This is a genomic window from Stenotrophomonas sp. GQ19 (genome assembly GCF_059758695.1).
Map to the genome: position 1 here is coordinate 1 of NZ_JCAXES010000013.1, position 102,804 is coordinate 102,804.

General features: G+C 66.7%; 103 protein-coding genes, 11 tRNA genes and 1 other RNA gene. 85 read left to right on the forward strand and 30 right to left on the reverse strand.

The genetic code is table 11. The features are described 5' to 3' along the window. From AC6CHL_RS19110 to AC6CHL_RS19250, 29 genes are all read left to right on the forward strand, one after another. On the forward strand, window positions 1-103 hold a 103-nt coding region (locus tag AC6CHL_RS19110; RefSeq protein WP_498295889.1), incomplete at its 5' end, for an EF-Tu C-terminal domain-related protein. A gap of 333 nt (window positions 104-436) precedes the next feature. Continuing rightward, a complete protein-coding gene (rpsJ, locus tag AC6CHL_RS19115) occupies window positions 437-748 on the forward strand; it encodes a 30S ribosomal protein S10 (protein ID WP_010341589.1) in 312 nt (103 codons plus the stop codon). An 11-nt stretch (window positions 749-759) separates the two neighbouring features. After that, complete coding sequence (rplC, locus tag AC6CHL_RS19120) at window positions 760-1,410, forward strand: 50S ribosomal protein L3 (protein WP_038690298.1); 651 nt, start codon at window positions 760-762, stop codon at window positions 1,408-1,410. 12 nt (window positions 1,411-1,422) lie between these two features. After that, window positions 1,423-2,028 (forward strand): 50S ribosomal protein L4, encoded by a 606-nt coding sequence (gene rplD / locus AC6CHL_RS19125; protein ID WP_038690296.1) that lies wholly within the window; start codon window positions 1,423-1,425, stop codon window positions 2,026-2,028. Next, entirely contained in the window at window positions 2,025-2,324 is a 300-nt protein-coding gene (rplW, locus tag AC6CHL_RS19130) for a 50S ribosomal protein L23 (protein WP_038690294.1), read from the forward strand. The genes rplD and rplW overlap by 4 nt, the downstream gene beginning before the upstream one ends. 10 nt (window positions 2,325-2,334) lie before the next feature. After that, complete coding sequence (gene rplB, locus AC6CHL_RS19135; RefSeq protein WP_038690292.1) at window positions 2,335-3,162, forward strand: 50S ribosomal protein L2; 828 nt, start codon at window positions 2,335-2,337, stop codon at window positions 3,160-3,162. A gap of 6 nt (window positions 3,163-3,168) precedes the next feature. Then, window positions 3,169-3,438, forward strand: a complete 270-nt coding sequence (gene rpsS, locus AC6CHL_RS19140; protein WP_017355409.1) for a 30S ribosomal protein S19 — start codon at window positions 3,169-3,171, stop codon at window positions 3,436-3,438. A gap of 12 nt (window positions 3,439-3,450) precedes the next feature. Further along, a complete protein-coding gene (gene rplV / locus AC6CHL_RS19145) occupies window positions 3,451-3,786 on the forward strand; it encodes a 50S ribosomal protein L22 (protein WP_017355410.1) in 336 nt (111 codons plus the stop codon). 17 nt (window positions 3,787-3,803) lie between these two features. Next, a complete protein-coding gene (gene rpsC / locus AC6CHL_RS19150; protein ID WP_038690288.1) occupies window positions 3,804-4,535 on the forward strand; it encodes a 30S ribosomal protein S3 in 732 nt (243 codons plus the stop codon). Between the two features lie 5 nt (window positions 4,536-4,540). Next, window positions 4,541-4,954 carry a 50S ribosomal protein L16 gene (rplP, locus tag AC6CHL_RS19155; RefSeq protein WP_017355412.1) on the forward strand — a complete coding sequence of 138 codons (414 nt, stop codon included), beginning with the start codon at window positions 4,541-4,543 and terminating at the stop codon, window positions 4,952-4,954. Beyond that, window positions 4,954-5,139, forward strand: coding sequence for a 50S ribosomal protein L29 (gene rpmC, locus AC6CHL_RS19160; protein ID WP_017355413.1), 186 nt, complete (start codon window positions 4,954-4,956; stop codon window positions 5,137-5,139). The genes rplP and rpmC overlap by 1 nt, the downstream gene beginning before the upstream one ends. A gap of 11 nt (window positions 5,140-5,150) precedes the next feature. Next, a complete protein-coding gene (rpsQ, locus tag AC6CHL_RS19165) occupies window positions 5,151-5,420 on the forward strand; it encodes a 30S ribosomal protein S17 (RefSeq protein WP_038692463.1) in 270 nt (89 codons plus the stop codon). A 13-nt stretch (window positions 5,421-5,433) separates the two neighbouring features. Continuing rightward, the gene (gene rplN, locus AC6CHL_RS19170; RefSeq protein WP_038690286.1) at window positions 5,434-5,802 is read left to right on the forward strand and encodes a 50S ribosomal protein L14; all 369 of its coding nucleotides are present in this window, start codon (window positions 5,434-5,436) and stop codon (window positions 5,800-5,802) included. Between the two features lie 16 nt (window positions 5,803-5,818). Beyond that, window positions 5,819-6,136: a 50S ribosomal protein L24 gene (gene rplX / locus AC6CHL_RS19175; protein WP_017355416.1), complete on the forward strand. Its 318-nt coding sequence runs from the start codon at window positions 5,819-5,821 to the stop codon at window positions 6,134-6,136. 10 nt (window positions 6,137-6,146) lie between these two features. Continuing rightward, window positions 6,147-6,689 (forward strand): 50S ribosomal protein L5, encoded by a 543-nt coding sequence (gene rplE / locus AC6CHL_RS19180; protein ID WP_038690283.1) that lies wholly within the window; start codon window positions 6,147-6,149, stop codon window positions 6,687-6,689. A gap of 18 nt (window positions 6,690-6,707) precedes the next feature. Beyond that, complete coding sequence (rpsN, locus tag AC6CHL_RS19185) at window positions 6,708-7,013, forward strand: 30S ribosomal protein S14 (protein ID WP_038690281.1); 306 nt, start codon at window positions 6,708-6,710, stop codon at window positions 7,011-7,013. 261 nt (window positions 7,014-7,274) lie between these two features. Further along, the gene (gene rpsH / locus AC6CHL_RS19190; protein WP_019186156.1) at window positions 7,275-7,673 is read left to right on the forward strand and encodes a 30S ribosomal protein S8; all 399 of its coding nucleotides are present in this window, start codon (window positions 7,275-7,277) and stop codon (window positions 7,671-7,673) included. Between the two features lie 18 nt (window positions 7,674-7,691). Continuing rightward, window positions 7,692-8,219 carry a 50S ribosomal protein L6 gene (gene rplF, locus AC6CHL_RS19195; RefSeq protein ID WP_137190958.1) on the forward strand — a complete coding sequence of 176 codons (528 nt, stop codon included), beginning with the start codon at window positions 7,692-7,694 and terminating at the stop codon, window positions 8,217-8,219. A gap of 95 nt (window positions 8,220-8,314) precedes the next feature. Further along, the gene (rplR, locus tag AC6CHL_RS19200; protein WP_038690277.1) at window positions 8,315-8,674 is read left to right on the forward strand and encodes a 50S ribosomal protein L18; all 360 of its coding nucleotides are present in this window, start codon (window positions 8,315-8,317) and stop codon (window positions 8,672-8,674) included. 158 nt (window positions 8,675-8,832) lie between these two features. Next, complete coding sequence (rpsE, locus tag AC6CHL_RS19205) at window positions 8,833-9,375, forward strand: 30S ribosomal protein S5 (protein WP_038690276.1); 543 nt, start codon at window positions 8,833-8,835, stop codon at window positions 9,373-9,375. Then, window positions 9,368-9,559 (forward strand): 50S ribosomal protein L30, encoded by a 192-nt coding sequence (gene rpmD, locus AC6CHL_RS19210; protein ID WP_038690275.1) that lies wholly within the window; start codon window positions 9,368-9,370, stop codon window positions 9,557-9,559. The genes rpsE and rpmD overlap by 8 nt, the downstream gene beginning before the upstream one ends. Window positions 9,560-9,563: 4 nt before the next feature. Then, window positions 9,564-10,007, forward strand: coding sequence for a 50S ribosomal protein L15 (rplO, locus tag AC6CHL_RS19215; RefSeq protein WP_038690267.1), 444 nt, complete (start codon window positions 9,564-9,566; stop codon window positions 10,005-10,007). A gap of 3 nt (window positions 10,008-10,010) precedes the next feature. Further along, window positions 10,011-11,366, forward strand: coding sequence for a preprotein translocase subunit SecY (gene secY, locus AC6CHL_RS19220; protein WP_038690265.1), 1,356 nt, complete (start codon window positions 10,011-10,013; stop codon window positions 11,364-11,366). Window positions 11,367-11,727: 361 nt separating this feature from the next. After that, on the forward strand, window positions 11,728-12,084 hold the full coding sequence (gene rpsM / locus AC6CHL_RS19225) for a 30S ribosomal protein S13 (RefSeq protein ID WP_019186163.1): 357 nt from the start codon (window positions 11,728-11,730) through the stop codon (window positions 12,082-12,084). 12 nt (window positions 12,085-12,096) lie between these two features. Continuing rightward, window positions 12,097-12,486: a 30S ribosomal protein S11 gene (rpsK, locus tag AC6CHL_RS19230; protein ID WP_017355427.1), complete on the forward strand. Its 390-nt coding sequence runs from the start codon at window positions 12,097-12,099 to the stop codon at window positions 12,484-12,486. 14 nt (window positions 12,487-12,500) lie between these two features. Continuing rightward, window positions 12,501-13,130 carry a 30S ribosomal protein S4 gene (rpsD, locus tag AC6CHL_RS19235; protein ID WP_038690262.1) on the forward strand — a complete coding sequence of 210 codons (630 nt, stop codon included), beginning with the start codon at window positions 12,501-12,503 and terminating at the stop codon, window positions 13,128-13,130. Window positions 13,131-13,185: 55 nt separating this feature from the next. Then, window positions 13,186-14,184 carry a DNA-directed RNA polymerase subunit alpha gene (locus AC6CHL_RS19240; protein ID WP_038690260.1) on the forward strand — a complete coding sequence of 333 codons (999 nt, stop codon included), beginning with the start codon at window positions 13,186-13,188 and terminating at the stop codon, window positions 14,182-14,184. A gap of 201 nt (window positions 14,185-14,385) precedes the next feature. After that, window positions 14,386-14,772, forward strand: a complete 387-nt coding sequence (gene rplQ, locus AC6CHL_RS19245) for a 50S ribosomal protein L17 (protein WP_038690259.1) — start codon at window positions 14,386-14,388, stop codon at window positions 14,770-14,772. Between the two features lie 604 nt (window positions 14,773-15,376). Next, window positions 15,377-15,883 (forward strand): disulfide bond formation protein B, encoded by a 507-nt coding sequence (locus AC6CHL_RS19250; RefSeq protein WP_137190957.1) that lies wholly within the window; start codon window positions 15,377-15,379, stop codon window positions 15,881-15,883. A 51-nt stretch (window positions 15,884-15,934) separates the two neighbouring features. Here the strand turns inward: AC6CHL_RS19250 and AC6CHL_RS19255 are convergent, their stop codons facing one another. Then, on the reverse strand, window positions 15,935-18,055 hold the full coding sequence (locus AC6CHL_RS19255) for a TonB-dependent receptor (protein ID WP_498295827.1): 2,121 nt from the start codon (window positions 18,053-18,055) through the stop codon (window positions 15,935-15,937). Window positions 18,056-18,275: 220 nt separating this feature from the next. Here AC6CHL_RS19255 and AC6CHL_RS19260 point away from each other — a divergent pair, with 220 nt between their 5' ends. Further along, window positions 18,276-19,667 carry a class II 3-deoxy-7-phosphoheptulonate synthase gene (locus tag AC6CHL_RS19260; RefSeq protein ID WP_038690253.1) on the forward strand — a complete coding sequence of 464 codons (1,392 nt, stop codon included), beginning with the start codon at window positions 18,276-18,278 and terminating at the stop codon, window positions 19,665-19,667. Between the two features lie 108 nt (window positions 19,668-19,775). Beyond that, complete coding sequence (locus AC6CHL_RS19265; protein WP_498295891.1) at window positions 19,776-20,903, forward strand: mechanosensitive ion channel family protein; 1,128 nt, start codon at window positions 19,776-19,778, stop codon at window positions 20,901-20,903. A gap of 139 nt (window positions 20,904-21,042) precedes the next feature. Here AC6CHL_RS19265 and AC6CHL_RS19270 read toward each other — a convergent pair whose 3' ends face one another. The 3 genes from AC6CHL_RS19270 to typA are packed head-to-tail and all read right to left on the reverse strand — an operon-like array spanning window position 21,043 to window position 25,072. After that, on the reverse strand, window positions 21,043-22,668 hold the full coding sequence (locus tag AC6CHL_RS19270) for an amidase (RefSeq protein ID WP_498295829.1): 1,626 nt from the start codon (window positions 22,666-22,668) through the stop codon (window positions 21,043-21,045). Between the two features lie 56 nt (window positions 22,669-22,724). Beyond that, on the reverse strand, window positions 22,725-23,210 hold the full coding sequence (locus AC6CHL_RS19275) for a DUF2127 domain-containing protein (RefSeq protein WP_038690247.1): 486 nt from the start codon (window positions 23,208-23,210) through the stop codon (window positions 22,725-22,727). 14 nt (window positions 23,211-23,224) lie between these two features. Further along, window positions 23,225-25,072 (reverse strand): translational GTPase TypA, encoded by a 1,848-nt coding sequence (typA, locus tag AC6CHL_RS19280; protein WP_038690245.1) that lies wholly within the window; start codon window positions 25,070-25,072, stop codon window positions 23,225-23,227. Window positions 25,073-25,412: 340 nt separating this feature from the next. Here typA and AC6CHL_RS19285 point away from each other — a divergent pair, with 340 nt between their 5' ends. The 6 genes from AC6CHL_RS19285 (at window position 25,413) to AC6CHL_RS19310 (ending at window position 31,335) form a co-directional block, all read left to right on the forward strand. Further along, the gene (locus tag AC6CHL_RS19285) at window positions 25,413-25,904 is read left to right on the forward strand and encodes a peptidylprolyl isomerase (RefSeq protein WP_038690243.1); all 492 of its coding nucleotides are present in this window, start codon (window positions 25,413-25,415) and stop codon (window positions 25,902-25,904) included. Window positions 25,905-26,053: 149 nt separating this feature from the next. After that, complete coding sequence (locus AC6CHL_RS19290) at window positions 26,054-27,040, forward strand: malate dehydrogenase (RefSeq protein WP_038690241.1); 987 nt, start codon at window positions 26,054-26,056, stop codon at window positions 27,038-27,040. Window positions 27,041-27,280: 240 nt separating this feature from the next. Continuing rightward, window positions 27,281-29,158: a propionate--CoA ligase gene (prpE, locus tag AC6CHL_RS19295; RefSeq protein WP_498295832.1), complete on the forward strand. Its 1,878-nt coding sequence runs from the start codon at window positions 27,281-27,283 to the stop codon at window positions 29,156-29,158. An 87-nt stretch (window positions 29,159-29,245) separates the two neighbouring features. Continuing rightward, window positions 29,246-29,455: a hypothetical protein gene (locus AC6CHL_RS19300; RefSeq protein ID WP_448133090.1), complete on the forward strand. Its 210-nt coding sequence runs from the start codon at window positions 29,246-29,248 to the stop codon at window positions 29,453-29,455. Between the two features lie 219 nt (window positions 29,456-29,674). Continuing rightward, window positions 29,675-30,199 (forward strand): hypothetical protein, encoded by a 525-nt coding sequence (locus AC6CHL_RS19305; protein WP_498295834.1) that lies wholly within the window; start codon window positions 29,675-29,677, stop codon window positions 30,197-30,199. A gap of 77 nt (window positions 30,200-30,276) precedes the next feature. Continuing rightward, entirely contained in the window at window positions 30,277-31,335 is a 1,059-nt protein-coding gene (locus AC6CHL_RS19310) for a suppressor of fused domain protein (protein ID WP_498295836.1), read from the forward strand. Between the two features lie 224 nt (window positions 31,336-31,559). Here AC6CHL_RS19310 and AC6CHL_RS19315 read toward each other — a convergent pair whose 3' ends face one another. The 5 genes from AC6CHL_RS19315 to AC6CHL_RS19335 all read right to left on the reverse strand — a co-directional run bounded on the left by AC6CHL_RS19315 (window position 31,560) and on the right by AC6CHL_RS19335 (window position 37,016). Further along, window positions 31,560-32,171, reverse strand: a complete 612-nt coding sequence (locus tag AC6CHL_RS19315) for a glutathione S-transferase N-terminal domain-containing protein (protein ID WP_038690231.1) — start codon at window positions 32,169-32,171, stop codon at window positions 31,560-31,562. A gap of 90 nt (window positions 32,172-32,261) precedes the next feature. Continuing rightward, the gene (locus AC6CHL_RS19320; protein WP_038690229.1) at window positions 32,262-32,720 is read right to left on the reverse strand and encodes a cell wall hydrolase; all 459 of its coding nucleotides are present in this window, start codon (window positions 32,718-32,720) and stop codon (window positions 32,262-32,264) included. A gap of 291 nt (window positions 32,721-33,011) precedes the next feature. Then, entirely contained in the window at window positions 33,012-35,045 is a 2,034-nt protein-coding gene (locus tag AC6CHL_RS19325; protein WP_038690227.1) for an NADPH-dependent 2,4-dienoyl-CoA reductase, read from the reverse strand. Window positions 35,046-35,274: 229 nt separating this feature from the next. Next, the gene (yczE, locus tag AC6CHL_RS19330; RefSeq protein WP_038690225.1) at window positions 35,275-35,886 is read right to left on the reverse strand and encodes a membrane protein YczE; all 612 of its coding nucleotides are present in this window, start codon (window positions 35,884-35,886) and stop codon (window positions 35,275-35,277) included. 107 nt (window positions 35,887-35,993) lie between these two features. After that, window positions 35,994-37,016 carry a zinc-binding alcohol dehydrogenase family protein gene (locus AC6CHL_RS19335; RefSeq protein WP_038690223.1) on the reverse strand — a complete coding sequence of 341 codons (1,023 nt, stop codon included), beginning with the start codon at window positions 37,014-37,016 and terminating at the stop codon, window positions 35,994-35,996. A 368-nt stretch (window positions 37,017-37,384) separates the two neighbouring features. Between AC6CHL_RS19335 and AC6CHL_RS19340 the strand changes: the two genes are divergently transcribed. The 4 genes from AC6CHL_RS19340 (at window position 37,385) to AC6CHL_RS19355 (ending at window position 40,830) form a co-directional block, all read left to right on the forward strand. Further along, window positions 37,385-38,476: an OmpA family protein gene (locus AC6CHL_RS19340; RefSeq protein ID WP_038690221.1), complete on the forward strand. Its 1,092-nt coding sequence runs from the start codon at window positions 37,385-37,387 to the stop codon at window positions 38,474-38,476. Window positions 38,477-39,030: 554 nt separating this feature from the next. After that, entirely contained in the window at window positions 39,031-39,540 is a 510-nt protein-coding gene (locus AC6CHL_RS19345; protein ID WP_038690219.1) for a hypothetical protein, read from the forward strand. Window positions 39,541-39,559: 19 nt separating this feature from the next. Then, complete coding sequence (locus AC6CHL_RS19350; protein WP_498295840.1) at window positions 39,560-40,393, forward strand: pseudouridine synthase; 834 nt, start codon at window positions 39,560-39,562, stop codon at window positions 40,391-40,393. Between the two features lie 92 nt (window positions 40,394-40,485). Then, window positions 40,486-40,830 (forward strand): hypothetical protein, encoded by a 345-nt coding sequence (locus AC6CHL_RS19355; RefSeq protein WP_463600446.1) that lies wholly within the window; start codon window positions 40,486-40,488, stop codon window positions 40,828-40,830. Between the two features lie 367 nt (window positions 40,831-41,197). On the opposite strand, the gene kbl is transcribed toward AC6CHL_RS19355, so the two are convergent. Continuing rightward, window positions 41,198-42,409 (reverse strand): glycine C-acetyltransferase, encoded by a 1,212-nt coding sequence (kbl, locus tag AC6CHL_RS19360; protein ID WP_038690213.1) that lies wholly within the window; start codon window positions 42,407-42,409, stop codon window positions 41,198-41,200. Between the two features lie 194 nt (window positions 42,410-42,603). Between kbl and AC6CHL_RS19365 the strand changes: the two genes are divergently transcribed. Continuing rightward, window positions 42,604-43,305, forward strand: a complete 702-nt coding sequence (locus AC6CHL_RS19365) for a TorF family putative porin (protein ID WP_038690211.1) — start codon at window positions 42,604-42,606, stop codon at window positions 43,303-43,305. Window positions 43,306-43,469: 164 nt separating this feature from the next. Here the strand turns inward: AC6CHL_RS19365 and tdh are convergent, their stop codons facing one another. Continuing rightward, window positions 43,470-44,492, reverse strand: coding sequence for an L-threonine 3-dehydrogenase (gene tdh, locus AC6CHL_RS19370; RefSeq protein ID WP_038690209.1), 1,023 nt, complete (start codon window positions 44,490-44,492; stop codon window positions 43,470-43,472). A 467-nt stretch (window positions 44,493-44,959) separates the two neighbouring features. Here tdh and AC6CHL_RS19375 point away from each other — a divergent pair, with 467 nt between their 5' ends. The 7 genes from AC6CHL_RS19375 to AC6CHL_RS19405 all read left to right on the forward strand — a co-directional run bounded on the left by AC6CHL_RS19375 (window position 44,960) and on the right by AC6CHL_RS19405 (window position 53,722). Further along, window positions 44,960-47,122: a S46 family peptidase gene (locus tag AC6CHL_RS19375; RefSeq protein ID WP_498295842.1), complete on the forward strand. Its 2,163-nt coding sequence runs from the start codon at window positions 44,960-44,962 to the stop codon at window positions 47,120-47,122. A 278-nt stretch (window positions 47,123-47,400) separates the two neighbouring features. Further along, the gene (locus AC6CHL_RS19380) at window positions 47,401-48,045 is read left to right on the forward strand and encodes a histidine phosphatase family protein (RefSeq protein WP_038690206.1); all 645 of its coding nucleotides are present in this window, start codon (window positions 47,401-47,403) and stop codon (window positions 48,043-48,045) included. Between the two features lie 46 nt (window positions 48,046-48,091). Beyond that, window positions 48,092-49,366, forward strand: coding sequence for a bifunctional tetrahydrofolate synthase/dihydrofolate synthase (gene folC / locus AC6CHL_RS19385; protein WP_498295844.1), 1,275 nt, complete (start codon window positions 48,092-48,094; stop codon window positions 49,364-49,366). Window positions 49,367-49,473: 107 nt separating this feature from the next. Next, window positions 49,474-50,511, forward strand: a complete 1,038-nt coding sequence (locus AC6CHL_RS19390; protein ID WP_498295846.1) for an SPOR domain-containing protein — start codon at window positions 49,474-49,476, stop codon at window positions 50,509-50,511. A 55-nt stretch (window positions 50,512-50,566) separates the two neighbouring features. Continuing rightward, complete coding sequence (locus tag AC6CHL_RS19395) at window positions 50,567-51,364, forward strand: CvpA family protein (protein ID WP_498295848.1); 798 nt, start codon at window positions 50,567-50,569, stop codon at window positions 51,362-51,364. Between the two features lie 29 nt (window positions 51,365-51,393). Then, complete coding sequence (purF, locus tag AC6CHL_RS19400; protein WP_498295850.1) at window positions 51,394-52,860, forward strand: amidophosphoribosyltransferase; 1,467 nt, start codon at window positions 51,394-51,396, stop codon at window positions 52,858-52,860. Between the two features lie 10 nt (window positions 52,861-52,870). Next, entirely contained in the window at window positions 52,871-53,722 is an 852-nt protein-coding gene (locus AC6CHL_RS19405; protein ID WP_137190932.1) for a ferritin-like domain-containing protein, read from the forward strand. A gap of 126 nt (window positions 53,723-53,848) precedes the next feature. Here the strand turns inward: AC6CHL_RS19405 and AC6CHL_RS19410 are convergent, their stop codons facing one another. Continuing rightward, window positions 53,849-55,336: a T6SS phospholipase effector Tle1-like catalytic domain-containing protein gene (locus AC6CHL_RS19410; protein WP_498295852.1), complete on the reverse strand. Its 1,488-nt coding sequence runs from the start codon at window positions 55,334-55,336 to the stop codon at window positions 53,849-53,851. Between the two features lie 218 nt (window positions 55,337-55,554). On the opposite strand from AC6CHL_RS19410, the gene AC6CHL_RS19415 reads away from it, so the two are divergent. Then, a complete protein-coding gene (locus AC6CHL_RS19415) occupies window positions 55,555-56,808 on the forward strand; it encodes a M12 family metallo-peptidase (protein ID WP_038690194.1) in 1,254 nt (417 codons plus the stop codon). 58 nt (window positions 56,809-56,866) lie between these two features. On the opposite strand, the gene AC6CHL_RS19420 is transcribed toward AC6CHL_RS19415, so the two are convergent. The 10 genes from AC6CHL_RS19420 to AC6CHL_RS19465 all read right to left on the reverse strand — a co-directional run bounded on the left by AC6CHL_RS19420 (window position 56,867) and on the right by AC6CHL_RS19465 (window position 71,643). Then, window positions 56,867-57,523 (reverse strand): hypothetical protein, encoded by a 657-nt coding sequence (locus tag AC6CHL_RS19420; RefSeq protein ID WP_498295854.1) that lies wholly within the window; start codon window positions 57,521-57,523, stop codon window positions 56,867-56,869. 18 nt (window positions 57,524-57,541) lie between these two features. Further along, window positions 57,542-58,285 carry a UDP-2,3-diacylglucosamine diphosphatase gene (lpxH, locus tag AC6CHL_RS19425; protein ID WP_038692461.1) on the reverse strand — a complete coding sequence of 248 codons (744 nt, stop codon included), beginning with the start codon at window positions 58,283-58,285 and terminating at the stop codon, window positions 57,542-57,544. 52 nt (window positions 58,286-58,337) lie between these two features. Next, a complete protein-coding gene (locus tag AC6CHL_RS19430) occupies window positions 58,338-58,877 on the reverse strand; it encodes a phosphatase PAP2 family protein (RefSeq protein ID WP_038690190.1) in 540 nt (179 codons plus the stop codon). Beyond that, on the reverse strand, window positions 58,858-59,997 hold the full coding sequence (locus AC6CHL_RS19435) for a glycosyltransferase family 4 protein (RefSeq protein WP_038690188.1): 1,140 nt from the start codon (window positions 59,995-59,997) through the stop codon (window positions 58,858-58,860). The genes AC6CHL_RS19430 and AC6CHL_RS19435 overlap by 20 nt, the downstream gene beginning before the upstream one ends. 451 nt (window positions 59,998-60,448) lie before the next feature. After that, window positions 60,449-63,382, reverse strand: a complete 2,934-nt coding sequence (locus AC6CHL_RS19440) for a TonB-dependent receptor domain-containing protein (RefSeq protein WP_498295855.1) — start codon at window positions 63,380-63,382, stop codon at window positions 60,449-60,451. A gap of 454 nt (window positions 63,383-63,836) precedes the next feature. Further along, window positions 63,837-65,363, reverse strand: a complete 1,527-nt coding sequence (ppx, locus tag AC6CHL_RS19445; protein ID WP_498295856.1) for an exopolyphosphatase — start codon at window positions 65,361-65,363, stop codon at window positions 63,837-63,839. A 183-nt stretch (window positions 65,364-65,546) separates the two neighbouring features. Next, window positions 65,547-67,628, reverse strand: coding sequence for a polyphosphate kinase 1 (ppk1, locus tag AC6CHL_RS19450; protein WP_038690182.1), 2,082 nt, complete (start codon window positions 67,626-67,628; stop codon window positions 65,547-65,549). Then, window positions 67,625-68,965 carry a phosphate regulon sensor histidine kinase PhoR gene (gene phoR, locus AC6CHL_RS19455; RefSeq protein WP_038690180.1) on the reverse strand — a complete coding sequence of 447 codons (1,341 nt, stop codon included), beginning with the start codon at window positions 68,963-68,965 and terminating at the stop codon, window positions 67,625-67,627. Before phoR ends, ppk1 begins: the two co-directional genes overlap by 4 nt. Before the next feature lie 212 nt (window positions 68,966-69,177). Continuing rightward, on the reverse strand, window positions 69,178-69,867 hold the full coding sequence (gene phoB, locus AC6CHL_RS19460; protein ID WP_038690178.1) for a phosphate regulon transcriptional regulator PhoB: 690 nt from the start codon (window positions 69,865-69,867) through the stop codon (window positions 69,178-69,180). Between the two features lie 135 nt (window positions 69,868-70,002). Next, complete coding sequence (locus tag AC6CHL_RS19465; protein WP_498295858.1) at window positions 70,003-71,643, reverse strand: M48 family metalloprotease; 1,641 nt, start codon at window positions 71,641-71,643, stop codon at window positions 70,003-70,005. Between the two features lie 154 nt (window positions 71,644-71,797). Between AC6CHL_RS19465 and grxC the strand changes: the two genes are divergently transcribed. From grxC to AC6CHL_RS19495, 6 genes are all read left to right on the forward strand, one after another. Further along, the gene (gene grxC, locus AC6CHL_RS19470; protein ID WP_038690174.1) at window positions 71,798-72,097 is read left to right on the forward strand and encodes a glutaredoxin 3; all 300 of its coding nucleotides are present in this window, start codon (window positions 71,798-71,800) and stop codon (window positions 72,095-72,097) included. Then, window positions 72,094-72,486, forward strand: coding sequence for a carboxymuconolactone decarboxylase family protein (locus tag AC6CHL_RS19475; RefSeq protein WP_038690172.1), 393 nt, complete (start codon window positions 72,094-72,096; stop codon window positions 72,484-72,486). Before grxC ends, AC6CHL_RS19475 begins: the two co-directional genes overlap by 4 nt. 288 nt (window positions 72,487-72,774) lie before the next feature. Then, on the forward strand, window positions 72,775-73,782 hold the full coding sequence (locus AC6CHL_RS19480) for an isocitrate dehydrogenase (protein WP_038690170.1): 1,008 nt from the start codon (window positions 72,775-72,777) through the stop codon (window positions 73,780-73,782). 176 nt (window positions 73,783-73,958) lie between these two features. Beyond that, window positions 73,959-74,702, forward strand: a complete 744-nt coding sequence (locus tag AC6CHL_RS19485) for a cysteine hydrolase family protein (protein ID WP_498295860.1) — start codon at window positions 73,959-73,961, stop codon at window positions 74,700-74,702. A gap of 56 nt (window positions 74,703-74,758) precedes the next feature. Next, entirely contained in the window at window positions 74,759-75,667 is a 909-nt protein-coding gene (locus AC6CHL_RS19490) for a LysR family transcriptional regulator (RefSeq protein WP_498295862.1), read from the forward strand. A 26-nt stretch (window positions 75,668-75,693) separates the two neighbouring features. Beyond that, window positions 75,694-76,455 carry a sulfite exporter TauE/SafE family protein gene (locus AC6CHL_RS19495; protein WP_448133106.1) on the forward strand — a complete coding sequence of 254 codons (762 nt, stop codon included), beginning with the start codon at window positions 75,694-75,696 and terminating at the stop codon, window positions 76,453-76,455. A 45-nt stretch (window positions 76,456-76,500) separates the two neighbouring features. Here AC6CHL_RS19495 and AC6CHL_RS19500 read toward each other — a convergent pair whose 3' ends face one another. Continuing rightward, complete coding sequence (locus tag AC6CHL_RS19500) at window positions 76,501-77,259, reverse strand: Bax inhibitor-1/YccA family protein (protein WP_498295864.1); 759 nt, start codon at window positions 77,257-77,259, stop codon at window positions 76,501-76,503. Between the two features lie 175 nt (window positions 77,260-77,434). On the opposite strand from AC6CHL_RS19500, the gene AC6CHL_RS19505 reads away from it, so the two are divergent. The 18 genes from AC6CHL_RS19505 (at window position 77,435) to AC6CHL_RS19590 (ending at window position 90,216) form a co-directional block, all read left to right on the forward strand. Beyond that, window positions 77,435-77,511: transfer RNA gene (locus AC6CHL_RS19505), tRNA-Pro, on the forward strand. Window positions 77,512-77,553: 42 nt separating this feature from the next. Further along, window positions 77,554-77,630: transfer RNA gene (locus AC6CHL_RS19510), tRNA-Arg, on the forward strand. A gap of 35 nt (window positions 77,631-77,665) precedes the next feature. Continuing rightward, window positions 77,666-77,742 (forward strand) — tRNA-His (locus AC6CHL_RS19515). A gap of 81 nt (window positions 77,743-77,823) precedes the next feature. Beyond that, a tRNA-Lys gene (locus tag AC6CHL_RS19520) sits at window positions 77,824-77,899 on the forward strand. A gap of 224 nt (window positions 77,900-78,123) precedes the next feature. After that, window positions 78,124-78,199 (forward strand) — tRNA-Lys (locus AC6CHL_RS19525). Window positions 78,200-78,466: 267 nt separating this feature from the next. After that, window positions 78,467-78,730, forward strand: coding sequence for a hypothetical protein (locus tag AC6CHL_RS19530; protein WP_498295866.1), 264 nt, complete (start codon window positions 78,467-78,469; stop codon window positions 78,728-78,730). A 64-nt stretch (window positions 78,731-78,794) separates the two neighbouring features. Continuing rightward, complete coding sequence (locus AC6CHL_RS19535) at window positions 78,795-80,144, forward strand: chloride channel protein (RefSeq protein WP_498295868.1); 1,350 nt, start codon at window positions 78,795-78,797, stop codon at window positions 80,142-80,144. Between the two features lie 87 nt (window positions 80,145-80,231). Further along, window positions 80,232-80,316 (forward strand) — tRNA-Leu (locus AC6CHL_RS19540). 237 nt (window positions 80,317-80,553) lie between these two features. Further along, window positions 80,554-81,849 carry a trigger factor gene (gene tig / locus AC6CHL_RS19545; RefSeq protein ID WP_038690156.1) on the forward strand — a complete coding sequence of 432 codons (1,296 nt, stop codon included), beginning with the start codon at window positions 80,554-80,556 and terminating at the stop codon, window positions 81,847-81,849. Between the two features lie 66 nt (window positions 81,850-81,915). Further along, window positions 81,916-82,542, forward strand: coding sequence for an ATP-dependent Clp endopeptidase proteolytic subunit ClpP (gene clpP, locus AC6CHL_RS19550; protein WP_038690153.1), 627 nt, complete (start codon window positions 81,916-81,918; stop codon window positions 82,540-82,542). Between the two features lie 125 nt (window positions 82,543-82,667). Next, window positions 82,668-83,957: an ATP-dependent Clp protease ATP-binding subunit ClpX gene (gene clpX, locus AC6CHL_RS19555; RefSeq protein ID WP_038690151.1), complete on the forward strand. Its 1,290-nt coding sequence runs from the start codon at window positions 82,668-82,670 to the stop codon at window positions 83,955-83,957. 142 nt (window positions 83,958-84,099) lie between these two features. Further along, window positions 84,100-86,565: an endopeptidase La gene (gene lon, locus AC6CHL_RS19560; protein WP_038690143.1), complete on the forward strand. Its 2,466-nt coding sequence runs from the start codon at window positions 84,100-84,102 to the stop codon at window positions 86,563-86,565. A 205-nt stretch (window positions 86,566-86,770) separates the two neighbouring features. Further along, the gene (gene hbs, locus AC6CHL_RS19565) at window positions 86,771-87,043 is read left to right on the forward strand and encodes a non-specific DNA-binding protein Hbs (RefSeq protein ID WP_038690141.1); all 273 of its coding nucleotides are present in this window, start codon (window positions 86,771-86,773) and stop codon (window positions 87,041-87,043) included. A gap of 11 nt (window positions 87,044-87,054) precedes the next feature. Then, a tRNA-Val gene (locus AC6CHL_RS19570) sits at window positions 87,055-87,129 on the forward strand. Window positions 87,130-87,156: 27 nt separating this feature from the next. Continuing rightward, window positions 87,157-87,233: transfer RNA gene (locus AC6CHL_RS19575), tRNA-Asp, on the forward strand. A 112-nt stretch (window positions 87,234-87,345) separates the two neighbouring features. Beyond that, window positions 87,346-87,422, forward strand: a tRNA-Asp gene (locus AC6CHL_RS19580). Between the two features lie 90 nt (window positions 87,423-87,512). Then, window positions 87,513-87,589, forward strand: a tRNA-Asp gene (locus AC6CHL_RS19585). 653 nt (window positions 87,590-88,242) lie between these two features. Then, window positions 88,243-90,216: a peptidyl-prolyl cis-trans isomerase gene (locus AC6CHL_RS19590; RefSeq protein ID WP_038690140.1), complete on the forward strand. Its 1,974-nt coding sequence runs from the start codon at window positions 88,243-88,245 to the stop codon at window positions 90,214-90,216. A gap of 403 nt (window positions 90,217-90,619) precedes the next feature. On the opposite strand, the gene AC6CHL_RS19595 is transcribed toward AC6CHL_RS19590, so the two are convergent. Next, a complete protein-coding gene (locus AC6CHL_RS19595) occupies window positions 90,620-91,849 on the reverse strand; it encodes a lytic transglycosylase domain-containing protein (protein WP_448133110.1) in 1,230 nt (409 codons plus the stop codon). Continuing rightward, a complete protein-coding gene (gloB, locus tag AC6CHL_RS19600; RefSeq protein WP_448133111.1) occupies window positions 91,846-92,613 on the reverse strand; it encodes a hydroxyacylglutathione hydrolase in 768 nt (255 codons plus the stop codon). Before gloB ends, AC6CHL_RS19595 begins: the two co-directional genes overlap by 4 nt. Window positions 92,614-92,624: 11 nt before the next feature. Between gloB and AC6CHL_RS19605 the strand changes: the two genes are divergently transcribed. From AC6CHL_RS19605 to dnaQ, 3 genes are read left to right on the forward strand one after another with little or no spacing between them, the layout of a single operon-like run. Continuing rightward, window positions 92,625-93,269, forward strand: a complete 645-nt coding sequence (locus AC6CHL_RS19605) for a methyltransferase domain-containing protein (RefSeq protein ID WP_498295872.1) — start codon at window positions 92,625-92,627, stop codon at window positions 93,267-93,269. A gap of 11 nt (window positions 93,270-93,280) precedes the next feature. Continuing rightward, window positions 93,281-93,733, forward strand: coding sequence for a ribonuclease HI (gene rnhA, locus AC6CHL_RS19610; RefSeq protein WP_038692460.1), 453 nt, complete (start codon window positions 93,281-93,283; stop codon window positions 93,731-93,733). A 4-nt stretch (window positions 93,734-93,737) separates the two neighbouring features. Next, window positions 93,738-94,463, forward strand: a complete 726-nt coding sequence (gene dnaQ / locus AC6CHL_RS19615) for a DNA polymerase III subunit epsilon (protein WP_137190911.1) — start codon at window positions 93,738-93,740, stop codon at window positions 94,461-94,463. A 123-nt stretch (window positions 94,464-94,586) separates the two neighbouring features. On the opposite strand, the gene AC6CHL_RS19620 is transcribed toward dnaQ, so the two are convergent. After that, window positions 94,587-95,291 carry a PP2C family protein-serine/threonine phosphatase gene (locus AC6CHL_RS19620; protein WP_038690130.1) on the reverse strand — a complete coding sequence of 235 codons (705 nt, stop codon included), beginning with the start codon at window positions 95,289-95,291 and terminating at the stop codon, window positions 94,587-94,589. Window positions 95,292-95,460: 169 nt separating this feature from the next. Between AC6CHL_RS19620 and AC6CHL_RS19625 the strand changes: the two genes are divergently transcribed. After that, a tRNA-Ser gene (locus AC6CHL_RS19625) sits at window positions 95,461-95,551 on the forward strand. Window positions 95,552-95,844: 293 nt separating this feature from the next. After that, the gene (locus AC6CHL_RS19630) at window positions 95,845-96,246 is read left to right on the forward strand and encodes a DUF6165 family protein (RefSeq protein ID WP_038690128.1); all 402 of its coding nucleotides are present in this window, start codon (window positions 95,845-95,847) and stop codon (window positions 96,244-96,246) included. Between the two features lie 101 nt (window positions 96,247-96,347). On the opposite strand, the gene AC6CHL_RS19635 is transcribed toward AC6CHL_RS19630, so the two are convergent. After that, window positions 96,348-97,397 (reverse strand): glycosyltransferase family 9 protein, encoded by a 1,050-nt coding sequence (locus tag AC6CHL_RS19635; RefSeq protein WP_498295875.1) that lies wholly within the window; start codon window positions 97,395-97,397, stop codon window positions 96,348-96,350. 21 nt (window positions 97,398-97,418) lie between these two features. Here AC6CHL_RS19635 and AC6CHL_RS19640 point away from each other — a divergent pair, with 21 nt between their 5' ends. The 3 genes from AC6CHL_RS19640 to AC6CHL_RS19650 are packed head-to-tail and all read left to right on the forward strand — an operon-like array spanning window position 97,419 to window position 99,360. Further along, window positions 97,419-98,168: a 3-deoxy-D-manno-octulosonic acid kinase gene (locus AC6CHL_RS19640; RefSeq protein ID WP_038690124.1), complete on the forward strand. Its 750-nt coding sequence runs from the start codon at window positions 97,419-97,421 to the stop codon at window positions 98,166-98,168. Then, a complete protein-coding gene (locus tag AC6CHL_RS19645; RefSeq protein ID WP_498295877.1) occupies window positions 98,168-98,935 on the forward strand; it encodes an MBL fold metallo-hydrolase in 768 nt (255 codons plus the stop codon). The genes AC6CHL_RS19640 and AC6CHL_RS19645 overlap by 1 nt, the downstream gene beginning before the upstream one ends. A 2-nt stretch (window positions 98,936-98,937) precedes the next feature. Continuing rightward, the gene (locus tag AC6CHL_RS19650; RefSeq protein WP_498295879.1) at window positions 98,938-99,360 is read left to right on the forward strand and encodes a nuclear transport factor 2 family protein; all 423 of its coding nucleotides are present in this window, start codon (window positions 98,938-98,940) and stop codon (window positions 99,358-99,360) included. Window positions 99,361-99,419: 59 nt separating this feature from the next. Here the strand turns inward: AC6CHL_RS19650 and ffs are convergent. Next, window positions 99,420-99,516: signal recognition particle sRNA small type (gene ffs, locus AC6CHL_RS19655), an RNA gene on the reverse strand. A gap of 133 nt (window positions 99,517-99,649) precedes the next feature. After that, complete coding sequence (locus AC6CHL_RS19660; protein WP_498295881.1) at window positions 99,650-100,042, reverse strand: hypothetical protein; 393 nt, start codon at window positions 100,040-100,042, stop codon at window positions 99,650-99,652. A gap of 218 nt (window positions 100,043-100,260) precedes the next feature. Between AC6CHL_RS19660 and AC6CHL_RS19665 the strand changes: the two genes are divergently transcribed. Continuing rightward, window positions 100,261-100,578 carry a DMT family transporter gene (locus AC6CHL_RS19665; RefSeq protein ID WP_448133117.1) on the forward strand — a complete coding sequence of 106 codons (318 nt, stop codon included), beginning with the start codon at window positions 100,261-100,263 and terminating at the stop codon, window positions 100,576-100,578. Window positions 100,579-100,644: 66 nt separating this feature from the next. Here AC6CHL_RS19665 and AC6CHL_RS19670 read toward each other — a convergent pair whose 3' ends face one another. Continuing rightward, window positions 100,645-101,097 carry a GNAT family N-acetyltransferase gene (locus AC6CHL_RS19670; RefSeq protein ID WP_498295883.1) on the reverse strand — a complete coding sequence of 151 codons (453 nt, stop codon included), beginning with the start codon at window positions 101,095-101,097 and terminating at the stop codon, window positions 100,645-100,647. Between the two features lie 100 nt (window positions 101,098-101,197). Between AC6CHL_RS19670 and AC6CHL_RS19675 the strand changes: the two genes are divergently transcribed. Next, window positions 101,198-101,887, forward strand: coding sequence for a hypothetical protein (locus AC6CHL_RS19675; RefSeq protein ID WP_498295885.1), 690 nt, complete (start codon window positions 101,198-101,200; stop codon window positions 101,885-101,887). 137 nt (window positions 101,888-102,024) lie between these two features. Further along, window positions 102,025-102,726 (forward strand): hypothetical protein, encoded by a 702-nt coding sequence (locus tag AC6CHL_RS19680; protein WP_498295887.1) that lies wholly within the window; start codon window positions 102,025-102,027, stop codon window positions 102,724-102,726. The last annotated feature ends 78 nt before the right edge of the window (window positions 102,727-102,804 follow it).

Sequence of the window (102,804 nt, forward strand, 5' to 3'; positions counted from 1 at the left end):
CACCCTGATCAACCCGGTCGCCATGGACGAAGGTCTGCGCTTCGCGATTCGCGAAGGCGGCCGTACCGTCGGCGCCGGCGTGGTCTCCAAGATCCTGGCGTAATCTGCTAGAATCTTCGCCCCGATGTTGCCTGGGTAGGGCATCGGGGCGGAACTAAATGGGAAAAGAGGCGCAGGACGCACCTCGTGTTCCCCGGACCAGGAAGGGTCGCGCCATTCAGGCAGTGTCAACAGGTCCCCTGTTGACCGCCGCGTTGTATGCGCGCTATACTTTTTGTCTGGGCAGATCGGGAGACCGGTCTGCCTCGATTTTTGAGGTCTACGGAAAGATCTTGTCGCCGCACGGGAATGTGCGGCGTCTGCATTCAGGATATTCATGGGACAAGGCAACCCAGAGGCCTTGTCCGTCGCTCTTTTAACGAAGGAACCCACCGTCATGGCGGACCAAAAGATCCGGATTCGGCTGAAGGCGTTCGATCATCGTTTGATCGACCGTTCGGCCAGCGAGATCGTAGAAACGGCAAAGCGGACCGGCGCGCAAGTGCGTGGCCCGATCCCCCTGCCGACCAAGATCGAGCGTTACACCATTCTCGTTTCCCCGCACGTCGACAAAGACGCGCGTGACCAGTACGAGACCCGCACGCATAAGCGCGTGCTCGATATCGTTGACCCGAACGACAAGACCGTGGACGCGCTGATGAAGCTCGAACTGGCTGCCGGCGTCGACGTTCAGATCAAGCTGACCTGAGGACTACGACCATGACGAAGAAATATTCGTTGGGCTTCGTGGGCCGCAAGGCTGGCATGAGCCGCGTGTTCACCGAAGATGGCCAGGCCATCCCGGTAACCCTGATTGAAGCTACCCCGAACCGCATCGCGCAGATCAAGACCGTCGAAGCTGACGGCTACAGCGCCGTGCAGGTGACCGTCGGCGCGCGTCGCGCTGCCCTGGTCAACAAGCCGGAAGCCGGTCACTTCGCCAAGGCGAAGGTCGACGCGGGCCGTGGCCTGTGGGAATTCCGCGTTGAAGACGCCCAGCTCGGCGATTTCGCCGTCGGTGGCGAAGTCAAGGCGGACATCTTTGAAGTCGGCCAGATCGTCGACGTCCAGGGTGTCACCAAGGGTAAGGGCTTCCAGGGCACCATCAAGCGCTACAACTTCCGTATGGGTGACGCTACCCACGGCAACTCGCTGTCGCATCGCGCGCCGGGTTCGCTGGGTCAGCGCCAGACGCCAGGTCGCGTGTTCCCGGGCAAGAAGATGTCCGGTCACATGGGCTCGGTGCAGCAGAGCACCCAGAACCTGGAAGTTGTCAAGGTCGACGTCGAGCGCGGTCTGATCGCGGTTCGCGGCGCCGTTCCTGGCGCGGCGGGTGGCGACGTGATCGTCCGTCCGGCGAGCAAGGCATAAGGAGAGATGACGATGGAACTCGTTATCACGGGTAGCAACAACAAGGTCTCGGTCTCCGACGCCGTGTTCGGTCGCGATTTCAGCGAAGATCTGGTTCACCAGGTCGTCGTCGCCTATCGCAACGCCGGCCGCGCCGGCACCAAGGCACAGAAGACTCGCTCTGAAGTGGCTGGTACCACCAAGAAGTCGAAGAAGCAGAAGGGCGGCGGCGCGCGTCATGGCGCACTGACGGCTCCGATCTTCGTCGGCGGCGGTGTCACCTTCGCGGCCAAGCCGCGCAGCTTCGAGCAGAAGGTCAACCGTAAGCAGTACCGTGCAGCCATGTGCGCGATCCTGTCCGAGCTGAACCGTCAGGGCCGTCTGACCATCGTGGAGTCCTTCGATGTCGAAGCGACCAACACGAAGGCTCTGATCGCCAAGCTGGCCGGCCTGGAAGTGGGCAAGCGTCCGCTGATCGTCACCGAAGATGCTTCCGAGCACCTGTACCTGTCGGCGCGCAACATTCCCTACGTGGAAGTGCGTGACGTGCAGGGCCTGGACCCGGTGTCGCTGGTCGGTGCCGACACGGTCGTCATCACCGCTGACGCGGTCAAGAAGGTCGAGGAGTGGCTGGCATGAGCGCCAACGAGAAAATCTTCAGCGTTCTTCGCGCTCCGCGAGTCTCCGAAAAGACCGCGCGCCTGCAGGAACATTCCAACCAGTATGTCTTTGAAGTGTCGAACGAAGCGACCAAGGCCGATGTAAAGGCCGCGGTTGAGCAGCTGTTCGATGTCAAGGTCGAGTCGGTCAACGTGCTGAACGTGAAGGGCAAGAACAAGTCCTTCCGTAACCGCACCGGCCGTCGCGGCGATTGGCGCAAGGCATACGTGCGTCTCGCCGATGGCCAGTCCATCGATGTAACGGCCAAGGCCTGAGGTACATCCCATGCCATTGATGAAATTCAAGCCCACTTCCCCCGGCCGCCGTTCGGCCGTGCGCGTGGTTACGCCCGATCTGCACAAGGGCGCACCGCACGCAGCGTTGCTGGAGCCGCAGAGCAAGTCCGGTGGTCGTAACCACCACGGCCGCATCACCACCCGTCACGTTGGTGGTGGCCACAAGCAGCACTACCGTGTCATCGACTTCAAGCGCAACAAGGAAGGCATTCCGGCGCGCGTGGAACGCATCGAATACGATCCGAACCGCACCGCCCATATCGCCCTGCTGTGCTACGTCGACGGCGAACGCCGCTACATCATCGCACCGAAGGGCCTGAAGGCCGGTGACCAGGTGATCGCGGGTTCGGATGCGCCGATCAAGACCGGTAACACGCTGCCGCTGCGCAACATCCCGGTCGGTACCACTGTCCACGGCATCGAACTGAAGCCGGGCAAGGGTGCTCAGATCGCACGTGCCGCCGGCGCCGCCGTGCAGCTCGTCGCTCGTGAAGGTATCTACGCCACCCTGCGCCTGCGCTCGGGTGAAATGCGTAAGGTGCCGGTCGAGTGCCGCGCCACCATCGGTGAAGTCGGTAACGACGAACACAACCTGGAAAAGCTGGGCAAGGCTGGCGCAAAGCGCTGGCGCGGTGTCCGCCCGACCGTTCGTGGTGCTGCCATGAACCCGGTTGACCATCCGCACGGTGGTGGTGAGGCGAAGGCCGGCCAGGGTAATCCGCATCCGGTCACCCCGTGGGGTGTTCCGACCAAGGGTTACAAGACGCGCAAGAACAAGCGCACCCAGCAATTCATCGTCCGCGATCGTAGGGGCTAATCGACCATGGCACGTTCACTCAAGAAGGGCCCGTTCGTCGATCACCACCTCGTCAAGAAGGTGGAGGCCGCTGCGGGTAGCAAGAAGCCGATCAAGACCTGGTCGCGCCGTTCGATGATCCTGCCGGAAATGGTAGGCATCACCATCGCCGTTCATAACGGCAAGAACCACGTTCCGGTGCTCGTCAACGAGAACATGGTCGGCCACAAGCTCGGCGAATTTGCCATCACCCGGACCTTCAAGGGTCACGGTGGTGACAAGAAGTCGGGCAAGTAAGGAGAGATGACAATGGAAGCGAAAGCAATCCTGCGCTCCGCGCGCATCTCTGCGCAGAAAGCCCGCCTGGTCGCTGACCAGGTGCGCGGCCTGCCGGCCGAGCGTGCGGTCAACCTGCTGAAGTTTTCGGATAAGAAGGCTGCCCACCTGATCAAGAAGGTGGTGGAGTCGGCTATCGCAAATGCCGAAAACAACCAGGGCGCCGACGTCGACGAGCTGAAGGTTCAGACCATCATGGTAGATGAAGGTCCGACCCTGAAGCGTTTCATGGCGCGGGCGAAAGGCCGCGGCACCCGCATCCTCAAGCGCACCAGCCACATCACTGTGGTTGTGGGCGCCGGCAAGTAAGCGGAAAGGAAAACACCATGGGTCATAAAGTTCATCCGATTGGTATCCGCCTCGGTATTTCCAAGGACTGGAACTCCAAGTGGTACGCCAACAAGGGCGAGTTCGCTGGTTACCTGGCGGCCGACCTGAAGGTGCGGGAAATGCTGCGCAAGAAGCTTGCGCAGGCCGGCATCAGCAAGATCCTTATCGAGCGTCCGGCAAAGACCGCTCGCGTGACGATCCACACCGCCCGTCCGGGCGTGGTGATCGGCAAGCGCGGTGAGGACATCGAAAAGCTGCGTAAGGAAGTGAGCGAGATGATGGGCGTTCCGGCGCACATCAACGTCACCGAAGTGCGCAAGCCCGAGCTGGACGCACAGCTGGTTGCCGAGTCGATCGCGCAGCAGCTGGAGCGTCGCATCATGTTCCGCCGCGCAATGAAGCGCTCGGTCGGCAACGCGATGCGCCTGGGTGCCCTGGGCATCAAGGTCAACGTGGGTGGCCGCCTCAACGGTGCAGAAATCGCCCGTTCGGAGTGGTACCGCGAAGGCCGCGTGCCGCTGCACACGCTGCGTGCCGACATCGACTATGGCTTCGCTGAAGCCAAGACGACCTACGGCATCATCGGCATCAAGGTCTGGATCTACAAGGGCGAGGTTTTCGATTTCTCCCAGGTTGGCCAGGAAAAGCAGGACGATTCCCCGCGCAACGATCGTAACGATCGCGGCGACCGCGGTGACCGTCAGCGCCCGGCTCGTGAAGCGAGGTAACGACAATGTTGCAACCCAAGCGAACCAAGTACCGCAAGGTACACAAGGGCCGTAACGATGGCCTGAGCTGGAGCGCCAACGCTGTCAGCTTCGGCGAGTACGGCCTGAAGGCAACCGCTCATGGTCAGCTGACCGCGCGTCAGATCGAAGCGGCTCGCCGCTCGATCAGCCGCTACGTCAAGCGCGGCGGCAAGATGTGGATCCGAGTGTTCCCCGACAAGCCGATCACCAAGAAGCCCATCGAAGTCCGAATGGGTTCTGGTAAGGGCAACGTGGAGTACTGGGTAGCCCAGATCCAGCCCGGCCGCATGATCTATGAAATTGAAGGTGTGGATGAAAGCGTGGCTCGCGAGGCGTTCCGCCTGGCAGCTGCCAAGCTCTCCGTGACCACCACCTTCGTGACCCGGACGGTGATGTAATGGATATCAAACAACTTCGCGAAAAGTCGGCTGACGATCTGAAGGCCCACCTGACCGACCTGCGTAAGGAGCAGTTCTCGCTCCGTATGCAGCAGGTTACTGGCCAGCTGCCGAAGACTCACGAAACCCGCCGGGTCCGCCGCGAGATTGCTCGCGTCAAGACCCTGCTCGGCAGCACCAAGTAAGGATGGCCGCGATGAGCGACAATACTGAAAACAAAGCGCTGCGCACGGTCGAAGGCCGTGTCGTCAGCAACAAGATGGACAAGACGGTCACCGTGTTGGTGGAACGCCTGGTCAAGCACGCCCTGTACGGCAAGTACATCAAGCGTTCGACCAAGCTGCACGCCCACGACGCCGACAACGCCTGCAACGAAGGCGATGTCGTCCGCGTGACCGAGATTGCTCCGATGTCCAAGACCAAGAACTGGCGCGTGGTGGAAGTCATCACGCGTGCGGCTGAATAAGGAGATCTGAATCATGATCCAGATGCAGAGCTACCTCGAGGTCGCGGACAATTCCGGTGCCAAGGAAGTGATGTGCATCAAGGTGCTGGGCGGCTCCAAGCGTCGCTACGCCCACATCGGTGACATCATCAAGGTCACCGTGAAGGATGCGATCCCGCGCGGCAAGGTCAAGAAGGGTGAAGTGTTCGACGCCGTCGTGGTGCGTACCCGCAAGGGTGTGCGTCGCGCCGACGGTTCGCTGATCCGTTTCGACGCCAACGCCGCGGTCCTGCTCAACAACAAGCAAGAGCCGATCGGCACCCGCATCTTCGGACCGGTGACGCGTGAACTTCGTACCGAGAAGTTCATGAAGATCGTCTCGCTCGCTCCCGAAGTGCTGTGAGCGACAGGAGATAATCATGGCTAACCGTATCAAGAAGGGCGACCAGGTCGTCGTCAACACCGGCAAGGACAAGGGCAAGCAGGGCGAAGTCGTCCGCGTCGACGGCGATCGTGTGATCGTCGCCAACGTGAACATCGTCAAGCGCCACACCAAGCCGAACCCGCAGGCAGGCGTTGCCGGCGGCGTGGTCGAGCGTGAAGCGTCGATCCATATCTCCAATGTGAATGTGCTGAACCCGGCTTCGGGCAAGGGCGAACGCGTTGGTTTCAAGGTGCTGGAGGATGGACGCAAACTGCGTGTGTTCCGCTCCAGCGGTGAGGCGCTCGACGCCTGAGGATGCGCTGATGAATACCCGTCTCGAAAAGTTCTACAAGGAAGAAGTGGTGCCGGCGCTGATGAAGCAGTTCGGCTACACCAATCCGATGCAGGTTCCGAAGCTGGTCAAGGTCACCCTGAACATGGGTGTCGGCGAAGCAGCCACGAACAAGAAGATCCTGGAAAACGCCGTCGCCGACATGGCCAAGGTCTCCGGCCAGAAGCCGATCGTGACCAAGTCCCGCGTCTCGGTGGCTTCGTTCAAGATCCGCGATGGTTGGCCGATCGGCTGCAAGACCACGCTGCGTCGTGAAAAGATGTATGAGTTCCTGGATCGCCTGATCAACATCTCGCTGCCGCGCGTGCGCGACTTCCGTGGTGTCTCGGGTCGTTCCTTCGACGGTCGCGGCAACTTCAACATGGGCGTGAAGGAACAGATCATCTTCCCGGAAATCGACTTCGACGCTGTCGACGCGATCCGCGGCATGGATATCGCCATCACCACCACCGCCAAGACCGACGCGGAAGCGAAGGCGCTGCTCGCAGCGTTCAAGTTCCCGTTCCGTAACTGATACGTCGAGGAAACCGAAATGGCAAAGACCTCCATGGTCAACCGCGATCTGAAGCGCGCCAAGCTGGCCGTCAAGTTCGCTGGCAAGCGTGAAGAGCTGAAGAAGATCATCTCCAGCCCGACCGCTTCCTACGCCGACAAGGCCGACGCTGTCGTGAAGTTGCAGAAGCTGCCGCGCGATTCGTCGCCGAGCCGCCACCGCAACCGTTGCGAACTGTCCGGCCGCCCGCGTGGCGTCTACAGCAAGTTCGGCCTCGGCCGCAACAAGCTGCGCGAAGCCACCATGCGTGGCGACGTGCCGGGCCTGCGCAAGGCAAGCTGGTAAGGGATTCGTCCCGGAACCTGTCCCGCATCCCCTGGATGTGGGGCAGGGGGACCGACCGGTTGTTCAGGTTTGTTCCCAATTAAGGAGTCCGACGCAAGTCGGGCTCTTTTTGCCGTATACTCCCGCGTCTTGCTCCGTCACAGGGGCTGGCGTAGAGCGGACCGCTGGTCCGCTGAACAGGTAACAAGGGTTCTGGCCCATCCCAGGAACACAGCAAGATTTTCGCGAAAGCGGATATCGGTGCACTCAAAGGTATCGACTATGAGCATGACTGATCCCATCGCCGACCTGCTGGTACGCATCAAGAATGCGGCCGCGGTTGGCAAGCAGACGGTGAAGGCACCGTCCTCCAAGATCAAGGTTGCAATCGCAGAAGTGTTGAAGGCCGAGGGCTACATCACCGACCTGCGCGTGACCAAGATCGAGAACAACAAGGCCGAGCTTGAAATCGTCCTGAAGTATTTCGAAGGCAAGCCGGTCATCGAGACCCTGAAGCGCTTCTCGCGTTCGGGCCTGCGCCAGTACCGTGGCAAGTCTGAGCTGCCGAAGGTCCTCAACGGCCTGGGCATCTCCATCATCTCCACCTCCAAGGGCATCATGACTGATGCGCAGGCGCGCCAGTTGGGCGTCGGCGGCGAAGTCCTGTGCTTCGTGGCCTAAGGCGAGAAGGAACCAACTATGTCCCGCGTAGCCAAGAAGCCGGTCAACCTGCCCAAGGGCGTTGAACTGAACATCCAGCCGGAATCCGTCAGCGTGAAGGGCCCGAAGGGCTCCCTGTCGCTGCCCAAGGTTGCTGGCGTTGAAATCACCGTCGAAAACGGCGTTGCCAACCTGGCCGCCAACGATCCGAGCCTGCTCGCCCTCACCGGCACCGTGCGCGCGATCCTGGCCAACATGGTCCACGGCGTCACCGAAGGCTTCGAGCGCAAGCTCGAGCTGGTCGGCGTCGGCTACCGTGCCGCCATGCAGGGCAAGGACCTGAGCCTGTCGCTCGGTTTCTCGCACCCGGTCGTGTTCGTGGCGCCGGAAGGCATCACCATTTCGACCCCGACCCAGACCGAAGTTCTGGTCCAGGGCACCGACAAGCAGCGCGTTGGTGAAGTGGCCGCCAAGATCCGTGGCTTCCGTCCGCCGGAGCCCTACAAGGGCAAGGGTGTGAAGTACGCCGGCGAAGTCATCATTCGTAAGGAAGCCAAGAAGGCCTAATCAGGCGCGGGAACTTCCACGGAAACCCGGCCATCACTGGCTGGGTTTCTCAAAGCAAAAGCCCGCTTCACTTCAGCTTTCAAGGAACTCAAATCATGAGCATCAACAAGAACATCGCCCGCCTGCGTCGCGCCAAGTCGACCCGTGCACACATCCGCGTTCTCGGCGTGCCGCGTCTGTCGGTGCTGCGCACCGGTCAGCACCTGTACGCCCAGGTCTTCACCGCCGATGGCTCCAAGGTGCTGGCTGCTGCCAACACCACCCAGGCCGACGTCAAGGAAGGCCTGAAGAACGGCAAGAACAGCGACGCCGCCGCCAAGGTGGGCAAGCTGGTCGCCGAGCGCGCCAAGGCTGCGGGCATCGAGAAGGTCGCTTTCGACCGCTCGGGCTACCGCTACCACGGCCGCATCAAGGCACTGGCCGACGCAGCCCGCGAAGGCGGCCTGCAGTTCTAAGGGATTCGGGGGCAGGGCTCAGCCCTGCCTCCACCTGCCTGCCGGCGCGGGTTGCGCCGGGCGACGTCCTTCTTCTGCAAGGGCGAACGATCCACCGCACCACTTCACAGCTATAAGCGGCCTCGAGCCGTACATACTCAATCAATCAAGGAATCAACATGGCAGAAGAACGTCAGCAGCGGGGTCGCGATCGCGACCGTAACCGCGAAGAGAAAGTCGACGACGGCATGATCGAAAAGCTGGTCGCGGTCAATCGCGTCAGCAAGACCGTCAAGGGTGGTCGTCAGTTCACCTTCACCGCACTGACCGTGGTCGGTGACGGCGCAGGCAAGGTCGGTTTCGGCTATGGCAAGGCACGCGAAGTGCCGGTCGCCATCCAGAAGTCGATGGAGCAGGCGCGCAAGAACCTGGCCGACGTCGATCTGAACAACGGCACCCTGTGGCACCCGGTGAAGTCCGGCCACGGCGCAGCCCGCGTGTTCATGATGCCGGCCTCGGAAGGTACGGGTGTCATCGCCGGTGGTGCCATGCGCGCCGTCCTGGAAGCCGTTGGCGTCAAGAACGTGCTGGCCAAGGCCGTTGGTTCGCGCAACCCGATCAACCTGGTTCGCGCCACGTTGAAGGGTCTGAGCGAAATGCAGTCGCCGGCCCGCATCGCGGCCAAGCGCGGCAAGAAGGTAGAGGATCTCAACCATGGCTAATGACACCACCAAGACCGTCAAGGTCCGTCTGGTTCGCGGCCTGCGTGGTGCCCAGGCGCGTCATCGCCTGTCGGTGCGTGCGCTGGGTCTGGGCAAGCTCAACGATGTCCGTGAACTGAAGGACAGCCCGCAGGTTCGCGGTCTGATCAACAAGGTCCACTACCTCGTCAAGGTTGAGGAATAATCCAATGACCATGCATCTGAATGAATTGAGCCCGGCACCGGGCGCTCGTAAAGAGCGTACCCGCGTCGGTCGTGGTATCGGCTCCGGCCTGGGCAAGACCTGCGGCCGCGGCCACAAGGGTTCGTTCGCCCGTAAGGGTGGCGGCAAGATCAAGGCGGGCTTCGAAGGCGGCCAGACCCCCATGCAGCGTCGTCTGCCGAAGGTCGGTTTCCGTTCCAAGATTGCCAAGGACACCGCTGAAGTGCTGTCCTACCAGCTGGAACGCCTGGAAGCCGGCGAGATCGACTTTGCCGCGCTGCGCGCTGCCAAGCTGGTCCCGAGCTCCGCTAAGCGGGCCAAGATTGTCATGAAGGGCGACGTCACCAAGGCGTTCATCCTGAAGGGCGTCGCTGCAACGGCCAGTGCCAAGGCCGCGATCGAAGCTGCCGGCGGCAGCGTACAGGAGTAAGACATGGCGCAAGCTGGCATTGGCAACCTCGGCGGCGGGCTCGGCAAGTTCACGGAACTTCGCCAGCGTCTGCTGTTCGTCATCGGGGCATTGATCGTCTATCGCATCGGCTGTTATGTGCCGGTGCCGGGCGTGAATCCCGATGCCATGCTTGCGCTCATGCAGGCGCAGGGCGGCGGCATCGTGGACATGTTCAACATGTTCTCGGGCGGCGCCCTGCACCGTTTCAGCATTTTTGCGCTGAACGTGATGCCGTACATCTCGGCGTCCATCGTGATGCAGCTGGCGGTCCATATCTTCCCGGCATTAAAGGCAATGCAGAAGGAAGGTGAGTCGGGCCGTCGCAAGATCACCCAATATTCCCGCATCGGTGCCGTGTTGCTGGCAGTGGTGCAGGGCGGCAGCATCGCGCTGGCGCTGCAGAACCAGCTGTCGCCGAGCGGCGCGCCGGTTGTGTACGCCCCGGGCATGGGCTTCGTGCTCACCGCCATCGTCGCGCTGACCGCCGGTACGATCTTCCTGATGTGGGTTGGCGAGCAGGTCACCGAGCGTGGCATCGGCAACGGCGTCTCGCTGATCATCTTCGCCGGCATCGTGGCCGGCCTGCCGGGCGCGGTCATCCACACCGTGGAAGCCTACCGCGACGGCAACATGAGCTTCATCGCGCTGCTGCTGATCGTGCTGGTGGTGCTGGCCTTCACCTACTTCGTGGTGTTCGTCGAGCGTGGCCAGCGTCGGATCACGGTGAACTACGCGCGCCGCCAGGGCGGTCGCAACGCATACATGAACCAGACTTCGTTCCTGCCGCTGAAGCTGAACATGGCGGGCGTGATCCCGGCCATCTTCGCCTCGTCGATCCTTGCATTCCCGACGACCCTGGCCATGTGGTCCGGCCAGGCCAGTTCGGCGACCTGGCTGCAGAAGGTGGCCAACGCGCTGGGTCCGGGCGAGCCGCTGCACATGATCGTGTTCGCTGCGCTGATCACCGGTTTCGCGTTCTTCTATACCGCGCTGGTGTTCAACTCGCAGGAAACCGCCGACAACCTGAAGAAGTCGGGCGCGCTGATTCCGGGTATCCGTCCGGGCAAGGCAACGGCCGACTATGTCGACGCCGTTCTGACCCGCCTGACGGCCGCCGGTTCGCTGTACCTGGTGATCGTCTGCCTGCTGCCGGAAATCATGCGCACCCAGCTGGGCGCGTCGTTCTACTTCGGCGGCACCTCGCTGCTGATCGTGGTGGTGGTGGTGATGGACTTCATTGCGCAGATCCAGGCGCACCTGATGTCGCACCAGTACGAGAGCCTGCTGAAAAAGGCCAACCTGAAGGGCGGCAATCGCGGCGGTTTTGCCCGCGGCTGATAAGCCTGTTACACTTTCGTCTTCCTGACGTGATGGTCCTCCGCTTCGCGGACCTGGCCACACAAACGAAGGGCGGCCCCCGCAGCGGTTCCGGGTGGGGGTGAGATCGGGTGGTCCCGCGCGGGAGTAGCGCGGGCGTCACCGGGAAGGGTACGAAAGTGCCACTTCCTGGAGTCAACCTGATCCGGCGCCGGAGCCTGGGCACACTCCCTGGGCCAAGTTCGTGAAACCTTGTGTTTCACGGGCTTCCAAGTAAACCGGAACCTTGTTAGTATCGCTAGTTCACTTTTTTGATCCATCCTGCCGGATTGGCGCGCCCCATGGTGCGCTGTCGGCCATCACTCAGCTGGAGAACCGCGTCATGGCGCGTATTGCAGGCGTCAACCTGCCAGCCCAGAAGCACGTCTGGGTCGGGTTGCAAAGCATTTACGGCATCGGCCGTACCCGTTCGAAGAAGGTCTGCGACGCCGCAGGCGTTACCTCGACCACCAAGATCCGCGATCTGTCGGAGCCGGAAATCGAGCGTCTTCGTCTCGAAGTCGGCAAGTACATCGTGGAAGGCGATCTGCGCCGTGAAATCGGTATCGCGATCAAGCGCCTGATGGATCTGGGCTGCTACCGCGGTCTGCGTCACCGTCGCGGTCTTCCGCTGCGTGGCCAGCGCACCCGTACCAACGCCCGCACCCGCAAGGGCCCGCGCAAGGCGATCAGGAAGTAAGGGACCTAAGAAATGGCTAAGCCCGTCGCTAAGACCAAGAAGAAGATCAAGCGCGTCGTCACTGACGGCGTCGCCCACGTCCACGCTTCTTTCAACAACACCATCGTGACCATCACCGACCGCCAGGGCAACGCTCTGTCGTGGGCGACCTCCGGTGGCGCTGGCTTCCGCGGTTCGCGCAAGTCCACCCCGTTCGCTGCCCAGGTGGCTGCCGAGAAGGCCGGCCGTGCCGCGCTCGACTACGGCGTCAAGTCCCTGGAAGTCCGCATCAAGGGCCCGGGTCCGGGTCGTGAGTCGGCCGTGCGCTCGCTGAACAACGTGGGCTACAAGATCACCAACATCATCGACGTGACGCCAATCCCGCACAACGGGTGCCGTCCGCCGAAGAAGCGTCGCGTCTAAAGGAGCGATAAGAAATGGCTCGTTATATCGGTCCTACCTGTAAGCTCGCCCGCCGCGAAGGCGCCGACCTTTCCCTCAAGAGCCCGGCGCGCGCGCTGGACTCCAAGTGCAAGCTGGAGCAGAAGCCCGGCCAGCACGGCGCCACTGCCCGTAAGGGCAAGCTGTCCGACTACGCTACCCAGCTGCGCGAAAAGCAGAAGGTCAAGCGTATCTACGGTCTGCTGGAGCGTCAGTTCCGCAACTACTACAAGAAGGCCTCGACCAAGAAGGGCAACACCGGCGAGAACCTCCTGCAGCTGCTGGAAACCCGCCTGGACAACGTTGTCTACCGCATGGGCTTCGCTGTGACCCGTCCGGCTGCTCGTCAGCTGGTCTCGCACCGCGGTGTCACCGTGAACGGCAAGTCGGTCAACCTGGCTTCTTACCAGGTCAAGGCTGGCGACGCTGTCGCGCTGTCCGAGAAGGCTGCCAAGCAGCTGCGCGTTCAGGAAGCCCTGACCGTGTCGGCCACGCACGACCTGCGTCCGTCGTGGGTTGAAGTGGATTCCGGCAAGTTCGCCGGCATCTTCAAGGCGGTTCCGGATCGTGCGGACCTGCCTGCGGATATCAACGAAGCGCTGATCGTCGAGTTGTATTCGAAGTAATTCACATTGGAGAATCCCCGGCGACGGCCGGGGATTCACTAGGAGAACCCGCAACATGACGGTTACCGCCAACCAGGTTCTGCGTCCTCGCGGTCCGCAGATCGAACGCCTTACCGACACCCGCGCCAAGGTCGTTATCGAACCCTTGGAGCGTGGTTACGGGCATACGCTGGGCAATGCCCTGCGTCGCGTGCTGCTGTCGTCCATCCCGGGCTTCGCCATCACGGAAGTTGAGATCGACGGCGTGCTGCACGAGTACACCACCCTTGAAGGCTTGCAGGAGGACGTGCTTGAAGTCCTGCTCAACCTGAAGGACGTGGCGATCCGTATGCATACCGGTGACAACGCAACCGTGTCGCTGTCCAAGCAGGGTCCGGGTGTCGTGACTGCTGCCGATATCAAGGTCGATCACAACGTCGAGATCCTCAACAACGACCATATCATTTGCCACCTGACCAAGGACACGGCAATCAATATGCGTTTGAAGGTCGAGCGTGGTTTCGGCTACCAGCCGGCGGCCGCGCGTCGTCGTCCGGATGAAGAAACCCGTGCCATCGGTCGTCTGGTCCTGGACGCCTCGTTCTCGCCGGTCCGTCGCGTCGCCTATTCGGTGGAAGCGGCCCGCGTTGAACAGCGTACCGATCTGGACAAGCTGGTGCTGGACATCGAAACCAACGGCACGATCGATGCCGAGGAAGCCGTGCGCACTGCCGCGGATATCCTCAGCGATCAGCTGTCGGTCTTCGGTGACTTCACCCACCGCGACCGCGGTGCTGCCAAGCCGGCCAACAACGGCGTGGATCCGGTGCTGCTGCGCCCGATCGACGATCTGGAATTGACCGTTCGCTCGGCCAACTGCCTGAAGGCAGAGAGCATTTACTACATCGGCGATCTGATCCAGAAGACCGAAGTGGAACTGCTCAAGACCCCGAACCTCGGCAAGAAGTCGCTGACCGAGATCAAGGAAGTCCTCGCACAGCGCGGTCTTTCGCTCGGCATGAAGCTGGAGAACTGGCCGCCGGCCGGTGTCGCCCAGCACGGCATGCTCGGCTGATCCAGCGCTACGCAAGATGCTTGACCCCGCACCTTCGGGTGCGGGGGCTTTACCCGCAGTACCTCGCATCGACAGGCCAATAGCCTGCGGTGACGGTCGGCCAGGAGGGCCGGCATCGGACCAACCGCAGTCCAAGCAGCAACGCCAGGATGGCGACAGCGATACCCAACCGATCCAACATTCAATCAAGGAATCACGTCCATGCGTCACATGAAGTCCGGCCGCAAGTTCAACCGCACCAGCGCTCACCGCGAAGCAATGTTCAAGAACATGGCTGCCTCGCTGTTCAAGCACGAGCTGATCAAGACCACGCTGCCGAAGGCCAAGGAACTGCGCCGCGTCGCCGAGCCGCTGATCACCCTGGCCAAGGTCGACTCCGTCGCCAACCGTCGTCTGGCGTTCGCCCGTCTGCGTGACAACGAAGCCGTGGGCAACCTGTTCACCATCCTGGGCCCGCGCTACGCGACCCGTCCGGGTGGCTACCTGCGTCTGCTGAAGTGCGGCTTCCGCGCTGGCGACAACGCTCCGATGGCCTACGTCGAACTGGTCGACCGTCCGGCTGCCGTGGCTGAAGCCGTCGAAGAGTAATCGACGCGCAACACCCGTAATTCGGTGAAGAACCCGGCCTTGTGCCGGGTTTTTCCGTTTGTGGCCCTGAGAAAAGGCAAGGGCGGCAGTGCAGTACGCCGGTTCCTGCGATGGGCCCTGGTGGGGGTGGGTTTACGGGACACGCTGCAAGTACGTCGATGTAAGCTCCGTCGCCGCATCCATGCGGCTCAGGGTCCCGTAAACCCACCCCCACCAGCGCCTGGACAGTGGGTCGGTGCGCACGGGAAGGGCAAAGCCGTGCTGTCGACCCCAGCGTGCCTTGACGGCGGCTGTGCAGCCCAACCACACCGCTCGATGGCGTGCTGTTCAATGCTGCGGCACCAGCCAACTGTCCAGGCGGCGGTACGGGTGGGTTGGCGGGACCCTGAGCGCCATGGATGGCGCGACGGAGCCTCCAAGGATGGATTTACGGCGTGTCCCGCCAACCCACCCGTGCCGACGCCCCTACTGGGCAACACAGCGTGGGTGTGGACCTCGGAACACGCTGTCTGGTCCAGCGGGCCGATAGCCGGTAGGTCGGCAGGGGCCGGGGCCTGCGGCGCCCTGTTAATCTTGGCGCCTTGCACGTTCACGAGTGTTGCCAATGAATCCACTGCGCTGGAATTACCGCGCCCAGTTCCTGCTGGGGTTCCTGATCTGCGCCGGGCTGCTCGCCTATGCGATCTTCCTGCAGCTGAAGATCGGGCTGGAGCCGTGCCCGTTGTGCATCTTCCAGCGCCTGGCGTTCGCCGCGCTCGGCCTTCTGTTCCTGATTGGCGCCCTGCATGGCCCGCGCGAACGCGCCGGCCGTGGCACCTATGGTGTGCTGGCCTTCATTGCCGCCGCCGTCGGTATGGGCATTGCCGGCCGCCACGTCTACGTGCAGCTGCTGCCCAAGGACATGGGCTCCAGCTGCGGCCCGCCGCTGGCCTTCCTCAGCGAAACCATGGGCCCGCTCGAGGTGTTCCGCACCGTGCTCACCGGCACCGGCGACTGCGGCAACATCGACTGGCAGTTCCTCGGCCTCACCATGCCCATGTGGAGCCTGGTGTGGTTCGTGCTGCTGGCCGGCTGGGCGCTGTTCGCCTCGTTCCGCAAGCGCCGCGCCTGATTCCGCACGTCCCGGGCCCGCCGGCGCATGGCCGGCGGACCGGGTAATGGCTCAGAAGTCCTGCTGCAGGCTCAGGTAGGCGCCACGGCGCGGGCCCCACTGCGGCGCGAACACCCCGATGCCGCCGCCGTCGCGCAGTTGGTAGCTGCGGTCCAGCGCGTTGACCAGCGCCAACTGCGCGTGCAGCGGGTGCCCACTGTCGGCGTTGAAATCATGCGCCGCGCTCAGGTTCACCTGCAGGTAGGACGGCAGCTCACCGCCGTTGGGCACGCCTTCGGTATCCGAGCGCAGCCCGCTGCCGAACACGTAGTTCGCGCCCACCCGGTTGTGGCCGGCAAAGGCGTAGCTGACCCCGCCTGACGAGGTCAGCTTCTGGTCGTGGTCCAGGTGGATCCAGTTGTCCTGCACGTAGGCCAGCGCCTCCGGGTCCAGGTTGTACTGGCCGGTGAGCACCTGCTTGCCCATCGCCTTGTTGTAGGCCGCATTGACGTACGCGCTGAGCGGCCCCCGGCTGTAGTCCGCGCTGAACTCCACGCCGTGGATGTGGCCGCGGCGGTAGTTGAAGGTGGAGTAGATATAGGCAGCGCCGAACTGGCCTTCGTCCTGCAGGCGATCGACCTTGCGGTCGTACGCGTCCAGGCCCAGGGTCAGGTGCTCGCCAACCTGCTGGGAGATCCCCACGTCGTAGTAGTCGCTGCGCTCGGACAGCGGCGTGGTGCTGCCGATGGCCGGCTGCGCATTGGTGGTGCCGTCGTACAGCGCGATGTCGCTGCCGGCCACCAGTTCACTGGCTGGCGGCGTGAAGTAGCGCGCGTAGCCGGCGTGCACGGTGGTGCTGTCGGTGGCATTCCAGACCACGCCCAGGCGCGGGCTGAGCTGGCCTTCCGTGCCGCCGAAGGCGCGGTAGCGGTCGCCGCGCAGGCCGTAGTTGAGCGTCCAGTCGGTGCCGATGCGCCATTCATCCTGCACGTACAGTGCCGCGGTGCTGGCGTGGAAGGCGCTGGTGTCGGGGATCACAAGGGGCGTGGTGCTGGCCTGGTTGCCGTCCGCATCGACCGGGAATACCCAGGCGGTACTGCCCGCACGCGCACGCTCGCTGTTGTCGTACAGGCCGTAACGCAGGGTGTGGTTGTCGCCGAGCGGGGTGGAGAAGTCAGCCTGCACGGTGGTGGCGCGGTTGCTGCGCTGCACCTGCGAGGCCACCCCGTTGAAGACCAGGTCGCCGGCCACGTCCGGATTGAACGCCAGGTCGCTGTAACGCTGCCCGGCCGAGACCTGGTAGGCGGTGTCGCCCAGCGTGCCCTGCAGCACCAGCATGCCGAAGCGGGTGGTCTCGCGCTGGGTCTCGTCCAGCTGCGCCGACTCCTGCCCGGCGGTATCCAGGTAGCCGAACTGCGGTTCCTGGCCGGGGTTGGTCGGAATCTGGAAGCGGTTGTTGGCGAACCCGGCGAACAGGCTCAGCCGGGTGCTGTCGTTGACCAGGTAGGTGAGGTCGGCGAACGCCTTGCCATGGTGGGTGTCGTCATGATCGGGCCGGCGCGAGGCGGTCGGGTTTTCCAGGCCCACCTCGTTCTGGTTGTAGTTGCCGGTCAGGTACCAGCTCCAGCGGCCCTGGCTGCCCCACCAGGAGGCGTTGGGGTTGAGCGTGCCGAACGACCCGGTGGTGAGGCCGGCGCTGCCGCCATTGCCCAGCTCGGCGCCGCTGCGGGTGGTGATGTCCACCACGGCGGCGGTGCGCTCGCCGAACTGGGCCGGCAGTGCACCATCCATCAGGCGGATGCTCTTGATCGTGCGCGCGTCCAGGGTCTGGCCGAAGCCGGAGATGGATTCGGGCAGCAGGACCCCGTTGAGGCGGTACTGCAGGTTGGCGTGGTCGCCCCGCACGTGGACCCCGCCGTAGCTGTCCTGGACCACGCCAGGGGCCTGCAGCAGCACCTGGCTGAGCGGGGCTGACGCACCCAGCGGCTGCTTCTGGATGTCCTCGGCGGTGATCTGATACTGGCTGCTGCCGATGTCCGGCGAAAGGGTGTTGCGGGCCTGGTCAAGCTGGGCACTGACGGTGACCGCATCCAGGTCGGTGACGGCGGGCGTGGCGGGCGCGTCGGCCAGGGCGGGCAGGCTGGTGACGGTGAGGGCGAAGGCAATGGCGGCGGTGAGCGCAGAGGGCTTCATGGGGGCGGCGTTGGGCTGGGCAGGGAAGGGGGTGCCGGCCTGGCAGTGTTACTCCGTAACAAATCATGCGCCTGTCCGCCCGCCTCTGGGCATGCCGTTCGTGGCCGATCGCGCCGGCCGTTTTCCGGCGTTCAGCTGCCGCCGCCGGGCGCGCGGTGCTTTGCGTCGGCGGCGCGCTCTGCGACCATGGCCGGTCCCCACCCCCTGCCGGAAGTCCGTGATGAGCCCGTCCGCCCCGCCCGTAGCCGCTCCTGTCGCGACCGCCGTCGATACCGCCTGGTCGCCGGAAAGCTGGCGCGGCAAGACCGCGCTGCAGATGCCGACCTATCCCGACCCGCTGGCGCTGGACGCGTCCCTGCACGAGCTCAAGCGGCTGCCGCCGCTGGTCACCTCCTGGGAGATCCTGGCGCTCAAGCAGCAGCTGGCCGATGCGCAGGAGGGCAAGCGCTTCCTCCTGCAGGGCGGCGACTGCGCCGAGAACTTCAGCGACTGCGAGTCCACCACCATTTCCAACCGGCTCAAGGTGCTGCTGCAGATGAGCCTGGTGATGGTGCACGGCATGCGCAAGCCGGTGATCCGGGTGGGCCGCTTCGCCGGCCAGTACGCCAAGCCGCGCTCGGCCGATACCGAAACCCGCGACGGCGTGACCCTGCCCAGCTACCGCGGCGATGTGATCAACGCGCCGGAGTTCACCGAGGCCGCCCGCCTGCCGGACCCGCGCCGGATGCTGCAGGCCCACGCGCATTCGGCGATGACCATGAACTTCGTGCGGGCGCTGATCGACGGTGGCTTCGCCGACCTGCACCATCCCGAGTACTGGAACCTGGACTGGGTGCAGCACTCGCCGCTGGCCGCCGACTACCAGAAGATGGTCGCGTCGATCGGCGACGCGGTGCACTTCATGGAGACGCTGGCCGGGGTGCGCGTGCACAACCTCAACCGGATCGACTTCTACACCTCGCACGAAGCGCTGCTGCTGCCCTACGAACAGGCGCTGACGCGCCAGGTGCCGCGCCAGCAGGGCTGGTTGAACCTGAGCACGCACTACCCGTGGATCGGCATGCGCACCGCTGCGCTCGACGGCGCGCACGTGGAATACCTGCGCGGCGTACGCAACCCGATTGCGATCAAGGTGGGCCCGTCGGTGCAGCCGGACCAGCTGCTGCGCCTGATCGACGTGCTCAACCCCGATGACGAACCCGGCCGCCTGAGCTTCATCCACCGCATGGGCGCGGCGCATATCGCCGAGAAGCTGCCGCCGCTGCTGGATGCGGTCAAGCGCGACGGTCGCCGCGTGCTGTGGGTGTGCGATGCGATGCACGGCAACACCGAGAGCACCAGCAACGGCTACAAGACCCGTCGCTTCGACAACGTGCGTGGCGAAGTGGAGCTGTCCTTCGACCTCCATGCCGCCGCCGGTACCCGCCTGGGCGGCGTGCACCTGGAACTGACCGGTGAAGACGTGACCGAATGCACCGGCGGTGCGCGCGAGCTGACCGAACGCGACCTGGAGCGTGCCTACCGGTCGTCGGTGGATCCGCGCCTGAACTACGACCAGTCGCTGGAGATCGCCATGGCGATCGTGCGCAAGCAGCAGCATTACGCCGCCTGATGTAGCCGCCGCCGTCCACGCGCGGCTTACATCCGGCTGACACGCTGGTCATCGCCGCGCTGGCACCCTGCGGTCTTCCGTTGAAGACCGCAGGAGCGTGCAGTGACAGTGGACGGGCAACAGGCGGCGTTGTATCTGTGGCCGATCGGCATCGCGCTGGCGGTGGGTTTCACTGGCTGGTGGCTGTTGATGGCGCTGACCCGACGACTCAAGGGCCGTGACTACCGGCGTGCGCGCATTGTCCGGGTGATCAGCCGCCCGCTGGCGTTCGCACTGCCGTTGCTGCTGCTGATTCCCGCGCTGGAGGCCACGCCGCTGCAGGGGCGCTGGTTGGAGGGTTCACTGCGCATGCTGCACATCGGGCTGACGGCCTGCTTCATCTGGCTGCTGGTGCGCGCGGTGGCTGCCGGCGAACAGGCGATCCTGCGCGACCACCCGATGGAGGTGGCCGACAACCTCGAAGCGCGCCGCGTGCAGACCCAGACCCGGGTGCTCAGCCGCGTGTTGATGGGCGCGATCATCCTGGTGGGCATCTCGCTGATCCTGCTCACCTTCCCGATGGTGCGCCAGATCGGCACCGCGTTGCTGGCCTCGGCCGGCATCATCGGCCTGGTCGCGGGTATCGCCGCCAAGCCGGTGTTCGGCAACCTGATTGCCGGCCTGCAGATTGCCTTGACCCAGCCGATCCGGCTGGACGACGTGGTGATCGTGGAGGGCGAGTGGGGGCGGGTCGAGGAGATCGGCAGCAGCTACGTGGTGGTGCGCATCTGGGACGAGCGGCGAATGGTGGTGCCGCTGACGTGGTTCATCGAGAACCCGTTCCAGAACTGGACCCGGCGCAGCGCCGACCTGCTGGGCACCGCGTTCCTGTGGCTGGATTACCGGGCGCCGATTGCGGCGATCCGCGCCGAGCTGGAGCGCATCTGCAAGGGCGAGGCGCTGTGGGATGGCCGGGTGTGCGTGACCCAGGTCACCGAGACCACCGACCACACGCTGCAGGTGCGCCTGCTGGTCAGCGCGCGCAATTCCGGCGATGCCTTCGACCTGCGCTGCATCGTGCGCGAGCGGATGCTGGACTTCCTGGCCCGCGAGCACCCGCAGGCGCTGCCGCGCACCCGTGCCGAACTGCTGCAGCAGCCCGATCCCGGTCTGCGTGGGCCGCGTTCGCAGCCGGCCGAGGATGTGCGCTCGCCGGGTGCCGAGGATGGCGCGCCGGCGATCCAGCCGGAACCGTAACGGGCGTGGTGGGTCGGTGCGTCGTCGCCCGACCAACGGTCGGGCGCTACCGGGGTGTGGCCCGACGAACGGGGGGATGGATCGGTGGCGCGAACGTGCCGAAGCCCGGTAGGTACCGACCGTTGGTCGGTACGCCCCCTCAGGGCGGGCTGATATGCGGCAGCAGGCTGTTGGTCCGGAACCGCGGTGGGCGCCGGGCGCGGGTGCGCTGCTCGTAGGCGTAGGCCAGCTCGATCAGGCGCGGTTCGCTCCAGGCCGTGCCCATGAACAACAGGCCCAGCGGCAGGCCGTCCACGTGCGCCATCGGCACGCTCAGGCTCGGGTAGCCGGCCACGGCGGCGGCGCTGTAGCTCTCGCCGGGGAAATCATCGCCCGCGCCGGCGCGGATCGGCCAGGCGACACCGGTGGTCGGTGCGATCAATGCATCCAGCTGTTGCGCGCGCAGGGCCGCGTCGATGCCCTCCGGTCCGGCCAGGCGTCGTGCCTGGCTGCGCGCAGCGATGTAGGTCGCATCGCCCAGCCCACCCACCGCGGCCGCCTCGTCCATCAGGTCCTGGCCGAACGGCAGCAGCTCCTTGTCGGCGTGCTCCCGGTTCCAGGCGATCACCTGATCGAGGCTGCGCACCGGCGCGTTGTAGCGGGTGAGGTAGCGCTGCAGGCCGGCCTTGAATTCATGCAGCAGCACGATGCGCTCGGCATCCTGCCACTGGCCCTGGGTCGGCAGTTGTACCGGCACCACCACGGCGCCGGCCTCGCGCAACACGCCGATCGCGTGCTGCAGCGCCGGGGCGATGCCCGGCAGCTGGTCCAGCGGACCCTGCAGCACCCCGATGCGCGCGCCGCGCAGGCTGTCGGCGTTCAATCGCGCGGTGTAGTCGTACACCGCGCGCCCGGGCATGGTCGCGGTTGCCGGGTCGGCGTCGTCGCGGCCGGCCATGGCGGTCAGCAGGGCGGCGGCATCGGCGACGCTGCGCGTCATCGGCCCGGCGGTGTCCTGGCTGAAGGAGATCGGGATGATGCCTTCGCGACTGATCAGCCCGACGGTGGGCTTGAGGCCGACCACGCCGTTGATCGCCGCCGGGCAGACGATGCTGCCGTCGGTTTCGGTGCCCACCGCTGCCGCAGCCAGGTTGGCCGACACCGCCACCGCGCTGCCGCTGCTGGAGCCGCAGGGGGTGTGGCTGAGCCGGTAGGGGTTGCGGGTCTGGCCGCCACGTGCGCTCCAGCCGGAGATCGACTGGCTGGAGCGGAAATTGGCCCATTCGCTCAGGTTGGTCTTGCCCAGCACCACCGCGCCGGCCGCGCGCAGGCGGGTGACCAGGAAGGCGTCGTCGGGGCGGAATTTCGCCAGTGCCAGCGAGCCGGCGCTGTTGCTCATCGGGCGTGCGCCGATGTTGTCCTTGAGCAGCACGGGGATGCCGTGCAGCGGACCGCGCAGCTGCCCGTGCCGGCGTTCGGCATCCAGGGCGGCGGCGTCCTTGAGGGCGTCGGGATTGAGCTCGATCACCGCGTTCAGGCGCGGGCCGGCGCGATCAATGCGCGCGATCCGTTCCAGGTAGGCGCGGGTCAGGGTGACGCTGTCCAGGGCACCGGCGGTCATCTGCGCCTGCAGGTCGACGATGTCGGTCTCGGCGTAGGCGAAGGGGGTATCGGGCGCCGACACGGCAGGGGCGGCGTTGGCTTCGCTGGCGTGAACCGGCGCAGGCGCAGGCGCGCAGCCGCACAGCGACACGATCATCACCATCGATGTCAGCGGCAGACGCATCAGGGTGTCCCGGGAACCGGCGCTCAGGCTAACCAGCCGGTGCCACGCTTGGCAACTCAGTGCGGGGCGGTCGGCGTGGGATGACGCTTGCGGATATCGCGGGCGAGTACGCCGACCACGATCAGGTTGATCACCAGCACCGACCACGAGGCCCAGCCAGGGTGGCGGATGATGGCGTAGATATCGAAGGGCAGGTAGATGCCGGCAGTGACGCAGCCCAGCCAGGAGGCCCAGGCCTTGGCGCGCCAGAGGCCCCAGGCCTCGAAGAGATGCAGCACCCCGTAGGCCAGCATGGCCACCGCGGCCAGGTGCACCGCATCGGGATTGATCATGTTGAGCAGCGAGGGCAGGGTGCCGTGATCCGGGTCCAGACTGAAACGCCGGATCAGGGCATTGACCGCCTCACGCAGTGGCTGCGGGCCGAGCATTTCCAGCCCGGTTGCCGCCAACAGCGCCAGGACCGCCTTGCTGGCTTCCAGCAAGGCGATCAGGTGCAACCCCGGATGCTTGTGAGGATCCGGGTTGTAGGGCTTGTCGATCACGACAATGGGTCCGATCAGCCGCCGCGCGAAGCCTTCTTGCGGTCGCTTTCGGTCAGGCCCTTCTTGCGCAGGCGGATTTCCTTCGGGGTGATCTCGACCAGCTCGTCGTCTTCGATGAAGTCCAGGGCCTGTTCCAGCGAATACTTGATCGCCGGGGTCAGCTGGATCGCATCGTCCTTGCCCGAGGCGCGCATGTTGGTCAGCGGCTTGGTCTTGATGGCGTTGACGGTCAGGTCGTTGTCCTTGGAGTGGATGCCGACCAGCTGGCCTTCATACACGTTGTCGCCTTCAGCAGCGAACAGCTTGCCGCGTTCCTGCAGCGGCCCCAGGGAGTACGCCGGGGTGGCACCCGGAGCATTGGCGATCATCACGCCGTTCTGGCGCTTGGCGATCGAACCCTGTTCCTTCGGACCGTAATGGTCGAACACGTGGAACAGCAGGCCCGAACCCTGGGTCAGGGTCTTGAACTCGTTCTGGAAACCGATCAGGCCACGGGCCGGGATCTGGTATTCCAGGCGCACGCGGCCCTTGCCGTCCGGCTCCATGTTCTTCAGCTGGCCCTTGCGGGTGCCCAGCTTTTCCATGACGCCGCCCTGGTGCTGTTCTTCGATGTCCACCACCAGCTGCTCGATCGGCTCCATGGCCTGGCCGTCGATCTGCTTGATGATCACTTCCGGGCGCGACACGGCCAGCTCGTAGCCTTCACGACGCATGTTTTCGATCAGCACCGACAGGTGCAGTTCGCCACGGCCGGAGACCAGGAACTTGTCGGCGTCTTCCAGCTGTTCGACCTTCAGGGCCACGTTGTGGACCTGCTCGCGGTCCAGACGGTCCTTGATCTGGCGGCTGGTCAGGAACTTGCCACCGGAGAGGTCCTTGTTGCCGGCGAACGGCGAGTTGTTGACCTGGAAGGTCATCGAGATGGTCGGCTCGTCGACGGTCAGTGCCGGCAGCGCTTCCGGGGTTTCCGGGTGGCACAGGGTGTCGGAGATGGTCAGCTCGGCAATACCGGAGATGGCGACGATGTCACCGGCTTCGGCGGAGTCCTGCTCGATGCGCTCCAGGCCCAGGAAGCCCAGCACCTGCGCGACCTTGCCGTTGCGCTTCTTGCCTTCGCGGTCGATGACCGCAACCTGCATGTTCTTCTTCAGGGTGCCGCGCTGGATGCGGCCGATGCCGATCACGCCCACGAAGTTGTTGTAGTCCAGCTGGCTGATGCGCATCTGGAACGGACCATCCGGGTCCACTTCCGGCTTCGGCGCGTGCTGCATGATCGCTTCGTACAGCGGGGTCATGTCGCCGTCGCGCACGCTGTCTTCCAGGCCGGCGTAGCCGTTCAGGGCCGAGGCATAGACGATCGGGAAGTCGAGCTGTTCATTGGTGGCGCCGAGCTTGTCGAACAGGTCGAAGACCTGGTCGATCACCCAATCCGGACGCGAGCCCGGGCGGTCCACCTTGTTGACCACGACGATCGGCTTGAAGCCCATCGCGAAGGCCTTCTGGGTGACGAAGCGGGTCTGCGGCATCGGGCCGTCCATCGCGTCGACGAGGATCAGCACGGTGTCGACCATCGACAGCACGCGCTCCACTTCGCCGCCGAAGTCGGCGTGTCCCGGGGTGTCGACGATGTTGATCCGGTTCTTGATACCGGTCTTCTTGTCTTCCCAGGTGATGGCCGTGTTCTTGGCCAGGATGGTGATGCCGCGTTCCTTTTCCTGGTCATTGCTGTCCATCACGCGCTCGGCGAGCACGGTGCGCTCGGAGAGGGTGCCGGACTGCTTGAGCAGCTGGTCGACGAGGGTGGTCTTACCGTGGTCGACGTGGGCGACGATGGCGATGTTGCGAAGATTTTCGATAGACATGCGAAAGGGGGCCAGTCGGCGCCGGATTTGGAAAAAGAAGTCCAACATTATACGGCCAACATGACCAATCGCGAAAAGTGCGTTTCAGGTTGTCCCGCACCCCCATTCAGGTAGCGTCGGCAACGGGCTCGCAAACCCATGATCTCCAGCAGGTTTTGCCTGGCTGCCGGCCAGCGGCCGGCACTACCGCCGTCCCTGAGGCATTCAGCAAAGCGTTTCCTTGCCGGCGCGGAGGTGCCTGGGCGCGTGGCGACGCGTTTGTCCAACAGGCGCCCGTTGGTCAGGGGGCGCGGTGTATCCTATGGGGCTAACGACAAACCCCCGTACCCCAAGGATTTGCATGTCCCTCATCGCCACTTTCGACACCACCCAGGGCCCGATCAAGGTCGAGCTGTTCGCCGACAAGGCCCCGCTGACGGTTGCCAACTTCGTCAACCTGGTCAAGCGCGGCTTCTATGACGGTCTGGTCTTCCACCGCGTGATCCCGGACTTCATGATCCAGGGCGGCTGCCCGAAGGGTCAGGGCACCGGCGGTCCGGGCTACAAGTTCGAAGACGAGAAGAACGGCGTGCGCCATCAGGTCGGCTCGCTGTCCATGGCCAACGCCGGTCCGAACACCAACGGCAGCCAGTTCTTCATCACCCACATCAAGACCGATTGGCTGGACGGCAAGCACACCGTGTTCGGCCAGGTCCTGGACGGTCAGGCCATCGTGGACTCGGTCAAGCAGGGCGACGTGATCCATTCGATCACCCTGGAAGGCGACACCGACGCCGTGCTGGCTGCCCAGGCCGAGCGCGTGGCCGAGTGGAACAAGCTGATCCCGGCCTGATCCACCCCTTGAACGGCCCCCTGCGAAGGGGGCCGTTTCTACGTTTCGGCCGCCCCGCCAGGCCTGCCCCCGCCCGCGCGGCCATCTCCCACACAGCTACTTAGCCGGCCAGCGGCCGGCACTACAGCTTCTTAGCAGAGGAAATCCCCATGAAAGCACCTGTTCGTGTTGCCGTGACCGGCGCCGCCGGCCAGATCGGCTACGCCCTGCTGTTCCGCATCGCCTCCGGCGAAATGCTGGGCAAGGACCAGCCGGTCATCCTGCAGCTGCTCGAGCTGCCGGTGGACAAGGCCCAGGCCGCGCTGCGCGGCGTGATGATGGAACTGGAAGACTGCGCCTTCCCGCTGCTGGCCGGCATGGTCGGCACCGATGACGCCGAAGTGGCCTTCAAGGACGCCGACATCGCCCTGCTGGTCGGCGCGCGTCCGCGCGGCCCGGGCATGGAGCGCAAGGATCTGCTGCTGGAAAACGCGAAGATCTTCACCGCGCAGGGCGCGGCGCTGAACAAGGTCGCCAGCCGCAACGTGAAGGTGCTGGTGGTCGGCAACCCGGCCAACACCAACGCCTACATCGCCATGAAGTCGGCGCCGGACCTGAACCCGCGCAACTTCACCGCCATGCTGCGCCTGGACCACAACCGCGCGCTGAGCCAGCTGTCGTCCAAGCTGGGCAAGTCGGTCGGCGGCATCGAGAAGCTGGTCGTGTGGGGCAACCACAGCCCGACCATGTACCCGGACTACCGTTTCGCCACCGCCGACGGTGCGTCGGTTGCCGATGCGATCAACGACCAGGAATGGAACGCCGGTACCTTCATCCCGACCGTGGGCAAGCGCGGCGCGGCGATCATCGAAGCCCGTGGTTCGTCCTCGGCCGCCTCGGCCGCCAATGCCGCCATCGACCACGTGCGCGACTGGGTGCTGGGCAGCAACGGCAAGTGGGTCACCATGGGCGTGCCGTCCGACGGTTCCTACGGCATCCCGGAAGGCGTGATCTTCGGCTTTGCGGTGACCACCGAAAACGGTGAGTACACCCTGGTCAAGGACCTGCCGGTGGACGACTTCAGCCAGAAGTACATCGACAAGACCCTGGCCGAGCTGGAAGAAGAGCGCAGCGGCGTGGCCCACCTGCTGGGTTGATCGACCGGCGGCGACCTGCCGGCCCTGTGCCGGTACGCTGTTGAAAAACGCCGGGCATTGCCCGGCGTTTTTTTGTGGGAAACGCCAACCGCCGCCCCGGTAATGCCGGCCGCTGGCCGGCTCTCGACAATCCCCGGTAGTGCCGGCCGCTGGCCGGCCCGGTGTACGACCAAGGTCGGGCGGTTCGTTCGCCGCCATCGGACTATGCTCGATCCCATGATTCTGTCTGGGAGGGCTGTCATGCGTTACGAAGAGATGTACCGGCGTTCGGTGGATGAACCCGAGGCGTTCTGGGCCGAAGAGGCGCAGCGCATCTACTGGCATAAAGCGCCGGAGCAGATCCTCGATTACAGCAACCCGCCCTTCCGGCGCTGGTTCGTCGGCGGGGAAACCAACCTCTGCTACAACGCCGTGGACCGCCACCTGGTCGATCGCCCGGATCAGCTGGCACTGGTGGCCATTTCCACCGAAACCAACGTCACCCGCGAGATCACCTACCGGCAGCTGTACCGCGAAGTGAATGCCTTCGCAGCGGTGCTGCAGCGCCTGGACGTGCAGCGTGGCGACCGTGTGGTGATCTACATGCCCAACATGGCCGAGGCGGTGTTTGCGATGCTGGCGTGCGCGCGCATCGGGGCGATCCACTCGGTGGTGTTCGGCGGCTTTGCCGCGCATAACCTGGCGCTGCGCATCGACGATGCCGAACCCAAGCTGCTGATCGCTGCCGATGCCGGCAAACGCGGTGGCAAGGTGATTCCGTACAAGGCGATGGTCGATGCGGCATGTGCCGAAGCCACCTCGCCGCCGCCGCACGTGCTGATCGTCTCGCGCGGGCTGGACCCGGCCGAACCGAAGGTGGCCGGTCGCGATGTCGACTACGCCACGCTGCGCGCCGATGTGGGCGACCAGGACGTGCCGGTGGTGTGGCTGGAAGCCAGCGAGCCCAGCTACCTGCTGTATACCTCCGGCACCACCGGCAAGCCCAAGGGCGTGCAACGCGACGTGGGCGGCTACGCGGTGGCGATGGCGCAGTCGATGCAGACCGTGTTCGACTGCAAGCCGGGCCAGGTGATGTTCTCCACCTCCGACGTGGGCTGGGCGGTGGGCCATTCCTACAACGTGTACGGCCCGCTGATCGGCGGCTGCACCTCGCTGCTGTACGAAGGCCTGCCAACCAACCCGGACCCGGGGATCTGGTGGGCGTTGTGCGAGCAGTACAACGTGCGCACGCTGTTCTCGTCGCCCACCGCCATCCGCGTGCTGAAGAAGCACGACACCGACTTCATCACGCGCCACGACCTGGATGCGCTCAAGTACGTGTTCCTGGCCGGCGAGCCGCTCGACGAACCCACCGCGTACTGGATCAGCGACGCGCTGGGCAAGCCGATCATCGACAACTACTGGCAGACCGAAACCGGCTGGCCGGCGCTGACGTTGTTGCCCGGGGTGGACATGAAGCCGGTGCGGTTCGGCTCGCCCGGGTTCCCCAACCTCGGCTACAAGATGAAGGTCATCGACGAGAACACCGGCGATGAAGTGGCGCCCGGGCAGAAGGGCGTGCTGGTGATGACCCCGCCGTTGCCGCCGGGGTGCATGAGCACGGTATGGAAGGACGACGACCGGTTCCTGCAGAGCTATTTCAGCCACTTCAAGGAGCTGCTGTACAGCTCGCTGGACTGGGCGATCCGCGACGCGGACGGCTACACCTTCATCCTCGGCCGCACCGACGATGTGATCAACGTGGCCGGGCACCGGCTGGGCACGCGCGAGATCGAAGAGTGCATCTCCGGCCACCCGCTGGTGGCCGAGGCGGCGGTGATCGGGGTCAAGGACGAGCTCAAGGGCCAGGTGCCACTGGTGTTCGTCACCCTGCGCCAGGCAGTGGAGGGCGATGGCAGCACGGTGATCACCGAGATGATGCAGCGGGTCACCAACTCGCTCGGTGCACTGGCGCGGCCGGCACACATCCATATCGTCAATGCGCTGCCCAAGACCCGGTCGGGCAAGCTGCTGCGGCGCTCGCTGCAGGCGCTGGCCGAAGAGCGCGATCCCGGTGATCTGTCCACGCTGGATGATCCAGGGGCACTGGACGAGATCCGGCGCGCGCTGGGGCACTGACGCTCGCCGTCCGTTTCGCAGGGTACAAACGCGCAGGCGCGGCGCCGGAAGGGCCCGCGTCGGGTGCGGGTCTCCAGGGAGCACGGCATGGCTATCGACCACAGGATGCGGGCAAGCAAAGCGCTGGTAACGGCGATCGGCTGGTGCTGCCTGCTGGGCTATGCGATCTATCTGATCGCCGAGGCCTGGTGGGACTCCCGGCCGCTGAACATCCTCCAGGTGATCGTGGTGCCGGTCCTGCTGCTGGTGGTCATCCGAGCCATCCGCAGGTACCTGCAGTTCCGCGCGAACCCCTGACCGGCGCGTGCTGCAACGCATTATCGGTGTCGGCCAGCGTCAGGTAAGCTCCGGTAGTGACCGCTGCAGGCCCCAGGGCCGGGCGTCGCGCGCTGGGGACACGGCGCGCGGGGACGCCGGCGTGGAGATCCGCCTGGAACGGTCGCAAGGGGGCGCACGTGCACCGGCCAACGGCCGGAGGACGGGCGTGGCAATGCAGCACGCAACAGGGGGAAGTACATGGCCTACATCCATGGCAAGACGGCCGCCGGCCGCCAGGAAATCGAAGACCGTGCACGTCGGCTGCCGCCGGCGTTGCGCTCCATTCTGCTGATGGTGGATGGTCAGCGCGATGACGATGCGTTGACCGCCTTGTTGCCGGGCCTGCGCGCGCCGGATGACGCGCTGGCCCAATTGGCAGAGATGGGTCTGATCGACGTGGTCGGCGGTGCCGTCGCGCCGCCCGCCGCGCGTGCGCTCACCGCCGGGCGCGAACAGGACCCGGATCTGTACAAGCGCCTGTACGACTGGATGAGCGAATCGGTGCGCCGCCATCTGGGCCTCAAGGGCTACTTCATGCAGCTCAAGATCGAGCGCTGCACCAATGCGGCAGGGCTGGAAAAGCTGTGGCCGGACATGGCCGCCGCCGTCGCCAAGGCCAAGAGCCCGGCGTTGGCCAGCCGCTGGTTGAGCGACACCCATGCGCTGCTCGACCCATCGCCGCAGTTGCAGCCCGACGCCAGCGCCGAACCCGTGCCTGGCTGAATCGCCGGCGCCTGCAAGGGTGGTCGTTGCCGCGCGGGGGCGTTACCTTGCCCGGCTACACCTGCAGGAGCACCGCGATGGACCTCACGCACGATGACCACGGCACCCCCGGTTGGGATGCCATCAACGCGGCCTTGGTTGCGCTGTACCCGGGGCAGGAACCCCGGCACTTCGGTACGGCGTTGCCTCACACTCTGGGCGGCAACGACCCGCTGGACGGGATCAGCGTGTACTGGGCCGAATCGCCCCGCCCGCACTGGCATTACGTCACCTACGGCTTCTCCGAGCTGTACGACAAGCAGAGTGACGATGCGGCCGACAGTGGCTACGGTTTCGAGCTGACGTTCCGCCTGGCCGCCGCGTCAGGGCAGGGGCCTGACGACGCGCCGCCGGTGTGGCCGATGAACCTGCTGCAGAACCTGGCGCGCTATGTCTTCAGCAGCGGCAATGTGTTCGAGGCCGGGCACCACCTGGATGCCAACGGTCCGATCGCGCTGGACACCGACACCGTGCTGCGCCACCTGGCGCTGGTGGAGGATCCGCAGCTGCCGCCGCGCGACACCCCCAACGGCCGCGTGCGTTTCCTGCAGATCGTCGGGCTGGCCGATGACGAAATGGCGGCGGTGCGGCGCTGGTCCACCCAGGGCGTGCTGGATGCGCTGCTGCCGGCCATGCCGCTGTGGATCACCGACCTGCAGCGCGGTTCGCTGCTGGCCGACCCGGCCCTGGCCGCGCAGGTGGAGGCGGGCAGTGCGCGTGACGGCTCCACCACCGGCCTGCTGTTCCTGGAAACGCTGGACTGGGCGGCCGAGGGCGACAGCGTGGAGCTGGTGCTGGGCGCCGGCCAGGTGCCGGGGGTGCTGGAGCTGCTGCCGTTGCGGCTGGACCACGGCCACGCGCTGACCCTGCTCAACGCACAGCGCAGCTGGCGCTTCGAGCCCGGTGAGGCTGACCAGCTGGAGATCGCGCCGGACAGCGCGCGCTGCGTGCTCAGCCCGGCCACCCTGCGTGCGCTGCTGGAGCACCTGCACGCCCAGCGCGGCGTTTACCCGCTGCCCGGTGGCCGCCTGCGGATCCGGGTGGAACCCACCCAGCTGCGCGACGCACAGGGCAACGTGGTGCGCACCGTCGGGTAGAGCCATCCCACGGGTGGCTGCGCGCGATGCCCGATTCGGTAGAGCCACCCCATGGGTGGCTGTGCGCGGTGCCCGATTCGGTAGAGCCACCCCACGGGTGGCTGCGCGCGGTGCCGGATTCGGGGGCAGCCACCCGTGGGGTGGCTCTACCGAGGGACAGGAGCCCAAAAAAAGCGCCCGGCAGTGCCGGGCGCTTCGCTTATATATATGTCGCGTGGAACGACTCAGCTCAGGCCTTCGGCCTTCAGCGTGGCCTGCACGCCGGCATCGGCGTCCATGCGGGTCTTGTACGCGGCGATGTTGTCCAGACCGCTCAGGTCGATCTTGGCGCCGGCCGCCCAGCGCAGCGTGATGTAGAAGTACGGGTCGGCGAAGCTGCGGAAACCGGCCAGCCACGGGCGGTCGGCGAGCTGCTTGTCGGCACGCTCGAACAGGCCGCGCAGGCGCTTGCGCGCGGTGGCGCGGAGGGCGTCGTACTGGCTGTCGTCTTCAATGAAGTTGGCCGGGCCGAACAGCGGCTTGAACGCCGGGTGCAGGTCCGAGTTGACGAAGGACAGCCAGCGGGTGGCCTCGGCGCGCTGCTGGGCGCTGCCATCACCGGCCAGGCCGGCCTGCGGGTAGGTGTCGGCGATGTAGCCCATGATGGCCGCGTTCTGGGTCAGGATGAAATCACCATCGACCACCGCGGGCACCGAACCGGCCGGGTTGATCTTCAGGAATGCAGGCGCCTTCAGCGTGTCCTTGTCGAGCAGTTCCACCTCGAACGGCTGGCCGGTCCACTGCAGGGCGATGTGGTCGGCGGTGGAGCAGGCACCGGGCTTGCTGTACAGCTTCATGGGAACTCCGTTGACGGATGGGTGGAAGGTCAGCTGCCCACTATTCCAGAGCAGGCCCCGCATCCTCAACGGTATGGCCGTAACAGACCGTTACGACGTGCGCGGCTTGAGTTTCTGCACGCGGTAGAACGTGTGGTCACCGATGGTGGCCACCTGGTAGGCATTGCGCCAGCTGGGGTTGGCGATCGCCAGGGCCGCGAAGTGGCTGGCACCGGGCACGATCTCCTTGCGCTCACCCACCGGCAGGGCCCAGTTGCGCTCGGCATCGAAGGCCACCGTCATCGCTTCCTGCCAGGCGTCGGCATTGCCCAGCTGGGTGCCGGGCGCCACGATGGTCGGAGCGAACTGCTTGCGCGCGGTCACCACCTTGCACATCGAGTCGCCCCACAGCCCGCTGTCCAGGCGGCGCAGGGCCACTTCGGCAACGGCTTGCTGGCCGCGCAGGGTCTGATCACGCGCTTCCAGGTAGACGGTCGTGCTCAGGCACAACGAATCGGCGGCCGGCTGCGGCAACAACTGCGACAGCCAGAGAATCCAGGCCAGTTTCATAAATCTCCTTGCTCCGTGTAGGCCGCACCTGGCTTGTCCATCCGATCATACGGACGGGGCGTGGATACGACTTGGCGTCATGGGGAGGCGACCATCGGGGTCGCCCGGGGGCGGACCCGAACAAGACGTGGGGTCCGCGCGCTCACTCGAACTGGGTGGTGAGCGGGAAAGTTGGCGCACGATAGGGGGCCATTTCCCAATGCATCCTGAACCTGAAAGCTTGACATTCAGGTTCGGAGCGCGGGCCGGAATGGGCTCCCGGACCCGTATTCAGGTCGCCAGCGACCCGTTTCAGAGCTGCGCGGCGAGGTGGCTGCCCTGGTGGATCGCACGCTTGGCATCCAGTTCGGCGGCCACGTCGGCGCCGCCGATCAGGTGCGCGTTGACCCCGGCCGCCTGCAGTGCGGCGTGCAGATCGCGGCGCGGTTCCTGGCCGGCGCAGACCACCACGTGATCCACCGGCAGGGTCTGTTCCTGGCCCTCGATGCGCACGCGCAGGCCGGTATCGTCCACGCCCAGATACTCCACGCCGCCCAGCATCTTCACGCCCTTGGCCTTGAGCGTGGCGCGGTGGATCCAGCCGGTGGTCTTGCCCAGGCGCGCGCCGGGCTTGCCCGGGCTGCGCTGCAGCAGCCAGACCTTGCGCGCCGGTGCTTCGGGCGCGGGCTTGGCCAGCGCACCGCGGGCTTCAAAACTGGGGTCCACGCCCCATTCGGCCATCCAGCGGGCGGGATCGAGCGCGCTGGAGGGGCCGTCATGGACCAGGAACTCGCCCACGTCGAAGCCGATGCCGCCGGCGCCGATGATGGCCACCTGCGCGCCGGCCTGGACCCGGCCCAGCAGCACGTCCAGGTAGTTGACCACCTTGGGGTGGTCGGCACCGGGGAAGTCGACCCGGCGCGGGGTGATGCCGGTGGCCACCACCACCTCGTCAAAACCGGCCAGGCCGGCGACGTCGGCCACGGTGTCCAGCTTCACCTCGACCCCGGTCTGCTCAAGCTTGTGGCGGAAGTAGCGCAGGGTCTCGTGGAATTCTTCCTTGCCCGGAATGCGCTTGGCCACGTTGAACTGGCCGCCGATCTCGCTGCCGGCGTCGAACAGGGTCACCTGGTGGCCGCGTTCGGCGGCGACCGTGGCGCAGGCCAGCCCGGCCGGACCCGCGCCGACCACGGCCACGCGCTTGGCGGCGGTGACCGGGCGGTAGACCAGCTCGGTTTCGTGCACGGCGCGCGGGTTGACCAGGCAGCTGGCGGTCTTGTTCTCGAACACGTGGTCCAGGCAGGCCTGGTTGCAGGCGATGCAGGTATTGATCGCTTCGGGGCGACCGGCGCGGGCCTTGTTGGCCCATTCCGGGTCCGCAAGCAGCGGCCGTGCCAGCGACACCATGTCCGCGCCGCCGCTGGCCAGGATGCGCTCGGCCACGTCGGGCATGTTGATGCGGTTGGTGGCGATCACCGGCAGCTGCACATGCGGCTTGAGTTTGGCGGTGACCCCGGCGAAGGCCGCGCGCGGCACCGAGGTGGCGATGGTGGGGATGCGCGCTTCGTGCCAGCCGATGCCGGCGTTGATCAATGTCGCGCCGGCCGCCTCGATCGCCTTGGCCTGCTGCACGATTTCATCCCAGTTGCTGCCGCCTTCGACCAGGTCCACCAGCGACAGCCGGTAGATGATGATGAAGTCCGGGCCGCAGGCCTCGCGGATGCGGCGCACGATTTCAACCGCAAAGCGCATGCGCTGCGCGGCGTCGCCGCCCCAGCGGTCGGTGCGCGTGTTGGTGCGCGGGGCGATGAATTCGTTGATGAGATAGCCTTCCGAGCCCATCACTTCCACGCCGTCGTAGCCGGCCTCGCGCGCCAAGCGCGCGCTGCGCGCGTAATCGGCGATGTGGCGGTCAACGCCACCGGCGCTCAGCGCACGCGGGGTGAACGGATTGATCGGTGCTTTCAGCTTGCTGGGGGCCACCGACAGGGGGTGGTAGGCATAGCGCCCGGCGTGCAGCAGCTGCAGGCAGATCTTGCCGCCGTTGTCGTGTACCGCAGCGGTCACCTGGCGGTGCGGACGCACTTCCCAGGGCCAGGACAGCTTGCCGCCGAAGGGCTTGAGCCAGCCGACCACGTTCGGTGCGAAGCCGCCGGTCACGATCAGGCCGACCCCGCCGGCCGCGCGCTCGGCGAAATAGGCGGCCAGGCGCGGGAAATCGCGCGCGCGGTCCTCCAGGCCGGTGTGCATGGAACCCATCAGGACGCGGTTGCGCAGCTGGGTGAAGCCCAGGTCCAGCGGGGCGAACAGATGGGGGTAAGCGGGGGATTCGGCGGCTGGCGACATGTCGATACGCTTGCGTACGGAAGCGTGAAGCGTGCCGCGTATGCCCCCCAAGAGCAAGGGGGGACTGCGCCATCGCATTCGCGCTGCCGCCCCATGCGTTGTTTGGCAGGCCGGGGGCGTGCGTGGAGCCGGCCAGCGGCCGGCACTACCGGATGCATCGCGGGGGCGACGGGCATGGGATGCATCGCGGTAGGTACCGACCGTTGGTCGGTACGCGCCGGCGGGGGCGCTACGGGGTGGCGGGCGCCGGGGCGGGCTTGCGGATGCCGAACAGCGGCAGCGTCACGCCGCAGAGCGGGCCGATCAGCAGGGCGAAGGCGAGGGTGCCCACGCCGACATTGCCGCCGAGCCACCAGCCGATCAGCAGGACGGTGCCTTCGATGAGGCTGCGGACCACCCAGATGGGCCAGCCGGTGCGGGCGTGCAGGCCGGTCATCAGGCCGTCGCGCGGGCCGGGGCCGAAACGTGCGCCGATGTACAGGCCGGTGGCCACGGCCACCATCAGCAGGCCGCACACGAACACCGGCACCTGCCACGCCAGACCGTGCACCTCCGGCAGCAGCCACAGGCCGAACTGCGCGCTCGGGCCGATCAGCATCACGTTGAGGACCGTGCCCAGCCCCGGCTTCTGCCGGATCGGCCACCACAGCAACAGCACGAGCGCGCCGATCACGTTGGTGGCCACGCCGAACGACAGCGGCGTCTGCAATGCGATGCCCTGCGACAGCACATCCCACGGCGCCACTCCGATCGCGGCGCGGATCATCACCGCCGCGCCCATGCCGTACAGGAACAGGCCAAGCAACAGTTGCAACAGGCGCAGGGGGAATGACGTGGGCATGGCAGGTGTCACCGGAGGGGCCCTTGAATGTAGGGCGCGCCCGCCACGCCGGACAGATACAGATGCACGCCAATATGCGCCGACACCCGTGCTGCCGGCGCAGGCATCTACCAGCCCGCCAGCACCAGCTTGCCGACCGTGCCACCGCTTTCCAGTTGCCGGTGGGCCTCGCGCAGATTGGCGGCGTTGATCAGGCCAAGGTGCGCACTGCGCGTGCTGCGCAGTTCGCCCGCATCGACCAGGCTTGCAACGCGGTTCAGGATGCGGTGCTGTTCGATCATGTCCGCCGTGCGGAACTTCGCGCGCGCAAACATGAATTCCCAGTGGATGCCGATGCACTTGGCCTTGTAGGGATCGCCGATGCGCAAGGCGTCGCGCGGTTCGACAATCAGGCCGACATGGCCCTGTGGTGCGAGCAGTTCGCCCAGCACGTCCCAGTAGCGGTCGGTGTCGGCCAGGTTGAGCGCCGCCTGCACCTGCGCGATGCCCAGTGCCTGCAGCTGTGGCGGCAACGGCTGGTGGTGGTCGATCACATGGTGGGCGCCCATCTGCAGGCACCACTGCACCGAGGCAGCGCGCGAGGCTGTGGCGACGACGGTGAAGCCGGCATGCCGGGCAAGCTGGATGGCGATGGAGCCCACGCCGCCCGCACCGCCGATGACCAGCAGCACCTGGCCGGCATGGCGACGGTCATCAAACTGCAATGGCATGCGCTGGAACAGCAGTTCCCAGGCAGTCAGCGTGGTCAGCGGCAGTGCGGCGGCCTCGGCGAAATCCAGCGTGGTCGGCTTGCGCCCGACCAGTCGTTCGTCGACCAGGTGCCACTGCGCGTTGCTGCCGGGGCGTGTCACATCGCCGGCGTAATACACCTCGTCGCCGGGTACGAACGCCACCACATCCGGCCCGACGGCCTCGACGGTTCCGGCCGCGTCGTAGCCAAGAATGCGCGGGGGATCTTCGTGCGCCGGGCGCGGCGCGCGCTGCTTGGTATCCACCGGGTTGACGGAAACGGCCTGTATTCGCACCAACAGGTCCGAGCCCGTGGGTGGAGCAGGGTCGGGCAGGGTCAGATCAAGCAGTGCGGCGGGGTCGTCAATCGGCAGATACTGGCGCAAACCCACGGCTTTCATGGCAGCTCCGGTGCAGGACGTTCCTCATCATACGTCCGCCAACAAAGCTGTTCTTGCGCTGAATCAAGGCAGGTGCTGCTTTTTCACGGAATACTGCGATGGCGCAGTCCACAGGTAGCAGAATCCGGTCAGATCCCTTGCCATTGCTGGGTCTTGCGCAATTTCATCAACCTGTATAGGGTGCCACCAGCTGGGCCGGTAGAGGTCTGGCGGTCGTCTTCACATGTTACGTGACTGTTAACATCACCTTCACCCTCCTGAGCATAATGTTCGCGGCGGTGGCGTGCTGAATCGGCAGTCTGAAAACGACGCAGGTGCTGGCCCATGCCTCTACCGGTTTCATACCCCCGAAATAGGAGCTGTACTCAATGAACAAGAAGATCCTCACTGCCGCGCTGCTGGGCGGTCTGGCTTTCGCCCAGGCTGCATCGGCGCAGGATTTTGACGACCGCTGGTACCTGACCGGTTCGGCCGGCTTCAACTTCCAGGATAACGACCGTCTGACCAACGACGCTCCGTTCGTGACCCTGGGCCTCGGTAAGTTCATCAGCCCCAACTGGTCGCTGGACGGTGAGCTGAACTACCAGAACCCGAACTTCGACGCCAACCAGGATCTGAACTGGAGCCAGTACGGCGTGTCGCTGGACATGCGTCGCCACTTCATCGCTGAAGGCCGCGGCTGGAACCCCTACCTGCTGATGGGTCTGGGCTACCAGAAGTCGGAAGAAGAGTACGCTGCCAACAGCCTGAATGGTCCGCGTGAGCGCAAGGACGGCAACTTCGCCGCCAAGCTCGGCGTCGGCCTGCAGACCACCTTCGAAAAGCGCGTTGCTGTTCGCGCCGAAGTGGCCTACCGCGCTGACTTCGACGACCAGAGCATCTCCGCTCCGGACGAGAGCTGGTTCGGCGACGTGCTGGCTTCGGTCGGCGTCGTGATCCCGCTGGGCCCGGCCCCGACCGCTGCTGTGGTTGCCCCGGCTCCGGTGGCTCCGAGCTGCGCCGATCTGGATGACGACGGTGACGGCGTCAACAACTGCGACGACAAGTGCCCGGATTCGCAGCCGGGTCAGACCATCGGTCCGGACGGTTGCCCGGTCCCGGTCTCGATCGATCTGAAGGGTGTGAACTTCGACTTCGACAAGGCGACCCTGCGTCCGGACGCCGTGGCGATCCTGAGCGAAGCCACCGAGATCCTGAAGCGTTACCCGGATCTGCGTGTTGAAGTTGCCGGTCACACCGACTCGAAGGGTACCGACGCTTACAACCAGAAGCTGTCGGAGCGCCGCGCCACCACCGTGTATGACTACCTGACCAAGAACGGCGTGTCCGCTTCGCGTCTGGTGGGCCCGATCGGCTACGGCGAGAGCCGTCCGATTGCGCCGAACACCAACCCGGATGGCTCGGACAACCCGGAAGGTCGTGCAAAGAACCGTCGTACCGAGCTGAACGTCCAGAACTAATCCTTCTGGTAGTACAGTCTCAGAAGAGGGCCCGGCATTGCCGGGCCCTTTTTTTGTTCTTTTTCCGCCCGCGTGGCAAAAAAGCACGTGCCGTTGCTTTGACGCTTTCCAGGCGCGGCGGTCGGTGGGTCGGGGGCTGGGTCCCCATGCCCTTTCCGGCGAATGTCCCCCGGCGTCGGCCTGCGGCCGCCACCTCCTCCTTTATTTCGCCTCCAAGGGCATGGGGACCCAGCCCCCGACCCACCGACTGCCAGGAAAAAAGCCCTGCTCCCCGCCCGTACCGCAAGCCGAGCCTCGTAGTAGCCGGTAGGCTCCTGGGCAAAATAAAGGAGGAGGCCGCCCCGCGGCCGGGGGACATTTGCACCAGGGGCCTACCGGCTGCTAAGGGGCCCTCACGCTCGCGGATGACCGGACGAAGCTGGCTTTTTAAAAGGCTTGATCAAGAAATCAACAATAAATCCAACAAGTTGCCGTATTCATTGAATGTGGGATCTTGAAAGCCGTTGTGGCGCTGTTAAACTCGCCGCGTCGCCCCTTTTCCCTGGATGCATCCCATGCTGCGTATCGCACTGGCCGCCGTGCTCGGCCTGGCCTTGGTTCCCACCGCCTACGCAGCAGTGGATTGCTCGGCGCATGCCACCAGCGCCTCGCCGCTGCCGCTGCCGGCCACCGCGATTGCCCCGGTCGCAGAAGAGCTTTACATCCGGAATGTGCAGCTCGGCATGCCTGCCGGCGTGCTCACCTCCAACTTCGACCAGCAGCAGTCGCTTGATCGCGTCCTGCAGCGCCTGCGCATCGACGGCTGCCAGAACATCGCCAAGGCCATGCCCGGCGCACCGGCGATCAAGGCCAACGACCCGGCCGCCTACAAGCCGGCCACCGAGTTCGACAACACGCCGTGGCGCTTCGACATGAGCCAGAACGGCAAGCGCATGACCGCTGAAGAATTTGATGCCTGGATGAAGGCCCGTGGCGTGCGCGTGGTCAAGGCGCGCCCGGTTCCCGCTGCAGCGCCGGCCGCGGCCGAAGTACCGGCTGACACCAAGCCGGGCGAGAAGAAGTAAGCCGCCTGCGCGGAGCACGATGAGCACACGCCGGCCCCCTGCCGCGCCTGCATCTCGACCACGCCGCCCCGAGCGGCGTGCGTCACCGGTAAGCGCAGCGCGCACCGACAGCGCGCCGCGCCATGGCCTGGCCCGCGTCCTGTCCAAGGCTGGGCTGTGTTCGCGTACCGAAGCCGCGCGCTGGATCCAGGCCGGGCGTGTCACCGTCGATGGCCGCGTCATCAACAACCCCGAATTTCCCATCATCGACGGTCGCCACCATGTGCGCGTCGATGGCCAGCCGCTGGACGCGCCGCGTCGCATCCACCTGATGCTCAACAAGCCGCGTGGCCTGGTCACCACCGCGCAGGACGAGCAAGGCCGTGACACCGTCTACCGCTGCTTCGATGGTGCCGGCCTGCCGTGGATCGCCCCGGTCGGGCGCCTGGACAAAGCCAGCGAAGGCCTGCTGTTGTTCAGCAACGACCCGCAATGGGCCGCGCGCCTGACAGATCCCACCACCGGCCCGGACAAGACCTACCACGTCCAGATCGACGCCATTCCCGATGCGGCGCAGCTGCAGGCGCTGTGCACCGGCGTGGAGAACGAAGGCGAGCTCCTGCGCGCGCGTCGCGCCACCCTGCTGCGCAGTGGCGACAAGACTGCCTGGCTCGAAGTGGTGCTGGAAGAGGGCCGCAACCGGCATATCCGCCGCCTGCTGGCCGCATTCGACATCAACGTGCTGCGCCTGGTGCGCGTGGCCATCGGGCAGTTGCCGATGGGTGCGCTGGGCAAGGGCACCTGGCGCGAACTGAGCGCGCACGACCTGGACCTGCTGTATGCCGCGGCCGACGGTGCCGCGGCCCCGCCGTGATTTCCTGGCCTGCCCGTGCGTGGCAGGCCAACCGAACCGGGCAATGGATGGCCTTGTACCCGACGTTCCATTCACTCCCGGGAGATTCCCCCATGCACGCCCAACGCCTCAACCTTTCCCTGTTCCGCGGCGCCTGCCTGCTGGCATCGGCCGCGCTGCTGACTGCCTGCGGCGGACACAAGCACACCGCCAAGGCGGACGCGCCGGCGGCTGACAAGGTGGTGGAAGTCAAGACCCCTGAGCTCGACGGCCGCGGCAGCTACCGCTTCATGATGAGCAACGGCGACAAGAAAATGTCCGCCGACGAATTCGACGCCTGGATGAAGGCCAACGGCATCCGCGTGGCCAAGGGCAACGGCCAGGACCGCCCGGTCGCCGCACCGGTGGTGGTGGCCAGCAAGGAACAGGCCAAGGACAAGAAGAAAAAGAAGAAGTAACCCGCGCGCGGGGCGGATGTCCATGACCCGCAACGGCCGGGTCCACCCCGGTCATGCGCGCCAACGCCGGTAGAGCCGACCGTTGGTCGGCTGGGGCACGCCCGCGTGCCCCTGTGTCAGATGTTCATGACCCACAACGCCGGTAGAGCCGACCGTTGGTCGGCTGGGGCACGCCCGCGCGCCCCTGTGTCAGATGATCATGACCCCGGACGAAGGGCAGCCGACCAACGGTCGGCTCTACCCCGGTTACATGCCCCTGTATCGGATGTTCATGAGCCGCAACGGTCGTGTCCAACCCGGTCATGCGCGTGTCCGATGTCCACGACCCACAACAACGGTAGAGCCGACCGTTGGTCGGCTAAAGCGCTCAGCCCTTGATCACACCCAGCTCCACACCAATGCGGGTGAACGCATCAATCGCGCGGTCCAGGTGGGCACGCGTGTGCGCGGCGCTGATCTGGGTGCGGATGCGCGCCTGGCCCTTGGGCACCACCGGGAAGAAGAAGCCGATCGCGTAGATGCCTTCTTCCAGCAAACGCTCGGCGAACTTCTGCGCCAGCGGGGCGTCGTACAGCATCACCGGGCTGATCGGGTGCACGCCCGGCTTCACGTCGAAACCGGCGGCGGTCATCTTCTCGCGGAAGTAGGCGGTGTTCTCGGCCAGGGTACTGCGCAGGTCGTCGGCGGCGGCCAGCATCTCGAATGCCTTGATGCCGGCGGCGACCACATGCGGCGGCAGCGAGTTGGAGAACAGGTACGGGCGCGAGCGCTGGCGCAGCAGTTCGACCACTTCGGCGCTGGCGCAGGTGAAGCCGCCCAGCGCGCCGCCCATGGCCTTGCCCAGGGTGCCGGTGATGATGTCGATCTTCTCCAGCACGCCCTTGACCTCGGCCGAGCCACGGCCGGTGGCACCCAGGAAGCCGGTGGCATGGCATTCGTCGATGTGCACCAGCGCGTTGTACTTCTTCGCCAGCGCGGTGATCTCGTCCAGCGGGGCGATGAAGCCGTCCATCGAGAACACGCCGTCGGTGGTGATCAGCTTGGTCTTGCAGCCGGCGGCATCGGCAGCCTGCAGCTGGGCTTCCAGGTCGGCCATGTCGCAGTTGGCGTAGCGGAAGCGCTTGGCCTTGCACAGGCGCACACCGTCGATGATCGAGGCGTGGTTGAGCGCGTCGGAGATGATGGCGTCGTTCTCGCCCAGCAGCGGCTCGAACAGGCCGCCGTTGGCATCGAAGCAGGCCGCGTACAGGATGGTGTCCTGCTTGCCGAAGAAGGCGGCGATCTGCTGTTCCAGCTGCTTGTGCAGGTCCTGGGTGCCACAGATGAAGCGCACCGAGGCCATGCCGAAGCCGTGGCTGTCCAGCGCGTCCTTGGCGGCCTGGATCAGGTCGGGGTGGTCGGCCAGGCCCAGGTAGTTGTTGGCGCAGAAGTTCAGCACCGTGCGGCCGTCGTCCAGGGTGATCTCGGCCGACTGCGGGCTGGTGATGATGCGTTCGGACTTGAACAGGCCCTGGGCGCGGATCGCCTCCAGTTCTTCAACGTAGTGCTGGGTCAGCGGGGCGGAGGTGGCGTCGCTCATGGCAGGCAGTCTTCGGCACGGGAAAACCGGGATTTTACCTGTCGGCGCCGGGCCCGGGGGGCGCTGGCGGGGTCCTGGCAGGTCGGCGGCGCGCGAAACGGTTGCACACGTGATTGTTGCATCGCAATATCAATCAGGTTAAAAAACCGTAAACCCCGCTGCACCGCCCACCCCACGTCCCGGAGAGACCCCGCATGAACCACGCCACGCGCTGTACCGCCGCCGCTGTGCTCTGCGCCGCCCTGCTTGCCCCGTTTGCCGCCAGTGCCCAGGACGAGGCCGAATCGCCGTTCAGCTGGAACATCACCGGTGTGTCCGATTACGTGTTCCGCGGGGTATCGCAGACCGATGAGAACCCGACCGGCCAAGCCGGTTTCACCTACACCTCCCCGGTGGGCCTGTACGCTGGCGTGTGGGGCTCGGGGGTGGACTTCGGCGACGGCAGCCCGGATCTCGAAGTCGACTACTTCATCGGCTACGGGGTGGATGTCAGCCCGAACGTCAACTTCGATGTGATGCTCAACCACTACAGCTATCCGGGGGCGAGCGATCTGGCGTACACCGAGCTGATCACCAAGACCACCTTCGCCGAGCACTACAACCTCACCGTGGCCTACACCAACGATGTCTGGAACACCGACACCGACGGCTGGTACTACGCGGTGGGCGGTGAGTGGGCACTGCCGCAGGAATTCAACCTGACTGCCAATGTCGGCCGCAGCACCTTCGAGGACGGTATCGCCAAGGACTACACCGACTGGAACGTCGGCGTGAACCGCAGCTTCGGCATGGTTACCCTGGGCCTGGGGTACTACGGCACCGATGGCAACGGTCGCGACAACTCGGGCAAGCTGGCCGACAACCGCGTGGTGTTCACCGCCTCGGTCGGCAAATGACCTGACGTTGCGATGGACATGAAAAAGGCGCCGAAAGGCGCCTTTTTCGTTTGCGGGCGTGTACCGACCAACGGTCGGTACCTACTTGGGGCACGCCGCAATCGCCGGTCGGGTCACGACCGCCGCCGCGGCAGGTCACGCCCGTGGGCCGTGACCGCGCTGCCTCAGTTCCAGCTCAGCACGACCTTGCCGGCCTTGCCCTGTTCCATCAGGTCGAAGCCCTTCTGGAAGTCGTCGATCGGCAGCTGGTGGGTGAGCACCTTGCCGAGCGGGAAGCCGGACAGCACCAGCTGGGTCATCTTGTACCAGGTCTCGTACATCTTGCGGCCGTAGATGCCCTGCACGGTCAGGCCCTTGAAGATGATCTTGTCCCAGTCGCAGCCGGCGCCCTTGGGCATGATGCCGAGCATGGCGATCTTGCCGCCGTGGTACATGCAGTCGAGCATGTCGTTGAAGGCGCGCGGGTTGCCGCTCATTTCCAGGCCGACGTCGAAGCCCTCCATGTGCAGGTCCTTCATGACGTCCTTGAGCGAGGTGTTGGACACGTTGACCACGCGGGTGGCGCCCATGTCGGCGGCCAGCTTCAGGCGGAAGTCGTTGACGTCGGTGACCACCACGTTGCGCGCACCGATGTGCTTGCAGATGCCCGCGGCGATGATGCCGATCGGGCCGGCGCCGGTGATGAGCACGTCTTCGCCGATGACGTTGAACTCCAGCGCGCAATGCGCGGCGTTGCCGTACGGATCGAAGAAGGCGGCCAGCTCGGACGGGATCTGGTCGGGGATGGGCCACAGGTTGCTGGCCGGCATCACCATGTATTCGGCGAAGGCACCGTTGACGTTGACGCCGATGCCGACGGTGTTGGGGCACAGGTGCGGGCGGCCGCCACGGCAGTTGCGGCAGTGGCCGCAGACGATGTGGCCTTCGGCCGAGACGCGCTGGCCGACTTCATAGCCGGTGACGCCGGGGCCGATCTCGGCGATGCGGCCGACGAATTCGTGGCCGATGGTGAGGCCGGGCTTGATGGTGCGCTGGCTCCATTCGTCCCACAGGTAGATGTGCAGGTCGGTACCGCAGATGGCGGTCTTTTCCAGCTTGATCAGGACCTCGTTCGGGCCCGGGGTGGGGACCGGAACTTCTTCCAGCCAGATGCCCTTGGCGGCTTCACGCTTGACCAGGGCCTTCATTGTTTGCTGCGCCATCGGGGTGGAACTCGTCTGGGGGAAAACGCGGATTATAGGGCCGCGGGCGGTTTTCCCATGTTGCATTGCGGGTGGTTTAGCGGGGCGGCAGCGCCTGCTTCTGGCGAGCGAGGTGGCGGGCAGGCCGGTGCAGGACACGCCGTGAACCCGTCCATGGGGGCTCGTGGTCCGCATCCATGCGGCCCAACGGTCCTGCACCGGCCTGCCCGCCACCTCCAGCCGGCTGTCCGTGCCCGCGGAGGGCGTAGAGCCGGGCTCTGCCCGGCTGGTGGTCCGCATCCCTGCGGCGCAACCGTCCTGCACCGGCCTGCCCGCGGGGTGCGTAGAGCCGGGCTCTGCCCGGCTGGCAGGGCCGCCCGCCTGCCCGGCTGGCGCGCCCCATGACTTCCGGGCTTCGGGCCGGGGCAGGGGGCTGGGCTACACTCGGCGGTTCTTTCACCAGGGGCTGCTCAATGCGCTCGAACCTGCTCGCTTTCTCCGTCGTCGCCAGCCTTGGGCTGGTCCAGGTCGCCCATGCCGCTGAAGGCATGTGGGTGCCGCAGCAGCTGCCGGAGATTGCCGGGCCGCTCAAGCAGGCGGGCTTGAAGCTGTCCGCCGAGCAGATCTCCAACCTCACCGGCGACCCGATGGGCGCGGTGGTGGCACTGGGCGGCTGCACGGCCAGCTTCGTGTCCCCGCAGGGCCTGGTGGTGACCAACCACCATTGCGCGTACGGCGCGATCCAGCTGAACTCGACCGCCGAGAAGAACCTGATCAAGGACGGCTTCAATGCGCCGACCCTGAAGGATGAACTCAGCGCCGGCCCGAACGCGCGCGTGTTCGTGCTCGACCAGATCACCGACGTGACCGCGCAGGCCAAGGCCGCGATCGCCGCCGCCGGCAAGGACCCGCTGGCCCGCACCCGCGCGCTGGATGCGTTCGACAAGGCGCAGACCGCCGCGTGTGAGGCCGATGCCGGTTTCCGCTGCCGTCTCTTCAGCTTCTCCGGTGGCAACACCTACCGCCTGTTCCGCAACATGGAAATCAAGGACGTGCGCCTGGTCTATGCGCCCCCGGGCAGCGTGGGCAAGTTCGGCGGCGACGTCGACAACTGGATGTGGCCGCGCCACACCGGCGATTTCTCGTTCTACCGCGCCTACGTGGGCAAGGACGGCAAGCCGGCGGCCTTCGCGGCCGACAACGTGCCCTACCAGCCCAAGCACTTCCTGAAATTCGCCGACCAGCCGCTGGGTGCCGACGACTTCGTGATGGTGGCCGGCTACCCGGGCCGCACCAACCGCTATGCGCTGGCCGGTGAGTTCAACGAAACCGCGGGCTGGACCTACCCGACCATCGCCCAACACTACAACGCGGTGCTGAAGATGATCGACGAAGCCGGCAAGGCCGACGCCGACATCAAGGTGAAGTACGCCGCCACCGCGGCCAGCATGAACAACGTGGCCAAGAACTACGTCGGCCAGCTGGAAGGCTTCAAGCGCATCGACGCGGCCGGCCAGAAGAAGGCCGAAGAAGCGGCCGTGCTGGCCTGGCTGAAGCAGCAGGGCGCGGCAGGCAAGCCGGCGCTGGCCGCGCACGCGCAGCTGATCAAGCACCTGGATACCAGCAAGGCCACGCGCGAGCGCGACCTGTTCGTGAGCCAGTTCAACAGCACCTCGGCGGTGGGCGCGGCCCTTTCGCTGTATCGCCTGTCGATCGAGCGCGCCAAGCCGGATGCCGAGCGCGAAGCGGGCTTCCAGGAGCGCGACCTGACCACCATCGAAGGCGGCCTGAAGCAGATGGATCGCCGCTACGTGGCGAAGATGGACCAGCAGCTGCAGACCTACTGGCTGGACCAGTACGTCGCCCTGCCGGCCGATCAGCGCAGCAACGACGTGCTCAATACGTGGCTGGCCGGCAGTGATGCCGCTGCGGTGAAGGGGCTGGTAGCCAAGCTGGGCGGCACCGAACTGGGCAGCCTGGACAAGCGCCTGACCTGGTTCAAGGCCGACCGCGCCGCCTTCGAGGCCAGCACCGATCCGGCGATCCAGTACGCCGTGGCGGCGATGCCGTCGCTGCTCAAGCAGGAAGAGCAGAAGAAGATCCGCGAAGGCGAATCGCTGACCGCCCGCCCGCTGTACCTGCAGGCCGTGGCGGACTACAAGAATAGCAAGGGCGGCTTCGTTTACCCCGATGCCAACCTGTCGCTGCGCATCACCTTCGGCAACGTGATGGGCTATGGCAAGGACGGCGTGAACTACACCCCGTTCACCACCCTGGAAGGCGTGGCTGCCAAGGAAACCGGCGTGGATCCCTTCGATTCGCCCAAGGCGCTGCTGGATGCGGTCAAGGCCAAGCGCTATGGCGGCCTGGAAGACAAGCGGATCGGCTCGGTGCCGGTGAACTTCCTGTCCAACCTGGACATCACCGGCGGCAACTCCGGCTCGCCGGTGCTGGATGCGCACGGCAAGCTGGTGGGCCTGGCCTTCGACGGCAACTGGGAGTCGGTGAGCTCCAACTGGGTGTTCGACCCGGTGATGACCCGCATGATCGCGGTGGACAGCCGCTACATGCAGTGGATCATGCAGGAAGTGGCGCCGGCGCCGCAGCTGCTGAAAGAGCTGAATCTGGCGAAGTGACCCCCAAAACCCCGCGACGAAAGCCGCGGGGTTTTTCGTTGGGGGGATCGGGCGTGCCGCGCGTACTGACCAACGGTCGGTACCTACCGGCGACAAATGCCGACCCACACCCATCCGGGTAGATGCCCGACCGTGGGTCGGCATGCAGGCGGTTCAGGGCCCAGGCGGCATGCCGACCAACGGTCGGCATCTACCGGGTATCATGCGGTGCTGCGCGCTCATTCACGTCATGTGAACGATTGCGACAGCCTTCCTCCCCCCAAGGACTCCCAGTACGCATGCGCATCCTGCTTGCCCGCCACGGTGAAACGCCGTGGAATGCCGAAGGCCGTTACCAGGGCCAGATCGATATCCCGTTGTCGCCGATCGGCGAAGCCCAGGCCCAGGCCCTCGGGGAGCGCCTGAAGTCGGTGGATATCACCCGCGCGGTGGCATCGCCGCTGTCGCGTGCGCAGCGTACCGCGCAGCTGGCGCTGGGTGCCGAGCGTGCGTCGATGCTGCTGACCGAACCGGAGCTGCAGGAGATCGCGCACGGTGAGTGGGAAGGGCTGCTGGCCAGTGAAATCCATGAAAAAGATCCGTCGCGCCTGCAGGCCTGGCGCGACGAGCCCGACACCGTGCTGATGCCCGGTGGCGAATCGCTGCGCCTGGTGCTGGAGCGCAGCTGGCGTGGCCTGGCGCGTGCCGCCGAAGGCCTGGGCGAGCACGACACCCTGCTGGTGGTCGCCCACGATGCGGTCAACCGCGTGATCCTGTGCCGCATCCTCGGCCTGCCGCTGTCGCGCCTGTGGACCTTCCGCCAGGCCCCGACCACGCTGAACCTGCTCGAAGGTGCCGACCTGGACCAGCTCGAACTGGTGCGCCTGAACGACTGCGCGCACCACACCCCGTTCTTCGGCGAAGCCAAGCACCGCGCGCTGTAACCGTCCCGCGTCCCATTCCGTCGTTCGCCTCACTGATCCAATGCCCATGACCACCGCCCGACCGCAGACCCTTTCCGCCTGGCTCAGCCATATCGAGCAGCAGCACCCGGCCACCATCGACATGGGCCTGGAGCGCGTGCGCAGCGTCGCGCAGGCATTGGGGCTGGCGCAGCCGGGCGAGCACACCGTGGTCGTGGGCGGCACCAACGGCAAGGGCTCCACGGTGGCCTTCATCGAGGCGATCGCGCGGGCCGCCGGCTGGAAGGTGGGCGCGTACACCTCGCCGCACCTGCTGCGTTACAACGAGCGCGTGCGCATCGATGGGCAGGACGTCACGGACGAAGCGCTGATGGCCGCGTTCAATGCGATCGAAGACGCACGCGGCAGCATCACGCTGACCTATTTCGAGTACGGCACGCTGGCCGCGCTGTACCTGTTCGGGCAGGCCGGGCTGGACCTGGCGGTGCTGGAAGTCGGCCTCGGCGGCCGCCTGGACGCCGTCAACATCGTCGACAGCGACGTCGCGGTGATCACCACCGTGGACATCGATCACAGCGAGTGGCTGGGCGAGGATCGCGAAGCGATCGGCGTGGAGAAGGCCGGCATCATCCGCGGCTGGAAGCCGGTGATCCTGGGCGAAACCGATCCGCCGTCCAGCGTGCTCGCACGTGCCTACCTGCTGGGGGCCAACGCGATCCGCGGCGGCAGCGATTTCTTCGCTGACGTCATCGACGCACAGCAGTGGCGCTGGCGCGACGTGGGGTTCAGCATTGAATTGCCGACGCCGGCACTGCGCGGGCCGATCCAGCTGCGCAATGCCGCCTCGGCGATCGCCGCGCTGCGTACGCTGGACAAGCCGTTGCCGCGCGCGGCCATCGCCGAAGGCGTGGCCCATGCGCGCATCCGCGGCCGGTTGCAGAGCGTGCAACGCAACGACGTGGACGTGCTGGTGGATGTGGGCCACAACCCGCAGGCCGCGCGCGAACTGGCGGCTGCACTGAAGGCCGCACCGGTGGCCGGGCGCACCCGGGCGGTGTTCGCCGCCCTGCAGGACAAGGATGCGGCCGGCGTGGTCGAAGCACTGGGCGGGCAGGTCGATGACTGGCACCTGGCCGGCCTGGACGGTGCCCGCGCGCAGAGCGCGCAGGCGCTGCAGGCACGCCTGCTCGACACCGCCGCGGCCGCTGCCCAGCAGCACGCCACCGTTGCCGATGCGCTGGAGGCCGCGCTGGCTGCCGCCGCCGCGGGCGACCGGGTGCTGGTGTTCGGCTCGTTCCATACCGCCGCACAGGCGCTGCAGTGGCTGGACGCAGCGGACTGAGCCACCCTTTTCATCGCGCTGCGGCCGTTCAGCCGCCGCCGTCGCCGCTCACGCCGACACCCGTATAATCGCCGTGGCATTCCGCCGCGCCGCCCTGCCTGCCTTCCGTGGATACTCCTCTGAAACAGCGACTGATTGGTGCCATCGTTCTGGTGGCTTTGGCTGTGATCTTCCTGCCCATGCTGGTCAAAGGCCCCGCGCCTGACAGTGGCGTGGCCAGCGTGCCCATCAGTGCGCCGGCAGCGCCGTCGGACGGCCAGTTCGAAACCCGCGAACTGCCGCTGGTCGCGCCCACCGGTGCGGCCACAGGCCTGCAGGGGGCATCGACCACCCAGCCGCTGCAGGACGGCGTGGACGCCACCCCGGCGGCTGCCGCAGCCGATACCTCGCCCGCGGTGGCGGCCGGCAACTTCGCCGTCAGCTTTGGTGCCTATGGCAGCCAGGCCGATGCCGATGCGGTGATCGCCTACCTGAAGAAATCGCAGCTGCCCGGGTTTGCCGAACCGGCCACCATCAACGGCCGTCAGGCGTGGCGCGTGCGCGTCGGCCCGTATGCCGATCGCGCCCAGGCCGAAGCCGCCCGCCTGCAGGCGGTGAAGGTGCGCAACGACGTCAAGGCTGAAGTGGTGACGCTGGACGCGCGCGCCGACACGGCCGTGGCCGCTGCCCCGACGCCGACGCCGGCCGCCGCTGCCGCCCCTGCCACTGCGTCCAGCGCGGCCGCCGCGCCGTCCAGCGCCGCGGTCAAGACCGAAGCGCTGCCGCCGGAGCCGGTCGCCGCGACCAAGCCGGTGGCGCCCAAGCCCGAACCCAAGCCGACCCCGGCCAAGCCCGAGCCGGCCAAGCCGGATCCGGCGGCAACCGCCGCCGCCAAGCCGGTGGCCACCCCGGCGGCGCCGGCCGCCAGCAGCATCGGGTTCGCCGTGCAGCTGGGCGCGTTCGGCCAGGCCGCCGAAGCCAATGCGCTGCGCGACAAGGTCCGCGCGGCCGGGTTCAGCGCGTTCGTGGAACAGGTACGCACCGACAAGGGCACGCTCAACCGCGTCCGCGTCGGTCCGGTCGCCAACCGCGCCGACGCCGAAAACCTCAAGGCCCAGGTGGCGTCCAAGGTGGGCGTGGCAGGCATGGTCCGGCCGCATCCCTGATGCCGCACGCGTCCGCGCGCCCTGAGCCTGCACGGCCCCGGTGCCGGGGGCGCGCATGATCGATATCGCCCTGCTGGTGGTGATCGCCCTGTCGGCACTGCTCGGCGTGCTGCGCGGCTTTGTCAGCATCGTCATCAGCCTGGCGTCGTGGGTGCTGGGCGGCTGGGCCGCGCTGGTCTTCGGGCAGGACGCGGCCACCTGGTGGGCGGCGTCGGCCAAACCCGGTACCGGCCATGTGATTGCCGGCTATGTGTCGGTGTTCCTGCTGGTCATGGTGGCGGTGTGGGCCATCGGCCTGGTGATCCGCCAGCTGGTACGGGCTACCAGCCTCAACGGTGCCGACCGCCTGCTGGGCGGGGTACTGGGCGTGGCCCGGGGCGCGGTGATCGGCTGCGTGCTGTTGCTGGCGGCGTCCTACACCCCGATGGCCAATGAACCCAGCTGGCGCGACTCGCAACTGCGGGGCGTGCTCGACCCCGGCGTGGCCTGGTTGCAGGCGCGCATGCCGGGCATGCCCGAGCTGCCGCAGCTGCCCGGCGTGGACGCCCTGCAGGGCCTGGCCGGTCTGCCGGCGGCGTTGCCGGAGGTGAATGCGGCGCAACTGCCGGGCGCGGAGTTGGGCAAGCCGGGCCTGACAGGCGATAATGGCGTGCTTGGCGGATTGCTGGCAGGGCGCGGATGGCCGCGACCACTGGATGAAACCCCGCAGCAGGCGGGAGACCCCACCGACGTGGGGGCGCGCAGCGGCAGCCCAGGTTCCTCGCAGCACAACGATCCGGCGCGCGTGCGCCCGGATCAGCCTGTTCCGGCACGGAACGGGTCCCCCGGCCAGGCACGGCCACCTTCACTGTAGATGGGCACAGCCCAGCGGAGATTCGCACCATGTGTGGCATCGTCGGAATCGTCGGCAACCAGAACGTCGCCGGGCAGTTGTATGACGGCCTGACCGTCCTCCAGCATCGTGGCCAGGACGCGGCCGGCATCGCCACCGCCGACGGCACGCGGCTGCGCGTGCAGAAGGCCAATGGCCTGGTCCGCGACGTGTTCGACGCCAAGCGGATGTCGACCCTGGAAGGCCGCGTCGGCATCGCCCACGTGCGCTACCCGACCGCCGGTTCGGAAGGCATGGACGAGGCGCAGCCGTTCTACGTGAACTCGCCGTACGGCATCGCGCTGGCCCACAACGGCAACCTGATCAATACCGAAGCCCTGCGCCAGCAGGTGTTCGAACAGGACCGCCGCAACGTCAACACCGATTCGGACAGCGAAGTGCTGTTGAACGTGTTCGCCTACGAACTGGACGCGCAGCGCCAGCTCACCCCGGAAGCAGCGATCCGCGCCGTGGCCGGCGTGCACCGCCGGGTCAAGGGCGGCTATGCGGTGATCAGCGTGGTGCTGGGCCTGGGCCTGGTCGCCTTCCGCGATCCGCATGGCATCCGGCCGCTGGTGCTGGGCAAGCGCGCCCACGCCGAAGGCGATGAATACATCGTGGCCTCCGAATCGGCCGCGCTGGACGTACTGGGCTTCCAGCGCGTGCGCGATGTGCGCCCGGGTGAAGCGCTGGTCATCACCGCGCGTGGCGAGCTGTTCTCCGAAGTCTGCGCCGAACCGGTCGAGCACAGCCCGTGCATCTTCGAATACGTGTACTTCGCACGCCCGGATTCGATGATCGACAACGTGTCGGTGCACAAGGCGCGCATGCGCATGGGCATCAAGCTGGGCGAGAAGATCCTGCGCCTGCGCCCGGACCACGACATCGACACCATCATCCCGATCCCGGATACCTCGCGCGACGCCGCGCTGGAGATCTCGAACACGCTCGGGGTGAAGTACCGCGAAGGCTTCATCAAGAATCGTTACATCGGCCGCACCTTCATCATGCCGGGGCAGGGCGAGCGCGTGAAATCGGTGCGCCGCAAGCTCAACCCGATCCACCTGGAGTTCCGCAACCGCGTGGTGCTGCTGGTGGATGACTCGATCGTGCGCGGCACCACCAGCCAGCAGATCGTGCAGATGGCGCGCGACGCCGGTGCGCGCAAGGTGTACCTGGCCAGCGCCGCGCCGCCGGTGCGTTACCCCAACATCTACGGCATCGACATGCCGGCCGCCGAAGAACTGGTGGCGCACAACCGCAGTATCGAAGACATCGAAAAGCACCTGGGTTGCGACTGGTTGATCTACCAGGACATCGAAGACATGGAAGCGGCGGTGCGCGAAGGCAACCCGGAGCTGAAGGCCTTCGATTCGTCGTGCTTCAACGGCGTCTACCCGACCGGTATCGAGCCGGGGTACTTCGAGCGCATCCAGCAGTTGCGCTCGGACGATGCCAAGCACAAGCGCCGCGCCTGAGGGTGCACCGATGGCCGAGCAGTTGCCGCTGGAGGCGGCCGGTGACCTGCTGCGTGCCGCGCAGCAGTGCCTGGCCGCAACGGACCCGCTGCATAAAGTCGCGCTGACCCAGGCCTACGCGGTGCAGTTCCGCGCGGGCCAGCTCAAGGCCCGCGCCGATGCCGCACCGCCCGCGCCGATCCGCATGCCGGGCCGGCCGTCCAGGCCGCACCTGGTGCACCCGCGCGACCTGCCCAAGCGCGGGCTGGGCAGTGTGGAGGGGCGTGCGGCGTTCATCCATGCCATCGCCCATATCGAACTCAATGCCATCGACCTGGCCTGGGATGCGGTGTACCGCTTCCGTGGCCTGCCCGGTGCGTTCCATGCCGACTGGGTGAGCGTGGCCGACGACGAGTCGCGCCACTTCATGCTGTTGCACGGGCGGCTGCAGGCGCTGGGGTTCGATTACGGGGATTTCGACGCGCACAACGGCCTGTGGGAAATGTGCGAGAAGACCGCGCACGATGGGCTGTCGCGGATGGCGCTGGTGCCGCGCGTGCTGGAGGCCCGCGGGCTGGATGTCACCCCGGGCATGATCAACAAACTGCGGTCGGCCAATGACCACGCCACCGCCGATGTGCTGGAGATCATCCTGCGTGAGGAAGTGGCGCACGTGGCGGCCGGGTCGCGCTGGTATCACTGGTACTGCAAGCGCGCCGGGGTCGAACCGCGCGAACGCTTCATCGCGCTGTTGAACGAGTACGCCGGCGGCTTCCTCTACGGCCCCTTCAACCTGGAGGCGCGCCTGCTGGCCGGGTTCGACGAAGAAGAACTGGCCAACCTCATCGAGCAGGCCGGCCGCACCAGCGGCCCGGTGCGGTAACCCCACACCGGGTGCGGCCACCCAACATGGTGCAGCCACCCATGGGGTGGCTCTACCGCATCACGCGCCGCCGGTAGAGCCACCCCATGGGTGGCTGGCGCATCACGTTGGATGGCTGCACGTAAATCACGCGTTTGGCAACACCACGCGTTTGCCGTCCTCGGTCGGCCGGTTGATGTAGAAGAGCCCCGGCCCGGGGCGATACGGCAATTCACGCGTGCCTTCATCGGCGGCGTACAACAGCGCGGTATCGCCGAGCGCATCGAAATTCCAATGCGCCGACTGCATCAGGTAGTGCTGCCGCAGCAGCTGTTCCTGTGCCGCATCCAACGCCTGGCCCGACAACAGCCGCGCTGCGATCGGCACTAGCACGTCGGGCAGGGTGAGCGCGGCCACGTCATCGGCATCGGCCAACCAGCGCACGCCGGCCGCGGCCGCACGCTGCTGCATCAACCGCAAGGCCACCCACTGGTAGCGCCCGTCGATGTCGCGCTTCAACACCACTGCCGCATGCGCATACAGCACCCACTGCGGCAGCACGCTGGTACTGCCGGCCACCCGCTGCGCCTGCCAGCGGTGCCACACATCCACCCACACCGCGTCATCGCCCAATCCCAGCGCGGCTTGCCAACGCTGGCACGCCGCCAGCGCCTGCCGGTACACCTGGGTGCCCTGCAGCAGGTGCAGCGGCGGCACCTCGGTGTCGGCCAGGCCGTGCCCTGTAACGCGCTGACCGAGCGGGCGGGTCAACAGTTTGGGCCCTTCGATGCGCTGGTCGTAGCCGCCGCCGATGTTGGCGTGCACGCCGGGCAGGGCGATCTCTTCATGTTGCGGCGCCACCGAGGTCAGCGCGAAGTGGTAACGGTGTTCGTCGCGCGCGGCAATCTGCAGCACCTTGGCGGCGCACCCGGCCGGCAGCGCGACATCGGGCAGTTCGTCGCGCTGCTGCGGGTTGATCGCCACCACCGTATCGAACAGCCCGACGAAGCGCGCCGGCCGTGCGGGGACGGTCGCCTCGTTGGCCACCTGCCAGCCGGTGCGGTGCACCTGCTCGCGCAACCACGCGCGGCCGTCGGCGCGGTTGAGCCGATTGAGCGCATCGCGTGCGGACGCCGCGCCACGCGAAAAACCGAACAGGTCGATATGCAGCGTTTCCAGCACCGCCTGCGGATGGGTACGCGCCAGCGCCCGCAGTGCATCGGGCAGCAGTTCGTCCAGCGCCCGCCGCGCCTTGGCACGCACCCCCGTGCGCCCGATGCCGAAGGCCAGGCCCATCAGGTCGTCATCGGTGCCGGTGCGGGTGCCGGCGCCCTCGATGTAGATCGCCAGCGACACCACCGGGCCGCGCGCCCGCTGCGCGCGGTCGTCGGGATACAACGCATGCAGCCGCGCGATGTTGGTCAGCCCGTTGCTGTAGCTGCTGGTCAGCCGGCTCTGGTAGGGCGAGGCGTCATCGGCCACCAGCGGTGCCGGTGGTCGTGCGGTGGGCGTGGTGCTGCCGGGCGGGCGTGACGCGCGCAACAGGTTGTCGGCGTTGTTGCGGGTGCCGTCGAAGAACAGGCCGATCTGCAGCGACAGCGTCGCCGTGGGTACCGGAGGGGGCTGTCCTGCCATGGCCGTCTGTTCCCAGTGGATGTGACGACGTTAGCGCGAAAACGACACGGACGCGACGTCGCTGAACCGCGCGGTCGGCGGTCACAGTTCGGAAAAGTGATCGACCTTGTCTATTGAATTCACGCGATCAAGTGGAGCCATATGGGCGGGCCCGCTCGCAGGGGCAGCACCGTAACCACGATGTCCACCCCGTTTTCCACTCAGAGAGAGACGACACGATGTCCAGATCGATGAGCAAGGCCGCAGGTGTGATCACGTTGTGCATGGCGGCGGCAGGCGCTGCCAGCGCCGCCCCGTTGTTCGAACCGGTCACGGTGCTGAGCCGTGCCGGCAGTGCCAACCAGCCCGCCGCGCAGGCGGTGCTGTCGGCCGCGTCCACCGCGGCGGTGCAGGAGGTGCGGATCGATGCCGCAGCGGTCAATGCCGGCCAGCGCCAGCTCGAGTTCGAGCTGCTGGGGACGCCGGTGCAGGCGCTGCAGCAACGCGTCGAGGCCCTGCCGGACGGCGGCAGCGTCTGGTACGGCCAGCTGCAGTCGCGCAGCGCCAAACTGGGCGCGCGGGCGGCGGCCAACGACCCGGCCAATTCGGTGATCCTGGTGCGTAACGGCGACACGGTGACTGGCTCCATCCGCAAGGACGGCCAGCTGTACCGCCTGCGCCCGCTCAGCGATGGCCGCCATGTGCTGGTGGAAGTGGACGAGTCGCGCATGCCGGCCGACCACCCGGCCGACTACAACAGCCTGCCGCAGGTGGCCATGCCGGTCAGCGACCGCGCCGGCATCGCCGCTGCGTCATCGGGCACGCCGGCCACCATCCGGGTGCTGGTGGTCGCCACCAACGGCGCGGTGGCCGCGTACGGCGGCAACATGCAGTCGCTGGTGCAGTTGGCGGTGGCCGAATCCAACCAGGGCTACGTCAACAGCAACGTGGGCATCACCCTGCAGCTGGCCGGTTACGAGACCACCCCCTATGTGGAATCAAGCAGCTTCTCCACCGACCTGTCGCGTTTCCGCAACACCAGCGACGGGGTGATGGACAGCATCCACACCAGCCGCAACACCACCCGCGCCGACGTCGCCGTGCTGGTGATCAACAACGCCAGCTCGTGCGGCCTGGCCTCCGGCATCGGCTCCACCGCCGCCACCGCCTTCGCGGCGGTGCATTGGGACTGCGCCACCGGCTACTACTCCTTCGCCCATGAAATCGGCCACCTGCAGAGTGCGCGCCACGACATCGCCACCGACCCGAGCACCTCGCCGTACGCGTATGGCCACGGCTACCGCTACGAGCCGTCGAGCGGTTCGCGCTGGCGCACGATCATGGCCTACGCATGCACGGCGGGCTGCCCGCGCCTGAACTTCTGGTCCAACCCGAACATCAACTACAACGGCGTGCCGATGGGCATTGCCAGCAGCGCCGACAACCAGCGCGTGCTGGTCAACACCAAGGCTGCGGTGGCCGCCTTCCGCTGATGCTGGTCAACGCCCTGCCTGCCACCGCGCGCTGCGGTGGCGGGCAGGGCACCTTGGGTCAGGCGGGATCTTCCGCGTCGGGGCGGCAGCGCCGCAGCGCGGTCTGGCCATCGCCGGCCTCGATCCGACCGGCGGTCTTGTCGCCCCCGGCGGCGGTGCTGTCGGCATCGATGAAGAGCAACAGGTTCACGATCGCACTGGTGGCCGTATACGCGGTGTCGCCGTCGGCCGTGGTCACGCCGCGATACAGCCGCGGGGTTTTGCCACAGACCACCAGCTCGTAGGCCATCGCGCCAACGCCCTCGCCATCACCGGCCTGCAGCCGCATGCGTTCGCCATAGGGGCCGCTGCCAAAGCGTTCCAGCAGCACCCACCCCTGCGCGGGAGGCGCCTGGTCGAACGCGAACACGGGCGTGCGTCCCTGCGCATCGGTGATGCCCTGGTAAACATCCTTCTCCGCGGCCACGAACGGCAGGTCGAACGCGGTGTGCGACAGCGCGAACGGCCGCAACGCGGCCGGTGCGGCGCTGACCGTATCGCGCAGCACGAACTGGTACCGGTGCGGGCCGCTGCCCACCTGCGGCGCGTGCGGGTCGGGGGGGATCTGTTCCACCTGGGGTGACGCAGTGGCTTCGGCGGGGGCGGCGCTGGCTGCCACAGGCGCGCCCAGCGAAAGCAGCGCGGCCAGCAGCAGGGCCGGAGGACGGTCGATCATCCGTGATCCTTTATCGGCTCAGCGCGCCAGCGTGTCCAGGCTCCAGCCCTGCGCGGTCACGCGCAGCACCGACCCTTGTTCATACCAGTCACCCAGGACAATCCGGGTGCACGGGCGATCGCCGACCTGCAGTGCGTGGATCGCCGGGCGGTGGGTGTGGCCGTGGATCATGGTGTCCACGCCGTGGCGCACGTAGGTGGCCTCCACTTCGGCCGGTGCCACGTCGGTGACGGTCTCGAAGCTGGCGCGGTCGTCCTGCTTCATTTCCGACTGGCGCGCCTGGCTGGCATCGCGCGCTTTCTGCGCGAAGGCGATGCGCGCGGCCAGCGGCTGCGACAGGAACTGCGCCTGGAACACCGGGTCGCGGGTCTGCGCGCGGAACTGCTGGTAGGCCACGTCGTCGGTGCACAGCAGGTCGCCGTGCTGCAGCAGCACCGGGCGGCCGTACAGGTCGATCACGCTGGGGTCGGGCAGGATGCGGAAGCCGGCACGGCGCGCGTAGTCGTTGCCGACCAGGAAGTCGCGGTTGCCGCGGATGAAGTACACCGGCACGCCGGCATCGGACACGGCATGCAGCGCGTCGGCCACCGCGTCGGCGGCGGCCGAGGGCGTGTCATCGCCGATCCAGGCTTCGAACAGGTCGCCCAGGATGTACAGCGCGTCGGCCTGCATCGCTTCATCGCGCAGGAACGCCAGGAACAGCTCGGTGATGGCTGGACGACTCGGGTCCAGGTGCAGATCGGAAATGAACAGCGTGGTCATGCGCGCATTGTAAAACGGGTCGGGCGGCTCTGCTGCGGCCGGCACCGGTGGGTTACAGCGGCAGCGGCAGCCACCGAAGGCTGGCACCGGCCAGCGCCGTGGCGATTGCGGTGGCGGCCAGCACATCGCTGGGATAGTGCAGGCCCAGCACTACCCGGGACAGCCCCACCGCGGCGGTGAACGGCACCAGCAGCGGCGCCAGCCACGGGTAGTAGGCCAGGGCGACGATGGTGAACGACACCGCGTGCAGGGTGTGCCCGGAAGGGAAACTGAATTCATCCAGCGGCGCGACCCAGGCGCGGATGCGCAGGTCGGCGGCATACGGGCGCGGGCGTCGGGTCCAGCGTTTGAGGCCCTTGTACAGCAGCAACGCCATCAGCCCGGTGGCGGCCATGTGCAGCGAGGCCTGCAGCCCTTCAAACCCGTCCAGCAGCACCAGTGCGGCCATCAGCGCATACCAGAACACGCCATCGCCCAGTCGGCTGACCACGGCGAACGCGCGGCGTACCCGGCGGCGCCGGCAGTAGTGGTTGGCGCGGCGGCACCAGCGGGTTTCGTGCCCGCGCAGGGCGTCAAGCGGCGTGGTCGGCATGGGGCCTCCGGGCCGTGGCCAGTTCGGACAACAAGGCATCGAATTCGGCCACCACCTGCTGTGGATGCAGCCGTTTCATGGCAGTGGCCGCGTTGCGGCCCAGCCGGGCCCGCAGCACATCGTCGCCGGCCAGCTGCAGCGCGGCGGCGACGAACTCACTGTCGGTGTTCACCGCCATGCCGTTCTCATCGGTGCGCAGGTACTCGCGTGCCGCGCCGTAATCGAAGGCCACGGTGGCCACGCCGCTGGCCATCGCTTCGAGGGTGACGTTGCCGAAGGTCTCGCTGCGGCTGGGGAACAGGAACAGGTCGCCGCTGGCGAAGTGGCGCGCGAGCGCGTCGCCGCGCTGCACGCCGCAGAAGATGAAGTCGGGATTTTCATGCGCCAGTTTTTCGCGCGAGGGGCCATCGCCCACCCAGATGAAGCGTGCCTTGGGGCGTATCTGCTGCAGGCGGCGGAACGCCTTCACCGCCAGGCCGAGGTTCTTTTCCGGCGCGATGCGGCCGACGTAGATTGCCGCAAAGCCGTTGCCATCGATGCCCCATTCCTCGCGCAGTGCGGGGTCGCGCCGCGGTGGTTCAAACTGGCTGCTGTCCACCGCACGGGCCAGCAGGCGCACGCGGTCGAAGCCCTGTTCGCCCAGGAACTGCTGCAGTTCCTGGGTGGGCACCAGGGTGGCATCGGCCTGGTTGTGGAAGCGCCGCATCCAGCGCAGCGCAGCGGCCTGCAGCCAGGCCACGCCGTAGTCGGGCAGGTACTCGTCGAAGCGGGTGTGGAAGCCGCTGGCGACCGGGATGCCGAGCCGGCGCGCGGTGCGCAGTGCGGACCAGCCCAACGGGCCTTCGGTGGCGATGTAGATCGCATCGGGGCGCTGCAGCTGCCATTGCCGGGCCAGGCGCTTGGGCGCAGGCAGCCCGAAACGCAGGCCGGGGTAGCGCGGCAGCCCGGCCCCGGTCACCAGCAGGGTGCCTTCCTCGGTGTCGGCTTCGGTGGCTTGGCGCGGGCGTACCAGGTCCACCTGGTGGCCAGCCGCGCGCAGTCCCTGTTCCAGCCCCTGCACGGTCAGGGCAACGCCGTTGACTTCGGGGGGGTACGTTTCAGTGACGATGGCATAGCGCATGGCGGGCCTCCGGTATGTCGCCATGCTGGGCGCGCGCGATGTAGCGCCCATGACGCGCGCATGACCGACCGATGACGCCCCCCAGCTTCTGCACGCGCAGTTTGGATCGGCTGGCGTCTCCGATCGGGGCGGTCGCGCGCGTGAGGGCCCCGTAGCAGCCGGTAGGCCCCTGGCGCAAATGTCCCCCGGCCGCGGGGCGGCCTCCTCCTTTATTTTGCCCAGGCGCCTACCGGCTGCTACGGGGCTCGGCTTGCGGTAAGGAGGAAAAGCCAGGATTTTCTGGCGCTGTCGGTGGGTCGGGCATGGGGGCCCAGCGCCCGATCCGCCGCCGGCTGTGTGCCGGGAAAGCATCAAGGCACGTTTCTGCCTGCCCCGCAGATGGGCGAAGAACCAAAAAAAACCACGGCCCCGAAGGGCCGTGGTTGGGTGTTGCGGTACTACCGGGCAGCGATCAGAACTGCTGCTTGTACTGCATGTACACGAAGCGACCGATGTCGAAACCGCCGTAGTACGAGTACACCGAGTTCGGCTTGGTGTACATCACCGGGCCGAGACGGTTGAACACGTTGTTGGCGCCGATCGACACGGTGGCGTTCCACGGCAGCTTGTAGCGGGCCTGCACGTCGTGGAAGGTGACCGAGCCACGCTCGTTGTAGCTGCGCGAGCCCTTGTACCACGGTGCGTACACGCTCGGATCGGTGCACTCGTCCGGATGGTTCAGCAGGCTCAGGCACTGCTCCTTCACGCCGGAGTAGTAACGCGCGCTCCAGCTGATGCCGAAGTTCTCCAGATCCCAGCCCACGGTCGCATTGGAACGCACGCGGAAGCCGATACCGGTGTTGGTGGCGATGCCGTTGGTGGTGGTCGGCACGGTCGTCGCGTCGTTGGACGAACGGTAGATGTTCGAGCTCACGTACGTGGTCGACCAGGAGGTGCTCAGCTTGCCGTAGGCAGTATCCAGACGGTAGCTCAGGTCCATGTCGTAGCCTTCGGTCTCGGCGAAACCGGCATTGCGGTTGCCGAACTTCAGGCCGGTGACGATGCCGGTGACCGGATCACGCGAGAAGCGGGCGCAACGCGACTCGATGTTCTGCTCGTAGCAGTCGATCAGGATCTGATTCGGGCTGTCGGAGACGATCGTGTTGTCGATGCGGATCTTCCACCAGTCCAGCGACACATTGAAGTTGCTGATGAAGGTCGGGCTCCAGACCACGCCCAGCGTCTTGCTGGTCGAGGTTTCCGGCAGCAGGTTGGGGTTCGAGCCGGAGGTGAAGGCGACCGGGCTGGCAGCGCTCGACCCGGAGGTGGGCTTGTTGGTGCTGTCCAGCTGGCGGAACGTGGCGACGTTGGCGATGTCCTGCGCGCAACGTGCACGCACGCTGCTGCTGCTCTTGGCCGAACCGTATGCGCTGTCGCACGGATCGCTGAAGGTCGGGAAGGTTTCCGAGCCGCCACCGTACAGGTCGTTGATGGTCGGCGAGCGGAAGCCCTCCGCCCAGGTACCGCGGACCAGCAGCTGGTCCAGCGGACGCCACTTGAAGCCGAACTTGCTGTTGAGCGTGTCGCCGAAGGTGTTGTAGTCCGAATAACGCGTCGCGGCGCTGAAGCTCAGCTCCTTGGCACCCGGCAGGTCGGCCAGCACCGGCACGTTCAACTCCAGGTAGGCTTCCTTGACCTTGTACGCGCCACCGGTCGGGCCTGCGGCCAGATTGGTGGTCGCGCCGGTCTGGGCCAGGGCGTCCGGGGTGAACTTGCCGCTCTCTTCGCGGTGTTCCAGGCCGAATGCAAAGCCCAGGTCACCGGCCGGCAGGGTGAACGCGCTGCCGCTGAGGTTGGCGAACCAGTTCTTGGTCGTGGTTTCGCCCGTGGCGTTCTCTTCCGGGAACAGCCAATCCTGCAGCGCCTGGTTGCCGTCCAGACCGTACGGGTTCTGCACGCCGTACGGCACCAGCGGGTTCCACACCATGCAGTTGGCCTTCGGGGCGGCAGCGCTGCCGCACTCGACCTTGCCGGTCGCGGTGTTCAGGTACGACGGGCCGACCGCATCGATGACGCGCTGCTTGTGCAGGTTGCCGGTGGTGTGCTGGGTCAGCTCGTTCTTGCTGTACTGGTAGCCCACTTCCCAGTCGAAGTAACGCTCACCCAGATCGAACGAACCGTCGAAGGCGGCGACCGCACGCTTGGTCTTCAGCTCGCTGGTGCTTTCGCGCGGCAGTTCCCAGGTACGACGGTTCCAGGCGACCGAGGTCGGGGTGGCATACCCGTTCTTGTTGCCGAACGGGTTGAAGTAGCTGTCCACCGACATGTTGCCCTCGGCGGGGGTCTTGCCCAGCGTGCTGGAGGACAGCGGGTAGCCCGCGGTCACGCGGGTCGACTCGCGCTTGTTGTAGCCCAGCTCGGTCTTGAAGTTGATGTTCTCGGTGATGCTGGCCTGGCCGGAGAAGAACAGCGAATCACGCTTGATCGGATAGCTCAGGTGCATCTGATCGTTCGTGTTGCTGGTGTCGCCGGTGAACGCGGCCGGGTTGGTCAGGTGGTAGTTGCCCGGCTTGGTCGGATCGGTGCCACGGTTGAGCGAGTAGCCGCAGCCGGCGGTCGCGGTGCAGCCCGGGCCACGCAGGCCGGTGAACTGGCCCCACTGGCTGGTGGTGGTCCAGCCTTCGGTCGGGTGGCGGTCGGTGTTGCTGTACTGGCTGAAGCCGCGGTCACGCGCCCACACGGCCTTTTCTTCCGAATGCTCGGCGGCGAAGGTGGCCGAGAGGCGGTCGTTGGACCAACCGGCAACCACGTCGAAGCGGTCACGCGCGCCGTCGCCTTCGCTAAACTGGCCGTGGTAGACGTTGGCGGTCACGCCGTTGACGTTGCTGCGGGTGATGATATTGACCACGCCGGCCATGGCGTCGGAGCCGTAGATGGCCGAGGCGCCGTCCTTCAGGATCTCGATGCGCTCGATCGCCGACACCGGCAGGACCGAAAGGTCCTGGTAGCCGGAGGTGCTGATGCCCAGGCGACGACCGTTGACCAGCACCAGCGTGCGCTGGGTACCCAGGCCGCGCATGTCGACGTAGGTACCGCCGGCATTTTCACCGGCGGTCAGCACGTTGGCACGGCTGATCGTCGGGCTGCCCATGGCGGTGACGTTCTGCAGGATGTCCGAGACCGAGCTGAAGCCCTGGCGCTCGATGTCCATGCGGGTCAGCGCCAGCACCGGCTGGGCGGTTTCCACGTCGACCTGGCGGATGCGCGAACCGGTGATCTCGATGCGGTCAAGGTTGGTTGCTGCCGGCGCGTCCTGTGCCATCGCCGGGGCGGCCATCAGGCCTGCGGTGCCGGCGACCAGGGCATAGCGGATCGCCTGCCCCAGTACGTTGGTGCGTGAATTCATGTGGCTCTCTCTCTCGTTTGGAACTGGATCAAAAAGAGTCGGCGGGCCCAAGTTCCCGCGTCCCCAAAAATCCGACCGTGTGAAGGCCGGTTCCTTGATCATAGTCTCGGTCGTTAATACTTTGTAAATAGTCCGCGAAGAAATTCTCACGGTCTTCTAACGAGCGAGACAAAACTGCAAGAGAAGCAATGACTTGTCGTGGCGGTTCGGGGGGCGCTACGTATCGGTTTGTGTCGAAATGTAGCAATTTGATGCAATGCGGCATGGTTCCCGCGCAAATCCCCCCGCGCCCGGCCGCTGGAGCGGCTGGCAAACGGCCACGACGAAGCCGCCGCCCGCCGGGGTGGGGCGGGCAGGGTAAGGGGACACGGTGGGGACTACCGCCGCCCGGTACCGCCACGCGGCACAGAAGACGCAGGAAGGGCGGCCCGCGGCGGTGCGCGGGCCGCTGAACTCAGGCCACGAACGGCCGGAACTGCACGCCCAGCCCGGCCATGCCCTCGGTTTCACCGATCAGGTCGGCGCGCAGCAGCGGCCGCGCATCGATGTAGGCCTGCGGCAGGATCAGTGCCAGGCGGCTGTCGTCGGCGGTCAGTTCCAGCGCCGGCATCGGGGTTTCCTCGTGGGCGCGGTTGAGCAGCACCGCCAGCCGCAGCAGCGCGGTCATGCGCCGTGCCGGTTGCAGCAGGCGCTCTGGCAGCGCCTCGAACGCCGACTTGGAGATGTTGCGGCGGTGGCTGCGGACCAGCGCGGCCAGCAGCTGCTGTTCCTGCCGCGAGAAGCCGGCGATGTCCGAGTTCTCCAGCACGTAGCTGCCGTGCACGTGGTAACCGCTGTGGGCGATCATCAGGCCCAGCTCGTGCAGGCGCGCGGCCCAGCCGAGCATGCGCGCGTCGTCGGGGTCCAGCGCCCAGCTGTCTTCCACCTGGGCCAGCAGCTTCATCGCGGTGTGCTCGACGCGGTCGGCCTGCACGATGTCGATGCCATAGCGCAGGGTCAGCGCGGCCACCGATTCGTCGCGCAGGTCGTTTTCGCTGGCGCGGCCCAGGATGTCGTACAGGATGCCTTCGCGCATGGCCGCCTTGCTGACCAGCAGCTTCTGCAGGCCCAGCGCCTGGAAGGCCGCCTCCAGCACCAGGATGCCGCCGGCGATGATCGGGCGGCGGTCGGCCGACAGCCCGGGCAGGTTGATGTCTTCGATGCGCTTGGCCTTGAGCAGCTCATCGCGCAGCTGCGGCAGGGCTTCGGCGGTGATCGCGCCCTTGCTCAGCTTCATGGTGGCGCAGATCTCGCTGATCGCCTTGTGCGTGCCCGACGAGCCCAGCGCTTCGTGCCAGCCCAGCGCCCGGTACTTGTTGGCGAACTGCTGGAACTCCGCGCCGATCTCGGTCAGCGCATCCTTCCAGCGCTTGCGGCTGAGCTTGCCGCCCGGGAAGAACCGGCGCGTGCTGGCGATGCAGCCGGCCTGCAGGCTTTCGCGTTCCAGGGTCTGCATGCCCTGGCCGATGATGAATTCGGTGGAGCCGCCGCCGATGTCGATCACCAGCCGGCGCTGGTCCGGCTTGGGCGGCTGCGCGTGGGCCACGCCCAGGTAGATCAGGCGGGCCTCTTCGCGGCCGCTGACCACTTCGATGGCATGCCCGAGCGCGGTCTCGGCCGGCATCAGGAAGGCCTGCGGCGAGCGCAGCTGGCGCACGGTGTTGGTGGCCAGCGCGCGCACCCGGACCGAGGGAATGGCGCGGATGCGCTGGCCGAACCGCGCCAGGCATTCCAGCGCGCGCTGGCGCGCCTCGGCGGACAGGCCGCCCTTGCCATCCAGGCCATCGGCCATGCGCACGGTCTCGCGCAGGCGGTCGACCACCCGCAGCTGCCCGAGCGTGTAGCGCGCGATGACCATGTGGAAACTGTTGGAACCCAGGTCGATGGCGGCGAGCAGGTCGCCATCCTGCAGGGCGGGCGGAGTCGTGGAGGTATGCGGCATTTGCGAATGTTAGCCGAAGGGTGGGTCGCGAAGTCACCGCGCGCCCTTCACATGGGCAGGCTGCGACGACCGGTCGCATCGAAGGGGGCAGGCGGCTGCCCGGCCGGTAGGTGCCGACCGCTGGTCGGCACGCAAGAACGTACCGACTCGGGCAATCAAGGCGTACCGACCAACGGTCGGTACCTACAGGCCCTGCATCAACGCCATCTGCGCCGCGTGCGGCGGCTCGTCGTGGTCCGGGGTGCACTTCCGGTAGCTGCCGTCGGCCTGCAGCTGCCAGGCGTTGAGGTTGTCGTCCAGGTAGTTCTGCAGCACGTCACGGTAGACCTTGCGCGCCAGCTCCGGGTCCAGGATCGGGAAGCAGGTTTCCACCCGGCGCAGCAGGTTGCGCTCCAGCCAGTCGGCACTGGCGCAGTAGAGCTCGGCGGCGCCATCGTTGCCGAACCAGTAGACACGGCTGTGCTCCAGGAACCGGCCGACGATCGAACGCACCCGGATGTTGTCCGACACCCCGGGCACGCCCGGGCGCAGGGTGCAGGCGCCCCGCACGATCAGGTCGATCTGCACGCCGGCCTGGGAGGCGGCATACAACGCGCGGATCACCTGCGGCTCGTTGAGGGCGTTCATCTTGGCGATGATCCGGCCGGGACGACCACTGGTGGCCAGGCGGGTCTCGCGTTCAATACGCTGCAACAGGCCCGGGTGCAGGGTGAACGGCGATTGCAGCAGGCGCTTGAGCTTGGTCCGCGGCGCCAGGCCGGACAGCTGCTGGAAGAGCAGGTGCACGTCGTTGCCGATGTCCGGGTCGGCGGTGATCAGGCTCAGGTCGGTATACGCGCGTGCGGTACCGCTGTGGTAATTGCCGGTGCCCAGGTGCACATAACGGCGCAGCTTGCGGCCCTCGCGGCGCACGATCAGCAGCATCTTGGCGTGGGTCTTGTAGCCCACCACGCCGTACACCACCTGCACGCCGGCTTCCTGCAGGCGGTCGGCCAGGCCGAGGTTGGCCTCTTCGTCGAAGCGCGCCCGCAGTTCCACCACCACGGTGACGTCCTTGCCGTTGCGCGCGGCCTGGATCAACGCATCGACAATCTGCGAATCCTTGCCGGTGCGGTACAGCGTCTGCTTGATCGCCAGCGCGTTGGGATCCACCGCGGCCTGCTTGATCAGGTCCAGCACCGGGGTGAACGCATCGAACGGATGGTGCAGCAGCACGTCCTTGCGCGCCACCACGTCGAAGATGCCGTCGCCGTCGCGCAGCACGCGCGGGCTGAGGGTGGGGTACTTCAGTTCCGGGCGGGCCAGCAGGTCGTACAGCTGGATCACGCGGTTGAGGTTGACCGGCCCGTCGATGCGGTACACCGCGTTTTCGGTCAGGCCGAAATTCTGCAGCAGCGTGCGCACGATGTCGCGCGGGCAGTCCTGCGCGATCTCCAGGCGCACCGCCGGCCGGTAGCCGCGGTCGACCAGCTCGTCGCGCAGCGCCAGCGCCAGGTTCTCCACTTCTTCCTCGTCCACCACCAGTTCGGAATTGCGGGTCACGCGGAACTGGTAGGCGCCCTGGACTTCCATGCCCGGGAACAGTTCGTCGACGAACGTGGACAGCACCGAGGACAGGAACACATAGGTCTGCGGGCCGCCGAGTTTTTCCGGCAGCTGGATGATGCGCGGCAGCGAGCGCGGCGCGCGCACGATGGCCAGGTGGCCGGCGCGGCCGAACGCATCGGTGCCCTTGAGCACCACCACGATGTTCAGCGACTTGTTGAGGATCTTCGGGAACGGGTGCGACGGATCCAGCCCCAGCGGCGACAGCACCGGCATGATCTCGTTGCGGAAATAGGCGCGCAGCCAACGCTTCTGGCGGTGGTTCCAGGAGTGCCGGCCAAGCACGTCGATGCCGGCGTCGTGCAGTGCCGGGCGCAGGGTTTCATTCCAGCAGCGGTACTGCTGGTCCACCAGCTGTGCGGCGCGATCGTGGATCGCGTTGAGAATCGCCTGCGGGGTCATGCCATCCGGGGCGGGCGGCAGCCCGAACTCCTGCGCATGGCGGACCGCAGCGGCGCGGATCTCGAAGAACTCGTCCAGGTTGGTGCAGGAGATGCACATGAAGCGCAGCCGCTCCAGCAGCGGCACCTGCGTGTCCATCGCCTGGGCCAGCACGCGGAAGTTGAAATCCAGCTGCGACAGCTCGCGGTTGATGTACAGCGCCGGGTCACGCAGTGGATCGTTGTCCACAGGCACGGCGATGGGAACGAGAGTGCTCATGCGGAAAGGTCTTCGGAAGAGGAAAGGGAGGCCGCGTCGGCGCGCTCGCGGACGTGGTCGGCATCGAAGTGGCACGCAAACACGCTGCCCTTGCCGACCTCGCTCTGGATCTCCAGGCGTGCATGGTGCAGGCCCAGGATGTGCTTGACGATCGACAGGCCCAGGCCGGTGCCGCCGCTTTCGCGCGAACGGCTGCTGGACACCCGGTAGAACCGTTCGGTCAGGCGAGGCAGGTGGGTGGCGGGAATGCCGTAACCGGTGTCGCGCACGCTGAGCACCACGCCCTGGCCCTCGCGCGCCAGCTCTACTTCGACCCGGCCACCGGCCGGGGTGTAGCGCACCGCGTTGGTGACCAGGTTGGAGAAGGCGCTGTGCAGTTCCTTGTTGGACCCCTGCAGGTCGACCCCGGCACTGTCGATCACGCTGATCTGGTGGCGGCCCTGGCTGTGCGCCTCGGCCTCACGGCGCAGCGTGGCCAGCATCGGCGCCATCGCCACGGTCTCTTCTTCGGTGTGTTCCTGCGATTCCAGCCGCGACAGGGTGAGCAGGTCTTCGACCAGCTGGGCCATGCGCTGGGACTGCTTGCGCATCTCTTCCAGCATCGGGCCGGTGCCGGGGAAGTCCTCCGGCTCCATCATGTCCAGGTAGCCGTGCACCACGGTCAGCGGCGTGCGCAGTTCATGGGACACATTGGCCACGAAGTCGCGACGCACCTGTTCCAGCCGCAGCAGCTTGCTCACATCGCGTGCGATCAGCAGCCAGTAGTCCGGCGAGTAGGGAATCAGGCGCAGGTTGAGCCGGATCGCCGGATCGACCGGGGAAGGCACGTCCAGGATCGGTTCGGCATTGCGTCCGCCGGCCAGCCAGTGGGCCAGCGGCATTGGTTGCAGGCGCTCGACCAGGGCCTCGCCCAGGTCACCGGGATGGTGCAGGCCCAGCAGCGAGGTGGCCGCTTCGTTGAACCACTGCACGCGCTGGCTGTTGCGGTCCACCACCACCACCGCGTCGGGCAGGGCGGCGGCGGCGGCGCGGTAGCTGCGCAGCATGTCCAGCAGGCGCCGCTTGCGCGTGCGCATTTCCAGCTGGTTGCGGTACAGCAGGCGGTCCAGTTCGTTCCACACGCCGTTGCCGCCGCCCATGTCCCAGCGCTGCCGGGCGGTCAGCCGGCGCAGCACCCGGCGCAGCCGCCAGTAATGCCAGGCCAGTGCGCCGATGGAGGCCAGCGCGATGCACATCCACACATGGCCGGTGAGCAGCCCCAGCACGCCGGCGGCGAGCAGCAGCAGGGCGAGGGTGGCCAGTGTCTTCAACCAGGCAGAACGGATGTGGCGCGGCATTGCGGTCTCGCGGAAAGTGCGGTCCCCGGTGTGATCCGGGGGAGAGCGGGGCGCTGCCCCGCTACCAAACGTGGAGCGGGACGCTACCCCGCCGCGTAGAGCGGGACTCTACCCCGCTGCGTAGAGCGGGGCTCTGCCCCGCTGCCAGGGAGTAGAGCGGGGCTCTGCCCCGCTGCAGCAGCTGCCTGAGCCTAGCAGAAGCAGCGCAGTGATCAGGTCGAGGTGGAGAAGCGATACCCGGCGCCGCGCACGGTCTGCACCATGTTTTCCGCCGCGAACGGTTCCAGCGTCTTGCGCAGCCGCCGGATGTGCACGTCGATGGTGCGTTCCTCCACGTACACGCTGCCGCCCCACACATGGTCCAGCAACTGGGCGCGGGTATAGACGCGCTCGGGGTGGGTCATGAAGAAGTGCAGCAGGCGGTATTCGGTGGGGCCGATCGGCACCGGCTGGTCGCCAGCGAACACGCGGTGGGCGGCGCCGTCGATGCGGATCGAACCGACCGCCACGCTGCCATCCTCGTCATCGTCGCGGGCGCGGCGCATCACCGCGCGGATCCGGGCCAGCAGTTCGCGGGCCGAGAAGGGCTTGACCACGTAGTCGTCGACACCGGCTTCCAGGCCGCCGACGCGATCGTTCTCTTCGCCGCGCGCGGTCAGCATGATGATCGGCACCTCGCGGGTGAGGGCCTCCTTGCGCCAGCGCCGGGCCAGGTCCAGCCCGCTGGTGCCCGGAAGCATCCAGTCCAGCAGGATCAGGTCGGGGACGCGATCGGCGATCGCCGTCTGCGCTTCGCGCGCATCGCCGGCATGGATGGGGTCGTAGTCGCCCTTGCGGAGGGCGAAGGCGACCATTTCGCGGATCGCGGGTTCGTCATCGACGATCAGAATGCGTTTCTGCACGTGCGCACCGTATTGCTTATCAGACCGGGATTGAGCCCAGTAGACTACGGTTTCATGACATGTTTGTGACGACCGGGGCGGCGATCGATGCCGATTGCCATGCGCTGGTCATCTGCCGGCAGCGCGGTCGCCGGCTCAACGCCGTTCCAGCTCCGGGTCGCTGATGCCCTGGCGGCGCATTTCGAGCACGGTCGGGGTGATGGTCTCAATGCGCGCATCCACCCGCGCGCGGCCCACATAGTCCAGCCCGGGCTGCTTCTTCAGGGCCTGCAGCTGGATCAGCGCCTGCTCCGGCCGGCCGTTCAGGTAGGCCGCCTCGGCGTACGCCTCGCTGGCCCGTACGGTGTCGCCGGCCAGTTCGCTGGCCCGGGCATAACGCAGCTGGAACACCGGATCATTGCCGCTTTGCGACAGCAGCGGGCGCAGCATCGCCTGCGCGCGCTGGCCGGCCTCGCGGCCGCCCTGCTCGTTGAGGATTTCGGCGTAGGTCAGGGCCACCGGGCGGCTGCCGGGGTGCTGGCGCAGCAGCGTCTCGAAGCGGGCGTTGGCCTGGGCGGCCTGGCCGGCGCGCGACTCGGCCTGGCCCAGCGCCACCGCGACCCACAGGTTGTCGGGATGGTCGCCCAGCAGCGCGACAAGGTCGGCACGGGCCTGCGCGGCCCCGCTGTTGCGCAGCCGTGCCAGGGCCAGGCCGTAGCGCTGCGCCGGGCTCAAGCCGTCCTTCTGCGCGCGCTGCAGGTTTTCGTACTCGCGCACCACGTCGCCCGGCGTATCGGCGCTGAGCACCCGCAGGCGTTCGCGCGCCCATTCGAACTGGCCGCTGGCGCCCCGGCTGAGGGCATTCACCGACAGCTGCATCGAGGCCGGCAGCAGCGGGTTGCCGCGTCGCACGATCGGGTCGGACAGGGCCGGGTCGGCGGGGTTCACCCGTTCCTGGTGGACCCCACCGGGAACCTCGGTGGTCAGCAGCACGGTGTCCTTCTTCATCTGCTCGGCGCGGGACTTGGCCTCGCTGATGCGGGTGGTGTTGACCGGGTGGGTCTGCAGGAAGTCGGGGACCGAGTAGCCGCCGGCGTTGCCGCGCATCGAGGCGGACATGCGTTCGAAGAAGCCGGCCATCGCATCCACGTCGTAGCCGCTGCGGGCCAGCGTGCGGATGCCCAGGCGGTCGGCTTCGGATTCGTTGCTGCGGGTGTAGTTGATCTGGCGCTGCTGCATCAGGCCCATGCCCGAGGTGATCGCGGCCATGGTCGCATCGCCGGAGGAGCTGCCGCCGGCCTGCTGCGCGGCGACCACCGCCGCCAGCATGCCCAGCAGGATCGGGATCTGGTCGCGCTGGGCGCGCTCCACCCCGCGCAGCACGTGTTGCTGGGTGACATGGGCGATCTCGTGGGACAGCACCGCGGCCACCTCATCCTCGCGTTCGGCGGTCAGCACCAGGCCCGCGTTCACCCCCACATAGCCGCCCAGCGTGGCGAAGGCGTTGATCTGCCGGTCCTTGAGCATGAAGAACGTGTAGGACTGGCGCGGCTGGGCACTGTTGGAGCCCAGCCGGGTGCCGATGTTCTGCAGCCAGTCGTCCACCAGCGGGTCGTCCAGCAGGAAGCCGTAGTTGCGCAGCTCGCGCAGCATCATCCCGCCGTACTCGGCCTGGCGCGCCGGGGTCAGCAGTTCCCCGGCCGACGACCCGATGTCCGGCAACTTGGAGTCCTGGGCCGAGGCCAACGGCGTGGCCAGGGCGAGGGTGAGCGCGGCGGAGAGCAGCAGAGGGCGCAAGTGAAGCTCCAGGACGGGCAGGGCGGGGAACCAGGGCGGCAGCGTGACAGGCCCCATGCCAATCTGCGGTTAATCCACAGTGTTGCGGTCATGACATGGAAAAACCAGCGGCCAGCTACCATATACAGACACTCGTTTGTCCGTGGAGTTTCCCGTGAGCCAAGATGTTGCGTCCAACCCGGGTGGGGCCCCCGCCATCACCATCTATTCCACCGCCGTCTGCCCCTACTGCGTGGCCGCCAAGAACTTCCTGAAGAGCAAGGGGCGCGACTGGACCGAAGTGCGGATCGACCTGGACCCGGTCGAGCGCGACAAGATGATGGCCAAGACCCGCCGCACCAGCGTGCCGCAGATCTTCGTCGGCGACGTCCACGTGGGCGGCTATGACGACATGATGGCGCTGCACCGGGCCGGCAAGCTGGAACCGCTGCTGGCCGGCGAGGGCCAGGCGTGAGCGCGGCCGACGACGGCAGCAAGGACCGCATCGCCGAGTTCACCGAATTCCGCCAGCGCATGAACCAGCGCATCCTGGGCGAGCCCAACCAGGTGGTCCGCCGCTTCTTCGCGCTGGACACCCAGACCTACCAGGCCGGCGCGCTGGATGTGAAGACCAAGGAGCTGCTGGGCCTGGTCGCCTCGATGGTGCTGCGCTGCGATGACTGCATCAGCTACCACGTGGCCCAGTGCAAGGACGCCGGGGTGACCCGCGAGGAGTTCTTCGAGACGTTCTCGGTGGGCCTGGTGGTCGGCGGCTCCATCGTGATTCCGCACCTGCGCCGCGCGGTCGATTTCCTGGACCAGCTCGAAGGCGGCGCCGCCGCGCCGGCTGTTCACGAACATTGAGGTCGGGGCGGCCGCCGCGCTGCCCTCCCTGATGACGCCGGCGACGCGCTGGCGGGTTTCTGTTCATGTTCGGCATTGGGTGCCCACCGGCCAACGGTCGGTGGCTACCGGTGGGGCGCTGGCTGCCGGTGTGTGGGGCTGTCTGGTTGCCGGCCAGCGGCCGGCACTACCAATGGCGGATTTGGGTCCGTTGGGCGGGTCAGGCATAATTGCCGATGAAACTTCCCTTGCGCCCGTGCTCCGCGTAGCTGACGGACGGCGCTCCCCCTCGGTTCGGAATACACATCAATGACGCAGAAAATCACGGTCATCCGCGGTGACGGCATCGGCCCGGAGATCATGGACGCTACCCTGTTCGTGCTCGGCAAGCTGGACACCGGCTTTGAATACGAAGACGCCGACGCCGGCCTGGTCGCGCTGGAAAAGCACGGCGACCTGATGCCCGCCTCCACGCTGGAATCGATCGCACGCAACAAGATCGCCCTGAAGAGCCCGCTGACCACCCCGGTCGGTGGCGGCTTCACCTCGATCAACGTCAGCCTGCGCCGTCACTTCGACCTGTACGCCAACGTGCGTCCGGCCGTGTCGTTCCCGAACACCAAGTCGCGCTTCGGCGACGGCGTGGACCTGATCACCGTGCGTGAGAACACCGAAGGCGCCTACCTGGCCGAAGGCCAGGAAGTGTCGGCCGACGGCGAGACCGCGTTCTCCGGTACCCGCATCACCCGCAAGGGCTCCGAGCGCATCGTGCGCTACGCCTTCGAGCTGGCCCGCAGCACCGGCCGCAAGAAGGTCACCGCCGTGCACAAGGCCAACATCATCAAGTCGACCTCGGGCCTGTTCCTGGCCGTGGCGCGCGAAGTGGCGGCCAAGTACCCGGACATCGAGTTCCAGGAAATGATCGTCGACAACTGCTGCATGCAGCTGGTGATGCGTCCGGAACAGTTCGACATCATCGTGACCACCAACCTGTTCGGCGACATCATCTCCGACCTGTGCGCTGGTCTGGTGGGCGGCCTGGGCCTGGCCCCGGGTGCCAACATCGGTGAGAACGCGGCCATCTTCGAAGCCGTGCACGGCACCGCGCCGGACATCGCCGGCCAGGGCAAGGCCAATCCGTGCGCGCTGCTGCTGGCGGCCGCGCAGATGCTGGACCACGTCGGCCAGACCGACAACGCCGAGCGCCTGCGCAAGGCCATCGTCGCCACCCTGGAAGCCAAGGATTCGCTGACCGGCGACCTCGGCGGCACCGGCAACACCATGGGCTTCGCCCAGGCCATCGCCAGCCGCCTGTAAGCGGTCGGTCGACATCGTCAGAGTCCACAACGGGGCGCCTTCGGGCGCCCCGTTGCGTTGGGGGCCTGGGACGTTATCTGTGCGAATTGGGCACAGATTCTGTGCGATCAGAGGGCTGGTTGGTGCGAGATCCGCGCAGCATCCTGTGCCCACTTTCCACGCGCAGGAACACCAGGATGAACCTCACCGCCTTCGGCCTTGCCAGCCTGGCCGACATGGCTGCCACCGCCCCGGTGGCAGCCGCCGAACCGGCCCATCCCACCATCCGCCACCTGGCCGGTGCCCCGGCGATCGCCGCGCTGGACGCCGCCAGAACCGCCGTGCTGGTGATCGATGTCCAGAACGAGTACTTCGATGCCCATGCCGTGGCAGGCTTCGCCGGGGGCCGCATGGTCATTCCCGACGGCGTGGCCGCACTGCGCCAGACCCGCCGCGTGGTCGACTTCGCCGATGCCCACGGCATCCGCGTCATCCACGTGCAGCATGTGCTGCCGGCGGGCGCGCCGCTGTTCGCGCAGGGCAGCGTCAACGTCGCCTTCCATCGCGACATGCAGCCGCGCAGTGGCGAAACCGTCATTGAGAAGGACAGCGTCAGCGTCTTCGCCGGTGGCTCGGCCGCGGTGCTGGACAACGTGCTCAAGGACGCCGGCATCGACACGTTGATCATCACCGGGCTGCAGACCCATGCCTGCGTCGTCGGTGCCGCCCGCGACGCGGCGGCCGCGCCGCGCGGCTATCGCGTCCTCGTGGCGTCCGACGCCAGTGCCAGCCGCGACCTGGACCTGGCCGACGGCAAGCGCATCGGCCACCGCGCGCTGCACGAGGCGTCGCTGGCGCAGATCCAGGATGCGTTCGGCGATGTCATGGCCACCGACGCGATCCTGGCCCTGCCGGTGCGCGAGGGCGGCAACGGCGCTTGATAAGCTGGCGGGGCCCGCAACCGCGGGTCCTGCCACCCACCTGGAGCTGCCTGTCGATGGACCACTTCGCCGCCCTGCGCGCGCTGCGCGCCATCGTCGAGGCCGGCAGCTTCAGTGCGGCCGCCGAGCGGCAGGGGACCACCCACTCGTCCATGTCGCGGCAACTGCGGCAGCTGGAAGAGCACCTGCAGGTCCGGTTACTCGATCGCACCACCCGGCGGCTGTCGCTGACCGAGGCCGGGCGCGACTATTACCGCGATGCCGTGGCCCTGCTGGAGCGACTGGAACTGGCCGACGACCGCGCGCGCGCCGTGCAGGCAGCGCCGAGCGGCCGGGTGCGGATCAGCGTGCCGCAGGTCGTTGCAAGCCAGGAGCTGGCGCACTGGCTGCCCGGTTTCCTGGCCCGCTATCCGCAGGTGTCGCTGGACCTGTGCGCCGACGACCAGCTGGTCGACGTGGTCGGTGGCGGTTTCGACATGGCCCTGCGCATTGCCGCCACCTTGCCCGACAGCCAACTGGTGGCGCGCGAGCTGGCCTGCTGCCCGCGCATCCTGGTGGCCGCACCGGCCTACCTGGCCCGGCATGGTTTGCCGCGCCAGGTGGCCGACCTGCACGCCCATACGCTGCTGGCGTTCCAGCCCGGCGCCGCCAGCACCCCGTGGCACCTGCACGGGCCGCGGGGTGCACGGGCCAGCGTGGACGCCGGCCAGCGCCTGCGCGTGGATGCCACGCCCGCCCTGTACGCCGCCGTGCAGGCGGGCATGGGCATCAGCCTGTTCACCGCGTTGACCGTGCAGGACGACCTGCGCGCCGGTCGCCTGATCCGCGTGCTGCCGGGATGGCATGCCGGTGAGCGGCGCTACTTCGCGCTGTACCCGCACGCCCGTTCGCTGGCACCGAAGGTGCGCGCGCTGGTGGACTACCTGGCCGCGCATTACGCTGGGCTGGTCAGCGCGGCCGCCTAGCGGTCGCCCAGCAACGGGACGCGTGAATGGATTCGGTGTATCTGGTGGTCGCGCTGGGCGCGATCGTGGCGGGGTTCGTGCAGGGCCTGTCGGGCTTTGCGTTCGGCATGGTGGCGATGTCGTTCTGGGCGTGGACCCTGGACCCGCGGCTGGCGGCCACGTTGTCGGTGTTCGGTGCGCTGGTGGGTCAGTTGCTGGCGGTGTTCACCGTGCGCCGCGGCTTCAACCTGCGGTTGCTGCTGCCGTTCGTACTGGGCGGATTGGCGGGCATTCCGCTGGGCGTGGCGGTGTTGCCGCACCTGGACATGGCGTGGTTCAAGGCGCTGCTGGGTGGGTTTCTTGCGCTGTGGTGCCCGGTCATGCTGATGGCGCGTTCCCTGCCGCCCATCACCGTCGGCGGGCGCCTGGGCGACACGGTGGCCGGCATGGCCGGTGGTGTGCTCAGCGGCATCGGTGGCTTCGCCGGGCCGGTGCCAACGCTCTGGGCCACGCTGCGCGGCTTCGGCAAAGACGAGCAGCGTGCGGTCATCCAGAACTTCAACCTGTCCATGCTGCTGGTCACCATGGGCGTGTACCTGGGCAGTGGCGTGGTTACCCGCCAGATGCTGCCGTACTTCGCCATCGTCGCGCCGGCCATGCTGGTGCCGACGCTGCTCGGTGCCCGTCTCTACATCGGCATCAGCGAAGCGCGCTTCCGCCAGATCGTGCTGGGCCTGCTGACCGCCTCGGGCGTGGCGCTGCTGGCCTCGGCAGTGCCCACGCTGCTGGCCCGCCACGCCGGCGCATGAAAAAGGGCGCCCGAAGGCGCCCTTGGGTGTTTCCCTGGCGGTGATTCAGCGTTGCTGGATCTTCGACAGGAGGCGCAGGAATTCCACGTACAGCCACACCAGCGTCACCATCAGGCCGAACGCGCCGTACCACTCCATGTACTTCGGTGCGCGTGCTTCGGCACCGGTTTCGATGAAGTCGAAATCCAGCACCAGGTTCAGCGCGGCCACCACCACCACGAACAGGCTGAAGGCGATACCGACCCAGCCGCCTTCATGGATCATCGGGATGTTGATGTTGAAGAAGCCCAGCACGAACGAGGCCAGGTACAGCAGCGCGATGCCGCCGGTCGCGGCGACCACGCCGAGCTTGAAGTTCTCGGTGACCTTGATCAGCCCGCTGCGGTAAGCGGCCAGCATCACAAGCAGCGTGCCGAAGGTGAGCATCACCGCCTGCATCACGATGCCCGGGAACTTGGCGTTGAACAGGGCCGAGATGGACCCCAGGAACAGGCCTTCCACCAGCGCGTACATCGGCGCGGTCACCGGCGACCATTCCTTTTTGAACACCGTCACCAGCGCCAGCACCAGGCCGCCGATCGCACCGCCCATCGCGTACAGCATGGCGCTGGAGGTGGGCAGGCCGGAGGCGTCGATGGCCTGGCTCCACGCGTACGCCGCGGTCAGCACAGTCAGCAGCAACAGCACGCCGGTCTTGTTGACGGTGCCATTGATGGTCATCACCTGATCGGGCGAGGTCACCACCGAGCCGCTGGCCAGGTCGAGGAACGTCGATTCGGAAAGTGCGGGGTTGCCGCTGCGCATTGCCAATCTCCTTGAAGGGTAGGGTGCCGACCATCCGGCCGCTGTGCCGAGAATAGCCGATACGCTGTTGCCGGATCGGGGCATGCACGACAACGTGAAAAAAGCGTTGACAGATGCCGCGCACATTCCCACAATAGCCGACTCTTTCGGGGGGAACCTCGAGGGATCAAACCGCCGGGGTATAGCGCAGTCTGGTAGCGCGCCTGCTTTGGGAGCAGGATGTCGGGGGTTCGAATCCCTCTACCCCGACCAAGCCTGCTCAAAACAGGATTGAAATGCGATAATCCAGCCAGGGCGCCCGTAGCTCAACTGGATAGAGCACCGGCCTTCTAAGCCGGCGGTTACAGGTTCGATTCCTGTCGGGCGCACCATCGGGTGCATGCGTCAGGAAGCAAAGGTTTCAGTGGTGGCTGTAGCTCAGTTGGTTAGAGTTCCGGATTGTGATTCCGGAGGTCGGGGGTTCGAGTCCCCTCAGCCACCCCACTGATTTGAAACTGGTTCGCCGAAAGTGAATCAGGGTTGCAAAAGACGACACACGCGTTACAATGTGCGTCTGAGTTTTCAGGGCTGTTAGCTCAGTTGGTAGAGCAGTTGACTCTTAATCAATAGGTCCAAGGTTCGAATCCTTGACAGCCCACCAAGACAGAAGCCACCTGGTTATCCAGGTGGCTTTTTTCTTGCCTGCGGTTCTGTGGGCGTTGGTAGTGCCGAGCCACGCTCGGCAACCACGTAGAGCCGAGCGGGATCGAAGCTCTGCCAGCCGGGCAGAGCCCGGCTCTACCGCGGAGCGGTGTTTCTCGCCCGTTTAGAAAAAGTGCTTGCATCCCCGGCGGGAAATCCAGCATAATTCGCCTCCCGATTTTCGGGCTGTTAGCTCAGTTGGTAGAGCAGTTGACTCTTAATCAATAGGTCCAAGGTTCGAATCCTTGACAGCCCACCAAGACGAAAGCCACCTGGTCATCCAGGTGGCTTTTTTCTTGCCCGGCGTTCGCGTGCGACGCAACCCGGTAGTGCCGAGCCACGCTCGGCAACGGTCCAACGCGCCAGGATCTCCATCGCGCACGGAGTTGCCATGACTTCCCGCCGCCCGCCGCGCCGAACACGTCAAGGCGTTTTCCCAACCTGCAACGCCGCGCACGGTCTGTGCCTGGCAACCGCGCTTCACTCGACGTACCGCGCCAATGGCGCCTGTTCGAGGGCAGCAACGATGACTCTTCCCACCTTTGCCGGACTCATGCTGGCCGCCTTTGCCGGTACCGCGCTGGCGGCCGACGCGCCGCCGCAGGCCGCGCCGCCGTCGGTGCAGGCGCAGTACGCCACCACGGTGGTTCGCCATGACATGGCGCCGGGCACGTTCGTGCCTGCCATCCCGCTCGCAGACGTGCCCGCCCATCCTTACGCGCAGACCGTGCTGCGTACCGACCTGGCCGACGGTGACTTCCAGCCCGCCCAGGCCGTGCCAATCGACTGATTCGGCCGCCGCTGCCGCCAGTCACTGCACATCGCGTGGATCGGCGCGGTGGAACACTATCGGCATGGATACCCCGTCACCTTCGTCGCGCACGCGCTGGCTCGGCTCGCGGCAGCAGTGGTTCGAACGTTTGGCGCTGTGGGGCGGGGCCGTGGCCGTGGCGCTGGCCGCGATCCTGTTCGCCAAGGCCAGCGATGCGGCATTCGCGCTGTTCCGGCGCATCTACGACGCCTCGCCGTGGTGGCCGCTGCTGCTCACCCCGGCCGTGTTCGCCCTGTTGGCCTGGCTCACCCACGGTGCGCTCAGGCCCACCCGCGGCAGCGGCATTCCGCAGGTGATCGCCGCGTTGGACAAGCCCGATGCCGCGTTCCGTCAGCGCAACCTGTCGCTGCCGGTGTCCGCCGGCAAGCTGGGGCTCACCGTGCTGGCGTTGCTGGGCGGGGCGTCGGTTGGCCGCGAAGGTCCCACCGTGCACGTCGGGGCCAGCCTGATGTACGTGATCGGGCGTGCGCTGGGTTTCCGCGACCCGCGCCATGCCGGCCATTTCCTGCTGGCCGGTGGTGCGGCGGGTATCGCGGCGGCGTTCAACACCCCGTTGGCCGGCGTGGTGTTCGCCATCGAGGAGCTGTCCGGGCGTCTGGAGCATCGCTTCTCGGGGGCGCTGCTGACCGCAGTGATCGTCGGCGGCGTGGTTTCGCTGGGCCTGCTGGGCAATTACACCTATTTCGGCCGGGTCGATGTGGCGCTGCCGCTCGGCATGGGCTGGCTGGCAGTGCTGTTGTGCGGGGTGGTCGGTGGCCTGGCCGGAGGCCTCTTCAGCCGCGTGGTACTGGCCGCGATGGACGGCCACCCGCGCTGGCTGGGGCGGGCGCGGTCGGCGCGGCCGGTGCTGTTCGCCGCCGCGTGCGGGCTGCTGCTGGCCCTGCTGGGGCTGGTGTTCGGCGCGGGCGCGTTCGGCACCGGGTACGAGCAGGCCCGCGGCCTGGTGCAGGGGCAGGCGCTGGTCGGACACGAATTCGGCCTGATGAAGCTTGCCGCCAACCTGGTGTCCTACATCGCCGGCATCCCGGGCGGGCTGTTCTCGCCCGCGCTGGCCGTCGGCGCCGGCATCGGCCACAACCTGGCCGCGCTGCTGCCCGGGGTGGACCCGTCGGCGGTGGTGCTGCTGGGCATGTGTGCCTACCTCACCGGCGTCACCCAGGCGCCGCTGACCTCGGCGGTCATCTCCATGGAGCTGACCGACAACACCGACATGCTGCTGCCGATCCTGGCGGCGGTGCTGCTGGCCCGCGCGGTGTCGTCGCTGGTCTGCCGCCAGCCCATCTACCGCGCGCTGGCGCAGCGGTTGCTGGAAGCCATGCCCGCCGCGCCCGTGCCCGCGCCGTCCGCATCGCCGGGCCGGCCAGAGGCCTGAATGGGTGGCGCTCTGCCTGCCGGTGACGCTGGCAGCGCTTTTTCTTTGGCTCCGGCCCTGCAACAATGGTGGGCTGAGCATCTGCTCGCGAAAGTGGCGGAATTGGTAGACGCCCTGGATTTAGGTTCCAGTGCCGCAAGGCGTGGGGGTTCGAGTCCCCCCTTTCGCACCATCCCATTCCCGGCGCTGGCCGGCACCATGACGATGGGCACGTCCCGGATCCCGGGAGACGGCGGCATGCTGCCCTGGTGCGCCTTCACGGCCGCGCCCGGCCCGCGCTGGCGGCGCTGGCCGTTATCGGCGAAACTACAGGGCTGCGGCGGGCATGCGCGTCAACGACCCCGCGTTCTAAACCCGTTCCATCCATCACATCGTGCCGGGGGCGTTGCCGCCGGTGGCAGGAGTCAACATGCAAGCTTCGATCGAATCCACTGGCAATCTGGAACGCCGCCTGACCTTCTCGCTGCCGGAAGACCGCCTGCAGACCCACATCAGTGGCCGTCTGGGCGAAATCGCCCGCACCGCGCGGATCAAGGGCTTCCGCCCGGGCAAGATCCCGGCCAAGGTGATCGAACAGCGTTTCGGCCAGCAGGTCCGCAGCGAAGCCGTCGACGGCCTGCTGCGCGAGACCTTCGATGCCGCCCTGCGTGAGCACGAGCTGCGCATCGCCGGCACCCCGCGCATCGACAAGGGCGAGGAAGGCGAATTCTCCTTCGTGGCCACCGTCGAGCTGATTCCGGACTTCGGCGACGTGGACGTCAGCAAGCTGACCGTGGTGCGCCACACCGCCGACATCAGCGATGCCGACATCGACCAGATGATCACCAACCTGCGCGAACAGCGCCGCAGCTGGAGCCCGGTCACCCGTGGCGCGCAGGAAGGCGACCTGGTCGCGCTGGAAACCTTCTCCCAGGCCGGCGATGAGCGCCTGCCGGCCGAAGGCAGCGAAAAGGGCAGCGTCATCGTGGGCCAGGGCATGATGTTCGAGCAGATCGAGCAGGGCCTGGTCGGCATGACCAAGGGTGAAGAAAAGACCCTGGACGTCGAATTCCCGGCTGACTGGCGCGTGCCGGCCCTGGCCGGCAAGCAGGTCAAGGTCACGGTCAAGGCCGTGGACGTCTCCGCCCCGGTGCTGCCGGACGTGGACGAAGACTTCATCAAGAGCTTCGGCGTGAAGGGCGGTGACGAGGAGCAGTTCCGCAAGGACATCCGCGCCAACCTGGAGCGCGAGCTGAAGGGCGCCCTGATGAACCGCCTGCGCCGTGAAGTGGGCGAGCAGCTGATCGCCGCCTATGCGTCGGTGGAAATGCCGCCGCGCCTGGTCGAGAACGAAGCCCGTGCCATGCTGGGCCAGCAGATCGAGCAGATCCGCCGCAGCGGCCGCAACCCGGGCGAAATCCCGGCCGATGCCCATGAAGGCTTCAAGGACGCCGCCGCCAAGCGCGTGCTGGTCGGCCTGCTGGTGGGCGAAGTGGCCCGCAAGAACGACCTGCGCCTGGATCCCAAGCGCCTGAATGAAACCATGCGCCTGATCGCGTCGACCTACGAAGAGCCGGAGCAGGTCATTGAGATGTACCGCAATGACCCCCAGCTGATGAGTGGGCTGCAGAATCGCGTGATGGAAGAGCAGGTGATCGACTGGATCGCCGAGCGCGCCCAGCACACCGAAGAACAGCTGTCGTTCCAGGACGCGATCCGCCAGTAAGCGGCCCGCGTTTTACGCCCCGCGCCCCGGCGCGGGGTTGTTCCCCCCAAAATAGGTGCCTCACTAATGGACAACCGAACCACAGCCCTGAACATGGTTCCGATGGTGGTCGAACAGACCAGCCGCGGCGAGCGCGCCTATGACATCTATTCGCGCCTGTTGAAAGAGCGTCTGATCTTCCTGGTTGGCCCGATCGACGATCACATGGCCAACGTGGTGGTGGCGCAGCTGCTGTTCCTGGAAGCGGACAACCCGGAAAAGGACATCAGCATCTACATCAACTCGCCCGGTGGCGTAGTCACCGCCGGCATGGCGATCTACGACACCATGCAGTACATCAAGCCGGACGTGAGCACCATCTGCGTCGGCCAGGCCGCCTCGATGGGGGCGCTGCTGCTGGCATCCGGCGCGGCCGGCAAGCGGTATGCGCTGCCGAACTCGCGGGTGATGATCCACCAGCCGCTGGGCGGCTTCCAGGGCCAGGCCACGGATATCGACATCCATGCCCGTGAAATCCTGACCCTGCGCTCGCGCCTGAACGAGGTGCTGGCCAAGCACACCGGCCAGTCGCTGGAGACCATCGCGCGCGATACCGAGCGCGACAACTTCAAGAGCGCCGCCGATGCGGTGGCTTACGGTCTGGTCGATCAGGTGCTTGAACGCCGTCCGGAAGAGTCGATCACCCCGGCGTGATGACGCATCCAGGCCGGCAAACCGGCTTGTTTCCGCAGGGTCGGGCGGACTGGTGTCCCCCCGACCCTGTGTTATTCTCGAATCGAACCCCCGTTCAGCGGGTGGGGTAACTGGGTAAGCGAAGCATGAGCGAAGACCGCCAAGGTCGTTCCACGGACACCGGCAAGATCCTCTACTGCTCTTTCTGCGGAAAGAGCCAGCATGAGGTGCGCAAGCTGATTGCGGGCCCGAGCGTGTTCATCTGCGATGAGTGCGTGGAGCTGTGCAACGACATCATCCGTGAAGAACTTGAGGAAAAGGCGCAGTCGGCGCGCAGTTCGCTGCCCAAGCCGCGCGAGATCCTCGAGGTCCTCGACCAGTACGTGATTGGCCAGAACCGGGCCAAGCGCACGCTGGCCGTGGCTGTGTACAACCACTACAAGCGCATCGAGAGCCGGCAGAAGAACGACGAGGTCGAACTGGCCAAGTCGAACATCCTGCTGGTCGGCCCGACCGGTTCGGGCAAGACGCTGCTGGCCGAAACCCTGGCCCGCCTGCTCAACGTGCCGTTCACCATGGCCGACGCCACCACGCTGACCGAAGCCGGTTACGTGGGCGAGGACGTGGAGAACATCATCCAGAAGCTGCTGCAGAAGTGCGACTACGACGTCGAGAAGGCACAGCAGGGCATCGTCTACATCGATGAAATCGACAAGATCTCGCGCAAGAGCGAGAACCCGTCGATCACCCGTGACGTGTCCGGCGAAGGCGTCCAGCAGGCCCTGCTGAAGCTGATCGAAGGCACCGTGGCCAGCGTGCCGCCGCAGGGCGGGCGCAAGCATCCCCAGCAGGAATTCCTGCAGGTGGACACCAAGAACATCCTGTTCATCTGCGGCGGTGCGTTTGCCGGGCTGGACAAGGTGATCCAGGCGCGTTCCAACGATTCGGGCGGCATCGGCTTTGGTGCCAAGGTCAAGAGCGCCGAGCGCAAGCAGGAAATCGGCAAGGTGCTGGCCGAAGTCGAGCCGGAAGACCTGATCAAGTTCGGCCTGATCCCGGAATTCGTCGGCCGCCTGCCGGTGGTTGCGACCCTGGAAGAGCTGGACGAGGCCGCCCTGGTGCGCATCCTCACCGAGCCGAAGAACGCCATCACCAAGCAGTTCAAGAAGCTGTTCGAGATGGAACACGTCGAGCTGGAGTTCCGCCCCGACGCCCTGGCCGCGATCGCCCGCAAGGCGCTCAAGCGCAAGACCGGTGCCCGTGGCCTGCGTACCATCGTCGAATCGGTCCTGCTGGACACCATGTACGACCTGCCGTCGGCCGAGAACGTCAGCAAGGTCGTGGTGGATGAATCGGTGATCGAGCACAAGTCCGAGCCGTACCTGATCTACCAGACGCCACCGGCGCCTGAACAGAAGGCGGCTGGCGCTGAATAATCGGTTCAAGCAATTGAATTGATAGAAGTTTTTCAGAACAGCTTGCATCTAGAAGCCGATGGCCCCATAACGAGGCCATCGGCTTTTTTTGTATCCGGGCGAGGCGCCCGGAGGCCATCCCCACTGTTCCACTGGAGCCCACATGGCCCGTTCCCCAACTGAGACTCTCGACCTGCCGGTACTGCCGCTGCGTGACGTGGTGGTGTTCCCGCACATGGTCATTCCGCTGTTTGTCGGCCGCGACAAGTCCATGCACGCGCTGGAACAGGCGATGGCGGCGGACAAGCGCATCCTGTTGCTGGCGCAGAAGTCGGCCGAGACCGACGATCCCACCGCCGCCGACCTGTACCAGGTGGGCACGCTGGCCCAGGTGCTGCAGCTGCTGAAGCTGCCCGACGGCACCATCAAGGTGCTGGTCGAGGGCCTGTCGCGGGTCAACGTCACCCAGGTGACCGAGCGTGACGGCGCGCTGCAGGGCATCGCCACCGAAATCGAATCGGACGAGTCGCGCGAGCCGCGCGAGATCGAAGCGATCGCCCGCTCGCTGATGTCGCTGTTCGAGCAGTACGTCAAGACCAACCGCAAGCTGCCGCCGGAACTGCTGCAGACCCTTGCCGGCATCGATGAACCCGCGCGCCTGGCCGACACCATCGCCGCGCACATCAGCGTGCGCCTGGCCGACAAGCAGCGCCTGCTGGAAACCCTGCAGATCGGCGACCGGCTGGAAATGCTGGTGGGCCTGGTCGACGGCGAAATCGACGTGCAGCAGATGGAAAAGCGCATCCGCGGCCGCGTGAAGTCGCAGATGGAAAAGAGCCAGCGCGAGTACTACCTCAACGAGCAGATGAAGGCCATCCAGAAAGAACTGGGTGACCTCGACGATGCGCCCGGCGAGCTGGACGAACTGGCCCGCAAGATCGCCGAGGCGGGCATGCCCAAGCCGGTGGAAACCAAGGCCAAGGCCGAGCTCAACAAGCTCAAGCAGATGTCGCCGATGTCCGCTGAAGCGGCGGTCGTGCGCAACTACCTGGACTGGCTGCTGGGCGTGCCGTGGAAGAAGCGCACCAAGGTGCGCAAGGACCTCAAGGCCGCGCAGGACACGCTGGATGCCGATCACTTCGGCCTGGACAAGGTCAAGGACCGCATCCTGGAATACCTGGCGGTGCAGTCGCGCGTGAAGCAGATGAAGGGCCCGATCCTGTGCCTGGTCGGCCCGCCCGGCGTGGGCAAGACCTCGCTCGGCCAGTCCATCGCCAAGGCGACCAACCGCAAGTTCGTGCGCATGAGCCTGGGCGGCGTGCGCGACGAGGCCGAAATCCGCGGCCACCGTCGCACCTATGTCGGTTCCATGCCGGGCCGCATCGTGCAGAACCTCAACAAGGTGGGCAGCAAGAACGCGCTGTTCGTGCTGGACGAAATCGACAAGATGTCGATGGACTTCCGTGGCGATCCGTCGTCGGCGCTGCTGGAAGTGCTGGATCCCGAGCAGAACAACGCGTTCAACGACCACTACCTGGAAGTGGACCTGGACCTGTCCGAAGTGATGTTCGTGGCGACCTCCAACTCGCTCAACATTCCCGGCCCGCTGCTGGACCGCATGGAAGTGATCCGCATCCCCGGCTACACCGAGGATGAAAAGCTCAACATCGCCATGCGCTACCTGGTGCCCAAGCAGCTCAAGGCCAACGGCCTGAAGCCGGAGGAACTGGAGATCGAGGCCGACGCCATCCAGGACATCGTGCGCTACTACACGCGCGAATCGGGCGTGCGCAACCTCGAGCGCGAAGTGGCCAAGATCTGCCGCAAGGTGGTCAAGGAAATCGCGCTGGCCGGCCCGGCCGGGCTGCCCAAGCCGGCCAAGGCCAGCAAGAAGGCCGGTGCGAAGAAAAAGGCACTGGTGGTGGTCACCGGCAAGAACCTGGACAAGTACCTGGGCGTGCGCCGGGTCGATTTCGGTCGCGCCGAGGAACAGAACGAGATCGGCCTGGTCACCGGCCTGGCCTGGACCGAAGTGGGCGGCGACCTGCTGCAGATCGAATCGACTCTGGTCCCGGGCAAGGGCCAGCTGATCCTGACCGGCCAGCTGGGCAACGTGATGAAGGAATCGGCCTCGGCCGCCCTGTCGGTGGTGCGTTCGCGCGCCGAGCGGCTGGGCATCGACAACGAGTTCCTGCAGAAGCACGACGTGCACGTGCACGTGCCCGATGGCAGCACCCCCAAGGACGGCCCTAGTGCCGGCATCGCGATGGTGACCTCGCTGGTGTCCACGCTGACCAAGGTGCCGATCCGGGCCGAAGTGGCGATGACCGGCGAGATCACCCTGCGTGGCCGCGTCACGGCGATCGGCGGGCTGAAGGAGAAGCTGCTGGCCGCGCTGCGTGGCGGCATCACCACGGTGATCATCCCCGAGGAGAACCGCAAGGACCTGGCGGACATCCCGGCCAACGTTACCCGTGATCTGAAGATCATCCCGGTGAAGTGGATCGAAGAAGTGTTGGACCTGGCCCTGGAGACGCCGCTCACCCCGAAGAAGGCCAAGAAGGATGGGGCGCGCGTCACAGTGCGCGGCAAGAGCAAGACAGCTTCCAACACGCGCGTCAAGCATTGACGTGTGCTGTCGAAATGCCCGAAACCCGCGTCGTTATTGGCTTTTCAGCTTGCGCGGGTAGGGGTCCACTGGTATAAAAGCACCACTCGCGAGTCAGTACGCACTGACGTCGGCGAATCGAGAACTTCACTGGCATCCGGCCGCAGTCTGGGTCGGATGCTTCACTGTCGAACATGCGGAATCCCCGCCAAAGGAGCTGTACAGAATGAACAAGACCGAATTGATCGACGCCGTTGCCGAGGCCGCCGACCTGACCAAGGCCGAGTCCAACCGCGCCGTCGATGCCGTCATCGCTTCCATCACCAAGGCCCTGAAGGGCGGTGACGCTGTGACGCTGGTGGGCTTCGGTACGTTCCAGGTTCGCGCGCGTGCTGCCCGCACCGGCCGCAACCCGAAGACCGGCGACACCATCAAGATCGCTGCATCGAACAATCCGTCGTTCAAGGCTGGCAAAGCCCTGAAGGATGCCGTAAACTAAGCGGCTTGCTGGGGTGCTTAGCTCAGCGGTAGAGCGTCTCCTTTACACGGAGAGGGTCGGGGGTTCGAAACCCTCAGCACCCACCACAGCACCGCAGTAAACGTTTGAGATTTGGAGCGGTAGTTCAGCTGGTTAGAATGCTGGCCTGTCACGCCGGAGGTCGCGGGTTCAAGTCCCGTCCGCTCCGCCAGTTTCAAGAAGGCCCCTGAGCAATCGGGGGCCTTGTTTTCTCCGCCGATGGTAGAGCTGACCGTTGGTCAGCTGGTAAAGCAGACCGTTGGTCGGCTGAAAAAGTTAAATGCGGAGCGGTAGTTCAGCTGGTTAGAATGCTGGCCTGTCACGCCGGAGGTCGCGGGTTCAAGTCCCGTCCGCTCCGCCAGTTTTAAAAAAATCCTCGAAAAAAGCAGTCTTCGGGGTAGGTTTTCTGAATATCTTCGGATAGAATGAGCGCCTGCAAAGTTTCAAGCGCGGAGCGGTAGTTCAGCTGGTTAGAATGCTGGCCTGTCACGCCGGAGGTCGCGGGTTCGAGTCCCGTCCGCTCCGCCAATCTTTGAAGAGCCCCTGGTGCAAACCAGGGGCTTTTTTTTTGGTTTTTCTCCCCGCGGACGGGAACGTCGTGTTGCAACGTCCGGAGCAGATGGCGTACATCCGTGCACGCGCGACCGGGTTGTCCAGGCGACGGTGTGGATCGGGTCGCGGCTCCGTTAGGGACTACTGCGAACGTGAGGGCCCCGCAGCGGCCGGTAGGCCCCTGGCGCAAATGTCCCCCGGCCTGGCGGCCTCCTCCTTTATTTTGCCCAGGGGCCTACCGGCCGCTACGGGGCTCGGCATGCGGACAGCCCCGGAGCGAGGCATCTCTGGCTCCCGTTGGTGGGTCGGGTGCTGGGCCCCATGCCCTTGGAGGCGAAATAAAGGAGGAGGGGGCGGCCGCAGGCCGACGCCGGGGGACATTCGCCGGAAAGGGCATGGGGCCCAGTGCCCGATCCACCAACAGCCGCTGGCAGAAGAAACAGTTCTGTGTGCCGCGGCGGCGTCAACCGCGTCGCGGCCAGCGGCCCCTGCCGGGATCGGTGTGATGGCGACATCCGGCGGCCCGCAGCCGTTGCGATGGCGGCGCCGCGCCTGCCCGCGATGGTTTTGGAGCCACGCCGGAAGCGGGTTACACTGCCCGGCTCGCCACTCAGGCCATGATTTTTCCCATGCTGCAGAAACTTCGCGACAAGACCTCGGGCTGGATCGTTACCGTGATCCTGGGGCTGCTGATGATTCCGTTCCTGTTCGTGATCGACTCCAGCTACCTCGGTGGCGTGGGTGCGCAGAACGTGGCCAAGGTGGCGGCACCGCCGACCTGGTGGCGCTCGGCGCCGTCGTGGTGGCCGATGTCGTTCCTGTGGCAGCACCACGAGATCAGCTCGCAGGATTTCCGCGTGCGTTTCGAACAGGCCCGCCAGCAGGCGCGCCAGGAGCAGGGCGAGAACTTCGACCCGCGCGAGTTTGAAAGCACCGAAAACAAGCTCGCCGTCCTGGACCAGATGATCGACGAACAGGTCGTGCGCCTGGCCGGTGAACAGTCCGGCATCGTCATCGGCGACAACGCCGTGCGCGAATACATCGCCGCGATCCCGGCCTTCATCGGCGCGGACGGCAAGTTCAACGACAACCAGTATCGCCTCGCGCTGGCCGGTGGCAATCCGCCGCGTACCCCGACCCAGTTCGAGGCCCTGGTGCGCGAAAGCATCCAGCAGTCGGTGATTCCGTCAGCGCTGCAGGTGTCCGGTTTTGCCACTGCCGCCGAAGCCGAGCGCCTGCTCAAGCTGCTGGGCGAAACCCGCGACGTCGAACTGGCCGCGCTGCCGGAACTGCCCGCCGACACCGCCGAGGTCACCGACGCGCAGATCAAGCAGTGGTACGACAGCCACACCAAGGATTTCCGCCAGCCGGAAACCGTGTCGCTCGAATACGTCGAAATCAACGGTGCGAACCTGCCGGCGGCCGCCCCGGCCGACGAAGCTGCCCTGCGCAAGCGCTATGAAGACGAGAAGGCGCGGTTTGCCACCCCGGAACAGCGTCTGGCTTCGCACATCCTGATCGCCGCCGATGGCAGCGACCCGGCCAAGCTCAAGGCCGCCGAAGAGAAGGCCACCCGCATTGCCGCCGACGCGCGCAAGCCCGGTGCCGATTTCGCCGCACTGGCCAAGGCCAACTCCGAAGACCCCGGTTCCAAGGAACACGGTGGCGATCTGGGCTGGGTCGAGCGTGGCGCGATGGTGAAGCCGTTCGAGGACGCGCTGTTCAACATGCAGGCCGGCGAAGTGACCGGGCCGGTCAAGACCGACTTCGGTTACCACGTGCTGCTGCTGCGCGAAAAGAAGGGCGGCGAAGGCCGTCCGTTCGAAGCGGTGCGCGACCAGCTCGCCGCCGAGGCACTCAAGGCCGACAACGAGCGTGCGTTCACCGACCTGAGCGGCCGCCTGGTCGACCTGGTGTACAAGAACCCGACCTCGCTGGAAGGCCCAGCCAAGGACATGGGCCTGCCGGTCCAGACCCTGGGGCCGTTCACCCGCACCACCGCCAGTGGCATCGCGGCCAACCCGGCTGTGCTGCGCGCCGCGTTCTCCGACGTGCTCACCCAGGACGGCACCGTCAGCGATCCGATCGAGCTGGAGCCGAACCACACCGTGATGATCCGCGTCACCGATCACAGCCCCGAGCAGGCGATGCCGCTGGCCAAGGCGCGTGAACAGGTGATTGCCGCCATCCGTGGCGAGCGTGTCCGTGTGGCGTCGGAGAAGGCCGCCGATGCGGTGCTGGCCAAGCTCAAGGCCGGCCAGACCCTGCAGGCCCTCACCGTCAGCGACAAGCTGCAGGTGACCCCGCTGCCGGGCCTGCCGCGTACCCAGCCGGTGCCGACCCCGGAAATCAACCGCGCCGTGTTCACCGCGGCACTGCCGGCCGACGGCAAGCCGAGCTACGGCAAGGTCGCCATGCAGGGCCGTTACCTGGTCTTTGCGGTGAACAAGGTCAATCCGGCCAACCTGGCCGAGATCCAGCCGGAGCAGAAGAAGGCCTTCACCGATCAGCTCAACCAGATCGATGGCATGGCCGCCGCCAAGGCCTACATCGACGCGATGCGCAAGCATTACAAGGTGCAGACCGAAGAGGCGAACCTGTAACCGATCCGGTTGCAGTGGCAGCAGAAGGCCCGGCATTGCCGGGCCTTCTGCGTTATGGGCAGGCCCGATGGCCAATGCGTCGCCGGCGGCGGTCATGCGCCGCCGCCGCGCCTTGGGCCGAGGTTGGTGGTCGGCCGGGGCGCACGGCGTCCGAGGCTGGATCCATCGCGGCGCAACCTGTCGGCCGCACCTGATGGCTCGCACGCTCGCTATCCCGGTAGGGTCGCGCCCCAGCCGGCTGCAGACCCAGCCGATCAGCGCGATGTCGGCATGACCCGAACCGGCGCTGCCGTCCGCGGCAGACCCGCACCATGCCGGGCGCCGGAAACGACGATGCCCGGCAAGGCCGGGCATCGTAGGTACCGCATCGAACCGATCAGGCCGGCCGGGCCGGCGCGTCGTATCAATCTTCCACGCGCAACACCGCCCCCGGCTTCAGCACGCTGCTGCCGGTAAGCCCGTTCAGCGACAACAGCGCCTTGAGCGGCATGCCGTAGCGGCGCGCGATGGTCCACGGCGACTCGCCGTCGCGCACGGTGTGGCGGCGGTTGCGCGGCCGGTCGGCACTGCTGGCCACGGTCCGGGCCGCGCGCGCGGTCGGCGCAGTGGCCTTGGCGGCCGGCGCGGCCTCGGTGCGGTCCGGGGACTCCACGGCGGCCACGGCGGCCATCACGGCTGCGCTGGCGTCGACCGGCGCGTGCGTGGCCGGTGCCAGCACCGTCACCTGGCCGCTGGGGCGGCCCTTGCCGCTCGCCAGTGCCGGGTTGAGCCGGGCAATCCGCGCCGGGTCCAGCGAGCGCTGTGCGGCCCACTGCTGGACGCTGGTGCCCGCGGGCAGGGTGTGGCCCTTCAGCACCGGCACCGTGCGGTCCAGCGAGGCCATCACGCCTGGCTTGGTTTCGGCGTTTTCCAGCACACAGGCCAGCGCGTGCAGCTTCTCGACGTAGGCATAGGTGATCGGCGACAGCCCCGGCAATTCGGCCGGGCGCGCGTTCTGCGCGTTCATGCCGGCCTTGCGCAGCGATTGCAGCACCCGGTACTCGCCGGCGTTGTAGGCCATGGTGGCCAGGCGCCAGTCGCCGCCGAACATGCCGTGCAGGGTCTTGAGGTAACGCACCGCGGCCTGGGTGGAATCCACCGCAGACAGGCGGCCGTCGTAGCCCGGGGTCATCTGTACGCGGTGGTTCTTGGCGGTGGTGGCGATGAACTGCCACAGCCCGGCCGGGCCACTGCCATTGCGGGCATTGGGCCGGTAGCCGCTTTCCACGAACGGAATCAGCGCGAACTCGGTGGGCAGGTTGGACCGGCGCAGTTCTTCGACCACGTAGCCAAACAGCACCAGGGCATCGTCATCGGTATTGGCCAGCCGTGACGGGGCATGCGCGAACTGCTTCTGCCACCGCGGGCTGGTGGCCTCGGCGTTGCAGGTGGGTTCGGCCAGGCCATCGCGGAAGCTGGCGAAGATTTCCTGCCCGTTGCGCACCGATACCGGCGGCAGGGCGGCGGGGTCCAGGGGCAGCTGGGAGAGCCCGGCCACGTTCTGCGACATTCCCGCACTCAACGACTGGGCGCTCGCGCCACCGGCCAGGGACAGCGCCAGGCCGAGCGCGAGCGGCAACAATCGCCGGCTCATGTACCGAATCCGTCTTTCCAGCCGCGCAAGCCTGCGACGACATCGACTTCATCGGTGACGGGGCGACCCAGGTGGGCACTGACGGCCTGCTGGATCGACGGCGTTCCGGTACGCAGGAACGGATTGCAGTGGAGCTCGCTGGCCAGTGACACGGGCAGCGTAGGACGGTCATCGCGGCGCATGGCCAGGGCCTCCTCATGGCGCTGCAGCAACGCAGCGTTGGTGGGGTCGACATGCCGCGCGAAGACGGCATTTGACACGGTGTATTCGTGCCCGCAGCACAACAGCAGGTGCGGGGGCAGGGACGCCAGCTTCTGCAGGGATGCCAGCAGCTGGGACGGCGTACCTTCGAACATGCGGCCACAGCCCAGGCTGAACAACGCATCGCCACTGAAAAGATGTTCAGCGGTGTGAAACGCGATGTGGAACCGGGTGTGGCCGGGCACGGATACTACGTGGAACCTTTGGCCCGCTGCCTGAATGCATTCACCTTCAGCCACCCGGTGGGTAGCCATCGGGATGCGCGGATCGTCGGGTGCATACACCGCAAGCCCCGGATACCGGGCCTGCAGGGCCGCCACGCCGCCGATGTGGTCGTTGTGGTGGTGGGTGAGCAGAATCGCGGTGGGGGTCCATCCCTGCTGCGTTGCGGCAGCCAGGACGGGGGCGGCGTCGCCGGGGTCGACCACGACCGCCTGGCCGTCGTCGGCGACGAGCGCCCAGATGTAGTTGTCCGCAAATGCGGGTAGGGCAGTGAGTCGCATAGAATTGGACCATGCCCGCCACGCCGAGCCCCCGTCAAGCGTCAGTCGCATCCTGGTTTGATACTGAACCGGCACATGTGCTGTGCCAGTTGGAGTTCCAGCGGCTGACGCCGTTGCTGGCCGAGCGCCCGGTCACCCCATGGCTGTGGGTGGCCCCCACGGCCGCCTGGGCGGCCCTGGCGGACCTTCCCGGGCGCGGCCTGCGCCTGCACCGCGACGGCGCAGGATTTGCCGGCGACACCCGCTGTGGCCTGCCCCTGCCGTTGCCGGACGAGAGCGTCAACGCCATCGTGCTGCAGCACGTGACCGCACGCGATGCCGAGCAGCTGATCGGCGAGTGCGAGCGGGTGCTGATGCCGGGCGGGCGGTTGTGGCTGTCCACGCTCAATCCGTTCAGCCCGTACCGCCGCCAGTGGCGCCAGCACGGCCTGGTGGTGCGCAGCCCGCAACGGTTGCGGCACACCCTGGAGCAGGCGGGCCTGACCTGTGACGGGCTGAGCTACCTGGGGCCGATGTGGCGTGACCGCGCCCCGGGCCAACGCAGCTTCGCGCCGCTGCGTGCGGCCTGCCTGTTCACCGCCGAGAAACGCACCCCGGCCCTGCCGGGACCTACGCCACTGCCGGTCCGTCGATGGCACGGCACCGTGGCGACCTGATCTGGACTGCAATGAAAACAATTGAAATACACACTGACGGTTCCTGCCTCGGCAATCCCGGCCCCGGCGGCTGGGCGGCCTTGCTGCGCTACAAGGCGCAGGAGCGCGAACTCAGCGGCGGTGAAGCACATACCACCAACAACCGGATGGAGCTGATGGCGGCCATCTCCGGGCTGGAAGCGTTGACCGAGCCGTGCAACATCGTGCTCTACACCGACTCGCAGTACGTTCGCCAGGGCCTGACCCAGTGGATGCCGGGCTGGATCCGCAAGAACTGGAAGACCGCCGGCGGCGACCCGGTCAAGAACCGCGAACTGTGGGAACGCCTGCATGCGGCCACGCTGATGCATACCATCGACTGGCGCTGGGTGAAGGGCCATTCCGGCGACCCCGACAATGAACGCGTGGACCAGCTGGCGCGCGACGCCGCGGTCCGGATCCGCGCCGCCGGCCCGGTACACTGAGCCCATGCGTCAGATCATCCTTGATACCGAAACCACCGGCCTGGAATGGCGGAAGGGCAACCGCATCGTCGAAATCGGCTGTGTGGAACTGCTTGAACGCCGTCCCAGCGGCAACAACTACCACCAGTACATCAAGCCGGACTGCGAATTCGAACAGGGCGCGCAGGAAGTCACCGGGCTGACCCTGGAGTTCCTGGCCGACAAGCCGGTGTTCGCCCAGATCGCCGAGGAGTTCCTGGCTTTCATCGACGGCGCCGAGCTGATCATCCACAACGCCGCCTTCGACATCGGCTTCCTCGACAACGAGCTGTCGTTGCTGGGCGACCAGTACGGCAAGATCACCGACCGCTGCACGGTGGTCGATACGCTGAAGATGGCGCGCGAGCGCTTCCCCGGCCAGCGCAACTCGCTGGACGCGCTGTGCAAGCGGCTCGGCGTGGACAACGCGCACCGCCAGCTCCACGGCGGCCTGCTCGATGCGCAGATCCTGGGCGATGTCTACATCGCACTGACCTCCGGCCAGGAGGAAATCGGCTTTGGTTCGGCCGATGACGGGCAGCGCGGCACCGCGCATGCGCAGGCCTTCGATACCTCACGCCTGCTGCCGCGCCCGCGCGTGGTGGCCACGGCGTCCGAGCTGGAGGCGCACGAAGCGCGGCTGGCCAAGCTGCGCAAGAAGGCCGGCCATGCCATCTGGGATGGGCCGAAGGTGGAAGAGGCGGTGGCTTGAATGCATCGCGACCAACGGTCGCGATCCACACAACGGTCGTGATCCACCGACCGTGATGCACCGGCCGTCGTGATCCACGCAATAAACCGGTAGGTCACGACCGTTGGTCGTGACCGGGGTCAATCAATGGCACCGCACCAGAATCACGGTGATGTTGTCCGACCCGCCGCCATCCAGCGCGGCCGCCACCAGCGTGTCCACGCATTCCTGCGCGCTGGCGTCATCGAAGGCCAGGGTGCGGGCGATGCCGGTGTCCTCCACTTCCTCGGTCAGCCCGTCGCTGCACAGCAGCAACTGCATGCCCGGGCGCAGTTCGCCGGTGGTGGTGGCCACGTTCAGGTGCGCCGGGTCGGTGACACCCAGCGCTTGGGTCACCACGTTGCGGTGCGGGTGCGCGCGCGCCTGCTCGGCGGTCAGGTTGCCCTGAGCCACCATTTCCTGCACCACGCTGTGGTCCTGGCTGAGCTGGGCCAGCTGGCCGTCGCGCCACAGGTAGGCGCGGCTGTCGCCGACCCAGGCCACCTCGTACCGGTTGCCCTGGACCCGCGCGGCCACCACGGTGGTGCCCATCGGCAGGCTGTCGTTGCGGCGGCGCGAGGTGCGGATGATCTCCTCATCGGCCACCCGGATGGCGTGCGCCAGCGTGGCGCCGTGGCGGATCTCGCGCACGATGGTCTCGCGCGCCAGCGCGCTGGCCACTTCACCGCAGGCGTGCCCGCCCATGCCATCGGCCACCAGCCACAACGCCAGTTCGCCATCGCCGTAGTAGGTGTCCTCGTTGAGGTCACGGCGCAGGCCGGGGTGGGTGAGATGTCCGAATTCGATCATGGGTGGGCTGCAGCCAAAGGGGCGTTGCGGGGGATAACGGCATGATCGCGGCCCGCCGGACATCCGGCAAGGCATCCATACAGAAGAAATTCACTTCGCTGGTGCGGAATGACTTGTCGTCAGCGCGTCCTGCCCGTATCATTCGCGTCCCGGTTCGCCGGGACCATCTGGAGAGGTGGCAGAGCGGTTGAATGTACCTGACTCGAAATCAGGCAGGCGTTTATAGCGCCTCGGGGGTTCGAATCCCCCCCTCTCCGCCAGACACAAAGAAAAAGGGCTGCCCGTTGGGCGGCCCTTTTTCTTTGTGTCTGGCGCGGGATGCGACGGCGCTGCGCGCCGTCGCCCCAAACGCTGCTGTGCAGCGTTTGGGCCCGGTCCCTTTGCCTGCCTCTCCCCGCCCCTGTCGGGGCAGCCCCTCAACAGAGGGGCTTGTGCCTTGGTTCGGGTTGCGCGCCAACGGAGACACTGCCGAACGCGAAGGCAGGAGCAACGGCTGACCTGCGTTCCACGCCACGTCCGTTAAACTGGCGGCCACCTGTAACGGATGGCCCCCATGACCGCTGAAATCCTTGTTCCCGTGTCCTTTGGCGAGCTGCTGGACAAGATCTCGATCCTGCAGATCAAATCCGAGCGCATCGACGATGCGGCCAAGCTGGCCAACATCCACGCCGAGCTGAGCGCGCTGGACAAGACCTGGATGGCGCACCCGGCCGCGGTCAAGGACATCGCGCGCCTGCGTGCCGACCTGAAGGCGGTCAACGAGCGCCTGTGGGACATCGAGGACAACATTCGCCTGCAGGACAAGGCGCAGGCCTTCAACGAGGACTTCGTTGCGCTGGCCCGCAGCGTGTACCTGCAGAACGACGAGCGCGCCCGCATCAAGAAGGCCATCAACCTGGCGCTGGGCTCGAGCTACGTGGAAGAGAAGTCGTACAAGGATTACGCGGCCCGGTAATGCCGGCCGCTGGCCGTCAACCACCCCGCCGCAAGGTAGTGCCGGCCGCTGGCCGGCAACCCCGCATCGCCTGACGTCGGAGGACGTTCCCGGCCAACCGATTACCCGGGCCGGTGATCGGCCACGTAGCGCTCGAACGCCGCAATCCCGTCCTCCACCGTGATCAGCTGCATCACGTCGTCGAACTCGACCTTCGCGCCCCACTTCAGTTCGCTGGCCGGCTTGCCCAAAAACTTTCGCGCGGCATCGTCGTAACGGTCCACGCAGTAGCGCCGGTCGGAGTAGGGGCCGCTGCGGTGCGGGTTGCTGGCCGCGTGCAGGCCCAGCACCTTGGTGCCCATGGCGTTGGCGATATGCATCGGGCCGGAGTCCGGGGTCATCACCAGCGCGGCGCGTGCCAGCAGCGCGGGCAACTGCTTCAGCGTGTCCTTGCCCACCAGGTCCAGCGCCGGGGTATCCAGCTGGGCCAGGATGGCATCGCTCATACTGCGCTCCAGTTCGCTGCGGCCCCCGCACAGCACCACCCGCCAGCCGCGCGCGGTGGCATGGTTGGCCACGGCGGCGTAGCGGTCGGCGTACCAGTTGCGGCGCACGTGGCTGGAGCAGGGCGAGATCATCAGCACCGGGCGGCCGTCGTCCTGCCACTGCGCCTGCGCCCATTCCACCGCGGCAGGCGGCACCGCCAGATCCCAGCTGACCTGCTGCTGGACGATGCCCAGCGGCTCGCTGAAGCTGCCGATCGCGTCCAGCACGTGGATGCCGGGGCGGTCGGGAATGCGTTCGTTGATGAAAAGCCCGTGAAGGTCCTTCGAGCGCGCCTTGTCGTAGCCGATGCGGCGCACGGCCGGCACGAACGCCGACAGCACATTGGCGCGGAAGGCCACCTGCATCTGCAGCAGCGCTTCGAAACGGCCGGGCGGGAAGGTTGCCTTCAGCGCCCGCATGCCGGCCAGGCCGGTCTTCTTGTCGTAGGGGTGGAAGACCACGCCGGGCAGGCCGTCGAGCAGTTTGTGCCCGGCCTTGTCGATGATCCAGTGCAGCGGCGTGCCCGGCCTGGCCTGCTGCAGGGTCCGCACCAGCGGCACCACGTGGGTGACATCGCCCAGGGCGGACAAACGCAAAAGACACAAGGAAGAGGACGTTGGTGCCATGGTGTTGTTAGACTCGAAGGAATGGTCGCATTCGACGCCAATGAAGCGCTGACGCCCTGCCGTGATGGACGCGGACTGGGTGCCATTCTGTTCGACCGCGAACGGCTGCGGCAAGCCGAGATCGAGTTGTTCTCGCCGGCCCACTGGGCCGAGCGGGCGCGGCCGGTCGGTGATGGCGGCCGCGGCGGTGCCTGGTTCGTGGATGCGCCGTTCGGCCAATGCGTGCTGCGCCAGTACCTGCGCGGCGGCATGGCGGCCAAGCTGAGCCGCGACGCCTACCTGTGGCGCGGCGCCGACCGCACCCGCAGTTTTGCCGAATTCCGCCTGATGCGCGCCCTGCGCGCGCTGAAGCTGCCGGTACCGCGCCCGATCGCCGCGTTCTACATGCGCGAGGGCATGCGCTACCGCGCCGCCATCCTGATGGAGCGGCTGGAGGGCGTGCGCTCGCTGGCCGACCGCGCGCTGGTCGCCGGGCGCGGCGCCCCGTGGGAAGAAACCGGCCGGCTGGTCGCGCGCTTCCATCGCGCCGGGCTGGACCATGCCGACCTCAACGCACACAACATCCTGTTCGATGCCAACGGCCACGGCTGGTTGATCGACTTCGACCGCGGCGTGCAGCGCATTCCGGCCACGCGCTGGCGCGAGCGCAATCTCAAACGCCTGCTGCGGTCGTTGCTCAAGCTGCGCGGCGAGCGCAGCGTGGAAGACGTGGAAAAAGACTATGCACGGCTGCGCCGCGCCTACGACCTGGCCTGGAACCGGGGCTACTGATGGACTGGGCACTGCGCTTCATGGGGGTCGGCAATGCGTCGGCCGTGCAGCTGGGCTCGCCGATGGCGGTGATCGAGCGTGACGGCCGGCCGTGGCTCACCATCGACTGCGGTGGGGAAGGCCTGACCGCCTTCCTGGCGCAGTACGGGCAGGTGCCGCAGGCACTGTTCGTCACCCATGTGCACCTGGACCACGTGGCCGGTTTCGAGCGGTTGTTCGTGGATGCGTATTTTTCGCCGCACCGGCGCGGGCGCATCCGCGTGTACGTGCCGGCCACGGTGGTGCCGCTGCTGCACAAGCGCGTGGCCGACTATCCCAACGTGCTGGCCGAGGGCGGCGCCAACTTCTGGGACGCCTTCCAGCTGATCGTGGTGGGCGATGCGTTCTGGCACGACGGGGTGCGCCTGGAAGTGTTCCCGGTGCGCCATCACTGGCCGGAAACCGCCTATGGCCTGCGCCTCAAAGGCGCGGTGACCTGGAGCGGCGATACCCGCCCGATACCGGAAATGCTGGCCCGCTACGCCGACGACAACGAACTGATTGCCCACGACTGCGGCCTGCACGGCAACCCGTCGCATACCGGCGTGGACGACCTGGAGCGTGAGTACAGCAGTGAGCTGCAGGCGCGGATGATGCTGTATCACTACGCCAGCGAGGCCGATGGGGCCGCGCTTCGCCAGCGCGGGCATCGCGTGGCGCTGCCGGGCGAGCGTGTGGCGCTGGCCGCGCCGACCGCCCTGCACGTGCTGACGCAGGATCCGCCCTGAGCATGGCGCAGGCGACGGACAGCACCGCGCTTGCCGCCCATCTGGAAGCGCTCGAACGCGCCCTGCATGATCCGGTGGTGCGTGCCGATGCCGCGCGCCTGGACGCACTACTCGATCCGGAGTTCAGTGAAATCGGCAGCTCGGGGACCTGTTACGGGCGCGCTGCCGCGCTGGCCGAGATTCCTGCCGAGCGCGCCATGGTGGAGATCATCTCCGACGACTACCGCGTTTCCCTGCTGGCCCCGACCGTGGCGCAGGTGCGTTATTGCAGCTGGTATGTGGTCGACGGTGTGCGCCAGCGCGCGGTGCTGCGCAGTTCGTTGTGGCGGCTGCACGATGCGGGGTGGCGCGTGCTGTTTCACCAGGGCACGCCCGGCGTAGCGCCGACCGTTGGTCGGCTGACGTCGAATTCCGCGGAGCGTTGAGGGCAGCCGACCAACGGTCGGCTCTACGCGCGCGATGGCAGGGGCCCAAAAAGGTGGCGGCCCCGCCGGCTGACCTCGGCGCCCGCGTCGATCGATACCGTTGCTGCCTTCCGGCCCTGGCGGGATTTTCGACCTAGCGTCGCGAGGGGCCGACGGGGCCACCATAGAGACGTTCCAGGCACCGGGTGATCGAAATCAGCGGGTGCCGGAGGTGCAGTGCAGGGACAGCCCCGCAGTGCAGTCGCGCATTCTAGCGCATGCGCCGCGTGCAGTGCCAGCGGCGCGCCACTCAGCCGTCACGCTGCCACAGCAGCTGCAGGTCGCCATCGACGAAGCCCAGCCCGATGCCCTGCACCTGCGCGGTCAGGCGCGGGCCGAAGCGGGGCGTGGCCAGGGCCTGGAGCAACGCGGTGTGCAGCGCGGTCAGGCAATCTTCCCAGTGGTGTCCGGTCAGCGAATACGGCACTTCGATTTCGCGGACCGCCGGTGCCCAGACTTCATCACAGGCCCAGTCAGGATCCTGTGCATCGAAACGGTCGGTACCGACCAGTTCGATGCAGAAGCCGGCATCGTCGCCCGCCGCACCTTCGCTGAGGTTGAATGACAGGCCCACCACCGCGTCGGGGAGTGGCGACTGCAGCGCCTGTTCCAGCCAAGGGGCGAGCGTCGAATCAAGCGTCATGCGGGCCTTCCTGTGCCAGGGCGGGTCAGGATGCCATGCCTGCCGAGCGTCCGTGTGGCTGAATCGGCGGTAGCCGGGGGCTGAACCCCGCGAAAAGCGCCGGGCATGCAGGTGCCGGCCATGGTCCGGCGTTGCTAGAATCGCCGCAGGAGGAACGGCCTCCCCCGCAGCGGGACACACTGACCAGGACGGCCTGGCCCCTATCAAAGGAGGGCCACATGGCCTGGATCTATCTGTTGGCAGCCGGCGTACTGGAAATTGTCTGGGCGTTCGCGATGAAGCAGTCCGACGGCTTCAGCAAGCTCACCCCCAGCATCATCACCGTGGTCACCATGATTGCCAGTTTCTGGCTGTTGTCGCTGGCCATGCGCACCTTGCCCCTGGGCACCGCGTACACGATCTGGACCGGTATTGGCGCAGTGGGGGCGTTCATCATCGGCATCACGTTCCTGGGCGAGCAGGTGAGTGCAATGCGTATCGCCGCGGCGGTGCTGATCGTGAGCGGGCTGGTGCTGATGAAGCTGTCGAGCACCTGAGTCCACGCGGTAGCGGCGAGGGCGCCACGCCCTGCGTGGTGGCCCTGCGCGCATACCTTTCGGCGTTCAACCCAGCGACAGCACGCATTGCATGTCCACCGCGTCCAGGCCCGGGCCGTGGCCATCGGTCACGACCCGGGTGATGCCGAATCCCAGTGCGCTGTAGAAGTCGCAGGTGTGCTGGCTGGTACTCAGCACCACGCGGCGCGCGCCACGTGCGCGTGCCTGCTGCAGGCGCGCCTGCGCCAGCTCACGGCCCAACCCCTGCCGGTGCACGGTGTGGTCGACCATGCCCCAGCAGAACGCGGCGGTCAGCGCGTCGTCCATCGCCAATCCGCCGCAGGCCACCACCCGACCGCCGCGTTCGATCACCAGATAGTCTGCAGCGCGCGCAGGCTGCTGCAGGTAGGTGGAAAAGTCCGCACGTTCATGCGCGCCGAAGAAGCGCGGCACATTGCCATCGAAGATGGCCAGGCAGGCGGGTGCATCGGCGGCGGTGAAGGCGCGGATCGTGGACATGGGACGGCTGGCAGTGGCGGGGTAGCGCGACTGTGCCACGGAACCCGCTGCTGGTCCGCCGCGCTACCATCGGGGCGGACAGGTGAGGCAGGAGGCCGGAATGTTCAGAGCGAAGATCGCCGCATGCGTCGTGCTGGCGTCGTCGGTGTCGGGGTGCACGTACGTGGTCAAGGACACGGCCGTGGTCTGCGACACGGTCGGTCACGCGCCGGTACAGGCGACGCTGCCGCCGACGGCGGGGCAGCCGGCACGCCGCATCGCGCTGGTGCTGGACTACTGGCTGGTGGAGACCGCGCCGGGCCAGGCAGACAACGTGGTATGGCTGGCGTTGAGCGCGAGCAATGAAGGGCGGCGGCGCTACGACACGCGCCGGCACGGCCCGTACGCGCCAACCGTGTGGGGCCCGGGCGAAGCGCCGGTACCGCTGTGGTATTCCTCGGCGGGGGCGTACCTGGTCCGCGAAGACGGCCAACGCATCGCCGCCGATCCGGCGTTGTATCGCGGTTTCAGCACGGCATTGAGCGCCCGCCAGCGCCGCCCGGAGCGGTACGACGCGCGCCGGCTCGACCTCAACAGCGATGTCATCTGGGGGCCGCGCCAGGGCGGAGACCTCAACCAGGCCATCATGATCCGCTTCGATATTCCGCCACCGGCGCCGGACGCGCGCTGGACGCTGCATCCGGGCGAGGTGACCGTGGGTGACACCGACGCCGTCGTGGCATTTCCCGCGCGCGGGTTGTGCCTGCGCAAGGGCCATCGCGGCAAGGTGCACTGGAGCATGCTGCCGTGACGCATGCGGATCTGCGTCGCCCGTTGCTATGCTTGCTTCACAGGGAATGGATGCCCACGTCGGGCGTGATGAGGATCATCAACATGTCGCATGCTGCACCCCGTGTCTGCAATGAACCCGCACCTACGGCGCGCCCGATGACGACGCAGCCCGGGCCGATGCGTCTGCGCCTGCTGCGCGGCGCGTTCTATTCAGGCCTGGTGCTGGCCATGGCCGCCTGCCAGCCTGCGCCCGACGTCGCGCAGGACGCGGCATCTACAACGGGCGCTGCGCCCGCATCGTCGCCGGCACCTGGCACTGGTTCGGCGCCGCTCGCATTCAAGGTCGCCACGTTGCCGGTATCGCGTGCACCCTTGGGCCCATTCCCGTATCTGGATCTGCCGCCGGGGTACGTCCGCCAGGACGAGCTCCAGGGCGGATTCGACCGCGTGCCGTTCTGGACCGGCGACCGCGTGGAGTGGGTGGACGGAACGGTGTACTCGACGATGATCCACAGCGACGGCGCGCACGCGTTTTCGCCGGTGGCGCTCAGCCGCCACGTGCAGGCGCGGGTGGAGTCACTGGGCGGCCAGCGCATCTTCAGCGGGACGTTGCCTGCCGAGGCGTCCGGCGCGATCGGCAACAGCAAGGCAGCGGTCACCTATGTGGGCGGGCTGGGGGACATCTACAACGCCCCGGCCCAGACCTTTGTGATCCATCGTGTCGACCGGGATATCTGGGTGCACTTGGGCGAATCCGGCGATGCCGCGGGCCTGCTGGTGGTGGAAACCCGGCCGGTACAGGTCACCGGCGGTGGCCGGCCCCTGGATGCTTTGAAGCGGGAGCTGGGCAAGGGGTAGAGCCACACATGGGTGGCTGCGCGCCGGGAAGCGAAGCCACCCATGGGGTGGCTCGACCGGGGATTCTTTTGCGTCGCG

Excerpts from the sequence above, each read along its gene's own strand:
- rpsJ (WP_010341589.1), top strand. The coding sequence starts at position 437 with ATGGCGGACCAAAAGATCCGGATTCGGCTGAAGGCGTTCGATCATCGT.
- rplC (WP_038690298.1), top strand. The coding sequence starts at position 760 with ATGACGAAGAAATATTCGTTGGGCTTCGTGGGCCGCAAGGCTGGCATG.
- rplD (WP_038690296.1), top strand. The coding sequence starts at position 1,423 with ATGGAACTCGTTATCACGGGTAGCAACAACAAGGTCTCGGTCTCCGAC.
- rplW (WP_038690294.1), top strand. The coding sequence starts at position 2,025 with ATGAGCGCCAACGAGAAAATCTTCAGCGTTCTTCGCGCTCCGCGAGTC.
- rplB (WP_038690292.1), top strand. The coding sequence starts at position 2,335 with ATGCCATTGATGAAATTCAAGCCCACTTCCCCCGGCCGCCGTTCGGCC.
- rpsS (WP_017355409.1), top strand. The coding sequence starts at position 3,169 with ATGGCACGTTCACTCAAGAAGGGCCCGTTCGTCGATCACCACCTCGTC.
- rplV (WP_017355410.1), top strand. The coding sequence starts at position 3,451 with ATGGAAGCGAAAGCAATCCTGCGCTCCGCGCGCATCTCTGCGCAGAAA.
- rpsC (WP_038690288.1), top strand. The coding sequence starts at position 3,804 with ATGGGTCATAAAGTTCATCCGATTGGTATCCGCCTCGGTATTTCCAAG.
- rplP (WP_017355412.1), top strand. The coding sequence starts at position 4,541 with ATGTTGCAACCCAAGCGAACCAAGTACCGCAAGGTACACAAGGGCCGT.
- rpmC (WP_017355413.1), top strand. The coding sequence starts at position 4,954 with ATGGATATCAAACAACTTCGCGAAAAGTCGGCTGACGATCTGAAGGCC.
- rpsQ (WP_038692463.1), top strand. The coding sequence starts at position 5,151 with ATGAGCGACAATACTGAAAACAAAGCGCTGCGCACGGTCGAAGGCCGT.
- rplN (WP_038690286.1), top strand. The coding sequence starts at position 5,434 with ATGATCCAGATGCAGAGCTACCTCGAGGTCGCGGACAATTCCGGTGCC.
- rplX (WP_017355416.1), top strand. The coding sequence starts at position 5,819 with ATGGCTAACCGTATCAAGAAGGGCGACCAGGTCGTCGTCAACACCGGC.
- rplE (WP_038690283.1), top strand. The coding sequence starts at position 6,147 with ATGAATACCCGTCTCGAAAAGTTCTACAAGGAAGAAGTGGTGCCGGCG.
- rpsN (WP_038690281.1), top strand. The coding sequence starts at position 6,708 with ATGGCAAAGACCTCCATGGTCAACCGCGATCTGAAGCGCGCCAAGCTG.
- rpsH (WP_019186156.1), top strand. The coding sequence starts at position 7,275 with ATGAGCATGACTGATCCCATCGCCGACCTGCTGGTACGCATCAAGAAT.
- rplF (WP_137190958.1), top strand. The coding sequence starts at position 7,692 with ATGTCCCGCGTAGCCAAGAAGCCGGTCAACCTGCCCAAGGGCGTTGAA.
- rplR (WP_038690277.1), top strand. The coding sequence starts at position 8,315 with ATGAGCATCAACAAGAACATCGCCCGCCTGCGTCGCGCCAAGTCGACC.
- rpsE (WP_038690276.1), top strand. The coding sequence starts at position 8,833 with ATGGCAGAAGAACGTCAGCAGCGGGGTCGCGATCGCGACCGTAACCGC.
- rpmD (WP_038690275.1), top strand. The coding sequence starts at position 9,368 with ATGGCTAATGACACCACCAAGACCGTCAAGGTCCGTCTGGTTCGCGGC.
- rplO (WP_038690267.1), top strand. The coding sequence starts at position 9,564 with ATGACCATGCATCTGAATGAATTGAGCCCGGCACCGGGCGCTCGTAAA.
- secY (WP_038690265.1), top strand. The coding sequence starts at position 10,011 with ATGGCGCAAGCTGGCATTGGCAACCTCGGCGGCGGGCTCGGCAAGTTC.
- rpsM (WP_019186163.1), top strand. The coding sequence starts at position 11,728 with ATGGCGCGTATTGCAGGCGTCAACCTGCCAGCCCAGAAGCACGTCTGG.
- rpsK (WP_017355427.1), top strand. The coding sequence starts at position 12,097 with ATGGCTAAGCCCGTCGCTAAGACCAAGAAGAAGATCAAGCGCGTCGTC.
- rpsD (WP_038690262.1), top strand. The coding sequence starts at position 12,501 with ATGGCTCGTTATATCGGTCCTACCTGTAAGCTCGCCCGCCGCGAAGGC.
- AC6CHL_RS19240 (WP_038690260.1), top strand. The coding sequence starts at position 13,186 with ATGACGGTTACCGCCAACCAGGTTCTGCGTCCTCGCGGTCCGCAGATC.
- rplQ (WP_038690259.1), top strand. The coding sequence starts at position 14,386 with ATGCGTCACATGAAGTCCGGCCGCAAGTTCAACCGCACCAGCGCTCAC.
- AC6CHL_RS19250 (WP_137190957.1), top strand. The coding sequence starts at position 15,377 with ATGAATCCACTGCGCTGGAATTACCGCGCCCAGTTCCTGCTGGGGTTC.
- AC6CHL_RS19255 (WP_498295827.1), bottom strand. The coding sequence starts at position 18,055 with ATGAAGCCCTCTGCGCTCACCGCCGCCATTGCCTTCGCCCTCACCGTC.
- AC6CHL_RS19260 (WP_038690253.1), top strand. The coding sequence starts at position 18,276 with ATGAGCCCGTCCGCCCCGCCCGTAGCCGCTCCTGTCGCGACCGCCGTC.
- AC6CHL_RS19270 (WP_498295829.1), bottom strand. The coding sequence starts at position 22,668 with ATGCGTCTGCCGCTGACATCGATGGTGATGATCGTGTCGCTGTGCGGC.
- typA (WP_038690245.1), bottom strand. The coding sequence starts at position 25,072 with ATGTCTATCGAAAATCTTCGCAACATCGCCATCGTCGCCCACGTCGAC.
- AC6CHL_RS19285 (WP_038690243.1), top strand. The coding sequence starts at position 25,413 with ATGTCCCTCATCGCCACTTTCGACACCACCCAGGGCCCGATCAAGGTC.
- AC6CHL_RS19290 (WP_038690241.1), top strand. The coding sequence starts at position 26,054 with ATGAAAGCACCTGTTCGTGTTGCCGTGACCGGCGCCGCCGGCCAGATC.
- prpE (WP_498295832.1), top strand. The coding sequence starts at position 27,281 with ATGCGTTACGAAGAGATGTACCGGCGTTCGGTGGATGAACCCGAGGCG.
- AC6CHL_RS19300 (WP_448133090.1), top strand. The coding sequence starts at position 29,246 with ATGGCTATCGACCACAGGATGCGGGCAAGCAAAGCGCTGGTAACGGCG.
- AC6CHL_RS19305 (WP_498295834.1), top strand. The coding sequence starts at position 29,675 with ATGGCCTACATCCATGGCAAGACGGCCGCCGGCCGCCAGGAAATCGAA.
- AC6CHL_RS19310 (WP_498295836.1), top strand. The coding sequence starts at position 30,277 with ATGGACCTCACGCACGATGACCACGGCACCCCCGGTTGGGATGCCATC.
- AC6CHL_RS19315 (WP_038690231.1), bottom strand. The coding sequence starts at position 32,171 with ATGAAGCTGTACAGCAAGCCCGGTGCCTGCTCCACCGCCGACCACATC.
- AC6CHL_RS19320 (WP_038690229.1), bottom strand. The coding sequence starts at position 32,720 with ATGAAACTGGCCTGGATTCTCTGGCTGTCGCAGTTGTTGCCGCAGCCG.
- AC6CHL_RS19325 (WP_038690227.1), bottom strand. The coding sequence starts at position 35,045 with ATGTCGCCAGCCGCCGAATCCCCCGCTTACCCCCATCTGTTCGCCCCG.
- yczE (WP_038690225.1), bottom strand. The coding sequence starts at position 35,886 with ATGCCCACGTCATTCCCCCTGCGCCTGTTGCAACTGTTGCTTGGCCTG.
- AC6CHL_RS19335 (WP_038690223.1), bottom strand. The coding sequence starts at position 37,016 with ATGAAAGCCGTGGGTTTGCGCCAGTATCTGCCGATTGACGACCCCGCC.
- AC6CHL_RS19340 (WP_038690221.1), top strand. The coding sequence starts at position 37,385 with ATGAACAAGAAGATCCTCACTGCCGCGCTGCTGGGCGGTCTGGCTTTC.
- AC6CHL_RS19345 (WP_038690219.1), top strand. The coding sequence starts at position 39,031 with ATGCTGCGTATCGCACTGGCCGCCGTGCTCGGCCTGGCCTTGGTTCCC.
- AC6CHL_RS19350 (WP_498295840.1), top strand. The coding sequence starts at position 39,560 with ATGAGCACACGCCGGCCCCCTGCCGCGCCTGCATCTCGACCACGCCGC.
- AC6CHL_RS19355 (WP_463600446.1), top strand. The coding sequence starts at position 40,486 with ATGCACGCCCAACGCCTCAACCTTTCCCTGTTCCGCGGCGCCTGCCTG.
- kbl (WP_038690213.1), bottom strand. The coding sequence starts at position 42,409 with ATGAGCGACGCCACCTCCGCCCCGCTGACCCAGCACTACGTTGAAGAA.
- AC6CHL_RS19365 (WP_038690211.1), top strand. The coding sequence starts at position 42,604 with ATGAACCACGCCACGCGCTGTACCGCCGCCGCTGTGCTCTGCGCCGCC.
- tdh (WP_038690209.1), bottom strand. The coding sequence starts at position 44,492 with ATGAAGGCCCTGGTCAAGCGTGAAGCCGCCAAGGGCATCTGGCTGGAA.
- AC6CHL_RS19375 (WP_498295842.1), top strand. The coding sequence starts at position 44,960 with ATGCGCTCGAACCTGCTCGCTTTCTCCGTCGTCGCCAGCCTTGGGCTG.
- AC6CHL_RS19380 (WP_038690206.1), top strand. The coding sequence starts at position 47,401 with ATGCGCATCCTGCTTGCCCGCCACGGTGAAACGCCGTGGAATGCCGAA.
- folC (WP_498295844.1), top strand. The coding sequence starts at position 48,092 with ATGACCACCGCCCGACCGCAGACCCTTTCCGCCTGGCTCAGCCATATC.
- AC6CHL_RS19395 (WP_498295848.1), top strand. The coding sequence starts at position 50,567 with ATGATCGATATCGCCCTGCTGGTGGTGATCGCCCTGTCGGCACTGCTC.
- purF (WP_498295850.1), top strand. The coding sequence starts at position 51,394 with ATGTGTGGCATCGTCGGAATCGTCGGCAACCAGAACGTCGCCGGGCAG.
- AC6CHL_RS19405 (WP_137190932.1), top strand. The coding sequence starts at position 52,871 with ATGGCCGAGCAGTTGCCGCTGGAGGCGGCCGGTGACCTGCTGCGTGCC.
- AC6CHL_RS19410 (WP_498295852.1), bottom strand. The coding sequence starts at position 55,336 with ATGGCAGGACAGCCCCCTCCGGTACCCACGGCGACGCTGTCGCTGCAG.
- AC6CHL_RS19415 (WP_038690194.1), top strand. The coding sequence starts at position 55,555 with ATGTCCAGATCGATGAGCAAGGCCGCAGGTGTGATCACGTTGTGCATG.
- AC6CHL_RS19420 (WP_498295854.1), bottom strand. The coding sequence starts at position 57,523 with ATGATCGACCGTCCTCCGGCCCTGCTGCTGGCCGCGCTGCTTTCGCTG.
- lpxH (WP_038692461.1), bottom strand. The coding sequence starts at position 58,285 with ATGACCACGCTGTTCATTTCCGATCTGCACCTGGACCCGAGTCGTCCA.
- AC6CHL_RS19430 (WP_038690190.1), bottom strand. The coding sequence starts at position 58,877 with ATGCCGACCACGCCGCTTGACGCCCTGCGCGGGCACGAAACCCGCTGG.
- AC6CHL_RS19435 (WP_038690188.1), bottom strand. The coding sequence starts at position 59,997 with ATGCGCTATGCCATCGTCACTGAAACGTACCCCCCCGAAGTCAACGGC.
- AC6CHL_RS19440 (WP_498295855.1), bottom strand. The coding sequence starts at position 63,382 with ATGAATTCACGCACCAACGTACTGGGGCAGGCGATCCGCTATGCCCTG.
- ppx (WP_498295856.1), bottom strand. The coding sequence starts at position 65,363 with ATGCCGCATACCTCCACGACTCCGCCCGCCCTGCAGGATGGCGACCTG.
- ppk1 (WP_038690182.1), bottom strand. The coding sequence starts at position 67,628 with ATGAGCACTCTCGTTCCCATCGCCGTGCCTGTGGACAACGATCCACTG.
- phoR (WP_038690180.1), bottom strand. The coding sequence starts at position 68,965 with ATGCCGCGCCACATCCGTTCTGCCTGGTTGAAGACACTGGCCACCCTC.
- AC6CHL_RS19480 (WP_038690170.1), top strand. The coding sequence starts at position 72,775 with ATGACGCAGAAAATCACGGTCATCCGCGGTGACGGCATCGGCCCGGAG.
- AC6CHL_RS19485 (WP_498295860.1), top strand. The coding sequence starts at position 73,959 with ATGAACCTCACCGCCTTCGGCCTTGCCAGCCTGGCCGACATGGCTGCC.
- AC6CHL_RS19490 (WP_498295862.1), top strand. The coding sequence starts at position 74,759 with ATGGACCACTTCGCCGCCCTGCGCGCGCTGCGCGCCATCGTCGAGGCC.
- AC6CHL_RS19495 (WP_448133106.1), top strand. The coding sequence starts at position 75,694 with ATGGATTCGGTGTATCTGGTGGTCGCGCTGGGCGCGATCGTGGCGGGG.
- AC6CHL_RS19500 (WP_498295864.1), bottom strand. The coding sequence starts at position 77,259 with ATGCGCAGCGGCAACCCCGCACTTTCCGAATCGACGTTCCTCGACCTG.
- AC6CHL_RS19530 (WP_498295866.1), top strand. The coding sequence starts at position 78,467 with ATGACTCTTCCCACCTTTGCCGGACTCATGCTGGCCGCCTTTGCCGGT.
- AC6CHL_RS19535 (WP_498295868.1), top strand. The coding sequence starts at position 78,795 with ATGGATACCCCGTCACCTTCGTCGCGCACGCGCTGGCTCGGCTCGCGG.
- tig (WP_038690156.1), top strand. The coding sequence starts at position 80,554 with ATGCAAGCTTCGATCGAATCCACTGGCAATCTGGAACGCCGCCTGACC.
- clpP (WP_038690153.1), top strand. The coding sequence starts at position 81,916 with ATGGACAACCGAACCACAGCCCTGAACATGGTTCCGATGGTGGTCGAA.
- clpX (WP_038690151.1), top strand. The coding sequence starts at position 82,668 with ATGAGCGAAGACCGCCAAGGTCGTTCCACGGACACCGGCAAGATCCTC.
- lon (WP_038690143.1), top strand. The coding sequence starts at position 84,100 with ATGGCCCGTTCCCCAACTGAGACTCTCGACCTGCCGGTACTGCCGCTG.
- hbs (WP_038690141.1), top strand. The coding sequence starts at position 86,771 with ATGAACAAGACCGAATTGATCGACGCCGTTGCCGAGGCCGCCGACCTG.
- AC6CHL_RS19590 (WP_038690140.1), top strand. The coding sequence starts at position 88,243 with ATGCTGCAGAAACTTCGCGACAAGACCTCGGGCTGGATCGTTACCGTG.
- AC6CHL_RS19595 (WP_448133110.1), bottom strand. The coding sequence starts at position 91,849 with ATGAGCCGGCGATTGTTGCCGCTCGCGCTCGGCCTGGCGCTGTCCCTG.
- gloB (WP_448133111.1), bottom strand. The coding sequence starts at position 92,613 with ATGCGACTCACTGCCCTACCCGCATTTGCGGACAACTACATCTGGGCG.
- AC6CHL_RS19605 (WP_498295872.1), top strand. The coding sequence starts at position 92,625 with ATGCCCGCCACGCCGAGCCCCCGTCAAGCGTCAGTCGCATCCTGGTTT.
- rnhA (WP_038692460.1), top strand. The coding sequence starts at position 93,281 with ATGAAAACAATTGAAATACACACTGACGGTTCCTGCCTCGGCAATCCC.
- dnaQ (WP_137190911.1), top strand. The coding sequence starts at position 93,738 with ATGCGTCAGATCATCCTTGATACCGAAACCACCGGCCTGGAATGGCGG.
- AC6CHL_RS19620 (WP_038690130.1), bottom strand. The coding sequence starts at position 95,291 with ATGATCGAATTCGGACATCTCACCCACCCCGGCCTGCGCCGTGACCTC.
- AC6CHL_RS19630 (WP_038690128.1), top strand. The coding sequence starts at position 95,845 with ATGACCGCTGAAATCCTTGTTCCCGTGTCCTTTGGCGAGCTGCTGGAC.
- AC6CHL_RS19635 (WP_498295875.1), bottom strand. The coding sequence starts at position 97,397 with ATGGCACCAACGTCCTCTTCCTTGTGTCTTTTGCGTTTGTCCGCCCTG.
- AC6CHL_RS19640 (WP_038690124.1), top strand. The coding sequence starts at position 97,419 with ATGGTCGCATTCGACGCCAATGAAGCGCTGACGCCCTGCCGTGATGGA.
- AC6CHL_RS19645 (WP_498295877.1), top strand. The coding sequence starts at position 98,168 with ATGGACTGGGCACTGCGCTTCATGGGGGTCGGCAATGCGTCGGCCGTG.
- AC6CHL_RS19650 (WP_498295879.1), top strand. The coding sequence starts at position 98,938 with ATGGCGCAGGCGACGGACAGCACCGCGCTTGCCGCCCATCTGGAAGCG.
- AC6CHL_RS19660 (WP_498295881.1), bottom strand. The coding sequence starts at position 100,042 with ATGACGCTTGATTCGACGCTCGCCCCTTGGCTGGAACAGGCGCTGCAG.
- AC6CHL_RS19665 (WP_448133117.1), top strand. The coding sequence starts at position 100,261 with ATGGCCTGGATCTATCTGTTGGCAGCCGGCGTACTGGAAATTGTCTGG.
- AC6CHL_RS19670 (WP_498295883.1), bottom strand. The coding sequence starts at position 101,097 with ATGTCCACGATCCGCGCCTTCACCGCCGCCGATGCACCCGCCTGCCTG.
- AC6CHL_RS19675 (WP_498295885.1), top strand. The coding sequence starts at position 101,198 with ATGTTCAGAGCGAAGATCGCCGCATGCGTCGTGCTGGCGTCGTCGGTG.
- AC6CHL_RS19680 (WP_498295887.1), top strand. The coding sequence starts at position 102,025 with ATGACGACGCAGCCCGGGCCGATGCGTCTGCGCCTGCTGCGCGGCGCG.